Origin of the sequence: Lachnotalea glycerini, assembly GCF_003201285.1 — a bacterium.
Lineage (GTDB): Bacteria > Bacillota > Clostridia > Lachnospirales > Lachnospiraceae > Lachnotalea > Lachnotalea glycerini.
On record NZ_QICS01000003.1, the window covers coordinates 264,651 to 379,993 of the forward strand.

Here is a 115,343-nt window from a genome sequence, read left to right on the forward strand (position 1 = left end):
TGGATTGGTAAATGATTTTTTGTTAGAATGGAATACAAAGAAAAAAGAACTTGCGGATGGCACCATTAGTGCCAATGATTATTTTGAATGGAAGATTACATGGCCACATGCCTAAGCTCTTCCGAAAGAATTTTATACAAAATCTGTGATTTTGCACAAAAAAGTGAGATTTTCTTATTCATAGAATAGATGTCCGCATAGTACCAAAATAGTACCAAACGACATAATCGAGTAGGAGGTAGGTAATTAATTTACCTACCGACCTCTCACACCACCGTGCGTACCGTTCGGTACACGGCGGTTCTCTAGTTTTCACATATTTTCAGATAGTAGTCAGCCATGGACATATACCCAAGGCTGGCTATTACTTTATTTGTAAGTACACTATTCAGCATTATTGCTGACCGCCACATTCCTTTGCGACAGTTTGCCAATTCATGTACTTTCCATTCAGGCATACCAAATTTCTTAATCATTCGGTATCTCGTCTTGATTTTCTTCCATTGCTTCCAATAGATAGCCCTTATTTTACGACGTAACCATTCATCTGTCCCCCTTAGCAGTTGTTTCATGTCTGCCATTGCAAAATAATTCACCCATCCTCTTATGAATTGCGTTAATTTCAATACTCTGTATTCATTGCTCCATCCGTTACTTCTCGATGTGAGTTCTTTTAACTTTGCTTTCATTTTCGCTATTGATTTAGGATGTACTCTCATTTTACATTTTCCCTTGTATCTGTAGAAACTGTAACCAAGATATTTCACTTTACTGACATGCGCCACTTTGGTTTTCTCTCGGTTCACTTTTAGAAAAAGTTTTCCTTCGATAAACGGCATGATATTTTCTAAGGTTCTTACTGCACTCTTTTTGCTTTTGCAGAAAATCATGCAATCGTCCGCATAGCGCACAAATCTGTGCCCTCTGCGTTCTAATTCCTTATCCAACTCATTTAGCATGATATTGCTAAGTAGTGGACTTAGTGGTCCGCGCCTTGTGGCATTCCGACATCTGTCTTTTCAAACATCCCATTACTGATTACTCCCGCATTGAGATATTTGTGAATGAGCGATATTACTCTGCCATCCTTGATGGTACGGGATAACACTTCAATAAGTTTGCTTTGACACACTGTATCAAAGAATTTCTCTAAATCCATATCTATCACATATACATATCCATCATTCACATTCTGTTGACATTGTTTTAGTGCATCAAATGCACCTCGTTTCGGTCGAAAACCATAACTGTTCTCCGAGAACTGTTCTTCATATATCGGGGTAAGTACCTGTGTGATTGCCTGTTGTAACACACGGTCAACCACTGTTGGTACGCCCAGTTTTCGAATTTCTCCTTTTGCTTCTTTTGGTATTTCTACCCTACGGACTGGATTTGGTTTATATTTCCCATCTTTCAACTTTTGGACAAGTTGCTTTTGGTTTTCTTTGAGAAACGATAGAAGTTCATCCACGTTCATCCCATCAACACCGCCTGCCCCTTTGTTTGATTTCACTTTCTTATAAGCCTTGTTCAGGTTATCCGATTGTAAAATCTTCTCCAATAATGTGTCCATCTGAAAATCTGTGATGATGTCGTTGTTTTCAGCAATCCTCGATTGAACGGACACTTCTGCATACTCTTTCTGTTCCGCAGATACCATTTGCAGATAGTCCTCAATATGAAGTTGTCTGTCCTTAAATTCAGTCTTAGTTACTTTCATTTACTCACATCTCCTAAAGTTCAGTCCTTCCCAACTCATTGCAACTGCGTTGGTACTATGACCTCGGCTGACTTCTCATGATAAATCTTATTTCAACCATAACCGCAAATATTTTATTGCATTAGCTATGTCCATGAGACCTCCCCAGGTAAGGACGCAATCTTCCTCTCCATCTATCTGCCACATTTACTACAGTTAATTCCGAGTAGTTATTGGACTTCGACTTGTCTTGCAGTCTTATCCTTAACTGTAGCCTGATGTGATTTCTGTTCGTCAGACCAGAGATTTGCCTACACCTTCCTTCAGATTCCACCTCACGATGGACACCCTTGGTGTTCAGCTATGTCTTTCCCACTACTAGGGCAGACTAGGGACTTTAACCCTTAAGATTGCGCCCATGCTGGGCGCACAAGAGAGCCCACAAACCCTTATTTTATAAGGCTTTGCGGGCTCAAAATTTTTACTCAAACTCTTGATCTGATGTCAAATTTATATTTCCTTGGGTACACATTTGTGTATTTTTCTCTTTTCTAAATCATATTTTTCGTTCTATTATTTTTGACTTTGAAGACTTTTAGAGCCAAAATAGAGCCGATACATTTTCTCTAAATACACTGCATTTTTCTAATAAAACAGGCACTGAAAACTGTATTACAATAATTATTATACATGATTCATTTCAATTATTCAGTTACAGTGCTAAGCAGCTCAAAATATCCTGGTTCTTGTTCACCCTTAGTATTTGTAACAGTAAAACTGAATGTTACTGATTCACCAGGTAAAATATTATAATTACTTGGATTATTTATAATTGTGTACTGGTTATCATCGTGATTCAAAATATTTGCTCCCCATAAAGTGTCAATGTTTTCTTCAAATTCAAAATCCAACTTCCAATCTTCAATTATTACATCTGATGTATTTGTAATAATAATTGAAGCAATATAACCATTATCCCACTGGTTATCAATTCTGTAATTAATTTCATAATTAGCAGGAGTAATTGAATAATAATTAGTAAAATTAAATTCATTAGGAATATTAATTTCGTCTTCTTTAACTGCAATATACCCAAAAATTACTGTCTCTCCAGACTTAATATCCTGATTATAACCATTATTCTTTACTACGGTATAACCATCTGCCTGACTAGCTTTTCCATTCCAGATACTCTCAATGACATCATCCGTATTATATACAATTTCCCAATTATGTATTGTTTCTTTTGTTGTATTCGTAACAGCAATTTCTACCTGGTAATTATTTTCATATTCACTAGTAATAGAGTAACGTAAACTCATAGTATCATTATGATATGTATAAGTAGTATCACTATCTTTCTCTATGCTTCCTAAAATTAAATCATCAGCTTGCTGCAAAGAACTATATACATCAATTTCTCCAATACCATATAATGAATCCTTTCCTTTTTCACCTAGATCATTTGCACCAGCCTTAAGGATATTTTCAACATCACTAACCTTATAAAATTTATAGTTATCTTTACAATAAGATAAAATATCCGCTAATCCAGCAGAAACAATCGCTGTAGATAAACTTGTACCATATGAAAACGTATATCCTTGCGGGATACCAATCGTCGCTAAACCATTATCTATGTAAGTTGGGTAGAGAACATACATACAAGCGGTTATATCTAAATAGCCATTTTCATAGACTAAATCTCCGCCAGGTGCACAATAATCAACAGAATAACCATGATTACTATAACTTGCTAGTTTTTTATTACTAACTGCTGAAACAGTATAAACATCACTAACTCCTCCAGGTAAATGTAAAATGTTATTTACCTCATACTGAGAATCTAAGTCTAAGCTATAATTTCCTGCTGATGCAACCACAAGAACATTATTATTTCTAGCAAATCTAAGAGCCCTTTTATAAGCATTGATAATTAACTTTTCATTTTCTTTATTAGTATATTTATATGTACCTAAACTCATGTTAATAATATCATTACCATCATTAACAGCATCAATAAGTGCATTTATAGTCCATAAAGATTCACCTGAAGATGCATCCAGAACTTTATATGGGGTTATTGTGGCATCAGGTGCTAACTGAGCTATTATTCCTGTTATCATGGTTCCATGAGTATTGTAATCAAGTATACTGCTGTCACTATCAACATATGACTTAGCATTTTTCAAGTTTATCTTGCCTTTTAAATAAGGATGATTATAATCAACACCACTATCAATTATGGCAATTTTTGTATTATTACCTGATGATAGTTCTAAAGATTTTCCATCTCCGGTCACTTCATTTACATGCCAAGATAATCTTTTAAATATTTGTTCATTCGTCACACTAGATGCACTATCTAATTCTTCATTCTCAACACTAATACTGTCTGAAGATATACTACCTAAATCAATTGGATCTACTACAATCTCTGGTAAAAAGCCAGAAATTTCTATATATTTTTTTATATTTTCATTGTTAGCAATCTCACTACTAGTAATTGTATTTGGATATTCCACATGAATAAGATTAACTTCCTCATATTCAGTAATATTTATATCACTATCAAGTTTCTGTATTAAAGAGCTTACTTCTTGTATATCTATATTTTCGACTAACAATATGTCCATTTCATTTTTATTGTCTTCAGCTGCACAGACCTCAGTCATGTCAACAATATTGTTTAATAAAAATATTACCAAAATTGCAGTAATTATTTTTATTGGATGCAATTTCATTTTCATAAAAATCCCCTTTCCATCACACAAAAAAAGTCACAACTATAAATGAATCTGTTTTCTATTTTACTTTTCTATATTCATACTATTTTTAACTTTACAAATTTCTAAAACCAATCTATCTCGATTAGTAATAACTCCAATACTACTAATATTTATATGATAAGCTTAACCGCTCTCAACCAAAGAATCGATTCCATTTTTAAATATTTTATAAAGAAATATTATACAATCGAGCATAATAATCATTTTTTTTCATTAATTCATTATGTGAACCAGTTTCAACAATTTTACCATTATCCATTACAATTATTTTATCAAACTTCTCTATTGTTGAGAGTCGATGCGCAACCACAACCATAGTGGCTTTTATATTTAGCAAATATTCCATAACCGTCTTTTCAGATTCATTGTCAAGCGCACTTGTCGGCTCATCTAAAAATATAATACTTGGATTTGATATAATTGTTCTTGCAATCGCAACTTTCTGTCGCTGACCACCTGACAGATTCTGACCACTTTCCGATATATTAGTTTCTAACCCCAAAGGAAAACTATTTACAAGTTCTCCCAATTTTGTGACTTGAATATTTTTTAAAATATCTTCTTCAGTAAAATCCCTTCCCATTGTAATGTTTTCCCTAAAAGTTCCTTTAAATAAGCAACTTTCTTGTAATACAATGCCAATTTTTTCTCTCAATTTATGAATATTCAATTCTTTAACATTATAATCATCATAATAAACATTTCCTGATGTTGTCAGATATAAACATGACATTACTTTAAGCAGAGTAGATTTACCAGAACCACTAGCTCCAACAATAGCAACCTTTTCATATGGGTTTATTTTCAAGCATACATCTGAAACTGCCAATGGTGAAAATTCGCTATATTTATACGATACATTCTCTAATGTAATCTCACCTTTATAATTAGAAGGGTTTTTATCTCCCATAAGTGATGATTCGTTTGGTGTATCTAAAATATCTAATAGTCGTTCCAAGTATAATTTAATCATTAGTATTTGACTATAAGAATTCATAATCGATAAAATAGGTTTCAGGAAGGATACACCAATTGTACTAAATGCAATTACGCCACCTAGGGTTATTTCTTGTTGACAAACCAAAACATATCCACCAAAAATTATAAATAAAGAATAAAAAGTCTGAATGGTTTGTGTCATATTAGATAGAATAGATGAACACTTAGCTTTTTCTTTTTCTAAACCAACTTGTTTATCAAAATTATCTTCCCACTTGCAATACATATTTCTCTGAGAATTAGTAGACTTTATTGTAAAAATATTATTTACAATTTCATTAATCATATCCTGTGCTTTTGTTAGAACCACTATCTCATTCTGCTGAATTTTGCGATTAACCTTCGCGTTGATATATGAAAAAAAACATAAAATAAATGCTATAATAATTGTAAATATAGCCAATTTTACACTATAAAAAAACATTGCAAATAAATACAAAAAAAAGAAGATTATATCTATAATCAACTCTATCATCTGATCAATCAATATCTGGCGAATATATGAATTTGAATTTATTCTATATATAAGTTCCCCTTTACTTCTATTTACAAAATACGAATATGGCAAATCAAGCAATTGAATAATGGTTGTACTTAAAAAATTTTTGTCGAACGTAGTTTGCATTCTCGTTATAACTCTAGTTCTAATTAGGTTAAATGTGAAATAATTTAAAAAGAGCAAGATAATAATTATTAGCATTGATTTGAAAACTAAGACTTTTGAAAATTCTAATCTATCAATAATATATTGCATAGCATATGGTATAACCAAACTTAAACACTGCATTATTATTGATATAATCAATGTCAATAATAAGAGAATAATATTTTTTTTTGCAATCTTCAGAATAACAGGATGTACTTTAGATAATTGGATTTTTCTATGCCCATTATTTGTTACATACAATGCTATCCCAGAAAAATGTTCTTCAAATTCTTCACGCATTACTTTCTTCTTACCAATTGCTGGATCTATGATTAATATATGTTTTGAAGTAATTTTTTCAATTATAACGAAATGTTTTTGATCCCAAAAAGCGATAAAAGGAAGAGGTACAGCTTTCACTGACTTAGCATCAATTTTGACTGCTTTTGAAGTAACACCATTTTCACTCAAAACAGTTTGAAGCTGTAATAAATTATACCCACCATTCGGAACCCCATATTGTTCTCTTAGACTTGATAATTTCGTCTTCTTGGTAAAGTAATCTATAATCATTGAAACACATGCTAACCCACATTCAGAATGCTCACATTGTTGCTGAAAATGAACTTTCAATTATTGAATCACCTCCCTATCGACTGTAGATATTCCTCAAAAGAATTATACTCTAACATACCACTGTCTCTCCAAAAATTGTATTCGCATGGCTCTACACCTACTGTACTCTTTGTATCTGACTGCAACATTACCATATACTTCGAGCTAGGAAATAGCTTCTCAATGTCTTTATTTGATTGTGGTGGTAAATTAACATATTTACTTATACGCTTTGCAATTTCCTGCGATACTTCAGATAGCCATTTTGAATTGTTTATCTGATTTGGAAAATAAGACGCATTTGCTGTCGCAATTACATTACCACCCATATAACTAATAATGCTACTAAGTGGTTTAATTACAGATGTAAAAGCATTACAACTGCATGTACTTAATACCACAACTGGCTTGCCTTGCAATCTGAATGTATGAGCCCACCAAGCCAATTTATCTAATATTAATTTTAAATCCCCAGTGAAATAGTGAAGATACACAGGCGACGCAATTATTAAAATATCAGATTCTAATATTTTTTGTTGTAGCAATTCTATGTCGTCTTTATTAACACATTTGCAATTGGTAAAACATTTGCTACATCCAACACAAGGCTTTATGTCATAATCCTGTGGAAATACATACTCAACTTGAAATTCTTCATTACTTAATTGTTTAGTTATGTTTTTTACAAATGTAATTGTATTTCCCTTTTTTTGTCTACTACCAATTAAAGCGAACACCTTTTTCATTTAATTAACCTCATCTGTTTTTAATATAAACTTAGATAGACAATTGTCTATCTAAGTTTGTTTGCAATCATTCCTTACCTAGTTTTCTATCTACAAACGCGAACAACAAAATCAAGTCATGTGAGATAAAATATTGGTATGTAATTAAAATTACTTCTCATCATTACCACTAATCACTTTTTGATAGAAGATGTTGATTCTATAAAACATTTCAAATGCGATCTGAAAACTTTGTGCTAAACTATAGATTAGTCCTTCAACTTAGCATTTTAATGCTGAATGCACTGCTCCTGAAACCAAACTAGCAACTCCAGCCGATGCTATTGCACACCGAGCAGATGACGCTTGAGTAGCTGCTACGGATAAAGCAACACAAGCAGGTGAAGTAGTAAACTCAGCTCCAACATCACCAGATCCCTGTACCATTGTCATCTCTGCAATACTCATATCTTCAAAAGTATCGCCTACAATTTCTTTCATATTAATATCTGACATAATTCTTTCTCCTTTACAAATAATTTTTTAACATTTCCCCTTAATAGTTTTTACTACCTGTACTCCTGAAGCATATGAGCCTGCAGCTGCTGTTGCAGCAAGTGTAACTGAAATAAATAATTCGATCGTTGTTTCCGCATTAACATCACCAGATCCCTGTATCATTGTCATTTCTGCAATACTCATATCTTCAAAAGTATCACCAACAATTTCTTTCATGTTTATATTTGCCATGAGCCTTTCTCCTTCCAAATAATATATTTAAAACTAAATCAGAACTGTACACATTCTTATTTAGTTTCAAGCAAAAGTAAATTATTAATTGAACCAGATGCATATAAATACATCCAGCCAATCCCAAAATAGCCATCAAATATTCCCTTTGCAGAAACATCAGCAACTTTTGGTACTTTATATCCATCAAACAACGAACTAATATTGACATTAGAAATCCATAATTGCATCAAAGACAGCCACTTATTTTCTTGGGTGTAATCATATATCATTTTTAAGGTAATGATGATGCTTCCATTACCATGGCAAAGAGTATCATTATTAATCAGATTTGTTAATCCACCTTCAAATCTTAATATCAACTCGTTCAATTGATTAATGTCGATGCAATCAGAATTAATTTTCAAGATTGCAAGTCTTGCTTGTATCATTCCTGGCAATCCCCAGCACCACTTATAACCATCCTTTTCCAATATTTCTATTTGTACCTCTTTGCTCAACATATCTTTAACTTTAATGGGTTCGATTAACCCTGCTGAAATCAGTCCATACATTAATCCACAAATACCATGTGCAATACCTGATTTTGCTATAGAAACTTCATTCTTATCTTCTAATCGCTCTTTTAAAACTACACCGAAATTTTTTATGGTATTTTGGGTAACATATTTATCTCCAAAAGTTTCATTCAAGAGTGCTAACAATCTAATAGTACCTGAAATACCAGAAACATAATCAGATTGCTTCAAATTTCTAATATCTTCAACCTTCAAACCTTTTAATTTTTTTGCTGTAAAATCTAAATATTCAGTATCACAAATTTGTCCCAAATATTTATACTCCAAAATCAACGGATACATAGGGGATAGCCAACCAGTAAAGGCACTCTCAAATATTGTGTTTTTCGTCTGCTCAATAGCTGTTTTAATAATTTTTTTATAATTAACTAGATAAGCATTTTCTTTTGTTCTTATATACATTTCCAAAAAGAATATTGCTATTCCACTTAATCCACCATATAGAGCCTCATCAAGTGGTACTAATTTCCATTCCTTTTTATCATTACAGTCAATATTAATAAAGGAACAGCCATCCTCTCTCTCGTATGCCTCCTTCATTAATTCATCCGAAATCTTTTTTGCCTGTTTCAAACAATCTACTTTTCTAATATTGTAATTTATATCTCGTTTCATTACCTTTTGGTTCATATATGGATTGAAAATGCCTAAAGCTAATAATAATATACATTGTTGCCTTATAATCTCTTTTTCTGACAACTCATTGATTTTGTTAACAGCCAACTCATAACCCGATTTATTATGAAAATCAGTATATATTTCCCCATGACTATCAACTAAATCTTTAGAATCTACATATGTAAAGAAAATAGGAATATCATTATATAACATATCCCTTACCTCACTTTTTACGATCCTTTTATCTTGATATGGATAAGCCCATACATTCATCAACAGTCTCTCGCGATATTTCATTTCGCTATTGTAATTAGGATGATTCGCAAATCTAATCATAGATGCATATTTTTCTGTTGATTTTGTCAGGCAACGAATCTTTTTCCCTTTAAATGAATCAAGTGTCCTAATACACTCTGATTTATTTTTCATAATGAAATGAATAAAATCATTAAACCCATCATAAATTAACATATTATATTTTGATACATCTACTTCTTCAATTTCATTAAATTTAGGAATATTATTACCTCCAACAAACATACTCTTCACATTTTCATAATGAAAATCGTCTGTATTAATCATTTTAGGCATAAGAATTTTTTGATTTGTCTCAGTTTCTCTCCCATTAAGTGCACTTAGGTCAACCGTACCATCTATTCCTATATGTACCTGTTTTGGAAGCAATAAAGAATTAGCAACTGATGTAACCTCCAGGTAATTAATCAATTCAAAATATATTGACTCATCTTTTAATTCTGCAACACTTTGAAATAAGGTTTCCATATCAATAATTACTGGATATTCTCCACATGCAACTACATTCTCTAAATGTAAATCATTTATATTTAACAAATAACATATTGCTATCAAATACCCATATCTTATATAAAATTTTTCAACCTGTTCTTCATTTATACAGTATTCTGCTTCAATAAATTCATTATAACAATACTTATCTTTATATATTCCCTTAGGGATTTTAAGCTCTAATAAATCCGAAGAAGAAGCGTACCAAATTATAAATTTTTCAAATGCTGTACAAACTCTTAAATCTTTTGGTTTATAGACCAATTTTTTTTCTTCAAAATTCAAGATTGAGACTGAATTACCTTGCTCATGTGAATCTCCGGTAGATAATTTTATATCAGTCAATTCCAATGATTCCTTATTTAGAAATTTCTTTATATCTTCATAATCTTTATCTAAATGCTCTAGAATGTCTGTATAATTTTTTATGAGATACTTAGTTCTAACAGTAGCTACTCGTGCTGCAACTGGATACTCCTCATAAAATATATAAAAAGATTGCTTTGAACAAAAAGCTCTCTTTAAAAATTCGATAAAGCGTTCCTCTTGATTATCACTTTCAAATGTATGAGAATTTTTATATATGGCTAGTTTTAATGCCACCAGCTTACCAACGATGTTAAACATTTCAATTGCATGAGCGGCTATAAATGAATCAATAACATTTTTGCTGATTTTTAGATTTTTAGTTCTTTCTACTATTTTATCTATTTCTATACTAAAGTATTTACTAAAAGGAAAACTCGCTAGATTAACACCTAAACTATAATCTATGTTACTATAATCAAATTGCTCCATTATTTTCGAAAAATCATTGTACCAACCATCCTCATTTATAGCTATATCATCTGATGGTTGAAGAGAATAGGCAAATTCATCTTTGGTTATATCATTTACTTTTAGCATCTCGTCAAAGTATTTATCCGATAATAAAGTGCGCACATCTCTCCATTCATTAAAAAAACTATAATCAACTTTTTTATCTTCCGAATAGTTTCTAAAATTTTCTTGTATTGTTCTTGCTTTTTTAATAATAGAGTTCATTTTCAAACCCTCCTCCATACTAATCATTGAAATTTTATTTTTATCTATTAGCAAAATATTCTATTAAATTTTTAAAGAAATTTTATTCTTTTTAAGTATCTATATCTGATTATTATTTTATTACTAAAATAAGCATTTTAAGTGGAAAGCCACCCAAAATATAGATTTTTTATAATATTCTTTTAATCCTTATATTTGAATTCAATTATTTTCAGACTGCATTTTTACTTTTAATAGAGTTTAGTTGTTAAGGCATGTATTAAATATAACTTATACATGCACCAAACTACTAATTATACTTATTACCCTAAAATTTTAAAAACCAGCTCCAATCAATTACCGCTAACATATTTATACCCCTTTCAATTTATTTTAAAATATTACTGTATTAACTAAAATAATACAACCAAATTTCCATGAATAGCATCTTTTTTTCACAAACGACACAGTTCGTCCTTTTTATACATTATTTTTGTATAATGCAAATAAGGACAGAACCAGTATAAATTGGCTCTGCCCTATCAATATTTTTATAATATCCTAATTTCTATATTTATGTTTACATAAATATAGAAACAGTATCATTTTATTTTTTCACAGTACATTTTTTTAAATTATAACTTCTGCTATAAACCAAGTTTTTTTATATTGGTACACAATTATTCCGTCATACTTTTTTACAGTATTTTCTACGTTTCTACTCCCTATCCCATGGTTTTTTTTATCTTCTTTGGCTGTTATTAGATGGTTTTCCTTTAAAATGATATTTCCTGTAATCGTATTCTTTACAGAAATAAAGATTTGCTCATTATATGCATTAGTTAATATTTTAATATTGCGAATTGAACTTTCATTAATCTTCTCACATGCCTCTATAGCATTCGTTACAAGATTTGATAGAATGGTGCAAAGATCAAATTCACTTATTCGTGTTTTTATGGGTAAACTCCCATCTATTTCTATTTTTATATGCTGTTCCTTTGCTTGTACGAACAGTTGTCTAAGCACTGCATCCACGTTCTTATTTCCAGTATAGCTTTCTACCGAAAACACTCCCGACTCTTCCACAATACATTTTAAATAATCTTCCAGCTCATTGTAATCACCATTTTGACACTGCGCTTTTATTACCATTATATGGGTATTCAAATCATGATGAAAACGACGCATCTTCTCGTCTTGCTTTAAAAGATTCTCATAATATTCCTTCTGTAATTTTATATATTCTTCATTCTTTTTGTTAAGTTCCTTTAACTGTATTTCACGATTCACTATAATTCCCTGCCATATTGTTACAATAACTAACACAATACATGCTATAGAAACAAACAAACCACTCAAATTTATATACTGATCAGAACTGTATTTCTGGGTTAATCCCTGTATCGGCGCTAACATAAAGAAAAGACATACGACTACAATATAAAATAGCACATATTGTTTCCAATCTAGGCTTACTTGAAAATTTTCCTTCTTTCTCAATTTTCTATATCCTGCAACTATTACGAGTACTATACTTTGTATGCTTTGGCACAGAATTGTATACCAATTCCCCTTCGCAATAATATGTTCTGGTATATTAAGAATTGTCGCTAGCAAAAACGAAAAACTTACACCTATAACCGAGGATCCAATCACAATAAAGGGATATAATAGGAAATATTCCATTTTTCTTGTTTTAAGTAAAAATATTGGTATAACTACCATTGTGATCATGCTAAGTGCACTTGTAGCTTCCATATTTACATACTGCAATATCAATAAATGAAATAAATATAATATAACTACAACTCGCATCCAGACTTTTTTTATACGTATCAAGGGAGCGTGAAAAATAGCAACATAAGCAAGTATATAAGTAAAAAATTCTGTAAATAAATATACTAATAAATATATGATATTATTTTTCATAATCTCTTTTTAATCCTATTCTTCACATATTGTAAATATTTTATCTTTGCTGTCTCCCTATATCTTCTTCCCACCGGTATCTCCATAGATAGGTTCTGAATTAAAATCTTCTCTCCAAAATCAATCACACTTGCTAGATTTACCATATAAGATTTATGTACTCTTATAATAGGATAAATCCTCATCTCTTTTTCCAAATCCCCCATTTTCTTAGTACTTAAAATAAATTCTCCCGAACCGCCTTCTGGACCTTTTGTATAAATTTCTGTATAACTGCCAGACGCTTTAAGGAAAACAATATCTTCCATAAATATTTCTATTAATTTTCCATCATAATCCTTAATCTTTAATGCAATATTTTCTTCTATCTCATTTAAAGTTATTAAGAGCATTTTCTTAATCTTTTCCTGTGAAGGAGGCTTTGGAATAAATCCAATTGTTTTTTTGCTAAATGCATTGTAAATACTTTCACTGTGATTTGTTACAAATACAATACGAGCTATTTTATCTTGCCATAAAACTTCTTTTTTTAAGTCAATGCCACTTATTCCTTGCATCTCTATATCTAGAAATAATATATCAATTTGCACATTATCATTTCCTTCGCAATATAATAATACTTCTTCACCACTATTAAAAAAAACATACTCATGTTTCATAATAGTTTCTTTAAAATATTCTTCACATAAATTAAATATTGTCTTACGTGCCTCAATGAAATCATCACAAATTCCTATATACAACATTTTAATCTCCCCTTTATTAAGTTTATATAGTGAAATATACAATAATGTAGATTCTACTATATTATTGTACATAATAATACCAAATTTGACAATTATTTACATATTGATTTGTCTAAAATTTATGTTTCTAAGTTTGTCAAACATATGTTACACCATGTTTAATAAAATTATCTAAGACAGTTAATATTTGCTCGAATAATTAATTAGTGATATTCGGTATCACATATCTTGTGTTATACTAGCCATAGCGAGAAGCTCCTTTGTTTTTTTGTTTTGTGGTAATTCAAATATAACATAAAGGATAACACTTCTCTCTATTTATTTTATAATAATGTAACATATGTATTGTATTCCTACACTCATTCTTTTTAATTAATTCAACTTCCTATTGACATTACATTCTATTTAATATAATATGAAGCTAGCTTCACATGAAGTTTGTTTCACATCAAAAGGAGGTGCAAAATTGAAAAACAATGTCAGAAAATTCCGAACAGAAGCAAATATGACACAGATAGAATTAGCAAAATTAGTGAATGTTTCGTCAAGAACAATTATATCCATTGAAAATGAGAAATATAAACCATCTCTTATTCTAGCATATCGTATAGCAGAAATATTTAAAGTATCAATGGAAGATTTATACTGTTTAAAAGAAAATAAAGCATTGGAGGATCAATAAAATGAATGAACAAATAATAATAATTATATTAACAGCACTAGCAATAGTATCTACATTGTGGCTCTATTTATGGAGAGCTATAAGACAAGTACAAAATGAAAATGATGAGCGTTGGACTTTTGTTATGCTAAAAGCTAAAAGTTTTGCAGAGCTTTCCGATTGGTTATTAATTCTTATAGTGGCAATTCTAATAACTATGCCAACAATACAAGAAATACTAATTCCAATTAAAAGAATATTATTAATAGGGATACTATTTTTCGGTCTTCGAAATTTAATAGAACTTATTGGACTTATCTATTATAATCGTAAGCTATAAATATCAACCCCATTACAATAGAAAAAAAATCAAAACCACTAGTTTTAATATCCTTCTTCAGAAATAGACAAAGTAAATAGCAAAAATCTATTTATGAAGGATTTTTATGTCTAAATCACATTACCATCTGAACGTAAAGTGAAAAATTAAATCGGGTAGAACTGGAATTTAGTTTTTCATTTGACCGTTATACTTTTCTTAGCAAATAAGATTAGAATATGAACGGAGGTTCTTTATGACTCTTGGTGAACGAATTAAAAAATAAGAGTATTTCGCAAAATGACCATGGACGAATTTGGCGCTGCTCTTGGCTTTGAAGGGAAAAGCATGTCGGTACGAATTGCTAAGTACGAAACTGGGGCTCATGTCCCAAAGCAGGATATGTTGCTTAAAATAGCTGAAGTCCTACAATGTTACTACAAGGCACTTGATGATTACAGTCTTGGCGCCGCCGAGGATATCATCGAAACACTGTTCTGGTTAGAAGAAAGTCTTTCTTCCAATTCAGACGGAGAAGGAAGAGGAAAACATTTCCCCGAATACACTGCTCCTGGAAATCTCATTCGTCTGAATGAAATGAAAACTGTGACAAAGGATACCGATGTCAAGATGACCTACAATGACAATGAGTACATGGCATCAGGTGCACCTGTTGCTTTAACTTTTGAATATAGATTGGTAAATGATTTTTTGTTAGAATGGAATACAAAGAAAAAAGAACTTGCGGATGGCACCATTAGTGCCAATGATTATTTTGAATGGAAGATTACTTGGCCACATGCCTAAGCCCTTCCGAAAGAATTTTATACAAAATCTGTGATTTTGCACAAAAAAGTGAGATTTTCTTATTCATAGAATAGACGTCCGCATAGTACCAAAATAGTACCAAACGACATAAAGAGAGCCCACAAATCCTTATTTTACAAGGCTTTGCGGGCTCAAAATTTTTACTCAAACTCCTAACTATTCGCTTTAATGCGAATGTATTTAATATATTTCCTGTCATTTTATTGCTTTTAGTCCGGGAATTCTATGTATTATTTTGAGTATAATAAGCTTTGGGTATCATAGAGGTATCAGCCTTCTTTATAGGTTTATCTAGTTCTACTACTCGCTTTTCAATCCATTCTTTTATAATATTTAAATATTCCGTATATCCCTTTATCTCATTTGGTTCAAATCTATAACTATTTCTAATTTTCTTGTTATGTAATGGTAACTTAAAAAAGAAATCTACTTTCTAACTTCATATTCCAATGCACTTTTCCAATTACCTTTATGTACAATTCTTGTCACATTATCCGAACGTATTTTTCTCAGTTTTGTTCTAGACATTTTTGATAATTCTTTCCACTCCTGATGAAATACATATATCGCATTACCGCTTTCAATATTTTCCAAAACTACAATATCATCACTAAATTTAGCACCAAAATATTTGGAAAAATAATTCATACCTTTTATTAATGATTTTGGTCCTAGACTATTAATAAAATTATATCTTTCCTGTATCTCTCTTTGCTGTTCCTTTGACTTTTTTCCAAAGTAATGTTCGATGAATATATCATCCACCTCTCCAGGTGGTAGTAATTCCCATTCAACGTACTCAATTTTAACTGCCTCACTTGGTCCAATATTATGTGAATATACCTCAAATAAACCAATATTCTCTTGCATCAAATTTATAGCAAATAATAACTCTTTATCAAAATCTATATCATCTTTACTTAATACTTCATCAAGCTCAAATACTACTGTGAACGTATCCCCTACTTCACTTTCTACTTTTACTACAATTTTTATAAACTGCGGCATCCATTCTTGAACTTGGCATACTGATTTTGTGTATGAATATGATACCATACTACTATTTGAATTTCCGTAAGGATAACATTCACCCCAAAAACATTTTTGAACCAATGGCAAATCTTTACGTTTAATAATTCTTCCTTCACAATTATACTTCGAATACCTACCGTTCTCAGCTAATGGAAGTATATTATTGCTATAGATTAATTTTTCATTTACTATTTTTATTCCTAGCTTTTCAAATTGTTCGATGTTTTCTTTATTGATTACTAATCTTTTACCCACCCTAACATATCTTGACTCCATATTACTAATTTTTTCAAGTAACCCCTTAGGAATCTTATTATAATTTTTCTTTTTCCCCATATTTTACCCTTTCATTATTATGAATTTCACATTTTTTTGTTTATATCTGTAATAGTTGTACAAACTCTTCTGCTAATTCTTCAGCTGTGAAATCTGCCGATTTTAAAGCTAGCATATCTGCAAGCATAGGACTGTTTTTCTTTACAACATCCTTTGAAATATTATGCCACAATGGCAAAATAACTTTTCTTCCATCTTCTTGTTTAGCAAATAATCCATTTAATTCTTCTCCAGTCCAAAACTTCTTAAAATATGGTTCAGACAAGATAACAATTCCATATTTTGAGTTTGCAAGTCCATCATCGATTGACTTTCTAAGGCTATCTCCAACCCTTAACGTGAATTTGTCATACCATACTTTCGCACCTTTATCTATTAGCGAAGTAGCTAACGGTTACGCAATTGCATCTTTATCCTCTGACGCATGAGATATAAAAAAGTCATATTCCTTTTTTTCTTCTATGTTAGCATTTACAGTAGCAGACGGAGAGACTTTTATCTCATTAATCAACTGTCGCTGTTCTTCTATAATAGCGTTTTGCTTTTTGAGAGAAACATCGTAAAGTTTAGCTTGTTCCTTCTGCAATTCACTCTGAACTTTAGATATTTCTATTCTTTTTTTATTGATTTTCATATTAATATCTGTTTGATTTTTTCTACTTTTTAAAATTTTCTCATTATCAGAATCAATAGAGCGTTGTTTTGATTTTATTTGAGTTATAGAGGTATTTTTATTTACAGACTTCTCTATTCTTTGGATATCCTTAAGATATCCTACTTCTTTATTACCTTCTCGTTCCAATTCTCTTGATAAGCGTTCAACTTCTGATTGAAGCGAGCGAAGCTTACTTTCTATTGAACTTATTGACATAATAATTCCTTTCTACAATCTCTTCTCCAGTTCCATCTTCCGCTCCTTCCAATCAGGCATTAGCATTGCCACAAAGTCATAAAACTTCTTGGAATGGTTCGGATGTATGAAGTGCGTGAACTCATGCAACACAACATACTCTATACAGTTTCTTGGTGCTTCTATCAACTTACTATTTAAAGTTATTACACCTCGTTTCGGCTGACAGGACCCCCACCTTGATGTCATATATCTAACTTTTACAATTGGATATTCCACATCATATTTTTTGAATATCTGATAGATTTCTCTGCTAATCTGGTCAAATGTCCCAGTTTGCATTTCTTTTAACCAATTATTCATTAAGTTCTCTTTACGCTTTTGATTTTCTTTATTCCTTAAAGTAAGAAATATAAACACGCCATCCGTTGTTACTGATTCCTGCTTCCCCTGGATAACTTTTAGCCGTAGGCTTTTCCCCAATATATCAAAACTTTCACCGCTTACATATTGCCTTGGAGCAAATGATACATACTTACGGTTTTCCTCATATTTGTTCAGCGCTCGTATTATGTATTCCTGCTTTTCTTTGACAAAATTATCAATAAACTCAACTGGTACACTTTCACTAGCTGATACAAATACTTGACCTTCCGGCTTTACACGTAAATTAATATTCTTTACCTGCTTTCGTGTGAGCTGATATTCTAATACTCTTTGCTCACACCGAACATTTCTTATTTCTGTATTAGATATCATCAGCTTTTAAATCTCCTTAATGCTGTTGTTTTAACATTTTCAATAATTTTATCAATCACATCATACGTTAATTTGAACTTACCAGCGCATTCATACTCGTAGAATAGATCATCTATATCTTGTGCTATTCTGTCATGAATCGTCTTGTTATTTGTCCAATCCACTCTGCTATGCTTTTCAATGATATTTGTTATCTGTATTGCAATGTCTGCGATCAAGTCTTGCTTTGTTGGCTTTGTACCAGCTTCATATGTCGATTCTTCCGCTACTAAATATGCATTCTTAGGATTGTCAATCTCATCATTTAATATTGCTCCTACTACACCATAAAATGCCTGTGCATGAACATTATTCTTTAGCTTTTCTGGATATTTTACATCCGTCACACCGGATGCATAATCAGACATAATCGAACGCATTTTTTCCAGGTATTCGGCATCAGTAATTATCTTTTCCTTATACTGCTGCAGCGTATCTTTAATTCTTTTTGAAAAACTATCATAATAAGCTGGATTTTCATCATACTTCTCACTGATGCTCTTTGTCATTTTCGACTGAATAGCATCCGCTTTTGATCGCAGAGTTCCAAGCTCATCTAATTCTTTTTCAAAATCAGACCGATTTAAGATGTCTATTGGAGCTGTAATTTGTTTTAATCCAACCACAGATAAATGATTATCTAAAAGGTTCTGCATCAATGGTTCATATTCACTATTATCAATAGAATCACAATATCGAATCTTAACCGAACGTCTAACCTTTGAATAAAATATAAATGCATCCTGGTAACGTATTCTTTCTTCTTTTGGTATATCCTGATATGCAATTTCTGAATTTAAGACGATAGACAGATTCTTTCCTAATTCACAAAGTAAATCATAAAACTCTTTGCGTTTCTTATCGTCTGCTAAAAACACTTCAACTTCTTCTGTATCACTCTTATTTTGAATTGATACAAACAAATCATCAAGTCTTGAATAAGCTTGTCTCAATTTTCCAACTACAGTAATTACATCCACAATGGCACCTTGTAAATCTCCTGCTTCAAAGTTTTCTAATCCAGCACCGCTATACATATTCATTGCATCATCGAGTTTTTGAATCAAACCTCTGTAATCTACAATTAATCCATAGTCCTTACCATCCGCCAAACGGTTTGTTCTTGCAATAGCTTGTAACAATCCGTGTTCTTTTAATTCTTTATCAATATAAAGCACTTGGCATACTGGCGCATCAAATCCAGTTAACAACTTGCTACACACAATCAGTATATCGATATCACCATCAACAAATCGATTTTTCACTGAGTCTTCGTAAGAATCTCCATCACCATACTTTTTTATCATTTTATTCCAGTATGCAATCACTCTATTATCTGTTGATTCATCAATATCCGTTACACTTTCTCTCATATCTGGAGGGGAAATACATACTTCGCATTTTAGATCTCCAAACTGTTCAAAACAAGTCAAATAAGAAACTGCATCTCTTTTCCGATTTGTAGCAAGGATTGCCTTAAAACCTGTTTCTTTGTATCCTTCCACAAAATGATTATTTATATCAAGTGCAATTCTTTTTATTCGTGCTTCTGTGGAACCAAGATGCTTCATGCTGCTCCACTTTTTCTTTAAGTCAATCTTCTGTTTATCATTTAATTTCTTGGTGGTCTGCTCAAACCACAAGTCAATATTAGCTTCATCTACTGCCTGTTCAACAAATCTGCCTTCGTATATCAATGGCACAATGGCACGATCCTCCACACCATCTTTGATGGTATACTTATGAATCAATTTACCAAACTTGGTCATGGTATTTTTTTCACTTTTCATAAGAGGTGTTCCAGTGAATCCAATATAGCAAGCATTTGGAAATACAACTCGCATCTTTGTAGATAGTTCACCATAATTTGAACGATGACTTTCATCTACCAATATAAAGATATCTTTACCAAGAGACTTCAATCCACTATTTTCAACTGTATTAAACTTGTTAATAATAGTTGTAATAATATCTGCTTTTCCTTCATCAATTAAGCCAATTAAATTTTTACCACTAGTAGCTCTTGCCGGCCTGCATCTTGTATGGGTAAATGTCTTAGCAATCTGTTTATCCAACTCTTTTCGGTCCGTTACTATTACTACCTTTGGTTCTAATTTTGCCATCTCTAACAAAATATATTTTGCAAGCATAACCATCGTTAAGGATTTACCTGACCCTTGTGTATGCCATATTACACCACTTTGACGATTCCCCTGTATATCATTTGTATTGATTGTTTTAATAATTTCCTTGATTGCAAAATATTGCTGATATCTACAGATTTTCTTCACATTGGCATCATATATCACAAAGTATTTTGTCAGTTCCATTAAGCGTTCTTTAGAAAATAGTGCAATAATATTTTCATCCTGAACAGTTGGCTGCCTATCATAAATACACTCTGCAATCTTTTCCTCTAAAAATTCCTGATTTTCTTCTTTCCACACACTCCAGAACTTCTTTGGTGTACCTGCTGTTGCATATTTTACAGCATTCTTATTGGTTGCCATAACAATCTGGGCGAACTTAAATAACTGTGGTATATAATCGGCTTGCTCATTTCGCAAAGTTTGCTCTACACCTTGTTCTACTGTAATATGAGGAGCTTTACATTCAATCACTGCAAATGGAATTCCGTTCACAAAAAGTACAATGTCAGGTCTTGCATTATGTTCACCATCATGGCTATCTACCGAATATTCCTCTGTTACATGAAATATATTATTTTCAATATGATTCCAATCAATATATTTCAAATCAAAGCTAAGAACTTTCCCACCACCAACAGTTTCAGGGTAACTTTTTCCGAGCATTAATGCATCAAATATCTTTTCACTTGTCTTTATAAGTCCATCTGTCAACGGTTCATCTAAATCATCAATAGCTCTTTCAATATTTGCTGAAGAAAATTCCTGCTCAACACCACCAAATTCAAAATGATTTAATTTGCGGAGCTGATTTCTTAAAATTCCTTTTAATAAAACCTGATACTTACTTCCACGTTGTACCATGCAGTCTTCTGGTGATATATAGGTGTATTCTAACTGCTTTAATAAATCTATTGCAGGACATTTACTTATGTTATCTTCCAAGTATAAATTACTATCCATTGTCTCACCTCCATATGAGGATAATATCTATTTTATTCGTCACCCGACTCATTCTGAATCGGATGACGTTCTGTCTTTTGTAAACCAGTAACTATTTCTCTTTTGTTACACCTTTAAAAGGTGTTCCGTCTTGTTTCACATCCATAAATCTTCCAGTATCAGAATCTCTTTTTACCCATTGCTCTGTTTTTGGATTATATGTTTGTGAACGGTCTGTAACAGCACCATTTCTATGTCCATCACCAGGAACTCCATTTTTAGCCATATCATTCGCCTCCTTTCTAATTTGCTCTAACAATACCTGATAAAAGTAATTGCATCATTGCTTTTTTTTCAAGTTTTAATATCTCTAATTGTTGTTCTAGTAGTTCTATTTCCTTATCTGCTTGGGAAAGAATTTTTGCAATCGCTTTTTGTTCTTCTATATCCAACGGAACATTTATCTTAATCTTTCTAAAATTCTCGAATTTAAGATTTCTAGTATCATCCACCAATCCTTGTGAATATCTATAGAACAAAAAAATAATTGATGGTACCTTAAATAAATATGAGAAAAATTTTGCATCAGCATTATCTTTTGCCTTTAATATCGTATATGCCGGACTAACAATTCCCTCATGTTGTGAATATGCAGACACTCCTTGCCACATGCGCATTGTATTATAACCAATATCTCCAACATATATTTTCTTATATTTACTTTTATCCTCACTAGAATTGTCCTTACCTTCAATTTCACTACGAGGGATGATTCCCGATCCAGTAATTGAAAGAAGTTCACAATTTATTGCATTTGATTCGGACCGTTCAGTGAAAAAACAACTCATTTTTTTTGTTTTCCATTCTAAATTAAATTCTGGTAAGCGTTTTTTCCCTGAAAGCAAATTTTTCATTATATATTTCTTTTGCTCATTCTTATTTGCTATAAGTCTTTCTTGTAATTGAATTTTTCTATTAAAAGCACTTAGAGTTTGTGATATTTCTTTTCTCTCACTCAACATAGGCATAGGTAAGTTGAAATCTAAAAACTGTGAAAAATGCACTCTCTTTTTTTCGTCAAGTGATCCTGTACATACTCTATTGAAATACTTTATCATAGGATAACTAACCAAATAATCATCCATGTATTTCATATCCTCAGTATTTGCCACTTCAAAAATATCATAATATCCAGAAACACATACAGCTTTATCAGTTTTATTTCGTGCTACTGCTCCAAACCTTATATTCATCGGATTATAAGCAAAATCATTTTTTTCGACAATTTTATATACGTCTTCATCTTTTTTTACTAAATGCTCTCTATCATATCTATCACTCTTTTCTACAATACCCTTTTCAAGTGTCAGACTGTAAAGTGGATATTTATTTAGCTCATTTGTCATTCTCTTTTTTTCTTTGAATAGATTCCTAAAATACTGCTTTTCCCATGTTATAGGAACTATCCCTGCTTTGGTTTCAATATAACCCTCTGGTACTTCTCCTCTTTTTATCATCTCAATACGTTCTTTTATATCTTCTCTCAATTACTTTCACCACCATTCTGTGACTGTTCTATCCTTTTCGCTTCTTCCTTTTCAATCTGTTTAATGCTTTTATTTGGAGTTGGCAAATCTTCAGGCATTGTTCCACCAAGCTCTTCAATTGTCTGCCTTACTTTCTTGCCAACTTCATAATGTGCATCACCAGCTTCTTTTTTACCCTGAATATTTTCCCTTCGTAGCTTCTCGTCTGTCTGCGTTGCTCGGAATAGATTTGCCGCAAGTTCTGTACTTCCCATATGGTCTAAGATTTGCTGGCTTTTCTTCAATCCTTTTCTTTCATGAATACCTTTTGCACCTAATCCGCCATAAAGTCCTTGATATCCTCTGTTTTGAAAAATTGCATAATCTTTTGAATCCTCTATTCCTGCATTCTTTGCTGCATCTGCCAAAGATTTATTATGAATCTTCATTTCGTTTCGGATAGCAAGCCTTTTCTGGTCTTCATCTAAGCTTTCATAATTTTCAATCAATTCCTGCTGTCTTGTTTTAACTGCAAAATAGGTTTGTCCTACTGCAATGACTTCTTTTCTTGAATCACCATTCATTACAATCAAATAACAGGCATATCTTGATAATTCGTAATCTTGAATTTCCTTGCGTGCATTTTTGGGCATTTCTATCGTTTTGCCGACCTCGGCAAAATGTTCTTCTATGTCATTTCCACTTTTTTTACATGCAGTTTTAGCTCTTTCAATTGTTTCATTAAATCTTCTCCATTGAGAATAATCTAAAGCAATCTGCAATTCTCTTGCATACCAAAATTCTTGTCCATTTTCATTTATATGTTTTATGGATTCAAATGTTTGTTCATTGTAATTTACAATATCACTCATAAGCCCAACTCCTTTAGATATTCTTCCATTTGCACCTGTACTTCTTTTAATTCTTTTTCAATATTGGCAATGTTAGAGCGTACTTCTTCAATGTCTACCATTTCCTCTTCTTCAAATGTATCTACGTAACGAGGGATATTTAAATTGAAATCATTTTCCTTAATTTCATCAAAAGTAGCAACATAGGAGTATCTATCAACTGTTTCATAGGATTTATAAGTTGAGACTATTTTTTCAATATCTATATCTCTTAATATACTTTGATTCTTTCCCTTTTCAAAATTACCATCACCGCTTGCATCTATAAACAGCACATCTCTACGCTTACGATTTTTCTTAAAAAGTAACACACATGCTGGAATTGATGTTCCATAAAATAAGTTTGCTGGTAAACCAATAACTGCATCTAATAAATTAAATTCTATTATCTGTTGTCTTATTCTACCTTCTGATGCACCTCTAAATAAAACTCCATGAGGTAATACCACACCCATTCTTCCATTATCAGCATCTAAGCTGTTCAACATATGAAGTACAAATGCATAATCGCCCTTACTTGATGGTGGAACCCCCCAGTCAAATCTATGATATATGTCTAAATCAGCTGACATCTTAGATTTCTTTTTATCATCTGCTGCATCTGGCAAAAATCCACTATCCCATTTGTCTAGACTAAATGGTGGATTTGCAACTACTACCTGGAATTTCATCAGCTTGTCGTCTTCAATGTTCTGTGGATTCGCCAATGTATCTCCTTGCCATATTTTTGCATCATCTATACCATGCAAAAACATATTCATGCTGCATAACGCCCACGTCTGCATATTTTTTTCCTGCCCATAGATTGCAACTTTATTGGTGTGTGCTTGATTATATGCTTTTAACAATAAGCCACCACTTCCACAAGTAGGATCATATATCCTATCATTTTCTTGTGGGTCTACTAAAGTTGCAACCAACTTAGATACTTGACTCGGTGTAAAAAATTCTCCGCCCTTTTTGCCTGCATCCGAAGCAAAATTTGCAATCATATATTCATATGCATCACCAATAATATCATTACTCTCCAATACTGATGGTCTTAAATCAAGCGAAGAAAAATCTTCTAACACATTTTTTAAAGTAGCATTTTTCTCTTTCTTTTCTCCAAAATCTACCGTTGAATTAAAATCGATTGCGCGGAATACGTTTCTTAACTTTCCACTATTGTGTTCTTCAATATTATTAAGTGCTATATTAATCTTCTGACCAATTTCTGAATCTGCTCTATTTACATATAGATAATCAAATGTTGAGTCATTATCAAGTATGAATGACTCTCTACTCATCGCTCTCTCTACTCTTCGTTCATCACCATCATACTGTTTCATGTACTTTTCTTTTGTCTCAGTACATACATCACTTAAATATTTTACAAACAGCATTGATAAAATGTAATCTTTATATCTTGAACTATCTATTTTTCCTCTAAAGCTATCACAAGCTTTCCATAATACTCTTTCAATATCACTTTTAGTTGTCTTCATTTTTTCTTCTCCTCATTTCCTTCTGTGCTTTATCAATCGCCTCTTTATAATACAACTCTTTCTGTCCTATTAAACGGTCTAGCAGGTGAATTTCTTTTTTTGCTAGCAAATTCAATTCTGAAATTTTTCGTTGTTCATCTAATGTTAATAATTCAATTTCCATTTCTGCATAAGACGATGGCTTTACTGTTCCTATCATTATACTGCTAACATTTTGCAAAATTGATGCCTTTACTTTTTCAGTATTTAGCAACCAATACAAATACTCTGGTAATATTTTTTTACCTCTTGTCCTTATTACAACAAAGTGAGACGGTATGACCATACCAGCAAAATCTTCATCAATCAGTACCGCAGTGTATGGTGTTGTTAGCCTGACAATAACATCTCCAGGTTGGGTTAGATATTCAGCTTTTAATCTTTCATTTGCGCAAAATTCTTCTAAGTTATTCTCATCAATATATCCTTTAGAATCAATTGCTTTCAGATTCAACTGCCTGTACTTTGCTATTTCATCAGAAGGGTGTTTCGCTTGCTTTCTTGCAAGAACTAATCCAGTTTTGACTGACACTAATTCATCTAATCTCAATCTATTTCCTCCCATTCTTGGTATTTAGAGAAAACGGAACCATCCAGACGTTTTCTCATATACTATCCTTTACTTACTTTTTGGTATTTTGAATACTTTTTTACCATATTGTTTCGCATATATTCGGACACCATTTCTAGTTATATATGGTGTGTAAATATACTCAATAACTTCTGCATTATCAACCTTAATGGTTTTTTCTTTTTTTGCCATAGATTTCTCCTTTCTTTTTATAATGATTGAAATCTATGGACCGATTATGCTATAATAAATCTACTAAGAATTCGTGGATGGTTCCATATCGATTCACAGATTATTTGAACTATGAAGTTGCCGCTTCGTAGTTCTTTTTTTGTTATGTGCCAAATATGACGGCAAGCATTCAAAAAAATAGGCCTTTTCAAGCTTATTTACATTATATCATTTCATCATCATCTTGTCAATATCTTTTCTGTTATGTTTGTTTTGTGACAATTTTTATTCTTGAAATATATAGGCATGCTATATAAAAATAATTTTCATAATAACATGCCTTGAACTGTTTTACCTACTTCTATCCCACTTCTTCTCCTGCATTCCACCTGCCCTTCTCATCATCTTCGCCTCATAAATCTCCTGATATCCCTCAAACAATTCAGAACTGGACATCTTTTGATTCATCTTCCTCATAACCTCTTTGTACAAATTCAAATTGTAATTATTATCTGTCATATCAAATTCAAAATACTTTGTCTTAGAAGCCACAGATAAAAGAGAATATGATTCAGGACTAATTCCATCCACCAACATTTGCACAGCAATGATTTCAGCCTGCTCATCTACCAAACTGGATTTATAAGCAATTTCTAGTTCTTTCGCTTCATCATAGACTTCTCCACAATAAATCGGATGACCAATACGCTTAAAATATACTTCCACCATTAAATAGGTATCTTCCTTACCAGTCATCTGGTAAAGTTTCACCTTTTCTTCTACAGATAAAAGAGAATAATCATTAAAACTATCAGGAAGTGGCTCTGTATAAACTACCGGTTCTTCTTCTACACTTTGTTGAATTTGCTCACAAAATAATGGATCCATTTCCACTGGCTTCTTCTCAAATAACTGATTTGATTCCAAATAAGAATCCATTACCATAACATCTGCTTCCACTACCTTTTCCGCAACAAATTCAGGAATTTTCACTTTATTCGTAGAATCAATTTCTTCATCCTCAAGTATAAGATCAATAGCAGTATCTAACTTTTCAGCAAGACAATGTTCTGCCATCGCGACCATACCCTTTGCTTCTTTCTTCTCAACCTTCAATTTATCCAGTTTATTATATTCATCAATGTGCCATTTCTGATATACTCTCCAGTCTCCATCCGTTTTACAAGCTCTTTTCTTACTTGAATTTTGCTTATAAATTGTGTCCTGAATCTTTGTTATTTCATCAATGCGATTCTGCTTACTTTCTCTGATTTCAAGCAATTCCTCAATGGTACGGATATTATTATTTGCAAGAAACAGGTACTCTTCCTGCAACTTATGAAATAACATCAAATCTTTCGCATACTTGGCTGACGCCACATAAAAACGCTTCTGCTCAATCATTCGTAGTCGATACAGTTTCCCATAAAATTTCTTTTGATAGGGCGACATATTACTCCGTTTTTTCCATGTAGGATCTGTGGAATAAAAATGCGGAATATGCATACTGGAGTATTCAAAGCAATATTTAAACCTGCCCTCTGCAAAATATTCATCCATTTTATCCAACCGATGATATAGTTTTCGCCTCGGCATCTTCACTGTAAGATATTCTTTCGGTTTGAATTCATATCCCAATCGCTGCATTAAAAACAAAAAATGCTCCATACTCCCAGCATAGGAAGCACAAAACATTGCGTCACGATAAATCATTTCTTTAAATGTCTGTTCAAACTGCCATTCTTTTCTGGAAAGATTTTGCGAATTTTTCACATACTCTGCTTCGATAACAGATAACCCATATTCCCTGCATAGTTTGTTGGTAATTGGCTGAATTACATGTTTCCAATCCCCTTTCTTGTAATCATACTTTTTACCATCAATAAAGCTCACACTATTCCAAACTATATGACTATGAATATGATCTTTATCAACATGAACGGCATATACTGCCTCATACCTATCTCCAAGAAATTCTTCTGTAAATCTCTTTGCCATATCATAGGCGATTTCTGGTGTACCCTCTCCTGGTTTTAAGGCCAGTACAATATGATATCCCTGCCTTTTATCTGTTTTTTGAAACATCTTCTTTGTATTCATCATCTGTTCAAAAGCTGTTTTTGGCGGGCAGTTAACACTGCCCACAAAAAGTAATTTCTCAGTCTTATCTGGATTCTGTATATACTCCAATGCATTTTGAAGATGTTGTGCAGGATTACGGTTTTTCTCTGAATTCATGTGCATTATTTTCGATATTGCCATCCCTCGAGTACCTCCTTTAAAATGTCCTGAAGCTTTACAACTTCCTGACGTACTTCTTCAATAGCAGAAAAATATATCTGCCCCTGCGCATTTGCTAGATGTGTCATCTGATTCACATTATTCGATACTCCAGAAACTTTCCTAATTAGCATTGCTCTATCCTCTGGTAATGTTGGATCAACTCCTTTTGAATTTTGAATCAAGGCTCGCAGGTATTTACTTCTGTCCATGCCTGCTGATTTCGCATCTGATTCCAGTTTCAAAAAGTCTCCCTCGGATAATTTTATAGAAACGTGATAATCCTTCTTACAGGATAGGTATTTTCGTTTTCCATTTGTCATATAAAAATCCCCCAATCTTCTTTTGTGTTTTGATACAAATTTCTCTTATCTGTCTCATTGTTTTAATCTCCTTTCCTTCCTAACTAATGCCTGGATAATTCTATTAGTAGAGTTCACAGGGTCTGCAAGATACGGGAAAAGTAGCACTTTTTCCCATCCGCAACAGCGGACGTCTTGGCAGGAGCACCTGCACCCAATAATTAGCCCACTGTTGTGGGCAATATAATATACAATATAAATCCCCTTATGATATTCACTAAAAGCATAAGATATCAGTAATGAATTCTTTTATCCCATTTTGATTGCAAAAGGAAGACATCTGACACCAATCTTCTCAACCACAAATTTTGATGTCCGCCTGGCTATGTCTTGATGTCATCTCTGCAAAAATGATTTCATTTCTGATGTCTTTTAGAAAATATTGTCCAAATCCAGGTACTCATTGTCCACTAGTTCTGCTTCGCTGATATCAGCTTTGATTGCAACTTCCTGTGCTTTCGTAGTATTTGAAGTAGCAACGAAACCCTCCTCAACAGCGCCACTGGTATATTTTTCAGCCAAAGACCTGCCAATGAATGACACGCCTTCTTTCTCTCCTGCTAACAGACCAATTAAAAATCCCCCAACTACCTTGGGAAGGTCTGCTGTCAGTTGCTCCATCACGCCATGTGTAATTCGCTTGATAAATTCTTCCTCACGCTCTCGCGTCTCTAGATAAGGATCATCCTTCAAATCTGCAATCTTATGATAATAGCTGTTAATTGCTTCTATGATGAATTCCTGATGTGATGAACAAATATCTTTATCCAGCTGGTGCAGATACTCCCATGCTTCTTTATGCTTTGGATTATTGACATAGAAGCGAACTGTTTTCTGCTCTGTATTCTTCATTTGCCTAGACTCCTTTCTTAAGCTCGTCTACGTTTGCGCATTGCCAAATAGCAGAAATACTCGAACCCTTTAGCATTGGCACAGATATCATGGTTAAATGCTACTCTCACAGGTTCATAATCTCCAAAAAGCTCAACCAGTTTTGCTCCACCACCCATAAAATGCAATTTCATCAGTTTGGAATTATAACCGAGCTCTTTTAATTTCAAGAAAATATTTTGAACATAGGTCTTTGCTGTTTCTTCCATAAACTTCAGGTATTCTTCATCCACATCGGCTTTTCCCTTCATAAGATAGGAATTCAGCAGATTTTCATCCAGTTCTACCTGAAACTTATTTAACACTGCATCGTGAATTAACAGCGCGCATTGTTTTACTCCAAGGATTTCCGTCCACATTTTTTTCTCAATGGTTCTTCCATCTTGAAGATACATTACATTCATGGTCCCATTTCCAATGTCCGCTAACATATTAAGACCTTGAAAAGAACCTAGTTTTTCTGCTACAGCAGCATAACATTGTGGCATCACACTGCACCCGGTAATATCAACGATGTAATTATTTCCACAATAGGAAAATTCCACATGGTCATTTCGTAGCAGGTACTTCTTGAACTCCTCCTGCTGTACATCCCGCCATTTTAGTGGTAATCCTACCGCAAGGTGAACCTGCTCTCGTGTTATTCCTCTTAATCGAAGTTCCTTTGCAATTGCTGCAATGGTAAGAATATAAAAATCATCGTCATTTATTTTTTCAGAAGCATAAGGTTTATGCCCCTGATTCAGCACATAATACTTTCCTTCAAAAAACAAATAATCTCTGCTCATAATAGGTTCTGTGTCATATACCGCCATTCCATTACTAAATACTATATTTGCTGTTTTCATATTTCCGAAACCGTGATCTACAGCGATAATCAGGCTCCCATCTACTCTATATTGATTCATAAAAATGTCCTCTCTTTCTTATGGTTGTTTATTTTAGTGAAACTGCCTAACTACGTCATGAAGCACAACTTCTTCTGCCATCATTCTTGCCTGATTGCGAAGGTGTAGTTGTTCCACAAAGGAATTAGCATTCTTTGGTCTGTGCTTATCTAACCATCTGACTTCAATGTCTTCTAACAGCTCATATGCTGTTTCATTGACCATTTCAGCACGCTCCTTTAATTCTCCAAATCGCACCAGACTGCGATATCTCTGTGGGTAAATAATCTTAATATGTTCAATCCACATATGACCATATTTTCCAATATTACGACATTGGCTATCCTCTTTTGTTACAGATAAAATCGGATAAAAAATACCATCAATCTCCTGATACTCTACACCTAGCTTCTCAAATAACGTTTCTTCCTTCATGACACATACTTCCTTTCTTTTATTCAATCTGCAAGACCGCAACACCGCAAATCCTATGGTGTTTGCAACCTTGCAATCATGTTTTTACACCGCAAATTTAAGACCGTAAAATCTGATACTTTGCAATGTTGCGGTCTTAAAATCAAGATTCATCAGAATCATTTTGCTTTAACTCCCAATACCAGGTATTGTTAACTCGCTTTGCTTTGATTCCTAATTCCTTCTTAGCACTTTCCAAAGTTCTCTTAGAAATTCCTTCTCCCAAAGCAAGCTCCATAACTTCACTACTCTGCATCATAGTCTTGTCTGCACACAAGTCCTTAAGTAGCTGCTTTGCCTGCTCCATTTTATTTGCTTTTGGTACAATACCACCAAGAACTTCATCCGCTGTAATATCATAATCACCAAGCCAACAAAATCCATCTTCCTCTAGTGCAAAAGCTTTGCCATGTCCAAATGCAGCTAAATTATTCTTAATCTGTATAACAGCCCTCATCTGTTCCTGCCCTTCAATTCGGCCAACCAGAATCACGCTTCTTGCAACTGCAAAGAAGTCTATGGAACCCATTCCACGATATGCAGCTTTCGCTCCACCACCTTTATTCATATGACCAATAAGAACAATGGCACATCCCGTCTTCTCTGCCAATGCTCCAAGCTTTTTGGTCATATCTCTGGCTTCATTGGCACGATTCATATCGGTGCCGCCACCAAGATATGCCTGAATTGGATCTAGGATAAGCAGTTTTGCTTGTTGCTTCATTATCGCTTCTTCTAATCGCTCATCCACCATAGAAACTGATTTCTCACTTTCATCTATTATGGAAATCCGACTACAATCAGCTCCTGCAAGTTCCAGTCTCGGCTTCACTGTATCAGCCAGACCATCCTCAGCCGTTTGATAAATCACATTCATTGGCTCCGTAGGCTTCATTTCAGCATCAAGACCTTCCCCCTTTGACAGCCTTGCGGCAATATTCAATACCAAGGTACTTTTACCATCACCAGGATCTCCCTGAATGATGGTAAGCTTCCCATATGGTATAAAAGGGTACCAAAGCCAATCAATTGAACTCGCCTGGACGTCCGCCATATTAATCATCTTAAGTTCGACTTTCGCTTCCTCCACAATTATCACCATCCTTCCCTGCTGTATTTTTTCCTTCCCACAAATATCGTGCACCTTCTAACATCCACAGAATTGCTTTTAGCATATATTCGTAGTCCAGCTGTAATTCCTGTATTTCTGAACTGGTCATCGGAATATTCTCCGATAAAATCTGTTCATGCAACTGATAAAGATTTTGTTGCATTTTCTGTAATTCCTTTACCAGTACATACACTGTCTCTTTCTTGCCAACAACACACACATGGTTATAAATACATGAACGAATAAAATAATCTTTCTTCATCATTCCACTTGCCTTAATCTTTGCTTCAATTTCTTGTCTTTCATAATCTGAAATACGAAAACTAATAGTTGGATTTTTATGAACTCCCGGCATTACTCATCACCTTCCTTATCTGTAATCACAAATGCATCATTTAGCATAGTTGCCATCTGCTTCTGCTCACTTGGAAACATATGCGCATAGCGGAAAGTTATATCCGAACTTTCATGACCAACTCTGGAGCCAATTGCTACTGCTGTAAACCCCATGTTTATTAATAAAGAAACGTGGGAATGACGCAGGTCATGGATTCTAATTCTCTGGACACTTGCTTTCTTAGCCCCTCGATCCATCTCATGATGCAAATATGTTTTTGTAATATGGAACAGCCTGTCTTTCTTGGTAATCCCATATAACCGACTCATATAATCTTGCAATTCATCACGTAAAAAATCAGGAATAACTACATCACGTTTACTCTTTGGAGTCTTTGGATCTGTAATTACATCCTTACCCTTAATTCGCTGGTAAGATTTTGTAATATGAATCACATTCTTCGCAATATCAATATCTGCAGGAGTCAATGCTAATAGTTCACCCATTCGAAGCCCACACCAATATAGAATCTGAAATGCATAATACGAAATAGGTTTATCCTTCACCTGCTCAATAAACTGCAAATACTCTTCCTTTATCCAAAAGAGCATTTCATCCGCGGTTCCCTTTCCCAATGGACCAGCCTTAACCACTGGATTTTCTTTCAATTCATAAAATCTTACTGCATGGTTAAACAATGCACTCAACTCCGATTGAATTGTTTTCAGATAAGTAGGCTTAAATAAATTCCCTTGTGGATTTTTAAGCTTAATCATCTGATTCTGCCATTGAATAATATCTGTAGGTTTGATATCCTTCATTTTCTTATCCTTAAAATAGGGAAGTAATTTGCTGTTCACAACAGCTTCTTTTGTATTCCATGTGTTCTCTTTCAATTTGGGCTTCATGTCTCTCGTATAGGCTTCTACAAAATCTTCAAAAGTCATATCTAAATTGGATTCTTCCTTCATACGAAAATGCTGTTCCCACTCTAATGCTTCTCTTCTGGTTTTAAAACCACGCTTTAATTTACGCTTATTCTTACCAGTCCAGTCATTGTAATGGAACGAGACATACCATGTGCCTCGCTCCTCATCTTTATATGCTGCCATTAATATCTCCTTTCGTTACGCTGATATCACTCCGTAAAACTTCTCTTCAAAATACTTCTTTGCTACTTTGCCAGGAATGGCTAAATAACCTTTTGCAACAAGTTCATCATTCATCTGTCTGATAATCTTGTATGCATATGGTTTTGAAATGCCAAGCATTTCAGCCATCTCCGCTGCTGTAATGAAAATCGTTCCCTCCATCTGTCCACCTCCTCTTCTAAAAAATTTAAAATCTAACTAAGGACCTGGGGAACCACCCCGGCCGCTCAACTATTGTTTGGACTATTGCAGCTAGATCAAGTGCTATAACTCACGTTATAACTACGGTTTTCTTATTAGGAAAATCGTTGGCGTTCTGTGTATCCATATGTTGTTGGTGTTTCAACCAACCTCTGTTTTCAATAACCCGGGCCCGCTCTTGCGTGAGGTATTCCCGCCAATTCTGGGAGTGTCTTTCTTCGCTCGCTTCCTTACCGGAAGGTCTTGGCATAAGTCTGTTAACATATGGTACCGCTCATTCATTTGTTTTAGCATTCGCTATATTGCGAATGTCCTGTTGTGATACCTATTATAGTTCGCCAAATTGCGAATGTCAATATTGTTTTCGCTTAAATGCGAAAGTTTTTATTTACTGTATCTCATTTATCAGATATAATAAGTCCTATAAGGTTTTATTATTATTTAATTTCCAGTAAAGGAGGCAGTCTATGACAATTGGTAAAAAAATAAAATTTGTACGAAAACTCAGAAAAATGACCCAGCAGGAACTTGGAGTTGCCGTTGGTTTAGAAGAAAAAGGTGCTGCAAATCGCATTGCGCAATATGAGTGTGATTACAGGTTTCCTCAAAAAGATATGCTTATAGATATGGCAAAAGCTATGGATATTAACCCTTTAAACTTTGTCAGTGAAGTCCCAGGAAGTGCAGAAGATATTATGCAAACTTTCTTCTGGCTAGATGAAGACAACCGTGGAGCAATCAATCTTTTCTCTCTTATCCGTAGTAATAAAAAAGAAAAAGTCACCACAAAGGCGGTAGCCCAATATGATGACAATGATGATTACTGGCCAGACGAACCGCCAGTCGGTATGTGGTTTAAATATGGATTGGTTGATGAATTCATGAGGGAATGGATGATTCGAAAGCAGGAGCTGGCGAAGAAAGGGATTACAGAAAATGAGTATTTGGAATGGAAACTGAACTGGCCAGATACTTGTGATGATTGTGGGAAGTTTGAAGCAAAGAAGGGATGGAGAAATGAGTAAAACTTCCTCTCAAAACAGACCCCTACTAAGAATAAAAATATTTTTTCACGAATTTACTTACATCCTAAAAGTATGGATTCTATATCTACAATTTAAATATCTTCATAGAAAAGAAGAACCAAAGGGTTACTTCTATGAACAGTTTAAAGGAAATAAGGACTACACACAAATTTGTTACAATACTGAATATAAATTTCATTCAGAACATTACGAGTTTTACCATAAAGATTTATTTAAATACGTTAAAAAACCATATCAATATTTTCAAATGTTTTCGAGCAAACAATTTAATTACAAATTCAGCAATTCAGAGAGGTTTTTTCCAAAAGAGCCTCCCATACGAATTGTAAAAATAGCTCCTCACACATATTATGAAGGCATAGAATTTAATAATATTCTTTTTGATTCATTCCAATTGGAACAAATTTGTTTTCATAATTGTTCTTTTAGAAATTGCTGTTTTAAAAACATAATTTTCAAAAAAGATTTTGCAGGATTTGCTCCAAACTATATTCAAGGATTCAGTTCTTGTGATTTTTTTAATGTAACCTTTGAAAATTGTACGATCAATAACACTTTTTTTAGTGTGGGAAATCTAGATCATATTAATTTTATTAATACAAGTTTATGTAATTCCTTATTTCACAGAACCAGTTTTAATAAAGTTGTTTTCTCAGGAATAACTACTTTAAATAATACAAGTTTTTATTCCCCATCAAAATCTTTTGATATCTCATTTATTGGACCTGTTGAACAATTTCATGTTGACGCAAAATGTGCTGTTACCGCTTTTTCATATTATGATAAAACTAACATAACGCTTGAGGAATGGTCAAAATACAAAATATGGATGTCTGTTAAGCATAAAGAAGTAGCTGATACACTATTTGCTATCGAACAAATTTGGACAACCAACCATATACGAGAAGAGCATAATAATTACGCAAACTTCTATTATCAAAGAAAAAAAGCTGAAACACGTAGTTTAACAAAATGGTCACGGTTTACTGGATTTATTTCTGAATTTATTATTGGATATGGAGAAAAGCCTTTTAGAGCTTTAGTAAGTATGGGAATACTGATATTTATTTTTAGCTTTGTATATTTATTTACAGGATTTTCTCCCACTACCAATTCTTCAGAAATAAAATACTGTATTACAGGACATATGGATTCGTTCATTACTCTTTTCACGGACTATTTTCAGAGCCTTTACTATAGTTTCTTTACCATGATTTCTGTCGGTCAAGGAAGCGCATCTCCTTCAACACAATTTAGTCAAATCGCAATGTCATTAGAATTACTATTAGGCGCAATACTAATGACTCTCTTCACAGGTACTTTGTTTCGAAAATACACAAAATAATGAGACGCGCGAAAATAACAAACCCTTTAACAGATATAACAATTAAAATACTGAACAAGGAGATATTCTATGAAGCACGATGAACTATACGCAATACCGCAACCAATCATTGATAAAAAAGAAAACCAAGCATTATCCGAATTAACTGAACGATATAATAAAATAATCGCTCCCTCAAAAATTCACAAACTAGGAACTAAAGTTAACGAATTAATTCCTGACAAAGTAAAGGAAGTTGGAAATAACGTCAAAAATAGCATAACAGAACAACAACTTTTCACCCAAGCAATGAAAATTGTTGCTGAAGGATTTGATGTTGTTCAAAAAACCGCAGCAAAAACATCTATCAGTGAATCGTATATTGTCAATAAAATAAACAACGTAACTCCGGACAATAACATTACTAATATAAATGAAGTTTGCCTAGCTCGCTCTTACGATATATCAAAATTAGTCTCTAAATATAAAACTAAAGATTTGGGGTTAGCACTCATTGAAGGTGGTGTAACTGGAGCCTTTGGATTTGTCGGACTTCCATTTAATCTTGTTTTGAGCACTTTTATTTATTATCGTGCTGTTCAATCAATTGCTATGTACTATGGATATGACGTCAAAAATGATTCTGCCGAACTTATAATTGCAAGTGATGTTTTTATGAACGCACTTAGTCCCAAAAGCAAAGGTTCTAATGAAATAACTGATATCATAGGAAAGATTATGCTTATGACCGAATTAACTGCAATTAAGCAAACCGCAAAAAAATCATGGTCAGATATGGCTGCACGTGGAGGATTAAGTCTTTTAATTACTCAAATGCGAGCACTAGCAAATAAAGCTGCACAAAAGGCATTAGAAAAAACCGGACAAAAAGGCTTAGAAGAAAGTCTATTTAAAGGAATCTTTGAACAAATCGGTAAAAAACTCACAAAAAAAGCAGTGGGTAAATCTATTCCTGCTATCGGTGGTATCATTGGAGCTTTTTTTGATACTGCACAAATGAATGTAATTCTAGAATATGCAGACGTGTTTTATAACAAACGATATCTTCTAGAAAAAAATATCAAAATCAATCAATTAACAGATTCACGTTCATCATATTCAGATGATAATATAATTATTGATGTAACTGGATCTATTAACTAATATTCAGGCGTAATATACAATTACCGATCAATAATCTAGGTATCAAAAAGGTATCACACCCCATAGAAAAGCCCCGAGAACCGCGTAAATACGCCATTCTTGGGGCTTTGTTCTCTATTCAAACTCAATCGTAGCCGGTGGTTTTCCCGTACAATCATACAGCACACGGTTAACCCCTTTTACCTCATTCACAATCCTGCTTGTCACTTTCCCCAGCACTTCCCAAGGAAGCTCCGCAGCTTCCGCTGTCATAAAGTCAGAAGTTGTGACCGCTCTTAGGGCAATGGCATAATCATAGGTTCTTTCATCACCCATAACACCTACGCTTCGCATATTCGTTAAAGCAGCAAAGTACTGACCAAGACCCTTGTCCACACCAGCTTTTGCTATTTCCTCACGGTAAATGGCATCTGCTTCTTGAACCATATGCACCTTTTCAGGTGTAACATCTCCGATAATACGAATGCCAAGCCCCGGACCTGGAAAAGGCTGTCTGTAAACCAGATACTCTGGTATGCCAAGTTCTAAGCCTGCTTTTCTCACTTCATCCTTAAATAAATCACGAAGTGGCTCTATAATTTCCTTGAAATCAACATAGTCAGGAAGTCCGCCTACATTATGATGACTCTTAATGACTGCAGATTTTCCTAATCCACTTTCTATCACGTCAGGATAAATTGTACCCTGAACTAAAAAGTCAACAGTTCCAATCTTCTTTGCCTCATCTTCGAATACACGGATGAATTCCTCACCTATAATTTTTCTCTTCGCTTCAGGTTCTTCCACTCCAGCTAATTTTGCAAAGAATCGATCCTGCGCATTTACACGGATAAAGTTAAGGTCATAAGGCCCTTCCGGCCCAAATACTGCCTCTACCTCATCCCCCTCATTTTTACGAAGAAGACCGTGGTCAACAAATACACAGGTAAGCTGTTTTCCAACCGCCTTAGCAAGCATAACTGCTGCAACTGAAGAATCTACTCCACCAGATAAAGCACATAATACCTTGCCGTCTCCAACCTTTTTACGAATTGCTTCAATTGCATGATCAACAAAGGAGTCCATCTTCCAGTCACCACTACATTCACATAACTTAAATAAGAAGTTTCTTAGCATTTTGGTTCCTTCTTGTGTGTGCATTACTTCCGGATGAAACTGAGTAGCATAAAGCTTTTTTTCAGGCGATTCCATTGCAGCAACCGGGCAAACCGGAGTGCTCGCTGTTACCTGAAAACCTTCTGGTGCTTTTTCAATATAATCAGTATGGCTCATCCAACAGATTGTTTTCTCAGACACATCTCCAAACATAAGTGAATTCTTATTAACCAATACCTCTGTTTTCCCATACTCACTAACCGGCGCTGTTTTTACGCTGCCTCCAAGTACATAAGACATAAGCTGTGATCCATAGCAGATTCCAAGAATCGGAATTCCAAGTTCAAAAATCTCCTTACCGCATCTAGGTGAATCCTCACCATATACACTGTTTGGTCCTCCGGTAAATATAATGCCTTTCGGGTTCATTTCCTTAATTTTTTCTAAGCTTATATTGTAAGAATGAATTTCACAGTACACGTTACACTCTCTTACACGTCTTGCTATGAGTTGATTATACTGTCCGCCAAAGTCCAGCACTAATACCATTTCTCTTTCCACGAGTGGTTCCTCCTACATAAAAATTGGGTCAAGCAAAGCTCATCCTGCCCTCAATCCTAATTATTAATCATTTGGCTCATAAACCATTTCCTAACATTATATGATAAGGAAGCCTTATTTACAAGCTGTAAAATGCATAAATAATAATAAATCTTAAGTACAATTATGCTTGAAATGTTGCATTACACAAATGTATTACCAATATTACTACTGAAAAAGAAATAAACTATAAACATTTAGAAGTAAACAAAAGGGATAATGCAGTAATGATAAACACACTACGGCACTATCCCATATGAATCAGCTCCTCTAAGAGATTCCTTTCCATTCACATAATTCTTATAAAAATAGTTATTTAAAAGCTTTCTTCTTCAATTATAAACAACAATTGCATTAATCCTGCACATCAACTGGCAATTGTATTACTTCACGCCTCCATGCAGATAAAGGCGGCATTTGCAAGCTCATTGCTTGCCTCTTCACACGGTGCTATAATGCACAGAAATAATTGCATCTGTAAAATTTTGAAGCATCTGTTTATAAGCTAGCCTTTTCTCACATACTGCCTCACCTGTATCAATAATAAATACTGCTGTCATGCAATTTGGATATTGCATACAAAGTGTGGCTTTGTAAAAAACATAATGTTTTTGCAAGCATTCCCATTTGCAATGAATCTTCTGTTCGTCTATCTTATCGAAACGCCTTAATAGCTTTTATTAAAGTTTTGGTGTAAGTACTTCTCTTTCGTTGCCATTCCACCTCTTATGTGACGTTCTGACTTATTAATGTCTAGAACTTTTCTAGCCTGTTTTGCTAAAGCAGGATTAATATTGACTAATCTTTCGGTTACATCCTTATGTACGGTAGATTTACTAATACTAAATTGCTTTGCGGTTTGTCTTACGGTTGCATTATTACTAATAATGTAATTTGCTATATCTACTGCTCTTTCTTCAATATATCCTTTCATTAAACTTCCCACACATGTATTATTTTTACAATGTATGCTTTTAGAAATTTAATTATTCCAGACTTCATACAGATATTCAGATAACTTCCAAACTATTTCATACAATTTACAATAAATAATTTTTATTTTTCCCCACGTATTTTATCTGCCTGTTCATAAAAGCTGGTTACCTCTTTTTCCTTTGTAACAGGTTGCTCTGGCTTTTTCTTAAATACAATTTTTAAAAGAATCGGTGTAATAATCGTCGTAATTACTACAACAAGTACAACTGGTCCCAATACAACACTTCCAATCAAGCCTAGCTCTGAGCCTTTGCTGGCAACAATAAGCGCTACCTCACCTCGAGAAATCATACCTACGCCGATTCGTTTGGCCTGATAATTTTGATATCCACATAACTTAGCACCAAGTCCACATCCTAAAACTTTAGTCAATATTGCAACAATAACCAACAAAACTGCATATAGTATGATAATATTTGACATATTTGGCAGCGCAACTTTCAAACCAATGCAGGCAAAAAATACAGGTGATAACAGCATATAAGAAAGTGTGTCTACCTTAGCCTGAACAAAGGTTGATTTATCAACATTAGAAATAATTAAACCTGCAATAAACGCTCCCGTTATATCGGCTACCCCAAACCATGACTCAGATAAGTAAGCCATAGTAAGACAAAATACAAATGCTATGATAGCATGACGATGTAAGCCCTGATTTGTGCTTTCTGTCCATTTTTTATACAGCTTATAAAAGATAAATCCAATAATTCCTGAAAAAACAAAAAATCCAGCTACTTTTAATAAAACAATTAAAATGTTTACTGAAGAATCAGCCATACCTGTTACAATTGTAAGAGCAATAATACCAAGTATATCATCAATGATTGCTGCTCCTAAAATGGCATTTCCAGACTTCGTTTTCAATTTGCCAAGCTCCTTTAATGTTTCTACTGTAATGCTTACAGAAGTTGCTGTTAAAATAACACCAATAAAAACATTTTGTAAAAAGCTTGATGCTGTCGCATCTGATACAATCAAGGACGGTCTGTTAAATACATATGAAATTCCAAAACCTCCAATCAATGGAATTATAACCCCACATAATGCAATTACAAATGATGCTCTTCCACTTGCCTTTAACTCCTTAATATCTGTTTCCATACCGGCTCCAAACATCAAAACAATGACGCCTATTTCGGCTATTTCATGCAGAAAGCTTGTTTCATCCAAAACACCAAGTAAGGCAGGTCCAAGTATAACTCCTGCCAACAGCGCTCCCACCACTTGCGGCATTTGAACCTTCTTTGTAATTAATCCTAATACCTTTGTAGACAATAATATAACCGCAAGATCTAATAAATATTTATATTCCATTATTAATTCATCCCCTATTCATATACTCCTCTATCAATTAATAGAACAAAGCGGACAAGTCCGCATCAGCTCCCTAATCCCTCACTCATGAGGGACTTGATCACTTTGCCGCGCCGAATGCTGTTACGCAGTAACATTTTCCACTTGCATTCGTGCGCATTGTGTTTTTATTTCATAGGAATCAAACTTTTTACGTTACCATAGCAAGGTCTTTCCTATGAAATAAAACAGCTCTAATATCAATTATGGTTAGGAATTCAGTGAATTCCATCCCCACTTTTGATATAGAGCCATTTTTCAGCAATTATTATAATTCTTTCACTTTTACATGTATTATACTTCTACTGCATTCTCGGTTAAGTAATTCATCATTACATCCCAAAGAACCAAATCCTCTAATTCTTCTTTACCATAAGCCTCAATGAAAGCATCTGCTGATTCGTAGCCGTAATTTGTTGCCAGCTCACTCGCTTTTTCATTAAATTCTTCGTCTGTTACTTTCAAGTCCGCATCCTGCACAATCATTTTGAAAATCATTTCTTCTGCCGCTATATCTTTCGCATACTCTTCTACTGATTTTCCAAAATAATTAGTCATCATTTCATCTAATTCAACGCCTGACTGTTCTGCATAGCTTCCATAATTAGTTGTGATCTGTTCTTTATATTTGTCTACTAATTCCTGTGGATACCCTTTAATCTCACAGTTATCCTTGATGGCTGTCCATATATCGCTTTGCTTAGTATACTTAGCCTCTTCTTCTTTGCTTTTGGTCAAATCCTCCAAAACACTTTGTCTGTATTCATCTACTGTCTGACTTTCGGATATTCCCTGAACAAATTCATCTGTAAGCTCTGGTGATACACTCATGTTAATTGAATTAATTGTAACATTAAAAACGACATCTTTTCCAGCTAGATCCTCTGACTGATATTCCTCAGGAAATGTAACATTAATGCTTAGTGAATCACCAACCTTTGCACCAATCAACTGATCTTCAAATCCCGGAACAAACGTTCCCGAACCAATTGTTAAATCCTGTCCCTGCGCAGTACCACCTTCAAATGCCACACCATCCAAGAGACCTTCATAATCAATGTTTGCAACATCACCTTCTTCAACCGTATCTCTGTCTGTAATTTCTTGTGTTGTTGCATTTTGAGATAAAACTGACTGAATCTGTGCCTCTACATCTTCATCCGTTACCTCTACGGTTTGCTTTGTCACTTCAATTCCTTTGTAATTTCCAAGTGTCACGTATTTGCTGTAATCATTTTCGCTGCTCTTACACCCAACAGCCAAGATTGCTGTACTAAGTAGTATAGCTGCTAATTTAAAATTTCTTCTCATTGTTTCTTCCCTTCTTCTCCTTTTTCCCTTCTTAAAATTATACACCTCTTTGTTTATAACACATATTAGGCGAAAATGAAAGTAAAATAGGGAATTTCCTTCTAAAATAGATAATTTTGTCTATTTTTTTAGTGGTTTTTAGTAACATACTTTATTTTATATAAATACTCACTTCATTATTCATCCATAATCTTCTTTTGTTTTACTATTTCTACAAAAGTGGTGATAATAGTCTGGAAACCTGTTCCTTAATGCGGATAACTAATGGCCTGTTAGCATAAATATATGGTGTGATTTGTGTAGACTTTGCCAAATCCGACATAAATATATTTTCAAGCTTTGCCGCTGTCTCCATACTATATATCGTTGCATTAACTTCAAAATTCAGCTTAAAGCTTCTAATATCCATATTTGCTGTTCCATAACATGCTACCTTTCCATCAATTACCATACCTTTGGCATGCAAAAAACCATCATCATACGTATAGCATTTTGCTCCTACGCTAAGCAAGTCACTCATATAAGAATAGGTCGCCCAATAAACGAAAGGATGATCCGGCATACAAGGTATCATAACCCTTACATCAATACCGGACATAGAAGCTATTTTAAGTGAATCAAGAACAACATCATCCGGAATAAAATATGGAGATTGAATATAAATATTGTTTTTGGCCTTATTGATCATTCGGACATAATTATTTCTTATATTTTGACTGATTGAATCGGGACCGCTGGATATAATTTGTATTCCGTTATTTCCTCTTGTCTCCTTTAATTTAGTTTCAAAATATTTGTCGGTTTTAAAAAGATTTTCCTTAGCCGCATAATTCCAGTCTAAAATGAACCTTATTCCGAGTGAAGTGACTGCACTGCCTGAAATTTTAAGATGTGTATCTCTCCAGTTTCCAAATTTGGTGTCCTTACCAATGTATTCTTTACCCACATTAAATCCACCCAAAAAAGCGGTTTTACCATCGATAACCACAATTTTTCTATGATTACGGTAATTAATTCTTAAGTGAAATCTTCTTAAAAAGGCTGGAAAAAATTCAGCCGTCATAATTCCATTTTCTCTAAGCTTTTTTACATCACTTCTCTTTAAGTTTCTACAACCCATACTATCGTAAAGGACTCTAACCTCTACGCCTTCGTTTGCTTTTCTAATCAGTGCTTCCATGATTCGGTCAAATACCTCATCACTCTTAATAATATAATATTGTACATGAATATATTTTTCTGCCTGATTAATTTCTTCTATCATTGCATCAAATTTATCATTACCATTTGTGTAAATTTCGACATCATTATCATCTGTGTAAACTGCATCCGCACTCTCCAGATTATACAAAATCAAATCAGAGAACTCATTAATTTCTCTATCCTTAGCCTTAAATTCATTTTTAAAAATTCTCTCTTCTTGCTTTCGAATTGAGGAATTTAGCTCATCCGCAATTTCCTTTGTACGAAACATTCTCCGTTTATACAAATCCTGTCCAACCAGCATATACATGATAAATCCAACAATAGGGATAAAATACATGACTAATAGCCATGCCCAGACAGATTTAGGATCTTTGCGCTGAAAGAAAACGATTACAACTGACAATATTAAATTGATATAAAATATGTTATCCATGACAAAATTCTCTGTCACCATTAATGATTGCAATGCTATTTCCATAACTTATTCCTCACTCATAGTTTAAATATGTAAGACGTTTTTAAGAAGTGCAAACATACTTTTTCCTGTGTTTTACATTCTGTTTTGTTAATAAATTGTATTATATCACACTCTATTACATATGGTCAAAATAACAAATCGGACAAGTCCGTATCAGATCCCTAATCCCTACTCATGGGACTAACTTCTTTGCCGCGCCGAATGCAGTCACGCAGTGACATTCTTACTTTCATTCGTGCGCATTGTGTTTTTATTTCATAGGATTCAACACTTTTATACGTTACCACAACAAGGTCTTTCCTATGAAACAACAAAAATTTCACAAGGTGCCGAATTTAATCCGCACCCTGTGAATTGAATGCTATTTTCCATCTGATAATATTAACGCTTCCAGTAATGGTTCAGCCTCTACAAGTCCAATTGCATATATGGTATAAAATTTTCCTGCTTCTGTCTCAATATCTGGAATGGTTAGAACAATCTGATCCGTACCCGACACTCTAACCTGCAATGAGTATGTCATAGGAAGCATATCAAGGTAAGAAGTAATTTCCTTAAAAGAAATATCATCAAAAATAACAGTTCCATTTGACAGCGTAATGTCTACTGCAGGTGCATTCGGTGATAAATGTGCAAATCGTACCATCGCCCTGCTTGGCATCGACATCATGTCTGCATCCACAATTCCAACCAATCCAATACTGTCTAGCATACCCACTGCACCAACTGTTAAATAAGTACCCGCATTGACCGTTAACATATTACTTAATATAGGTGAATTTTTTGTATCCGTCACATATATCGTAATTTTATACCTTCCTTCAGGAATTGGCATATATTGTGTAACATCTGCGTAAGCAACATTGTCAAATATTAATGTATCATTTGCATACACATCTACATTTGGTGCATTAGGAACCGCATGTAGCACACGGACAAATCCCATAGATTCCTCATCCTGCAAATACTGTTGAAAATTATAAGAATTATTTTTGTTCATGAAATATTTTTACCTCATCTTTAATCATATCATACTATATGCATTGAAAAAAATTTTGGTTATTTATATTGAACCAAATAATAAGAAAATATCTGCTTTCTTCTTACAATCGTGCGCATTGTGTCTTTATTTCATAGTTCTTTTAGCTAACTTATCTCTCGATGCCTAGCCTTATATGCGATTTGTGTTGTCGGACCAGAAGTTTGCCTACAACTTCCTTCAGATTCCACTTCGCGATGGACATCCTTGCTGTTCAGCTATACATTTCCCACTACCCGGGCATGTTCGGTACTTGCACCCGTTAGAGCGCGCCCATGGCGCGCAAACTAAAAAAGGAACCTGCTAATACAGATTCCTAATATAATTATATTAATAAAAACAATGATTACCAATTACATAACCGTTTGCTCCAATTCTTGATACAGAATTAAAATGCATATAATCAACATTGGTAAGACCTGATAAAGCCTCTACTGCAGCTTTTTTGCAATCGCCGCCAACACCGTTTGCTATTAAATTCGCCAATGTGCCATTGGATGCTCCCGGAAATTGTCCACTTTGATAAACAACACCACTTACTGTATTTGGATATCCGCCGCTCTTCATACGGTTTACAACAACACTGGCTACTGCCAACTTACCCTCGTACGATTCTCCGCCAGCTTCCATCCGAACAACTGCTGCTAACAATGCAGCATCTTCGCTTGCCGCTATCTCAGCCTGTCTGGCTTCAGCTTCTTTCCTTTTTTGCTCCGCTTTCATTGCTTCTTCTTCTTCTATTGTCAATGCTTTTCCAAGCATATAATCTACTGTAACAAACTGACTGGAGACGAACCCTTTAGAGTCCTGCGTATACTGAATTTCCACCCAGTCGCCTTCCTCTTCCACCGCTGTAAGCTCCTCACCGTTCTCTGCTAAATCTAAAACGGATGCTCCCTCACTAGCCTCACTTCTTATTCTTAATGCATCTGTATTTACAGTTGCTACTAACTGACCATCTTGTTCTGCTAAAGCTTCAGCATCATCACCAAATGCCAAATACTCATTCTTTACATATCCTTCTTCCACAGAGCCTGAACTAATCTTTGTCCATTCCTCTCCTTTTTCAAGGATATTAGCTTCAGCACCCTTATAAAACTTACCAACAATTTCAGACTCTTCGTTTGCTTCTGCGCGAATATTTACCGATTCCTCCACATTTGCCATAACCTTATCCGACCATTCTGAATCCTCAGCCTTCTTTGTTTGGGCTTGTGCCTCATTGTCCTCAGTTTTTGTATCTGCATCTGTCTGATCTTGATTTGTGTCGGTCTGTGCTTCTTTAGCTTTGGCATCCTCAGTTGTCTCATCCGAATCTGCCTCAACAGTTTGCTGACTTTCAGAATTCTCATCCTTTTCTTCACTGTCTGTAACTGTATCAGTGGATACAAAACCCGAATCCGTAGCTTCTTGCGTTGTATCTGTGGCTTCCTGCACATCATCTGTGGCTTCCTGCACATCATCTGTGGCTTCCTGCACATCATCTGTTACTTCCAAAGCTGCATCCGTAACTTCCTGTGTATCATCTGCCTCATCTGTGGCTTCCTGTTTTTCACCTGCAACATCTGCTACTTCACCAACATTATTATTATTCAAATCTTCTTTGCTTAATATTGTACTGTCCTCAGCAACGGTTCCGAGGGAATCCATTGTTATGTTCTGTGTAAATAATTTGGCAATACCTGCCTGTGCATTTACTGGAATTTTACTACCGCCTAATGTAGCCTCTGTAGTAATAGCATCAAGTGTTGTTTTCACTTGACCCGGCATAAACAATGATGCAAAATTAGAAATTCCGCCACATTCTGCCAATGCTATATTCTGATATATAACTGATGGTGTCGCACTTATAGGATTTGTATCAGATGTAGTATCTGGTGTTACATTAGTAAATGCTGTCAACGACGTAAACGCTACTGCTGTCAGACCGCCGATAACTACCTTTCTGTTTCCTAACTTCATGTATACCTCCCAAGTTACAATTGAACTCATACTGACATTCAACTATTGCAATACTGTAACAATATTTTAAATATTTAGAATTGCTTTCATAAGTAATGCATTTCTATTACAATTATTACAGAATTATTAACTTTTATTACGGAGTTATTGTAACAGAATTACTTTTATTTGTCAAGTAAACTATTTTTCAATTATTCTACAAATTTCGACGCTGTCTGAAAACTTCATACATCAAAATGGAAGAAGCAACTGCGGCATTTAGTGACTCCACCTTTCCAAGCATTGGTATTTTTATAAAAGCATCTGCCCTTGCAGATATTTCATCACTAAGACCCTTGCCTTCATTTCCTATCATAAACGCAGTTGGCCTTATATAATCAAGCTTTACATAATCCTTACTCTGTTTTAAATGAGCAGCATAAGTAAAAATATTATTTTTTTTCAAAACTTCTAAAATATTTATTAAATCATCAACATAGACAAAAGGTACACGATAAATGGAACCCATTGTAGAGCGAATGGTTTTTGGATTATAAATATCCACACTATTACTGCTTAATATAACACCTGATATTCCTGCACCCTCTCCAGCCCTCATTATAGTTCCCAAATTACCGGGATCTTGCAAATCCTCTAATATAATTATATGCGGCTTGTCCTGATTTATGATATCCATTGGGTGATAATGAAATTGCTTCATAATACACATAATTCCTTGTGGTGTTTTTGTATCAGAAGCAGCCAAAAACACCTGATCTTCTAGGACTTCATAATTAATATTCCCCAAAAGCGCTTTATTATCCTCTTTATTTATAAATGTTTCCGATACATATACCTGCATGATATATTCTCTAGGGGCTTCCAGAAACATTTTAAGGCCTTCTACAACAAACAAATCATTTTCTTTTCTTGCCTTTGATTTCTTATTCAGTTGAATAATATTCTTAATCTGCTTATTATTTATGCTTGTTATCATAATCTTCCTCTTACTTCTTACATAATCTTTCCAGCATGGTATTATCACCAACAATAATCAAGGTTTGATTTGTCATGAAAGGTGAATCTGGATTTGGATTAACATTTACGTCTTCGTCCAATTTTACGGCAATTACATTCACACCCAGCTTATCTCTTGGATTAATCTCTCGAAGCGTCTTTCCCTCCCATGATTCCGGCACTTTCATTTCAACCATACTAAATTTAGAAGATAATTCGATAAAGTCTGCAAAATTACCTGATACTAGATTTTTGGCAATTCTGGTACCCATCTCTTTCTCAGGAAATGCGATAGCATCTGCCCCAACTTTTTTTAATACCGTTGCATGAACTTCAGTATAGGCCTTCGCCAATACATATGGAACTCCAAGCTCTTTGGCAAAAATAGTTGCCATCACACTGGATTCCAAACTCTCCGCTATCGCAACAATGACTCCGTCTAAATTTCTGATTCCCAGAGATTTTAACACGTTATAGTCTGTAACATCTGCTGTTACTGCATAGGTAACAGAATCCGCTATTTCTTTGATTTTCTCACTATCATTATCAACAACCAGCACCTCACAACCATTTTTAGCTAATGTAAGTGCTACACTCTTTCCAAATTCTCCAAGGCCGAATACGGCAAATTCTTTCATAAGCATTTCTTTATTCTCTCCTTATCCTATCATAATCCTTTTTTCAGGAAAATCTATTCCTTTACTCATAGTGTTTCTTCTGTTTGCCAGAGCCACCACTAATGTAATCGGTCCAATCCTGCCAATATACATTACTACTATTACAATAATCTTTCCTAATGTTGAAAGCGTTGGTGTTAAACTTCTGCTTAATCCAACTGTGCCCAAGGCTGAGGTCAGCTCATAGATAATATCAATAAATGGTGCATCCTCTACGGCACACATCAAGGTGACCGAGGTAAGCAGTACTATGATTCCTAAAGTAACCACTACAAGACCCATACGAACATTGTCAGAAGCAATTTTTCTTTTATAAACCTCTGTATCATTTCGGCTTTTCACATAAGATATTGTGGTCAAAATAATCATAGCAATGGTTGTTGTTTTCATACCTCCTGCTGTTCCTGCAGGCGAACCTCCGATAAACATAAGAATCATACTTATCATAGCAGAAGCATTGGTAAACTTCTCCTGAGAAATGGTAAAAAATCCTGCAGTTCTGGTTGTGACTGACTGAAACATGGACGCCAACAACTTATCTCCAAAAGATAAATCTTTCATCGTCAGTGGGTTATTATATTCAAATATGAAAATAATGAAGCATCCGGTTACAAGTAAATAAATAGTCATTGAAATTGCCAGCTTTGAATGCAATGTCAAACTTTCAAAAAATAGCTTCTTTCTAATGTTTTTATGTAATACTTCTTTCGTAACATGAAGCACATCCCACCATACTGTAAAACCAATACCTCCAAATATAATAAGAGTCATGGTTGTAAAATTTACCAATAAATTACCACGATATTCTGAAAGACTGCTGTCTCCCAAAATATCCATACCCGCATTACAAAAAGCTGAAACCGAATTGAAAACAGCACGCCATATACCCAGAAGAGGTCCAAATTCAGGTATAAACTGTATACTGTATAAAATTGCTCCCATTGCTTCTACAAAAAGAGTACCTTTTACAATCCGCTTGATTAATTTTACCATGCCCTCCATTGTATCCAGACCATAGGATTCACGGATAATGATTCTTTCATTCAGTGTGATTCTTCTGTTCGCCATCACTAAGAACAAGGTTACACAAGTTACTACTCCTAATCCACCAAGCTGTATCAGAATAAGAATAACAACCTTTCCAAATATACTCCAGTGATTGGCAGTACTCACTGTTGTAAGACCTGTTACACATACCGAGGTAGCAGCAGTAAATAATGCATCAATAAAGTTGGTCTTATTACCAGGGCTTGCTGATATTGGCAGTGTAAGAAGTACCGCTCCAGACATAATTACTCCAAAAAAACCCAATGCAACCAATTGTGTAGTATTAAATTTATGTTCTTTTTTTATTTTTTCTTTCTCTAACACGATGCTTCGCCTTCCTGTCTAAAAATAGTGACTTTGATATGCAGTCAATTATATGACATATCTTTTTAAATTACTATAGTAATAATGATACAACAACGCTTATTTTTTTTATTTTATCTACGCAATATGCACCACAAAATGTAAGTCTACTCACCGCAAAAGTGCACAATAATGAGCCTGTCTCTTCTAAACTATTCTATGCAAAAGAGACACAGGAAATAAATTTTCCTATGTCTCTATCACATATCACTAAAACTCTTGGATAAATATACCTTTTATTTACTACATAGCAAGCAATCTGCTTACCGTAAATTCATAATCATTAATTCCCTTTTGCATTGCCAGCGCTTCATCAATATCAAAGTCAACATAAGCTCCATTTTTATATCCCACTACACGGTTTGATTTTCCCTGAGCTAATAAATCGGCTGCATAGGCTCCCATAATAGAGGCATACACCCTGTCACGGCAGGTCGGACTTCCACCACGCTGCATATGTCCTAATATTGTAGCTCTTGTTTCAATTCCGGTTGCTGCTTCAATTCTTCTTGCCATTGCTTCCGAGTGTCCGATCCCTTCCGCATTAATAACGATATGATGCTTTTTACCTTTCTTTCTATTATTAATGATGTTGTTGATAAGCTGCTGCTCATCATGGTTATACTTCTCTGGCAGTAAAATATCCTCTGCACCGTTTGCAATTCCACACCATAATGCAATATAACCGGCATTTCTACCCATAACCTCAATGATACTGCACCTTTCATGAGAGGTGGAGGTATCACGTACCTTGTCAATTGCTTCCATTGCAGTATTTACTGCTGTATCAAAGCCTATCGTATAATCGGTACACGCAATATCAAGATCAATCGTTCCAGGAACGCCAATTGTATTAATACCAAGAGCTGAAAGCTTTTGCGCTCCAGCAAAGGAGCCGTCCCCTCCAATTACAACAAGTCCGTCGATTCCATGCTTCCTGCAGATTTCAGCACCCTTTTGCTGACCTTCTAAAGTTCTGAATTCTGTACATCTTGCAGTATAAAGAACTGTACCACCTCTTTGAATCGTATCCGAAACACTTCTGGCATCCATATCGACAATTTCTTCATTTAAAAGACCATTAAAACCTTTTTTAATTCCTTTTACCTTTATCCCATTTGAAAGCGATTTTCTGACAATTGCTCTAATCGCAGCATTCATACCAGGTGCATCGCCGCCACTTGTTAACACACCAATCGTCTTGATTTCTTTTGCCATTTTAATACCTCCCGTATCGTAACAGTTCTATGTTAAATCTTTGCCAATAAATTAACATTTTAATATTATTCTAATTCATTTTAGTAAGGTTTTCAATATTCTTTTCTACAACTTTTACATTATTTTCACCAAAATATTTAGCTAATTTACTAACTATAGTTTTGTCAGCTTTAATATTTTTTGATGGTGACAATCGTTTTATAGCCTTAATATCCTCAATATAAATTACAATTGTGTCATTTCCGTCGGATTCTTTAATCATATCATATAGTTTCTCTTCATCGGCAAGAAATAATTCTTTATTCTGAAATTTTATCCATACCTCCTTATCAATACTTTCAAACGGAATAATTTTCTCGCATATTACCTTTCCTGCCCGATCGTCCTCTGCATTAACCTTTCCTTTAACAAATACCTTGTTATCTACTACTATACTAGAAGAATTTCTTTCATAATCTCTTGGAAAAATAACAACCTCAACACTTCCTACCAAATCTTCAATCGTTATAAATGCCATCATTTTGTCATTTTTGGTATGCTTTATCGTTCTACCTGTTATCATTCCTCCTATGACTACTGTTTTACCGTCATCCACTTGAATCATATTGGTTTCCTCATCCAATAGGAAGTCAGTTGTAAAAGCAGTTACGTTTTTTCTCCAAATATCCTCATATTCTTCCATAGGATGACCGCTTATATAAATTCCCATTACTTCCTTTTCAAAAGCAAGAAGTGTCTCCTTGTCATATTCTCCCACATCGGGAAGCTTAATTTCGTACTGCTCCTTCTCCTCTTCACTGACCATATCAAACAAAGTCATCTGCCCTACTACAGCATTTTTCTTATCCTGACTAATTTGCTCTAATATCTGAACATAAATCATCATAAGCTGACGTCTCGTTCCACCAAGGCTGTCCAAAGCCCCTGCCTTAATAAAGCTTTCAATGGTTCTTTTATTTACCTCTTTTCCTGAAAGTCTTGTAATGAAATCTCTTAAATCCTTAAATCTGCCTCTTTCATTACGCTCAGTTACAATGGAATCAATGACAGGACGTCCAATACTCTTAATTGCAGACAAACCATAGCGAATGGAATTACCTGAAACAGAAAAATCCCCTTCTCCCTCATTGATATCGGGTGGCAATATCGAAATATTCATACCCCTGCATGCCAAAATATATTCCGATACCTTACTGGTATTATCAAGAACCGATGTCATCAGCGCCGCCATAAATTCTACCGGATAATAATGTTTTAAATAGGCTGTCTGATAGGCTACGACACCATAACATGCTGCATGTGACCGGTTAAAAGCATATTTAGCAAAATCAATCATATTATCATAAATTTTATTTGCAATTATTTCATCAATTCCGTTTGCAATACAGCCTTTTACACCCTCTGCTTCATTTCCATAAACAAAGTTTTGGCGTTCCTTTTCCATAACAGATGCTTTTTTCTTAGACATAGCTCTACGAAGCAAATCGCTTCGCCCCAGCGTATAGCCTGCCAAATCACGCACGATTTGCATAACCTGCTCCTGATATACAATACAGCCGTAAGTCGGCGCTAAAATTGGCTCAAGCTGTGGACAGTCATAGGTAATAGAGCCTGCATTTTTCTTACCACGAATATACTGTGGGATAAAATCCATGGGACCAGGTCTGTAAAGTGAAATACCTGCTATAATATCCTCCAGATTTTGTGGCTTTAATTCTTTCATAAAGCCTTTCATACCCGAGCTTTCCAACTGAAACAAACCTTCTGTTTTACCCGTACAAATTGAATCAAATACTTGCTTGTCTTTAAAGTCCAGATGATCCATATCAAGATCAATGCCTCGAGTGTTCTTTATAATCTTGCAGGCATTTTGAATCACGGTAAGCGTCCTAAGTCCCAAAAAGTCCATTTTCAAAAGACCAAGCTCCTCAAGAGTTGTCATTGTAAACTGTGTTGTAATCGATCCATCTGATGCTCTGGAAAGTGGTACATATTCATCGACCGGCTTTTGGCTGATTACTACTCCTGCTGCATGCATCGAGGTATGTCTTGGTAATCCTTCCAATCGTTTTGACATATCAATTAAATATTTGACCTGTTCATTCTCTTCATATAACTTTCTAAGCTCTGGGTTTCCTTTGAGCGCTTTTTCAATTGTAATTCCAAGCTCTGTTGGAATCATCTTAGAAATAGAATCTACAAATGCATACGGTAAATCCATCACTCGTCCCACATCACGAATAACACCTCTTGCTGCCATCGTACCAAAGGTTACAATCTGTACCACCCGATCCTTTCCATATTGCTCCACAACATGGTCTATGACTTCCTGCCGTCTTTCGTAACAAAAATCAATATCAATATCAGGCATGGAAACACGCTCTGGATTTAGAAATCGCTCAAACAGCAGATTATAGTGAATCGGATCAATATTGGTAATTCCAAGACAATAGGCTACAATACTTCCTGCTGCAGAACCTCTTCCTGGCCCCACGATAATGTCATGATCCCTTGAATACTTTATAAAGTCCCATACAATTAGGAAATAATCTACATACCCCATTGTATGAATAACATCTAATTCATAGTTTAATCGTTCCTTTAATTCGTCATTGATTTTTAAATATCTTTGACTAAGTCCTTCAAAACAAAGCTTATTCAGATACTCCCATGATGTATAACCATCCGGTACATCATATTTTGGAAGCTTCGTTACACCAAATTCAATTTCTACATGACAGCGCTCTGCTATTTTGCAGGTGTTTTCCAATGCCTCTTTCGCATAGGGAAAGAGCTGTTCCATTTCCTCCGGTGATTTGACAAAGTATTGTCCTCCCTCATAACGCATACGATTTTCATCTGTTAATTTTTTACCTGTCTGAATACACAACAATATATCATGAGGCTTCTCATCCTCACGATACGTATAATGAACATCATTTGTAGCAACCAAATCAATGTTAAGTTCCTTACTCATTCTAAGAAGCTGCTGATTGACCGTTTTTTGCTCCGGTATACCGTGATCTTGTAATTCCAGAAAGAAATTTCCCTTGCCAAAGACATTCTCGTATTTCTGCGCCGTCTTTTTGGCCTCTTCATAAAGTCCCCTTGTAATATATCTTTGCACCTCACCTGCCAGGCAGGCACTAAGGGCAATAATTCCTTCATGAAATTCCACCAATACTTCCATATCCACCCGAGGTTTGTAGTAGAAGCCATCAATAAAACCCTTTGAGACAATTTTCATTAAATTATCATAACCTATATTATTCTCTGCCAATAAAACCAGATGATAATAGCGATCCTCTCCTCCTACCAATTCTCGGTCAAATCTAGAGTTAGGTGCAACATATACCTCGCAGCCAAGAATTGGATTGATTCCTGCCTCCTTTGCCGCACGGTAAAAGTCAATAACGCCGAACATAACGCCGTGGTCTGTAATTGCTGCACTGGTCATTCCAAGTTCTTTTACCCGATTAACATATTCTTTAATTTTATTCGAACCATCCAACAAACTATATTCCGTATGGACATGCAAATGTGTAAAATTCATGCTTTTTCTTACTCCTTTGTTATAAATAAACCTCTTCTGCCCCTTAATGTTGCCTCTTCCTCAAAACGGATTGCACAATCCGCTAAACTTATATAACTTAAGTTTAATTCATACCCCTTTTAAAATCAACACATTTTCATATTTGTAATTTCACATCAGTGTATCTTTTTTATAAATCTGTTTCACTTCTTGCGTTTCACTTACATAGTGTTTATAATCTATTACATAAAATATATAATAAAATATTTTGTGACTTAGAAAAAATCATGGAATATTATTATTTTAAGAATAGGAAGTGCATTATGTATAAAATTGATTTTAAGAAACCGATCAAGATTCATTTTATCGGTATTGGCGGTATCAGCATGAGCGGTCTTGCAGAAATTTTACTCAATGAAAATTTTAAAATATCAGGCTCCGATTCTAAGGCATCTGATCTGACCAAGCATCTGGATAGCCTTGGAGCTATTATTTATATCGGTCAAAGAGCTTCTAATATTACAGATGATATTGATTTAGTCGTTTATACCGCTGCCATACGAGAAGATAATTTGGAATACAAAGCAGTCATTGGAAAAAATATTCCAACTCTCACAAGGGCACAGCTTCTCGGACAAATTATGAACAATTACGAAAATTCCATTGCCATATCCGGCACCCATGGCAAAACTACTACAACCTCTATGATATCTCAGATTCTATTGCAAGAGGATGCTGACCCAACCATTTCAGTAGGTGGTATCTTAAAGGCAATAAACGGAAATATCCGTGTCGGTAACTCAGAGATATTTGTCACAGAAGCTTGTGAATATACAAATAGCTTTTTAAATTTTTACCCTAAAATCAGTGTTATCCTTAATATAGAAGAAGATCACTTGGATTTTTTTAAAGACATTACAGACATTCGTGCTTCCTTTAAGAAATTTGCAAATAATTTACCCGAGAATGGAACACTAGTAATCAATGGTGATATCGATAACTGGCAGGAAATTACCGCAGATTTAAATTGTAGTGTAATTACTTATGGTCAATCAGCTTGTAATACTTACAGTGCTGCTAATATTGAATTTGATGCTTTTGCACATCCATCCTTTGATTTAGTGAAAGAGAATGCAATTACCGAACATATAACGCTTAATGTACCGGGAATTCACAACGTTTACAATTCTCTGGCTGCCATAGCAGTAGCAGATAATCTTTTGATAGAACCAGACATGATCAAAAAAGGAATTATGGCATATTCAGGAACAGACAGGCGGTTTGAATACAAAGGGGAAATAGGTGGTGTTACAATTATAGATGATTATGCGCATCATCCGACTGAAATTGCCGCTACCTTAAATGCCGCTAAGAACTATCCTCATAAAACTACCTGGTGTGTATTTCAACCGCATACCTATACAAGAACGAAAGCTTTTCTCGGTGATTTTGCAAAGGCTTTGTCCTTAGCTGACAAAATTGTGCTGGCAGATATTTATGCAGCACGAGAAACCGATACTTTGGGAATATCCTCTGAAACCCTGCTGAAAGAGCTTATTAAGCTGGGCTGCGACGCATATTATTTTCCCTCTTTTGACGAAATTGAAAACTTTTTATTAGAAAATTGTATGCACGGTGACCTGTTGATAACTATGGGTGCCGGAGACATATTAAAAGTAGGGGAAAGGCTCCTAGGAAAATAGTTATCCACATTATCCACATGTTTATCAACATTTTTTGTTGTTTTAACATGTGGATTCTTTTGTTAACATAATGTTATATTTATATTTCAACATTTTTTTCTTTTCATACCTAATTTTCGCTGTTTGACCATATTTTTGAAGAATTATGTAATTTGATTATCCACATTATCCACATTATCCACAATGTCGATTTTACTTGTATTTACAAGGGTTCACGCTAAAATTAACTGTTCTCATTTTGGCAAACCTATGCTATAATGAGTTCACTTATTAGGGATATACTGTGTTTTCAGTAATTGGAGGAGTCAAGATGAACAGTTTAACATTACGCATTAGAAATAAATCAGGAGCTACTATGGTATCGAATGCCTTTATTGATGAATACATGTCAGAAGCTAACGGTGAATTTGTTAAGGTCTACTTGTATTTATTAAGGTGCGTCAGTCACAATAAGCAGCTTTCTATTTCTGTCATTGCAGACAAATTCAACCACACAGAAACAGATGTCATACGTGCTTTAAAATATTGGGAAAAAATGAAGCTTTTGAAGCTTACTTATACCAATGACATCCTGACTGAAATTACTTTTGTTGATCATTCGAATACTGAGGAATCGAAGCCCGTTAATGAGGAACATGAAGTCAATGTGGTACAAGCCTCTGTTTTTGCTGCAGCAGAAATTTCAGCTTCCAATACCCAGCCGGAAAAAGAGCGGAAACAAATTCCCGCCTATAGTGCCGATCAGATAAAACAATTTCAGGAGAACTCGGATATTAAGCAGATTTTATTTGTAACTGAAGCTTATCTTGGCAAAACCTTAAGTGTAACCGACATTAATACATTGCTATTTTTCTATGATGAATTGCATTTTTCTCTGGATTTGATTGAATACCTGATTGAATATTGTGTTTCTAAGGGAAGCAAAAGCATGCACTATATTAAAAAGACTGCTCTGGCCTGGGCAGAAGAGGAAATTACTACAGTAAGTCAGGCAAAGGCCTCCACTAACCTGTATAATAAAAACTGTAATACTATTTTTAATGCCTTTGGAATTAAGAACCACAGACCGGTAGAATTTGAAGTAAATTACATTAATAAATGGACCAATGAATATGCGTTTACTTTGGATATTATACATAGTGCCTGTACAAGAACCCTGAAGCAGGCACATCAGCCAAGCTTTGAATACGCTGATAAAATACTGACGGAATGGCACAATAAGGGTGTGAAACACATAAACGACATTACGTTATTGGATCAAGAACATAAAAAAGTGAAAGCTTGTGACAAACCAAAAGAAGTAAATATTGGAAAAAATAAATTTAATAACTTTAACCAGAGAAGCTATGATTACCAGCAGCTCGAAAAAGAACTTTTAAATATAAAATAGAATAGAATTACTGTATATACCACAAGGAGGCCTTCTATGGCACTAAAAAATTCACAGTATGACGCGCTGATGCGTGAATACAATCAAACACAATTGAAGAATAAACGTCTTTGGGATTTAAAAATCAAGGAAGTCTATGCATTGAATCCTGATTTTGAGCTAATTGACAGTAAAATAGCTTCTCTTTGCGTAGAACAGGGTAAAAAACTCTTATATGGCGAAATAGCTGTTCTTGATAACTTAAAAAGCCAAATTGATAAGCTGTCTCAAAAGCGCATTGAGCTTTTAGAAAATCTTGGATTTCCTGCTGATTATTTGGCTCCGGTTTATACCTGTGCCGACTGTCAGGACACAGGCTATATTGGTAATTTGAAATGCCACTGCTTTAAAAAAGCTGCGATTGAAATGCTTTATACTTCTTCTAATCTAAAAGAGATGTTGCAGACAGAAAATTTTAATCATTATACATATCAATACTATTCAGAAAATTTTCAGGATCAGGCAACGGGACTAACTGCATTGTCAGCTGCCAAAAGAGCATATACACAAGCACGACATTTTATAGATAGTTTTGACAGTGAATTTAACAATTTGTTGTTATATGGTGATACCGGTGTAGGGAAAACTTTTATCTCTAACTGTATTGCAAAGGAGCTTATGGACACATCACATTCTGTTATATACTTTTCTGCTTTCCAGCTATTTGAGGCACTGGCTAAAAGTACCTTTGAATACAATACCAACTACGATGATGTAGTTCAATATATATTTGATTGCGATCTTTTGATAATAGATGATTTGGGAACCGAATTAACAAATTCATTTGTTTCATCGCAATTATTTTTATGTGTAAATGAACGAATTCTTAGAAAGCGATCCACAATAATCAGTACGAATTTATCCATTAACCGTTTGGTTGACACGTACTCAGAACGTACCTTTTCAAGAATTTCAAGCAACTATACCATGCTTAAATTAGTCGGTGAGGATATTCGCCTAAAAAAGAAACGTATGTAGATGAAAATGATGAAACTCTCATTTTGTATTTTTTCATGTAATTTCTTGACTAACATAATTGTAAGTGATATAAATGTAGCTGGTAAACAAAGGTGAAAGCCTGTAAATAGGCTTTCTACGTACAACGGAGGTAAATGCTTTATGTTGCAACGCGACACAAAAAATTTTGAGACTATTCCAGTAGGTTCTTTAGGAATTATACCTTTGGAAGGGTGTAAGACACTCGGTAAAAAAGTCGATGATTATTTAATTAAGTGGAGAAACGAAAGAAAAAATGATGACCATTCCACTCTAGCTTTTTCTGGTTATCAACGAGACAGTTATATTATTGATGCTAAGGTTCCTCGTTTTGGTTCGGGCGAAGCAAAAGGCATCATCAATGAATCCGTTCGGGGAGATGATTTATATCTTTTAGTGGATGTAACAAATTATAGTCTTACTTATTCCTTGAGTGGTCATACCAACCATATGTCTCCAGATGATCATTATCAGGATTTAAAGCGCGTCATTGCTGCAGTAGGTGGAAAAGCCCGTAGAATTACAGTGATTATGCCATTTCTATATGAAAGCCGTCAACATAAACGCAGCTCAAGAGAGTCTCTTGACTGTGCAATTGCATTACAGGAACTAGTTCATATGGGTGTAGACAACATTATTACCTTTGATGCTCATGACCCAAGAGTACAAAATGCAATTCCTTTACATGGCTTTGAAACAGTTCAGCCTGCATATCAATTTATTAAGGGACTACTTAGAAGTGAGCCAGACTTACAATTTGACAGTGAGCATTTAATGATTATCAGCCCTGATGAGGGGGGTATGAGCCGTGCTGTTTATCTCGCTAACGTACTTGGCGTAGACATGGGTATGTTCTATAAGCGACGTGATTACTCTACCATTGTAAATGGGCGCAACCCAATTGTAGCTCATGAATTCTTAGGCGCCTCTGTAGAGGGTAAGGATGTTGTGATTATTGATGATATGATTTCCTCCGGAGAAAGTATTTTAGACGTTGCTGCACAGCTTAAAAAGAGAAAGGCACGCAAGATTTTCGCTGCCTGTACCTTCGGATTATTTACCAATGGTTTAGATAAATTTGATAAAGCTTATGAGGATGGAATTATTGACAGAGTATTAACCACAAATCTTATCTATCAAACTCCTGAGTTATTACAAAAGCCATATTATGTAAACTGTGATTTAAGTAAATATATTGCATTACTTATCGATACACTTAATCATGATTCTTCCATCAGTGAGCTGCTAAACCCTGTGGAACGCATTCATAATGTAATGGTAAAATATAATAAAGCTCAGGCAGATAAAAATAATTAAAGGATAATTATATTAAGTTAAGCTCATTCATCACTTTTCTAAGGCTCTCTTCAAAATGCTCATCATCTTCTTTGGCTCTCTTTTTTGGCCCCTTGCCATGATAGTGGGAAGAACTTCTTCTCGCTTTCTTGGCAAGATGCCGTTCAAACATCATTTGATCAATGTTTTCATTGGTATAACGTTTTCCGCTTTGATGAAGCGCGTACAGTCCTTTTCCCAGTGCCATAGCAGCAACTCCATAATCCTGTGTAACAACAATATCCTTTTTCTGACCCCTTTTTATAATCATAAAATCAACCGCATCTGCTCCCTTGCTGACCGTAACAATTTCACTATAGTCACTATTTAAAATATGACTTGTATCGCAGAATAATGTGACTGCAACCTGGTATTCCTTAGCCACCTTTTCAATAATTGCAATGACCGGGCATGCATCCGCATCTACTAATATTTTCATTATGAATTCCTTTCCCTTTTCGACTTTTTATTTGCATACATTAAGCTGTCTACATGATGCAGAAATTGTTCAATATCCTTAAAGTTCGAATTTAATATATCAGAGCCAAAGCTACAAGACAACTTATACCTTTTATCTGAAGCAACATTGTACTGTTCAAACGCTTTTTCAATTCGCTCAAGCGTTACCGTAAGAATCTGTGAATCCTCACATTCCAGAACAACAATAAATTCATCTCCGCCCATGCGGACGATGATATCTGTTTTTCGAATGACATTCTTAATAATTTGAGTGACTCCTTTAATCGCAGCATCTCCTTCTAAATGACCATAATTGTCGTTAATTCCTTTTAAACCATCAATATCACAATATATCACACCTATTTTATCAATATCTTTTTGTAGCAGCCGATTCTTTATATAAAATTCAAAGGAGCCTCTGCTCCAAACACCAGTAAGATAATCTAAATGCACCATTCTTTGCTGAAGATAGGAGTACAACACAACAAGTGCAAAGGCTGTGCTGCTCCACATCAAAAGTGTCCCATAAAAAATACTTTGAATAATTCCACCAAGAATTGGAAAAGAGCCAAAAATCAAAAATAAAGAAAATTCGCTTTCTCCTAAATTTCTTCGATACAAAATAACAAGAATCAAAATAAGCAGTATATAAAAATAGGTCACTGTGACATAGATAATAAAATAATTTCCACGATGATACACATTATTAGAATCGATATAATATATAAAATGATAAATAGGGGAAAGCAAAACTAATAAAATACAAATAAACATGGGGATTTGCAAAATAATCTTAATATTTCTGCTAAAACTTTGGTTCGGAATAATCAATTTGTATATCAGCATATATGCATGAAAGGTCAATATGACACCGGTACAAAACAAAGCTATATGCAACAGGTATGAAATTGGTATGAGCCATAATTCCATTCTTCTGTTAATGACGCAACTTGTTGTTTCAAAAATGAGCTGCAGCATAATGATTTCTACAATTTTAATATAATATCTGTTTATGGAATCATTTTTTTCCAAACGGATATCAGCAAGCTTACGAATCGTACCTAATACTACTAGCGCTATCAGATTAATATCAATTCTCTGGAACAGTTCCATCTCTTCACCCTCTTTATAAAAGAACATTCAAGTTAATTGTGTTGCTCGAATTGATAGATTAAATAATATAACAATTATCATTCTACATAGTAATGTCAATTATTATAACATAATTTATTTGCCAAAGGCTTAAATATGTGATAAAATTTTATAGTTTATGAAGAGGAGGACATAGATTTCGAAAAGTAAAATACTTTAGCGCCATGCACCTGCAAAGTACGTAACAGAGACAGCTCTAGTTGCAGGTTAACGAGGAAAAGAGTAATCGAACATTCGGCGGATGCTCTTTCGCAGTAACAGCTGCGTATATAAGAATAAAACTACAGGTAACTGTATCACAAATTTCTTATAACTGATTAACATATGGATTATAATGCATATCTTATTATAAAAATATGTATGAACATTGATAATTTAATATAAAGGAGATAAACTATGTGCGGAATTATTGGTTATACAGGGTATAATTATGCCCAAAATATACTTTTAGAAGGCTTGAGTCAATTAGAATACAGGGGCTATGATAGTGCGGGAATTGCATTGTTAACAAAAGATAATCAGATTAGCGTTCATAAATGTACGGGAAGGGTTGCTTCTTTGATTGATCTTTGCAGTTTGGATGAAGTTGACTCTTGTTGTGGAGTGGGTCATACAAGGTGGGCAACACATGGTGGCGTTACAAAGCAAAATGCTCATCCTCATACGTGCGGAAAGGTATCGCTTATCCATAATGGTATTATTGAAAATTATTATGAGATAATTGAAGAATATCATTTAGCCGATAAGCTTGTTTCTGAAACGGATACAGAAGTTGTCGCAGCACTGCTGGACACCTTGTATGAGAGCGATCCAATAGTAGCGATTAAAGAAACCGTTAGTAAATTGAATGGTTCCTTTGCTTTTTGCATTATGTTTACTGACCAACCGGGTCTTATTTATTCTATTCGTAATGTCAGCCCTCTGGTTGCAGCTTTGGCAAAGAGTGGATCCTATATTGCTTCCGACCTGACTGCTCTTATTCCCTATTCTAAGGAGTATTTTATCGTTCCTGAGTATCACATCATTACGCTTAGCAAAACAGACATTACTATTCAAGACCTTAATGGCAAATTCATTTTACCTGAAATTCTTACTGTCAATTGGGATATTGAGGCAGCCATGAAAAATGGCTATCCACATTTTATGCTGAAAGAAATCTTTGAGCAGCCTGATGCAATTCATAAAACCATTGCGCCAAGAATTAAGAATATGCTGCCAGATTTTACTGATGATTCTATTCCCAATTCTCTTTTTCTTAACTGTACTAAGTTAAGTATTGTGGCATGCGGCACCGCTATGCATGCTGGTATGGTTGCCAAAACTATGATTGAGCCTCTCTTAAGAGTTCCCGTTACGGTATCAATTGCCTCTGAGTTTCGATATGAGGAGCCTTTGATTGATAAAAATACTCTGGTAATCACGGTATCGCAATCCGGAGAAACAATCGATACTCTAGAAGCACTTCGTTTGGCAAAACGGCTGCATGGAAGAACGATTTCTATCGTAAACGTGAAAGGTTCATCAATCGCAAGAGAAAGTGACTATGTTTTATATACACATGCAGGTCCTGAAATTGCAGTGGCCAGTACAAAAGCCTATACCGTTCAATTAGCAGCATTATATTTACTAGGCTGTAAGGCGGCATTGGTAAATGATTGCTATTCGGTTACTCAGGCAAATCAGTTCATCAAAAACCTAATAGACGTAACTGACAATGTGAAACTTTTACTCGAACATACTGAATTGATTCAATCCGTTGCCAAATATCTGACAGGTGCTACAGATGCATTTTTTATTGGAAGAGGACTCGACTATACACTCTCCTTAGAGGGAGCCTTAAAACTTAAGGAAATATCCTATATTCATGCCGAAGCCTATGCCGCAGGAGAGCTTAAGCACGGTACCATTGCTTTAATCAGTGAAGGCACCCCCGTCGTTGCTCTTGCTACACAAACGAAAGTATATAGCAAAGTAATTTCGAATATTCGTGAAGTAAAAGCGCGCGGAGCCTATGTTATTTTGCTTAGCTGTGATGAAAGCATTACTGACAGCTCTATTTGTAATTTGCACATACCTTTACCCAAAACCGACGACTTGTTTACTGTATTTGAATCAGCTGTCGTACTGCAGCTGATTGCATATTACACTAGCGCCAATAAAGGCTTAGACGTTGATAAGCCTCGCAATTTGGCTAAATCAGTAACGGTAGAATAATACAGTAGAAAGGACAGACTAATTCTGTCCTTTTTTCTATCGTGTGATGGTTGTGTGACAGTTTTCTGAACGTTTGGTGCGTTTTAAATTTTTCTATAAACTTCCTTTTTTTTATACCGATAAAGATGTTGTCAGCAAGATCGTTGGCCTTAAATCAAGATACTGATTTTACTTCAAAGAGACGATTTCATGTTTGGAATGACAGAAAAGCATGAACTTTACGCTGGCATAAACTATTTCTTATAAAAGAAAGGAAGGTATTACAAATGAAAATTGACAGTTCATACTATTTGAACAAATTACTGGAAGCACAACTTACTTCTACGACAAACTCAACTACAGAAGTTGAAACCTCTACAACTAATTCAGAGGATGGAATGGACGCATATATTCCATCTAATTCAGAAGACGAAATACTCTATGCAAATTACGATGATATTCTAACTGCAATGACACCTCCTCCAATGCCACCAGCATCAATGACAGACACTGAGGATTCAACTGATTCAACTGACTCAACAACGGAGAGTGAATTGGCCGTATCCGATTCTGTTCAATCCATTATTAGTAATATTTCTGAGACAATGCATTGTCAGGAGGGTACTGTACTTGACACTTTACAAAGCCTTGGACTTACACCTGAGGATTTGTTGGATTCTGATAACATCGAAACAGTTGCGAATGCGCTTAACGAAGGTGCAATTGCGCTTGGAATACCTACAGTTGATGATTTAGATCAGACAATTTCCGATTTAAAAAGCTCTGTAGAAGATACTGTAAGCACACTTGAAAGTGATTATTCCTTAACAGATGAAGAATTGGCAGCTATTATTGAACAATTAAAAACCAAACCTTTGAATGATACCACTTTAAGTGAATTATTAAGCTCATTGGGCGCAACAGAGGAAACAGAAGCTTAGGATCAACAAACAAGCAAAGACGATAACATAATTACCTTTTTGTTATCGTCTTTTACATTTTGTTACTGCTGTGCTTCAAAATATGAGGCAGGCGGCTGAGTTTGTACGTCTTCTGTTGTTACCGGAGTATCCTTTATTGCATTTGTTGTATCTTCTGTTACCGTTAGCTCATGATCTGTGTCTGTTGAGTATTTTTCAACAGAATCATAGCTGACGTAGGGAGAAAATTCCATTGGTTCCAAGCCCTTATGAGCATTCTCCATAAATTCCTGCCATATTTTACCTGGATAAGTGGTTCCCGTTAAATCCTCCACTTCCTTAGGCATATCACAACCCACCCATACACTGGTTGTATAATAAGCACTAAAGCCTACAAACCAGCCATCCTTATTATCATTGGTTGTTCCAGTCTTACCGGCTGTTGGAGTCTGGCTGATACCAAGTTTTCTTCCCGTTCCATCTGTCATAACACTCTTTAAAACATCAGTCATCACTTTTGCCGCATTTTCCTTATATATTTGTTTTCCTTCGTTTTTACTTTGATAGATTATCTCTCCGTCAGCAGTTGCTATTTTCGTGATACAGGTTGGATATCGATATACTCCATTATTCTCGAGTGTTGCATATGCGGCAGCCATCTCAACACTGCTTACACCTGTCGTAAAACCTCCGAGGGCAATTGCAGTCCGATAATCATCCTTTTCAATTTTAGCAAAATTCATTGCCTTTAAGTATGACAAGCCTACACTTGGTGTAATCTCCTCTAACAACTGCCACGCTATTGTATTAATGGACTTCATCACTGCATAGCGAAGACTTACTACACCTGTATACGTTCCGCTGTAATTCTTTGGACCATCCGTAATTGGCTCATCCACCATCGTAGAATCGGGTGTATATCCTTTTTCAAAGGCCGGTGCATACACAAGCAATGGCTTGATTGCACTGCCCGGCTGTCTAAAGCTTTGATACGCTCGGTTTAGTGTATATCCGACTGTTTCCTGACTTCTTCCTCCTATGATGGCAACTACGTTACCAGTTTTATTATCTATGCAGGTTGCTGCTCCTTGCATATTATAAATTCCATCATCATTTACACTGACAAAAGCATACAATTTATCGTCTATCGCAGTTTGAAGCTGCTCCTGAAGTGTCATATCCATAGAGGTATAGATTCGATATCCACTTGTATATAAAGAATTCTGGCACTCCGCATAAAGTGTTTCATATTGATCCTGATAGGTCTGTTTTTCCTCTTGCGAATCAAAATAGTATTGAAATTGAAATCCTCTTTCTTCCATTAGTGCTCTTATAGCACAGTAATAAATATAGGTTTCCGCATAATTATGCTTGATCGTCTCTTCCTTATTGACATTTAACACAATCTCTTCATTAACTGCATCTGAATAATCCTCATTGCTGATTTTACCCTCTTTAAGCATCTGATCTAAAATCCTGTTACGTCTGGCCAGCGTATTATCCATATGTTCCAGTGGATTGTACGTAGTAGGATTGTTGGGTATAGCTGTTAAAAAAGCAATTTGTGACAATGATAAATTATTGACATCAGTGCTAAAATATCCCATACTTGCAGCTTGAATTCCATAATAACCATTTGCAAAGTAAATATTATTTAAATAAAATTCCAATATATCCGATTTACTGTATACTTTTTCCATCTCTAATGCTATAAATATCTCTTCTACCTTACGTTCCCAGCTTACCTGATTGCTAAGAAAAATATTTCTGCTAAGCTGTTGTGTAATAGTGCTTGCCCCCTGTGTAATGGCATGTTTTTCTATAATGGATGTAGCAGCTCGTATGATTGCTTTTATATCGATACCGTTATGACTATAGAAATTCTTATCCTCTATACTGATAAATGCATTCTTTACATAGGTAGGAATCCTCTCTGATTCAATATAGTAGATTCCCTTATCACCTTTCAGACTCGCAATTTCTTCTCCATCTGAAGCATATACCAAACTTGTCTGAGAAGCCTTAAACGTTTCGGCAGAAGAACTGCGAACCAGACTAATTGCCTCTTTATGTAACTTAAATATTGCTGGACCTACTCCTGTTGCATATAGACCTACCGCGGTTATGCCTGCCAACACAAGAATAATCATATTTATAATACATAATACTTTCCATAATCTATGTTTATTTTTATTTTTTCCCTTAGCCATTTGAAACCTCCGTATATCTAATCTTTATTAGATAACAATATTTCATAATAAGGAATCTCAAGCTGTCTTATAAACTGCTCTTCCCTCTTCAACAAATAAAGCACTTTAACTGTCTTTCCATTCTTTTATACCTCATCCTTCCAATGCAGCCTATGAAGATTTCCGGAAAGCTCCATATGGTCAAAATGATTCTGTCTTAGCGCTTCGTATAAAACGATAGCCGCTGAATTTGATAAATTAAGTGAACGAATATCACCAATCATAGGAATTCTGATTGCTGTTTCTTCATAGTTCACTAAAATTTCCTCTGGAATGCCCGCACTTTCTTTACCAAACATAATATAGCAGTCCGGTTCGTAACAAACCTCTGTGTAAGTTTGTTTTGATTTTGTGGTTGCCATATAAATCTTTGCATTAGGGTTTTTCTGCAAAAACTCATCGAAGTTTACATAAGTTATAACATCCAGATCATTCCAATAGTCCATTCCGGCTCTTTTAATTGATTTTTCACTTAAGCTAAAGCCCAACGGTTCAATTAAATGTAATCTGGTTCCTGTCGCTACACAGGTTCTTCCAATATTTCCGGTATTTGCCGGTATCTCAGGCTCATACAATACAATATTCAGCTTAGCCATGTCTTGTCCTCCTTTAATGCTTAAAAGGGATATTTCAGAAATTTTCATTTCTGACACATCCCCTTTATTTTTACTGATTATTTCTTAATTTATTAACGAAATCTTCTAACCGATCCAATGCTATTCTCAAATCTTCCAATGCGTAAGCATATGATATTCGAAGAAAGCCTTCTCCGCAATCACCAAATGCAGTTCCAGGAACAACTGCTACCTTTTCTTCCTCTAAAAATTTGGTTGCAAATTCATCGGAAGTCATTCCAAATTCCTTAATGGAAGGAAATACATAGAAAGCACCATACGGTTCAAAGCAACTAAGCTTCATTTCTTTAAAGCGATGCATCAGATATCTTCTTCTTTGATTATAAGCCTCTCTCATTTCCTCCACATCCTTATCACCGTTACGTAGTGCCTCTACTGCCGCATATTGGCTGTTAGTAGGTGCACACATTATGGCAAACTGATGTATTTTAATCATCTGTTCTATTATTTTTTTCGGTCCGCATGCATATCCCAAACGCCAACCTGTCATAGCATAAGATTTTGAAAAACCATTTATCACAATAGTTCTTTCTTTCATCCCTGGTAACGAAGCAATGGACACATGATGATTTCCATAAGTAAGTTCTGAATAGATTTCATCTGAAATTACAAAAATATCCTTTTCTTTTACCACCTGCGCAATTTCTTTCAATTCTTCTCTGGTCATAATAGCACCGGTTGGATTATTTGGAAATGGCAGAATTAATACTTTCGTTTTCGGCGTAATGCTTGCTAATAGTTCGTCCCTGGTTAATTTAAATTCATTTTCAGCCTTAAGCTCAATGATAACCGGCTTCGCATCCGCAAGCACTGCACAGGGTAAATAGGAAACATAGCTTGGCTGAGGAATCAGCACCTCTTCTCCAGGATTAATCATAGCCCGAAGTCCAATGTCAATTGCTTCACTTCCCCCGACAGTAACCATTGTCTCGGTGTTATAATCATAGCAGAGGTTAACTCTTCTCTTTAAATATTCACATATTTCAATTTTTAGTTCCTTCAGTCCGGCGTTGGATGTATAAAATGTTCTTCCCTTTTCCAAGGAATATATACCTTCTTCTCTTATGTGCCATGGAGTGTCAAAATCCGGCTCACCAACACCCAGTGATATTGCATCTTTCATCTCACTTACGATATCAAAAAATTTACGAATTCCCGACGGCTGAATTTCTAAGACTTTATCTGATAATGGATTTCTCAAGGTGTCACCAGCATCCTTTCATCTGAAGTATTCTTCTGAATCATAACAGTTCCATGATCCTTATATTTTTTAAGTACAAAATGAGTCGCAGTGCTTAATACGGAATCAAGAGTAGATAATTTTTCCGTTACAAACCTGGATACATCTCTTAAATTCTTCTCCTCCAAAGTAACTAGCAAATCATATCCCCCTGAAATTAAATATACTGCACGAACCTCTGGATAGTTATAAATTCTTTCTGCTATTTTATCAAAACCCTGACCTCTTTGTGGCGTCACTTTGACTTCAATCAGTGCAGTCACCTTTTCTGTAGAAGTTTTGTCCCAGTTAATTAGTGTATGATAACCACAAATAACACGTTCTTTTTCCATCTGCGCAACTTCATTTGCAATAGCCGTTTCATCCACACCCAAAATGATAGATAGCTCTTGAAGGTCTATTTTACTATTTTTTTCCATAAAAGTTAGAATTGTTTCTCTCATATCTGATTCTCCAATCTCTTAAACACTTTTTACGTTATATATTTCATCACTTTTCGGAGGTTCCAGAAATCTTTTCTCGTCCTCATTTAATATGACTCGGTCTTTTCCCGTTACTGCCTTACCTATGACTGCAGCATTGATACCTAGTTTTTCTAAATTTCTTACTAAATCATATCCATTATCAATAGCCATTAGCATGCAGCCACTTGATATTAGACAATATGGATTTAAGTCATAAAATTCACAGATTTCTACAGTCTCCTGCTTAATTGGTATCTTTTTCAGGTCTATTTCAAGTCCGACGCCAGATGCTTCTGCCATTTCCCAAAGAGCACCAAATATGCCGCCCTCCGTCACGTCATGCATTGCACTAACGCCAGACTTAACGGCCTCGGCGGCCTCGGTAACCACAGATATATAATGATCCAAATTTTTCGCCGACTCTATCAAATTCCTGGGATACTTTTCCAACAACTCCAGTTCATGATCTTTCGCAAGGATTGAAGTTCCTTCAATTCCGATCCACTTTGTAACTACAATATCCTGCCCCGGTTTAGCTCCTCCGGTCGATATCACTTTACCATCTTTCACCTTACCGATTCCTGAAATGCTTATAATCGGTTGGTTAACAGCTCTGGTAATTTCGGTATGACCGCCTGCAATCTGAATATGAAGCTGTGCACATACCTCTTCTATCTGACTCATCATTTCTTTTAAATCAGACTCATAGCTGTCCTCAGGTAAAAGAATGGTTAACATAATAGCAACCGGCTCTGCTCCTGCTGAGGCTAAATCGTTTGCTGTAACATGCACAGATAAAGAACCAATATCCTTTACTGTACCAGTAATCGGATCCGTTGATATTACAAAGGTTTCATCTTCTTTCAGCTTAATCGCAGCACAGTCTTCACCTACTCCTGCTCCTAATAATAATTCTTCTCTTTTTGTTCTGATCTGTTTTAATACGGAACGCTTTAATACCGTCTCGGATACTTTTCCAACTTTCATGCTATGCTCTCCAAACCATTATGACATCTTCTATTATTCCGCTGCTGCCTGCTGTGCTTCCTGTGCTGCTTGCTGTGCTGCCAGTGCATCTGCCTGCGCTTGTGCCGCTGCTGCCTGTGCTGCTGCCTGATTGACTATGCCTGCCAAACTGTCAATTGTTGCGTTTACTGTTGCAGTATCATTTGTCGCTACTGCGGCTGATAATGCTGCAATGGAATTTTCATCTCCCCATGCTGTTCCTACAGAAATATAAGCTGGTTCAGCCTTATATGAACTATAATTTATCTCCTCCACATCTGTCTGCTTTCCGTTTACATATACATATTTATATAATTTTGCGGTATAGCCTGTATGTGGCGACTGTGTTTGTTTTTGTTGTCCGAATAAAAGTGTACCATCCAATGTATATTTAGCGCCAGTTGGTTCCGTTGTTGTTAAAGTCTCACTCTTAAATTCAATCGTTCTGTTTGAATCTCTTGTCTCACAACCATAAATATTAAATGTAATCTTCTTACCACTCGTTATACCTTCTATATAGATCGGATAATCCGTTGTATTTGTAAACTTAAAATCTTTTCCTGCCGATTCTGATATGGCAGCGTCTGCAGAGGGATCAACATAGCCTACTATCATGGAATGATTATATCTTTCATCCACTTGAAGCTCTGCTCTTAAAACTGTATTATACAATGTAGTGGATACCTGACATATACCACCTCCAAAACTATCTACTACCTGACCTTGAAGATAAGATCCTGCCAAATAGTAACCATTTTCAGCGGTAAATGGGGTAATGCTATCATAGGTTGAAAAAGTCTCTCCTGGTAACAACACAGTTCCGTTGATTAGTTTTGCACCATTTTCAATATTTGCGCTTCTAGAGCTTCCAGAAGTACTAAAACTAGTAGTAAAGCTTGCCAATACATCCTTTACCTTAGCGAAATCTTCCTTAGAAGCCTTTGGCTCAACCAGTTCTACTGCCAAATCAATACTTGAATCATCTCTATTCCATTCCTTTAAACTATCCTCTACCAGTTGTATTGATTTATCTACATCAACTCCTACACCAGTTTGACTCTCTGTAATTACAAATTGACCTTTTTCTCTTTTCAAAGAGGCATCTACCGGATCTACATTATATACAAGGCATTGCTCATTAATCACCTTTTTGATTTGGGCTTCATCAAATGTAATATCTAAGTCATATTCCTTTGATTCATGCTGTAAGTCTTTGAGTGCTTTATACCTTTGAATGATATTACCTGTTTTTCCTAAATTAACGGCATCCTCTACCACATCCATATTATTGCATTCCATACCAAGATCGGATGCTTTTACCTTTACTTCATTACTGTCTACCATAAATGTAATTGTCTTATTACCCAGCTCGGATAAATAATCATCAATTGCTTCTGTTGCCTGTTTTGCTGTCATTTGCGACACGTCAATTCCAGCAATATAAACACCATTATTTATTGTATTATCATCAGTCTCTTTGGCTGCCGCTGCACTTAATCCAAATCCCATAGCTACCATAAAAACAGCTAACGTGCAGACCAAAGATACAAAAAATTTCTTGACTTTCATTCTGATTCCCCTTTAACATTCATTAATCACTCATTTTACCACAATTTATCTGATTTGCAAATAAATCCTTGTAAAAAATAATTGTAAGTTTTTGTTATCCTCGTTGACATCTTCTGATTCATTCTGTATATTATTAGACATAATCAAAAGATTTAAAACTATTGTAAAATTTTATTATACTTTATAAAGCGGGTAATACAACCGCTAGCACCATAGATAATACGATTATTATTATGATAACACTTGAAATAGTTTTTTTTGTTTTTGAACTATTGAAATTGATCATAGTTGCCTCCTTCTACATTCATTACACACATCATCTATTTATAACATACCTGAAAGGCGGTATAAACATATGCTATTTTTTATCACTATTATATTATTAGTTGTTTGGTTCTCAATGTCCAGAAAAAGAACTTCTTATCTTCAGGAGAAGAAAAAAGAAAATTTCTGGGAAAAAGAATCTAATGCCAATCATACCAGAAAAACTTCACTAGAATGTTTAAATTATATTACAATTCCATTAAATTTAATAGAACTGGCGGGTTCATCAACCGATTCTTCCATTATGGAACAGGGTAAGATACTAAAGCAGTTATCAAACAAAAAAATTGTTAATTTAACCGGTATCAGCAACACTGATTTAAAGCTAAAATACGGAAGCAGTAATCTTTCAAGTCTTACGGAATATGATCAAAATTTTACACAGTTGGCGCAGACTTTAAATTGTATAGGTTTACGCTTTAGTGAGCTTGAGGATGATTCATCTGCTATTTTAATACTCGAATTCAGTGTTTCCTGCAAAAGTGACATCAGTTCCACCTACAAGCAGTTGGCACAGTTATATGTAAATGTTGGTCAGGCTGAAAAAATTGATTCACTGATTGAGTCTGCCAAAACTTTAAATTCTTTAATGAAAAATACAATACTCATACATTTGGAAGCAATTAAAAAATCCTCCCATGCTTTAAAATAATACCGTCTATCATTCTTGAGGCTTCATTTTTTGTAAGACTGTCAATTTGCACGGCTATGGCTATATTATGATATTTTATTAAGTCTCTTAAATATATTTTCTGCTTTGGCGTGATAGGACCCTCTCTTTTTACCTGATAGCTTAGACTAAAAGGGTTAAAAGCATCTTCATTGCCTTTATAAAACTGCTCTGACAAAATTTTATATAAATCACTTGCCGCTAATGCATCATAATAGGCACGGTGCTTATTTACATGCTCAATCTTATAATATTCGCACAAATACTCCAAAGAACGTTTTTCTAATTCCGGCAAGAATTTTCTAGCCAGCTTTAAAGTGTCAATTGCCTCTTTTTCAAAGCCCATCTTATGGTTAGCAGCCGCCTTTTTTACAAAGCTGTAATCAAATTGTATGTTGTGTCCCAACAAAATGTCGTCTTCACAGAAATCAATCAATTCCACGATCACGTTCTCAATATCCTCTCCACTTTGCATCATATCTTCTGTAATCCCAGTAAGATCCACAATTTGTTGCGATAAATACGTTTTCGCATTCACTATTTTATCATAGGTACCTATTACTTTACCTTTTTTTATTTTGACAGCTCCAACCTCTAATATTCTTGCATATTTGGGATTAAGACCGGTTGTTTCTAAATCTAGTGCAATATATGAATCTATCATTTTTTATTCCTCATTTTTTCCCTGCTGCTTCCTATTTATCCCTTTATACTCAGTACAGTACTTTTGCATAAAGCACTCTTCACATTTAGGACTTCTTGCATAACAAATATTTCGTCCAAAGGTTATTATCTGAATATTATATAAAATCCAATGCTCCTTAGGTAAAACTTTCATCAATTCATATTCTATTTTCTCTGGATCCTCCTCCTTTGTAAATCCCAATCGTTTTGATATTCTTTTTACATGAGTATCTACTACAATACTTGGCTCATGATATATATTCCCACGAATTACATTAGCAGTTTTTCTACCTACCCCCGCAAGGCTTGTTAGCTCTTCTATGGTTCTTGGTACCTCCCCTTGATATTCATCCAATAATTTGCGGCAGCATAAAATAATATTTTTGGCCTTATTATGGTAAAAGCCTGTTGTTTTAATATCCTGCTCCAGTTTACTAAGCTCGGCATTAGCGAATTTTTCAATACTATCATACTTTTGGAATAAATCCTTTGTCACAATATTTACTCTAGCATCCGTACATTGCGCACTTAATATCGTCGCAATTAAAAGCTGCCATGCAGTCTCATGATTTAAATAGCATTTATATTCTCTGGAATATTTTTCATCCAACAGTGCCAATATCTCCTTTGTTCTTTTTGTCATTTTAATACACCTACCATTTGAGTATGAGCTTCATAGGTTAATGGGTTTCTTTTATTATAATCAAACAGCAGCATAACTTTATCATTACTGTTTTGTTTTGTTATCGCCTTAGCAGAAAACACTTCAATATGGGTCATTTTTCCAAGCTGTTTGTAATTATAATCCTTATATTCCGGTAAAAATATCCTTTCTTTTTCTTCTTTCACGTAAAAGCTCTTAATGATATCTTTGTACTCGGTTAGATCTGCCGCCCAATTTGGCCTTGATTTTAAATTCTCTCTTAAATATAAATCATATAATAAAAGCTCTTTGTAAACACATGTCTTCTCCCAGTCATGTGCCTTAGCAAATTCCAATAGTATCTCATATCTGACTATTCTTGAGTGGCTGACTCCTGCATAGCCTTTCTTTTCATAAAAATCGCCCAATGCCGAATAGAAATCAAAGGCATTTTCAAATAACAATTCAAGCTGTCTGATTGTCCTTGTAAACTGATTGCTGTTATAATACAGCTCCACCATTTCCTCTGTTTTCTTAATCTGAAGTATTTCATCGTGGCTGAGCCATTTCGTGCTTAATACTTCATAGACAGGATTAGAGCGGTAAAGCAAGTCATATTCATCTGCCATGTTATGCATTTGGGAGCCCTTTAGCACCTTTAGAAAGCCAAGTTGAAGCTGTTCAGGTCTTAGACTATACACATCATTAAATGACTTTTTAAAGCTTTGAAATCCCTCATAGGGCAAACCTGCAATCAAGTCAAGATGCTGATGTATATTTTCAAAGCTGTTGATTTTTTCCACTACACTTCTAAGCATTGTAAAATCCATTGCCCTGTTAATTTCCAAAATTGTAGCATCATTGGTGGATTGTACCCCGATTTCCAGTTGAATTAATCCGGGACGCATTCTGGACATTAATTCTAAATCCTCTTCTTTTAACAAATCCGCCCCTATTTCAAAGTGAAAATTTGTTATACCATTGTCATTCTCCAGTATATATCGCCATATTTCTCTTGCATGCTTAGCATTACAGTTAAAGGTTCTATCTACAAATTTTACCTGTGGTATTTTATTATCAATAAAAAACAAAAGCTCTTTCTTAACCAGCTCAAGGCTTCGAAACCTTACCTTCTTATCAATAGAGGACAGACAATAGCTGCATGAAAATGGACAACCTCTGCTTGTCTCATAATATATAATTTTATTCTTGAATTTTTCGATATCAAAATAGCAAAATGGAATATCATCCATATTCATTTGTTCCCTTGGTGAGTTTTGTACAATGCAATTATCGTCTGTTCGATACGCAATCCCTTTTATCTCTTCTAGTGGCATCGCCTCGTCTATATAATGCGATGCAAGCTCCAAAAAGGTTTTCTCTCCTTCTAGTACCATAACTCCTTGCATCTGAGGTAAATTTTCAAGGAGACAGGCGGCATCATAAGATACTTCTGGTCCTCCCGCCCAAATAGGAACATTAGGAAGCAGCTTCTTTAAATCAACTACCAGATTTCTTACATAATTAAAATTCCAGATGTAGCAAGAAAATGCTATGACGTCCGGCTTCTTCTTATAGATCTCTTCTAAAATATAATCCTCATAATGATTGATGGTAAACTCTGCAATTTCTATCTGACCGGCATATATTCCAGCATAAGCGGCCAGACTATAGACAGCAAGATTGGAATGTATATACTTTGCATTAATTGCAACTAATAAAATTTTCATTATATCACACTTTCGTTTCTTCTATAATCATACTAATTATCCGCAATACTATGTTCTTTGATTATATGTGATTCACCTTTAAAATACAATGCATTATTCACTCTTCTTCTCTTGCATGCTATATTTGTAGTTTTAGACTAAAATGAGCAATAATGCTATATATTGGTAGTGTAATTTGGATGACTAGCCAGTATTATTATTGACTTATAATTTATATAAGGCTATAATATACTAAAATCCATCAAATTTTTTGTAACATTTAAACAAGTGTTAAACAATTGCAGTTTAACCTAAACGTAAATGATTATAATAAATAAATCAATTAAATTATACGATGGCTTTCACATCTTCCCGTATACTTACGAGGCTGCGCGATTGCGATTGGAGGTATTTATGTTACATATCAAATCATTAGACGAAGGCTTAGCTATATTTAAAGCATTGGGTTCAGATATTAGAGTTGAGGTTATCAAGCTTTTACTTAAAAATCAAAATATGAATATGAATGAACTGGCAACTAAACTCAATATTACAAACGGTGCTCTTACCAGTCATATTAAAAAGTTGGAGGATTGCGGTATTATATCCATATCAAATGAATCTACCGGACATGGAAACCAAAAAATTTGTGCTGTACATTTAGATAAAATTTTAATAGAGTTAGACACTGAGAGTACATTAAATAATGTGTTTGAAACAAGCATACAGGTTGGACATTACTCTGACTATCTTATTTATCCAACTTGTGGTCTTGCTTCTACCTCCGCCATTATCGGGCAGGTGGATGACCCCAGGTATTTTGCTCATCCGAATCGATATGATGCCAGCATATTATGGCTCACCCATGGCTATGTGGAATATGACATTCCTAATTTCATACCTGCTTCTCAAAAGATTGACCAGATTACAATTTCTGTTGAATTAAGCTCAGAAGCGCCAGGCAGCAACAATATTTGGCCCAGTGATATTTATTTTCATCTCAACAATACATGTATAGGTACTTGGACTAGTCCCGGAGATTTTGGAGATACAAAAGGTATTTTTAACCCTGACTGGTGGTTTTCTAACTGGAATCAGTATGGATTACTAAAACTCTTAGTGATCAATCGAAACGGAACTTTTATTGACGGCCTTAAAATCTCAGATGTATCCATTTTAGATTTTAATTTTGATTACAAAAGTACAATCAGGTTGAAATTTGAAGTTCCTGAAACAGCCAGGCATGTCGGCGGTCTTACTATATTTGGAAAGTCTTTTGGGAATTACAATCAGGATATCAATGTTCGCATTGACTACAGCCCAATGCTATAAGAAAGTGGACAAGTCCGCATCAGCTTTCTAATCCTCAATCAAAATAACTTGGCCGCATCAAATGAAGTCACGCAGTGACATTTTCCACTTGCATTCGTGCGCATTGTGTTTTTATTATATTAGTGTCTAAAATAATCTCTTTGCACTCTTTTTAAGCTGTAATTATGCTTATCTTTATTTTTTATTTTATAATTTTTCTAGTCACTTTTTTAGATTTCCTGAATATAATAGAGTAACACTTATCGGTTTTTGGCGTGCCAATAAACGATAAGTGTTAAAAATGCATATTTGCAAGCATTTATCACGAATCATAGAAAGGAAAGAACTATGTCTCACTGCTTTATCCTACCAATTCTCGTTTTTGTATTATTGCTAATCATTATTAGTATTTTATTTTTTTTGTCAAAACAGAAACGCAACACTTTAACTCCTATCGGTGATACTGCTCTTAAAGTAATTGAAATAAACAACGAACTAAATCCAACTGGATATTATTATTCATTTCAGGATGATACCTTTTATTGCAACAAAGATGCCACTTCACGTAGTTTTGGATACTGCAAACTATATGATGAAACTTTGCCGCTTGTTGGAATGATTGTCGATTGTGAACCTATTTATTTTGATTATGACGAAAAACATTGGCTAATTGAATTATGGAAGGGACAATACGGAATGGCCTCCGGTGCATGTGCTGGTATTTATAACACGGCAAATGGACCAATTAAATCGCCAAGGTTTAACGGTATTTTCTATGAAAGTATTTTAGACAACGATAATTTTTTAATTGATTTAAATCTAAAAAAGAAGAATGAATTAATACTTCATAAATCCGCAAGACAAAGCTGGTTTGCTGGATTAAAACTTGGCGCATTTTCAATGCCCTCCGATTTATCATTGACCGCAAAAATAACTTTTCCCAATAAGAAGATGCTTCATGAATGTATTATAGGCTTAAAAAATATCGGTTACACCAACCGCGAATTTTCCATGCACCTAAAAACAGTTACCATTCATTTTACAAAGCCTCATACCACTCAACCTGCCTCCAGAACCAGAGTACAGGAAACAATTATTCAACAGGGTAATAAGTCAAATTGCGAAAGTTATGAACTATTAAACTCCAAGTGTAAAAATACAATCGAAAAATTGCAGCTTTTGAAAGATTCCTCCCCTGAATTATACGACAAAGTACTCAAATCCTTTTACTCTAAGGAGGCTTATGCCGGATATGAACTAATCAGCCCAATCAATTATAAATTGCATTGTCAAAATGATGATATAAAAATTGATGAGCCATTCTCTGATAGTTTTGATATCTAGGTAAATGCTATGTTTATAAACAAAAAACTTAATAAATTGTATCATCAAAGCCGTGTCATCATGTTTGACAGTTCATCAAAATTTATAATATTGAGCGACTGTCATAGGGGGCAGGGTAATCACTCCGACAATTTTCTTCCAAATCAAAATATTTTTTATGCTGCACTTGATTATTATTACCATAATAATTACACTTATATTGAAATCGGAGATGGCGATGAATTATGGGAAAACCGAAATATTGACGATATTATTCAAGCACACACTGACGCCTTTCAATTAATGTCAAAATTCTACTACAGTAATCGGTTGTATATGCTTTATGGAAATCATGATATGGTAAAAAGAAATAAAAAATTTTGTAATAATAGCTTCTGCAATTATTATAATAAAACGGATGACTACAAGGTACCCCTTTTCCCTGAAATTTCAGTATACGAAAGTCTCCTGTTAAAGAATAAACAAAGTTCCATTGAGATTTTTTTGATTCATGGCCATCAAGGCGATTTATTGAATGATACCCTATGGCTCGTAGGAAGATGGCTTGTCCGCTATATTTGGCAGCCTATCGAACAAATTGGCTTTACCGCTCCTGCCAACGGTGCAAGAACCTATAAAAGCAAGAATAAAATAGAGGAAGCACTCAGTCAATATGCAAACTCAGCCAATACAATTTTAATTGCTGGTCATACTCACAGACCGGCATTTTCACCCCCAGGTGAAGCCTTATACTTTAATGACGGAAGCTGTGTTCATCCTAGCTGCATCACCGGTATTGAAATTTGCAACGATGAAATCAGTCTGATAAAATGGTCTGTTAAGCCTAACAATCATAATATTTTATTTATTACCAAGGATATCCTAGATGGACCAATAAATCTTAATTTGTATTTTTAGCTAAACTTGTTTATACTCTACCCTATAGGATGAAATCAGAGGAGAGCAAGCTTACATTGATTTCATCCTATAGAAACCCAAAATCAATCATTCATTTCATTTAAAATGACGAGGATATGCTTATGAAAAATAAAGAAATAAGTAAAGAAGAAGCTTTCGACATTTTTATTAACTGCCAACACTATTTTAACACATATAAAACCTATTCCATTCCTTTTCGAATGGAACAGCTTGTTAAGTTGAAAAACGCCATTCAACGATATGAACGTTCTATCATGAAAGCATTATACAAGGACTTAGGAAAGTCAGGTTTTGAAGCCTACGCAACAGAAATAGGATTTACTTTAAAAAGTATTACAGATACACTAAAGCATCTGAACAACTGGACAAAAGAAGTGCCTGTTAAAACGCCCTATTATCTGCTGCCTGCCCAAAGTAAGCTTGTATATGAACCTTATGGCACTGTTTTAATTATGGCTCCCTACAACTATCCATTTCAACTGTTAATCGAGCCTTTGATTGGTGCAATCAGTGCTGGCAACTGTGTTATTCTAAAACCTTCTGAGCTTACGCCATGGACTTCTATGGTTATTCAGAAAATGATTTCAGAAATTTTTAACCCAAATTACATTCGTTGTATAGAAGGAGGTGTCTCAACAAATCAGGCTCTGCTTCAAGTACCGTTTCGCTATATTTTCTTCACTGGTAGTACTACGGTTGGTAAACTTGTTATGGAAGCAGCATCCAAAAATTTAATACCTGTCACTCTGGAGCTTGGAGGCAAAAGTCCAGTCTTTATTGAGCAAAGCGCTAATATCAAATGGGCTGCCAATCGTATCGCATGGGGAAAATTTATCAATGTTGGTCAAACCTGTATTGCACCCGATTATGTACTTGTTCCTTCTGCTTTGAAAGACATATTTATTGAAGAATTGAAAAAATGCATTATACGCTTTTACGGATCAGATGCCAGCAAAAGTGCCTCTTATGGAAGAATTATAAATAATAGACATTTCGATCGTCTTATGAATATTATTAATAAAGATTCTTCCTATATCAGATATGGGGGAGCTGGTAATCCGCTAACAAAATATCTGGAGCCAACCATACTAGAGATACCTGATTTAAATGCATCATGTATGCAAGAGGAAATATTTGGTCCTATTCTTCCCATTATTTCCTATCAAAGTATGGAAGAAGCAAAATCAATTATAGAAACTATGCCAACTCCTCTGGCACTCTATTTATTTACCAAAAATAAACGTGTCAGAAATGATATTGTTGCTCATATTCCCTGCGGTGGCGTTTGCATCAATGACACCTTAGAGCATATCGTAAATCCAAATCTTTCTTTTGGCGGTATCGGTTCTTCCGGCATGGGCTCATATCACGGTAAGCAGAGCTTTCTCACCTTTTCCCATCAAAAAAGCGTCCTGTCACGTGCAGGCAATATTGATATGAAATTCTTAAACCCACCTTATACCAAAGCAGGATTGAAAGTAATTAAGAAAATACTGAAATAAAGCAAGCATGGAGTCACGTAGTGACATCTTCCTTATGTATTTGTGTTCTTTCTTTTCAATTACAAGGAAATACATAGGAAAGACTTCTTATTGAAAATTGCCCCTCTTGAGTGAGGGGCAAATACTTTGAGGGTATCTTATTCATGATATTTTATTTACTTAATAACAACCCCAAGCATCCTTGCAAGCTCTGCCGCCTGATACAAGTCTATTATGACTCCCTTAAGCTCACTCATCGTATCAGATACAACTATCCCTGTTATGGTACTTTTTGTAAAATCCAACCCTTTCAAGGGTGTATGAAAAAAATTTGCATTAACAAAATCCACCTTGTCACACATCAAATTCTTAAGCTTACATTCGGCCAGACTAGCATTATTAAAATTACTGTTTGCAAGCTCTGCCACCTGAATACTCACATCAGTCATATTCACATACTCAAAATTACTCTCAGCTATCGAAACATCTTTCATAATTGACTTACTAAACTTTGCTCCAAGTGCTTTATCGGTAACAAACTCACATCGGTTAAAATAGCTTTGACTCATATCACAGTTTGATAAATCACAGTTTTTAAAAAGAACATCTATAAAAGTACATTTTTGAAAAATACAGTCTGTTAATCTGACATTTTCAAATAAAATATTACTAAACCGAACTCCCGTAATATCCTCTCCAACAAGATACTCTCCTTTGATATGCATTTCTTCTATTTCCGTTTCGTTTTGCCTTGCATCCTGCAATAGATCCTGTAAATCACATACCTCTGGCAGTTCTTGCAACAGTTTAGGCTTTTGAACTTTCATAGCTTTTCCTTTCCTTTAGCAATGTCTTTTTAGTCAAATTGTATATTTACAACCCTCTTTGCTAATTGCTTAAACTTTTTCATTTATTACATTTTTATTTTATCATAACATGAAAATTTTAAAATGAAAAGGGAGTAAGCTCACGGTGTCAAGCTATTTCCATTTAGTTTATTTCCATTTCTTTGATCAGATTAACCATTTCAATCGCACTTACAGCACAATCATAGCCCTTATTTCCTGCCTTTGAGCCAGCACGCTCAATCGCCTGTTCTATATTTTCCGTAGTGAGCACGCCAAACATAACAGGAATATTGCTTTGCAGCGCTACAGTTGCAATCCCTTTGGATACCTCACTACACACATAATCATAATGTGTTGTACTTCCCCTTATGACAGCTCCAAGGCATATCACAGCATCATATCTTTTACTGTTTGCCATCTTAGCTGCAATAAGGGGTATTTCAAAAGCACCCGGAACCCACGCAACACGGATATCCTCTTCATTTACATCATGACGCTTCAATCCATCAAGTGCACCGCTAAGCAGCTTTGCCGTAATGAATTCATTAAATCTGGCAGCCACAATTCCAACTTTTATATCCTTTGATACTAATTTTCCTTCATAAATTTTCATTGTTATTATCTCCTCTTAATAATCTAAAATATGACCCATTTTTTCCCGTTTCGTCTTCAGATAAAAATAATCATGTGCAGTTGGCGTTACTTGAATCGATACCCGGTTAATAATCTCCATTCCATAGTCAGCCAACTGTTCTACTTTACCTGGATTATTTGTTAAAAGCCGAAGTGTTTTCACTCCTAAATCCTTTAATATCTGTGCACCGATGTAATATTCTCTTAAATCACCGTCAAAGCCCAAAGCCAGATTAGCCTCTAATGTATCCATACCTTTTTCCTGAAGTTCATAAGCTTTTAATTTATTAACAAGACCAATTCCTCTGCCTTCCTGCCGCATATATAAAAGTACTCCTCTGCCCTCACGTTCTATCAATGTCATCGCCTGTGCAAACTGTTGGCCGCAGTCACAGCGCAGAGAGCCAAAGGTATCGCCTGTTAAGCATTCAGAATGAACTCTACAAAGTAAATTTTCGCCATTTCCGATTTCTCCTTTTACTAAAGCAACATGATGCTCACCATTTAATTGATTGATATAAGCATATGACTTAAATTCACCATATTTTGTAGGCATTTTTGTAATTGAGACGCATTTTACAAAGCACTCATTCTTTTTTCTGTAATTCTGTATGGATTTTATCGTAATAAACTTCATATTCCATTTTTGAGCAAGCAATATAAGCTCAGGTGTCCTCATCATAGTACCGTCATCTTTCATGATTTCACAGCAAACACCACATTCTTTGAGTCCTGAAAGACGCATCAAATCTACTGTTGCTTCTGTATGTCCTGCACGCTCTAACACACCGTTTTTCTTCGCCAGCAAGGGAAACATATGTCCGGGCTTTCGAAATTCCTCCGGTTTTACATCCTCCTCAACGCATTTCAAAGCAGTAATACTTCTTTCACTGGCAGATATTCCTGTTGTTGTATTCATATGATCAATTGAAACGGTAAAAGCAGTTTCATGATTATCGGTATTATCTTTGACCATAAGTGGAATATGAAGTCTTTCTGCCAGTTCCTCACTCATTGGCATACAAATCAAGCCTTTTCCGTGCGTTGCCATAAAATTAATATTTTGTGTAGTGGCAAATTGAGCGGCACAGATAAAATCTCCCTCATTTTCACGACCTTCATCATCCGTAACTAGTATAATTTTCCCCTCGTTAAGCTCCTTTAGAGCATCTTTTACTGTACTATATTCAAACATTACCTTATTCCTCCTCTCTAATAACCAAATTTATTCAGAAAGTCCTTAGTTATATTGCTTCCTGTATCTTGCTTGGATTTATTTTTTAATAATTGTTCAATGTATTTTCCCAAAATATCGTTTTCTAAATTTACCATATCTCCAACCATTTTATAAGAAAGTGATGTGTTTTTAGCAGTATGAGGTATTACAGAAACGCAAAAACTATCCTGATTAGCTTTTGCAATGGTAAGACTAATTCCGTCAATTGCTATAGAACCCTTTTCCACCACATATTTCATGATTTTACTACCTGTCTTTATAGTATACCAAATGGCTTTTTCATCCTTTACCATATCAACGATCTGACCAGTTCCATCTATATGTCCCGAAACTATGTGTCCACCAAATCTTCCATTTGCTGGCATGGCACGTTCCAAATTAACCAGTCTACCTATTACGAGTTTGGAAAGTTCACAACGTGTTAATGTTTCATGCATAACGTACGCTGTAAAGGTTCTACCCAATATCTCAGTCACTGTAAGGCAAATACCGTTTACTGCTACGCTGTCTCCCAAATGTAAATCCTCTAATATGATATCTGCCAGAATTGTAATCGTAACCGATTGCTTTCCTCTCATTATACTTCTTATACTTCCAGTCTCTTCTATTATTCCTGTAAACATGGATAGCTCACCTCACCCTCGATTAATATATCCTCGCCCAATTGTGTTATTGTCCTGTTCTTTAGCCAGAAAGCACTTTGGGGGTCTTTAATTCCTTCCCCTCCTATAGGAGATTCTGCCCCTTTTCCTCCAAACAGCTTTGGTGATATATAGCATTGCAGTTTATTAACAATTCCACATTGAAGTGCCGACCATCCAAGTGCTGCTCCTCCTTCCAATAAAACACTGTCAATCCCCATCTTTCCTAATTGCTTCATCAATTCGCAAAGATTAATATGGCCGTCAGCTTTTTCTACCGTAATCAACTCACAGCCAGCCTTTAAGTATGGCTCACGCTTTGCTTCCTCAATGCAGGAAGTTGCTATTATAGTGTGTATTTTCCTTGCTGTAAGAATCAGCTTTGTTCTTAATGGTGTTCTTAGATTTGTATCACATATAATTCGTATGGGGGTTTTTCCCTGATTTAAGCGGCAAGTTAGCAATGGGTTATCTAATATCACCGTATTCACTCCAACCATAATTGCAGTGTAACGATGACGGTCTAGATGAACCTGTTTTCTTGCGGTTTCTCCTGTTATCCATCTTGATTTTCCGGTATAAGTAGCAATTTTACCATCCATTGTCATTGCATATTTCATGATGACATACGGTATTTTTGTCTTAATGTAGTGAAAAAATACTTCATTTAACTTATCACATTCCTCCTTGCATATATCTTCTGTAACATCTATATTATTCTCTCGCAAAATTTTTATCCCCCTCCCCCTTACTAAGGGATTGGGATCAGTTGAACCAACCACCACCCTTTTTATTTTGCTTTCTATAATTGCCTTTGTACATGGCGATGTTTTTCCATAATGACAACATGGCTCTAAGGTTACATAGAGCGTTGCATCTTTTGGTGATGTACTCAAATGGTTCAGCGCATTTCTTTCTGCATGCAGCTGACCATACTTTTCATGATAGCCCTGACCAATAATCACCCCCTCCTTTACAATGATAGCTCCTACCATGGGATTGGGATTTACATAACCTAAACCCTTTTTGGCCAGCTCTAATGCTAATTTCATATAATCTGTGTCTTGCATTTTACCTCCTGACTTTAAAAAAAGCATAAAGGACATTGAAAAATACATTCAAGGCCTTTATGCTTTTATTTTGTATTATGAAACGGATTCTCTGTCTATCCCCAAAATAAAAATTTTAGATAGGCAGCGCTTTTTATTCAATAAGAAATTTCTTATTAATAGAATAAAAAAACTCTGAAATGTTAAACATTTCAGAGCTAAAAATCAAAAATACAAAATTATAATCAATCTGTTTCTTCTTTCATCCAGACTTTACTGTCGGCTTCGGAATTACACCGAATCAACCTTACGGCTCGTGGGCTTTACCACCGGTAGGGAATTGCACCCTGCCCTGAAGATTATATTCAATTGTTTAGACTATATCATTTTTAAATAAATTTGTCAAATTTATTTTGTTATTTAATCAATGTATTCAACAGTTGTTGACGATAATATAATATCTGCTGTAGTCGAATCCTCCACGCTATTATTAATTACAATTTCACCCGAAACCAATTTTGCATAAATATTCTCATAATCACTTTGCGTAAAAATCTGAAATTTAGAATTTTCTAGGGGAATGCCAATGCCTTCATTTATTGCGGAAAAGGTTTGAGCCGTCCCACCAGGGAAAGTGTTTGTGTAATACTCCTCTATCGCACAATATACTGCTTTTTGAATCATCTTCATTGCCGAAGTTATTACCACATCTGATACTTCACTTTGATCTACATCAACTCCTATTACTTTGGCGTCATTTTGCTCCGCAGCCGCTATTACAGAATTGCCTACAGCGCCTCCACAAGAAAAAATAACCTCAATACCATTTTGATACCAAGAACTCGCTAATTCCTCTATGCAAGAGGAAGCTTGAAAAGTACCTGTATAAGTATATTTAATCTCCACATTGATATTATCTTCTGATGCTGCATAATCACACCCCTGCACAAATCCATAGCCATAACGTATCACTGCTGGAACTGCCATCCCACCTAAAAAACCTAGCTTAGTGTTTTTGTCTTTAACGGCTGCATACCCCGCCAAAAAACCAGCCTGTTCCTCTTGAAACAAAATGGCCAATACATTATTATCGATTCGATATTCAGTGTTTGCGGCATTTTGAGGTTCACCGTCAATTAATATAAAGTTAACATTGGGATATTTTTCCTGAGCAATAAACACAGGTGTTTCAAATAGAAATCCTGGGCAAACCACCAATTTAGCTCCATTTTTAATCGCGTTATCAATTGTTTCTAAGTACGCATCATTTGTTCCTTCCTCCGGTTGGTAATATGTATATGTAATTTTATGTTCTTTGGCATACTGCCTGATCCCTTCCCATGATGCCTGATTAAAAGACTTATCTTCAATTGTCCCTAGATCAGTGACCAAAGCTATCTCATATTCTTCCTCTGATTCCTCTGAATCATTCGCTAAACTCTTTGCTGTCTTTGAATCCTCTTTGTTATCTTTCGCATCTACGCAACCGGAAACAAATAATGATCCCGCACAAACACAAAATAATACAAATAGAAAATTCAACCTCCGCATAGTTATCACATCCTTATTTACCTTTACATTGTATTAATTGATTCTTACCACTTTTCTTTGCATCATACAATGCCTGATCCGCCACTTGATATAACTCTTCAAAGCTAGCTGCGTCCTTTGGAAATATTGCCGCACCAATACTGAAAGTAATCGATTCTAAAACAGTCTCTTTGCATGACAGCATCTTAAATAACTCACCCGTTTTTCTCATTACAGCCTCAATCTCAAACTCTGATTTTAATCCTTTGATGAAAATTATAAATTCGTCACCACCCACTCTTCCTAATATATTACCTTCTCCAAATTCCTCTCTCATATAATATCCGACTCTTTTAAGAACCGTATCACCCATTGCATGCCCCATCGTATCATTGATTCCTTTAAAATTATCTATATCTACAATAAACAAAATTCCACATGCTTTCGGATTTTCCATAATATATTGCTGAATTTCATGCTCCGTAGTAACTTTATTATTCAACTCAGTCAACAAATCTGTATTGGCTCTCTTTTGTAATTTTTTATTGTGCTTTATATAAAAATGTTGTACAAACAGTGTTATTCCGACCATAAGAAAGATAAAAGCCAAAATTAGTATTAGCAAATATGTAATTAAATTACGGATGCTCGTCCATTCATCCGTTAATTTCTGCTCATATAGGCTTTTCTCAAAGCCTATTGTGATATACCAATCATTAATAAAGGTTGGAACACCAATAACATATTTTGATTCATTATCATGAACTAAAAATAAAGATGTATTTTCCATTTTCTCTACTGCATTTTGAATCTTTTGTGAATCAATATCTGAATCCATTTCGTTTAATAGCTGTGGCAATGTCACTCCCTTGGTTGGCTGTTGATTCAGTCCTTCGGTGGTAATAACTTCACCATTGTCTACGCTAAAGATAAGAAAGGCATTACTAAATTCCGAAGATTGTGCAAAAAGCTTTCTAACATGGCTGACTGAATAATACATTAATATATACCCATTCACCTCATCCTCCTCAGCAACCGGAATTACAGAAACAATAGCCTCTGCCTGCATAATATTTTCTTTTTGAATATATGTATAGTATTGACTTGAGCCTTTGTCTGATCGTAAAATATTATCTTTCTTTACATTTACCTTAATTCCACTTTGAGTAACACCAATCCCTTTTGTATCACAATAAACCACCATATAAGCATTTGAGTTATCACACAAGGTTCCAATTATAGGCAAAGCTTGATTCGCCGATTCTATTGACAAGACGTTTAACATATCACTAAATGCACTACCCATTCTAGTCATTATACTTAATTCATCTCGAATTTGATAGGTAAAATTCTCAGTCTCAATTGTAAGATCATCCTCTATTACTGATTTTGCTGCGTTATTACTTATAATAGCAAAGTTGTACAATAAAATTAATATCAGTACTAACAATAAGGAAATTGGGAAAAAAACCATCGACAACTTCACATAGAACTTTCTCTCTTTATTATTCATCTGTTTTCCTCTGTAACCAAAACAACTATCCTATCATTATGTACATTATGGCTATATATAATGTTAGTATAGCATCTTCTTTTGTTAGTTTCAATAAATTAGTCTTTAATAAGTTGTAGCCTAAAAGCGTTTTTATTTCTATTAGCACAGATTGAAAGTTATATTTTACTATACTCTGTTTCACCAACTACCTGTATCCCATTTTTTATTAATAATTCTGCTAATACTCCATTTCCATCTGTTAAATTTCCCGAAAATGTTCCATCATATATTTTACCCATACCACATGATGGACTTCGTTCTTTCAATATTGCATATTTACAATCAAGCATTTTAGCAAGTTTTAATATCTCTTTGGCTCCCCTTTCATAATTTTTAGTTACATCCTTACCTGAATGAGTCAAAATTCTATTACCAACTCTCTCCGCTGCTTCACGTGGGGTAGCTAATCCTCCGTAAATTTCAGGACATACTGGGATTAAATTATGCTCTTTTTTTAATCCTTCTATATGCTCCTGCATTACACCCGAGCCATCATATCTGCATTGAATTCCCAATAAACACGCACTAACTAAAATATTCATATCCCTCTCCAATCAACACTCCTATTTTATACAGTGTTTAAATTTTATTATAATAATTTACTTTAACACTTTTTAGTAATGTAGTAATTCCTACAGAAAAAAATCTTGCAGCCTGTCAAAGACCACAAGATTCTATAATAAAAGCGATAGACGAGACTCGAACTCGCGACCTCCACCTTGGCAAGGTGGCGTACTACCAACTGTACTACTATCGCATATCAATAATATAATAATTAAATGTAAAATATCCAGCTAGGAACAGATCTGGCTAAGCGGGTGATGGGAATCGAACCCACGTATCTAGCTTGGAAGGCTAGTGTTCTACCATTGAACTACACCCGCATAAAGTGTTATAATTACTAGTGCCCAGAACCGGAATCGAACCAGTGACACGAGGATTTTCAGTCCTCTGCTCTACCGACTGAGCTATCTGGGCGAATAGACCTAAGTAATGGAACAACATGTATGATTCTACCAAAAAAATCAAATTATGTCAATCCTCATCTACTTAGTATTCTACTGCCGGCAACCGGAATCGAACCGGTACGGGAGTATAAGTCCCGCAGGATTTTAAGTCCTGTGCGTCTGCCAGTTCCGCCACGCCGGCATGGATATCAGATAATATCCTACTGGATGGAGAAGGATTCGAACCTTCGAAGTCGTCGACAACAGATTTACAGTCTGCCCCCTTTGGCCGCTCGGGAATCCATCCATTTCTATATCTGAACAGGGCTTATTGGTCGTCCCAAATCAGTCCTGACAATATATAGTTATAACATAAGGGAAAAAAAAGTGCAAGCATTTTTTTATTTTTAGTAAAAATTTTTAAGAACCATAGCAGATCTTCCCAAAAGAGAAATATGAAGATAATATCCATCCATTTTATAGTAGAAGTCCTCCAATGTAAAGCTCTCCTTTGTAGTCAGCATAATTCGCTGTAATCTGGAATTCGATTGAAGCCCAATTTCCCATGCAGGGACTTCTATACTTTTTTCATTTTCGTCATTATTAATCAGTACAATAATTTGATCTTGGTTATTGAATCTTCCATAGACTATTACATTTTTTTCACCTACTAAAAATTTAATGGAACCAAATTTTAATACGTTATATTTTTTATGAAGTGCAATGGCTGCTTTATGAAATTCAACCAATTCTATATCCTCCTTGCCCCAAGGATAGCTTCTCCTGTTGTCAGGATCGGTAAAGCCGCATACGCCTGCCTCATCTCCATAATATATCGTCGGTGCTCCTGGCCAAGTCATTTGAATAATGACCGCTTCCTTAAATATTGCCTTATCAATCCCCTGACCCGCCTCTTCTGAGCTGTAATGTCCCAAGCGTCCTACCTTACCGTTTGTTCTTGTTAAAAATCTGGAATGGTCATGATTGGACAACTCATTCATTGCAGTTTGCAATGCACTGCCATTTAAGCTTGCCATGTGATGTCTCATAGCTCCAAAAAAGCTGCCCGCATTTCCTTTTAAATCTTCTCTGTATTCATCACTGTGTTTTTCCATTCCTGTCAAGAACCATGATACTGGCTCCATAAATGCATCATAGTTCATAACAGTATCCCATTCATCACCCAAAAGCCAATCCCTTGGATCGCCATAATGCTCAGCAAGTATAATGGTATCTGGATTGCATTCTTTCACAGCCTTACGAAATGCTTTCCAAAACTGATGATTATATTCATTGCTATGACCCAGATCAGCCGCAACATCCAAACGCCATCCATCGATATGATATGGGGCGGAAACCCATTTTCTTGCTACATTTAACATATATTCATATAATTTAGGTGAGTCCTCGTAATTTAACTTTGGCAATGTACTATGCCCCCACCAGCCATCATATTCGTTATTATAAGGCCATGTTTCATCCGTATAAAATTTAAAAAAACTTTGGTATGGACTTTCCTCGGATACAAAAGCACCTTTCTCATAGCCTTCCTGATTTTCGTAAATTTGCTCTCTGTCCATCCATTTATTAAAAGAACCACAATGATTAAATACACCATCCAGAATCACTTTGATACCTCTTTGATGTGCCATTTGTACAAGCTTTGCAAAAAGTTGATTACTTGCTTCAAGATTTTCTTTATCTGTTACCCTCTTAATGTATTTACTTGCATGCTGATTGACATTATCATATGCAGGCAGACATTCACCGCCATCATTAACAATTTTACCAAAATGAGGATCAATATAATCATAATCTTGGATATCATATTTATGATTGGATGGCGATACAAATAAAGGATTAAAATAAATCACTTCGATTCCCAAATCCTCTAAATAATCCAATTTATCTATTACACCTTGCAAGTCTCCACCATAAAAATCTCTTACATCCATAATCGCAGGGAATCGATTCCAATCCTCTACCTTACTTACCCCATCCTGAATGTAAATATATTCTCTATTCTCAACATCATTACTTTTATCTCCATTATAAAAGCGGTCAGTAAATATCTGATATACAACGGCTCCTTTTGCCCATTTCGGTGAAGTATAACCCGGTAGAATCATAAAAGAATAGTACTCTTGTACCTCTTTTGTCACTCCAAGCTTATTATAATAGCATTTTATTTTACCTATCATAATTTCAAAATAATAATTCACAACCTCGCCTGCAACAGATAATTCCAACTTATAAAAATCAAATACACCTTTTGTCTCATATCGCGTCATTTCATAGCGAATGCTATCTGCTATTAAATACACAGCATCAACATTATCCTTTTCTGCACGAAATCGAATTGTTACCGTTGAAAAAGCCAAGGGTTCAGTTGGTATACGATAATTCTCAGTCTCATCTGAAAACAATGCGTTCCTATTTAATGGGGGTCTCATTTGCGATAAATATAATTGTTTTTGAAATATTTCTTCCATGTTATCCATTGCAGACTCCTCTTCTCAAAACATATAACTCTTAAATATATTCTATAATATACCCTTGTATTATACAAGGTATTTCATTTTGTTTTGTACTTATTTTCATACAAGTTCATTATCAAGCTTATGCTCATTGCCTACCACAAAACTGATATATTTTCTATAAAGAATAAAGCGGACAAGTCCGCATCAGCTCTCTAATCCCTCACACATGAGGGACTTGACCGCTTTTCCGCGCCGAATGCTGTCACGCAGTGACATTCTCCTCTTGCATTCGTGCGCATTGTGTTTTATTTCATAGGAATCAAAGCTTTTAACGTTACCACAACAAGGTCTTTCCTATGAATGAATAAAGCGGACAAGTCCGCATCAGCTCTCTAATCCCTCACACATGAGGGACTTGACCGCTTTTCCGCGCCGAATGCTGTCTCGCAGTGACATTCTCCTCTTGCATTCGTGCGCATTGTGTTTTATTTCATAGGAATCAAAGCTTTTAACGTTACCACAACAAGGTCTTTCCTATGAATGAATAAAGCGGACAAGTCCGCATCAGCTCTCTAATCCCTCACACATGAGGGACTTGACCGCTTTTCCGCGCCGAATGCTGTCACGCAGTGACATTCTCCTCTTGCATTCGTGCGCATTGTGTTTTATTTCATAGGAATCAAAGCTTTTAACGTTACCACAACAAGGTCTTTCCTATAAAATAAAGAAATTAAAAAGACAGCCATCCGATCTGCTGTCTTTTTAGGAGAAGGTATTTCTTTTTATGGGGGTGTAGCAAAAACTATATAATGTATTGGGGGGTTTTACAAGATTTATTATAGCACTCGAGTCAATATAAGTGTGCACAAAGATTAAGTTTTTCGACACATTTTTTTATATAATGTAACTATATAATGCAAACGTTTGCATTATATTTTATAAATTATGCCAATTCTTGTCCCAAAACTGCTTTTCTATTTGTAACAGGCATTTATTTGTTACAATTTGTATCTTTTTTCAATTCTGGCACAAAATAGTGAAAATTAATTTTTCTTTTCAACAAAGCAGACAAGTCCGTATCAGCTCCCTAATCCCTTACTCATGAGGGACTTGACCGCTTTGCCGCGCCGAATGCTGTCATTCTGTGACATTTTCCACTTGCATTCGTTCGCATTGTGTTTTTATTTCATAGGAATCAAAGCTTTTATACGTTACCACAACAAGATCCTTATATGAAATAAAGTAACAAAATAGCTCTTTGCATAAAATGCAAGAGCCATTTCTTTCTTAATGAAATATTAATAAAAGCAAGCCATGCCAAAACCCATAATTCCACAAATCAAGCATATCACTTCTATTATTTTCTCAACCTTTGGATGAATCAAATATACTATTTTATCATGCTTTTTATAATTAATATATTTATTCAAAGCTATTATATCATAAATAATAACGCAAATTAAAACTCCAAGCCGCTGAAATTTAATTGCATTTTTCATCATTTCGTTATACAGTGGATTCTCTGCTGTATTATTAAAAAATTCAACCACTTGAAATATCAAGTATAGTCCAGTAAACACTACTGCTGTAAACTTATAATTATCGACTTTTCCGCTTTTGCCTTCTACAATCATAATTTTCCTCCATTCGTGTCTATACTGCTATTCTACTATTTTTGGTTGGCTGGTTCAATGCTAATATTCTTACCTTTTATTTTTGCATTTTCCATTGCTTTTAGAACCTCTGAAGCATATTCACGTGGTACCTCTACAAAGGTATATTTATCATACATATCAATGCTTCCTACTAGTTTTCCAGGCATACCGCTTTCGCCTGCAATTGCACCCAAGATATCACCTGGACGAATGTTTTGCTTCTTACCAATATTGATAAAAAGACGAACCATACCTTCCTCAGCGCCAGTGTTTCCAAAATCAAATTCCCTTGGCTGCTCTTCCTGCTTCTCTCCTAACGCCAGTGATAAAAATGCTGCTGCCACATCCATCGAAGTGTAGTCTTCTTGATTAAGATGTTTTTCAATAATATCTATCATTAATGTTAAATCTTCTTCCTCAATAATACCCGATATTTTTTCCAACACCTTATCTACTTTTGTATTTTTTACATCATTTAAAGATGGAATCGGCTGTGCCAATATCTTAGTCTTACAATATCTTTGGATATCCTTTAGCTTATAAACATCCTTACCTACAACAAAGGAAAAGGCTCTTCCCTTTCTGCCTGCTCTTCCGGTTCTTCCAATTCGATGAACATAGTATTCATCATCCTGTGGCAAATCATAGTTAAATACGATATCCACATCATCTACATCAATTCCTCTGGCTGCTACATCAGTTGCAACTAAAATCTCAGTTTTTCCATTTCGAAAACTGCTCATAACTCTGTCCCTTTGAGATTGCTTTAGATCTCCATGAAGTCCTTCTGCAAAATAGCCTCTTCCCTGCAAAGCACTTACCAACTCGTCCACCATTCTTTTTGTATTGCAAAATACAACAGAAAGTTTTGGATCATAAATATCAAGAAGTCTGGATAATACCTCTTCTTTATTCTTAGGCTTTACTTCATAGTAATATTGTTCAATATTCGGAACCGTCAGTTCTTTCTTTACTACCTTAACCGTCTGTGCATCATTTTGATAAGTTTTCGCTATATCCATAATTGCCTTAGGCATAGTTGCAGAAAATAATACGGTCTGTCTTTCTTCTGGAATCTGTTTTAGAATTGTTTCTATATCCTCACGGAATCCCATGTTAAGCATTTCATCTGCTTCATCTAATATAATAGTGTGTATATGATCAAATTTGACTGTCTTTCTTCTCATATGATCCATAACACGTCCCGGCGTACCAATGACAATCTGCGCTCCTGCCTTGAGGGAACGAATCTGCTTTACAATATCCTGACCACCATAAATCGGTAAAATCTTTATCCCATGCATAAATTTGGAAAGGTTTCTGATTTCTTCAGCCACCTGTATAGCTAACTCTCTGGTTGGACAAAGAATAATTGCCTGTATATTCTTACTCTTAACATCTACTTTTTCAAGTATCGGTATACCAAAAGCAGCTGTTTTTCCTGTTCCTGTCTGAGCCTGTCCGATGGCATCCTTTCCGGACATAACAACTGGTATTGCCTTTGCCTGTATCGGGGTTGCTTCTTCAAACCCCATTTCTGTAATTGCTCTTAATATTGGTTCTGATAATCCTAATTCATCAAATCTCGTTACTTCCATTTATTTAAATTTCCTTTCTTTTGAAAACCTTGTATCAACTATAAAGCTAATTTTTATTTTCTCAATCGCGTAAAAAAAAAGCACTAATACACTATGTATTGGGCTTAACTTAATTACAACTCATATATAGTTCTTAAGACAAAGCATAACATAGTAAGTATATCTTATGTATTTAAATTTGTCAAACTATTATTTTTTCCAAAAATGTATTATAATAGGAACAGATGAGACTACAATACAGACTGCCTTATAAAGGAGATAATGATGTGAAAATACTTTTTTTAGACTGGGACTGTTACGGCAAAAACGATTTGATAAGTGTCCTAAAGGATCTTGACAACACTGTGGATATCATGTCACTTGAATTGAAATCACATGTTGGTTTGGATTATGAATTTATAGATAAGCTTAAAAGCAAAATAATAAAAAATAAATATAGGGCTGTTTTTACACTAAATTACTATCCTGCTGTATCAGAGGCCTGCAATCAAACAACTGCCAAATATGTATCCTGGATATATGACAGCCCGTTTATTAAGTTATATTCAGCGAATATAATAAATCCTTGTAATTATGTATTTATTTTTGATAAATTTACATATCAAGAACTGGCATCAAAGGGAATTAAAACCGTTCATTATCTTCCCCTTGCCGTGAACGCAAAAAGACTTCGCCAAATACCTGTTACAAATCAGGATAGGCTTAACTATTCTTCTGATATTTCCTTTGTTGGATCTCTTTATAATGAGGATCACAATTTATACGACAGACTAAGGGATAAACTGGCTGCTCGAAATGATACTTACACAATAGGCTATTTAGAGGGACTGATGCAGACTCAGCTTAAAATATATGGTTTTAACCTGCTTGAGACATGTATTCGCGATGATATTTTAGCTAATATGGAGACTGCTATGAAATATCAGATTGAACCTGACTCCTTTGCTACAACACGTTACGTGTATGCTAATTATTTTCTGTGCAGGAAAATCACTTCAATGGAACGAATTCTTATCTTAGAATCTTTGTCTTCACATTTTGATACAAGCCTTTATACGTTTAATCCTGACATAAAGGTTGGTAAAGCAATCAATAAAGGTCCTGTTGACTTTTATACTGATATGCCAAAGGTATTTCGGCTTAGTAAGATTAATTTAAACATTTCATTAAAGAGCATCCAATCCGGTATTCCACTTCGTGCCATGGACATTATGGGAGCAGGAGGATTTTTACTCAGCAACTATCAAGAAGATTTTTTTGATTATTTTGAACCGGATAAAGATTTCGTCTTTTACAGCAGTATAGACGAGCTGCTCGATAAGGCCAATTATTATCTTCGCCACGACGAGGAACGTCAGACCATTGCATCAAACGGCTTTCGTAAGGTAAGCAGCGAGCATAATTATACGCTTAGGCTTAAGACCATGCTCGATATGATTTGCAGTTAGAAAAAGGAAGACACTTAAAGCGGTCTTCCTTTCTTGATTCTTCTATTGATTGGATAAATAAGTAATAAATATACCCCCTGCTGTTTCAAACAGGTTGGTACTGTCGTTCATACCTATTTTATAAATGGTTCCTTTTAAAGGATTCATAACACTTATATTTAATTCATCATATCCAACAATTAACACTTGAGTATTATCATCCATTTTTGCTATGACAGGTGAACCTTTACTTACATAATAAAGCGCAGCACTCAGCGATGCATGTGACATTTCCACGATTGTTCCATCAATATGATCACTAAGAATACTAACTGCATTTTCTCCCTTATCCATTAAGGAGGAACAATCTACATTCTTTCCGGAAAGCTCTAAAATGCAATCCAGACAAGCCGCTAAACTATTTCCGTTTTCCTCTAGACGAGGAGTAATGCCACTAATAGAGGTTCGAATTAGCCGATTCCCTCTCTCCCAAATATATTCTTGATTCTTGTCTACTACAACACCGTACAAGCTGTCTGCTTCTATAATAGCCTCACTTATATTTTGAAAAATTCCCTGAAGTTCCCCTTTTGCATATACAAAATATTTATCCTGCTGCTTCTTAGTTGATTTAAGCTTTAATGTCAAGTCTTTTTCCGATAATATCTGTTTCGGCATTACAAGAGTAGGCATCTTTTCTTTCAGGCTATATCCCAGTACTAATTGCTGCTGCGTTTCCTTTGTTTCAGTCACGATGGAGTTTTGTGAGGTTTTGCCTTTATCCACATCAAGACTGTTCATAATACTATCGTCTTCTATATAAGAATAGCCAGTATCATTCAAGGTAACTCTTGTTAATTTAATAACATTATCAATAATTTGTGCATCTGAAATATAAATACCATCCTGCTGATATTCTTCTATAATATCTCCATTACTGTCTTGAATTTTAAGACAATACATCGGAAATAGAGTCACACCGGTATCATCTGTAATAATATCTTCTGCCTTTGTCACACCATAGATAAAATCATTGTCCATAAAACCAATTGGAATAACCCTTTCATCATCTCCTACCTCAACTGTATTTTTCTGACCACCTGAAAGATCTAAAATCGTAATCTTAGTAGAACTTTTAGCATTCTCTCCATTTTGCCATGCTAAAATACTATTATCCTTTGAAATAACATAACCTGCCAACGGCAGATTGTTAACCACCTCCGTATAGCTTTGTTGTGCTAAATCAACACAATAAATGGAGTCGTCAATATCAATATACATTTTATCCTGTTCATTTAAATAAACAAAATTACTTATGGATTGTTTCATCATTTGATATGGATGAGTAGATGGTATAAAAAGTCTTTCCTCTAATGTATTTAGATTACTGCTATAATAAAATACATCAATTCCAACCTGCCCCTCATAATCTCCACGATTCATGTATCCATAAACCAAAAATGCAACATTTCCTTCGTCATCTACATCAAGTACCTTGATATCAAACTGATCATAGTTATCTCTGGTATCCAAAACGTCATCTCTAAAACTAAAAGCCTTTACTATTTTATTCTCGCTGATATTAAGAACATATAGTTCACCCTCCTGAACAAAAGCGACCAAATTTCCACTTGGATTATCCTTATATTCTATATTTTCATCTCTAATTCCTAGTGTCAGGCGATTATCCTTAAATACCGAATTGCTCTCATCAAAAATTTGAGTCATACTTCGTTCAAAATCCAGCAAATAAATTCTGTCTTGTGTGTAACGGATTCTATAATATTCTTTTACATTGTAATATTCAATTGAGTCATTTTCATTTTGTATGCTAACAACATATTTTAAAACTATGCTTGCTGTCTGACTATCAATTTCCTTAATTTGTGGTATCGGCTCCGTTTCTCTTGTAGCATTTAACTGCCCCCAGGTAACCTGTTCGAATTTAGAATTAATTGTTACCTTATTAAAGCTCGAACTATCTCCTGATGAATTAGATTCCAGATAAATAACAAGATCCTCCGCCTGGCTCTTATCAAAGGTCTTTTGATTAAACTCCTTAACAAAATCAACTTTTTCCTTGACATTTAACTTATCTTTTTTAATAATTCTTGTATAATAATTGATATTTTCCGCCGTTTTAGTGCTTATAATAATTTTAAGTATATATTCCTTATTATCTTCCAGAAGATTTTTTATGTTTAAATTTGCACTAAAATAATCACCATTATCCTTAAAATCAGTTACTTCCGTTTGTTCTACAAGCCTCGTTGTATCCGAACTCCTTACTTCATAGGACAACTTTAAAATTTTGCTTCCATAATTATTAATTGTGATAGGTAATACTCTGTCTTCGGAAAGCGGGGTGATAGTATCTCTCATATAATTTGCTTCCATATCGTCTGCATATCCATGAAGCTCGTTGATGTTGTTTTCAAAGCTGGTCAAATATATAGTAGGAAAGGTTGCTTCTCCCATCGTTGTAATCTGATTTTGATCATCTTTTCCCCTCCATTGAGTTAAAATAAAGATAAAAATAAAGAAAACGGCAGCTAATATGATACCTTTTATTATGGTTTTTTTCATATGTTCTCTCCTGTCTTCTTTTTCACCAAAAGCTTTTCTAATGTAGGAGCAACACCAAGAAAATCTTTGCATGCATTATATTTTTTCAGATTATTTGCAATTTTCTCATCTTTTACTGCCCGTATTAATATATTCTTAGGCGTATGTTCCATGTCAATGAACTCCAATATCTGAACCTTATAACCTTTGCTCTCCAACAGTTCTGCCCGAAGTGCATCTGTGACTAGCGCCGCGATGCGTTCCTTAATTAAACCGTGCTTTAATACCGGCTCTAGTATTTCATTATGAAGCTGTTTATTGAGTTCATGCTGGCAACAAGGTACCGACAAAATCACATTTGCTCCCCATTTGACCGCCTTTTCAAGCGCATAGTCTGTTGCAGTATCGCAGGCATGCAGTGTCACTACCATATCGACAGAATCCACACCTTCAAACTGTGCAATATCTCCCTTATAAAACCTCAATTTCTCAAAACCGTATTTTTCACTTAGTTTATTGCAATGATCAATCACTTCTTCCTTTAAATCAAGTCCAATGATTCTTACATCATTACTCTTTAAAACTTTAAGATAATAATACATAGCAAAGGTAAGATACGATTTACCACAACCAAAGTCAATGATTTTAATCTCCTTTGAATTTGACAGCTTTGGTAATATATCTTCAATAAACTCTAAAAAACGATTGATTTGCTTAAATTTATCATATTTTGCTTTAATGATACTTCCATCACTTGTCATGACACCTAAATCAACAAGAAATTCTACGCTTTTTCCCTCTGGTATAATATAGCGTTTCGTTCTATTATGATTTAATTTTATTGGACTGCCTGGCACTGCATCATTTTGCTTTTTATTTATTGTGATTTTTCCTTTTTTACTAACAAGCACGGTTGCATTCATTAAACTATGTTCAATTTGCAGTTGTTTGAAATTTTTAGTAATATTATTTACAATTTCCTCTTGTATAAATTCGGCTTTATAATTCTTATGAAGTACCTTTGTTCCTACATAGATTGTCTCTTGAAACCACAATTCTTCTTTCAGTAGAATTGGTCTTACTATAATCTTATTTGGCCCTTCGTTCTCTCTGGGATTGCTGATTATTATCCTGATCAGTTCTTTATCTAAACATTCATTTAATATAATATTGATTTCTTCCATTTTTTTCACCTTATTAAATATAGTCACAGCATTTTGCTATGACTATATTTTAATTCCTTTATAGTAAAACCTCAACCTTATTTTATATTTTTATCAGCAATTTTTCATGTATTACCAATATAACCGCCTGCGGCATCTATCATGTCTACATCTTCTTTTATACATTTCATTAAATAAAAGAACATCAATCATATCCATAACAGATCCATCGTTGCATCCAGGCCCATTACATGGCTCCTGCTTTGGTTTTGGAGGCGGCATTGGCTGTCTGTAATGATAACCATAATTCATCATGTAAATATCTTCTTCCTTTGATTCCTCTTTAGCGTCCACGACTGCTTCATTCTTGCTGATTTTATTATAAACATCCATACCAATTTTGCGCAATCCAATTTTATCAGGATATTCATCAAACATAATGCTGCCTTCATACTCCAATTTGTCACATTCATCTTCTACTAAAGCCTGAATTTCTTTGGCTTTTACGGGATAAAGGCTTTTCATATATTCTTTGTCTTTTTCCATTATCATCTCTTGACTAGAATCCAGTGAATAACGAAATCCAGAATAAAAAGGGATTTGACCATATCCAAACGGCATATAGTTTCTGTAATCCATAAATACTCCTTTATTTACTTAATTATATAATACTATATGCATATTTGATATAATGGTCACTAACTATTTTTTAATCATCATAACTATTAAGTACTTTCTAGTTACCGATACACGATGCAAAAATAAGATTTCTTTTTATTATGAAAATATAAAATTCATTTTTCATCCAAAATACCTAGCGCTTTTCGTTTCCTGAATCGTTACTAATAATCTTCATTAATTAATGGAGTAGACAAATAAATATAAGTAGCCTCTTCTTCTTCGTTATAATTCATGGCAAGGCTTACATTTATTTTTTGGTTTCCCACTTTTTTATACTCATTTATATACTTGCTATAGCCATATATTACATACATGTCATCGCTTCTTTGTTCTGTTTTAATGTCTGTATCAAGTTTTTTAAGTAAATCATCGGCTATGATATTTCGCTCTTCAAGATTTAACTCTTCCGGATACTTTCCCCTCATACTGACTGTAATTTCTCCGTTAACCTGATTGTTTTTTATAATATCCTCTAGTTTATTTTTATAAGCTAGTGCGCAATCTGCTGTATCCAGTAATTTTAGTTCTACTGTCACATATTGTTTCACACCAATCTCATGATTTTGTGAATCTGATTCATAAGTGAAAAATTTAAGGGTGGTTTGTGCTCTCTTTGCCTGCTTAAACAGAACAACTTCCCCTTTTTGTTCTTCTCTTTGCTGCGTTATTTCATAATTGTCATCGATACCAAGTTCTTTTGCAATTTTTGCCAGTAGATCTTTTGCTCCTTCTGTACTTAAATAATCTCCAGCGTATTCTCCATTTACGTTGATTGTACTTTCCTCGTTTGAAAAAGCAGCCTTACTAAAGGCTTCCACAATTCTGTTTTCATCTACCTTTTTACCGTCTCTTATATAGCCTATTCCTAAAAATACCCATATTGCTACAATTAAAAATACCATTATTTTCTTCATAAAATACCTCCATCTGGTAATACTCGATTACTATTTCGATTTACACCAAATAGTAACTTTGAAACTATTGTTATTCCAAGTATTGACAGTTGGTCTGTATTTTATACATGATAAAAGAGTAGCGGCTATTATCGCCATTAGTTATAAACTAAGGTAGATAAATTTCTAATTTAATGATAAAATAGGAGCAAATAGAATGTAACTAATCATACATTCATCCTAACATAATATAGATGTCATATAAAACAGCTATCTAAGATTATACCTTAATTAAGGAGTAAATGGAACCATGAATACATTTAATATGATATACGATGTTGTTAAGAAAATTCCCAAGGGAAAAGTAGCTACCTATGGTCAGGTGGCTGCACTTGCCGGCAATCGAAGATGGGCAAGAGTGGTTGGTTATGCCCTACATGCAAATCCAGATCCTGAAAACATTCCCTGTTATCGTGTTGTAACCAAAGATGGAAAACCTTCAAATGCTTTTGTATTCGGAGGAATCAATGAGCAAATCAAGCTATTAGAAAAAGATGGTATTGAATTCAAAGACGGTGTGGTGGATATGGAGAAATATCAATGGGATACACCAATGATTTGATTATTTCTTAATAGTTTCCAAATAATTTTTAACAAAAAAATCAAATTCTTTAAAACGGATTATTTACTTGATTTATTAAAAAACAAAAGCGCCGCTTAATGACTGACACTTAGTCATATGCGACACTTCCATTATTACTCTAATTTAATCTACTTACCACCAAGTTCAATACGAGTCAGTGCTCTTCGAAGCGCCATTTCAGCGCGAATCTCATCAACCTCGTTATCACTGTTATTAATTCTTCGCTCTGCGCGAATCTTTGCCTCCATTGCACGATTTACGTCAATCTCATAAGGCCATTCTGCAACCTCTGCAAGTATAGTAACCTTGTCCTTTAAAATTTCCACAAATCCCGAATAAAGAGCTGCCAGTTTTACTTCATTTGGCTCTGTAATCCTTACAATTCCCGGAACCAAAATTGTTGTAAGCGGAATATGGCCTTTATAAATACCTATTTCACCTTCACTTGTTTTAAGTTCCACCATTGTAATGTCTCCCTCATAGAATAATCTATCCGGAGATATAATTTTTAATCGAAATATTCTATCATCTGCCATTTATTTCACCCCTTACTTCTTGCAGCGGGTTAAAACATCATCAATATTACCGGCATTGAGGAAATAACTTTCCGGAACATCATCATGCTTACCGTCAAGTATTTCTTTAAAACCTTGTATCGTTTCATTCAACGGTACATATTTACCCTCTAATCCTGTAAACTGTCCTGCTACGAAGAAAGGCTGTGATAAAAATCTTTGTACTTTTCTAGCTCTTGCTACAACAATCTTTTCTTCCTCAGAAAGCTCATCCATACCAAGAATTGCAATAATATCCTGCAATTCTTTATATCTTTGAAGAATCTCCTGAACACCACGAGCTACCTTATAATGCTCTTCTCCAACGATACGAGGATCAAGTATTCTTGATGTAGACTCTAATGGATCTACTGCTGGATAAATACCAAGCTCTACGATGGAACGTGATAAAACAGTGGTTGCATCCAAATGTGCAAATGTAGTTGCCGGAGCTGGGTCAGTTAAGTCATCCGCAGGTACATATACCGCTTGAACGGATGTAATTGAACCATCTTTTGTAGATGTAATACGTTCCTGTAACGCTCCCATCTCAGTCTGTAAGGTTGGCTGATAACCTACGGCTGATGGCATACGGCCAAGCAGCGCTGAAACTTCAGAACCTGCTTGCGTGAAACGGAAGATATTATCAATGAATAATAACACATCCTTTCCACCTTTATCACGGAAATACTCTGCCATTGTAAGTCCCGTTAAACCAACTCTCATTCTTGCTCCCGGCGGTTCATTCATCTGTCCAAATACCATCGTTGTTTTACTGAGAACTCCTGATTCTTTCATTTCATAATAAAGGTCATTTCCTTCTCTTGTTCTTTCACCAACTCCAGTAAATACAGAATATCCACCATGCTCCGTAGCAATATTTCTAATCAATTCTTGAATCAATACTGTTTTACCAACACCAGCTCCACCAAATAGTCCAATTTTTCCACCTTTTTGATAAGGACACAATAAATCAACTACTTTTATACCAGTTTCCAATACTTCGGTTGAAGTTGATTGTTCCTCAAACTTTGGTGCTTTCCTATGGATTGGTAAATATTGTTCTACCTCTGGATTAGGCTTATTATCAATTGGATTACCTAATACGTTGAACATACGTCCTAATGTATTTTCACCTACGGGTACAGATATTGGTGCTCCGGTTGACTCAGCAGCCATTCCTCTGACCAAACCGTCTGTAGGACCCATGGCAATACATCTTACTGTATCATCTCCCAAATGCTGTGCTACTTCAATAACCAATGTTCCTGTTTTAATCGGAACATTAATTGCTTCATTAATTTCAGGAAGTTTTCCTCCACTAAATTTAACGTCAAGTACCGCACCTATAATCTGAGTGATTTTACCAATATTTTTATCTGCCATTTTCTCTCTCACTCCTTTTACCGGCCTAGCTGATAGCATTGGCACCGGCTATGATTTCTGTTAATTCTTGTGTAATTGAGCCTTGACGCGCTCTATTATATTTCAATGATAAGTCACTTATCATTTCTTCAGCATTGCTTGTTGCAGAATCCATCGCCTGCATTCTTGCACCATTCTCACTTGCAACAGCCTCGACTAACGCACCATATATCAAACTAGTGATATATTTAGGAATAATCATATTTAAAGCTTCCTCTTCCTCTGGTTCATAATTCATCATGGTAAGCTTATCCGTTGTCGTCACTTCGTTATTACTTTCCTCATTCATCTCTACTGGTAAGAGTTTCATTAAGGTTGGTATATGGCTTACTGTATTTTTGAATGATGTATATGCTAAGTAAATTTCTCCTATTTCTCCTTTTGCAAATTGATTTAGGACTTCTTTACTTATTTCTGCTGCATCCTTATAAATCGGCTCATTAATAACATCAGAGTAATCTGTCTTTATCTCATAGCCTCTTCTTGCAAGAAAATCTTTACCTTTTCGTCCAATCGCATAGATGTATGCGTCTTCCTTAGGTATATCACTGTTTGTAATCAGTTTGGTAACATTTGCATTATATCCACCCGCAAGGCCTCGGTTAGAAGTAATAGCAATAACTGCTTTCTTCTTCGACTCTCCTGCAACTAGATATGGATGATTAATATTACCTGACTTTGCAAGCATAGATGTAACCGTTTTATACATATAATCAAAATAAGTCTTTGACTGTTCCGCACGAGTTTTTGCTTTTTGCAGCTTTACGGTAGAAACAAGCTTCATGGCCTTAGTAATCTGCTGAGTACTCTGAATACTGACTTTACGTCTTTTAATATCTCTCATTGATGCCATGATCGTTCACCTTTCTTTCTTATGCGTTTTTTGCACATAATAGTAGATATGAAAGTTTGATCTTTCACATGTTTCCTATCTTATTTGAAATTCAGCTTGAATTCGTTAATTGCTGCAATAAGCGCTTGTTCTGTGTCATCAGACATTTGCTTTGTCGTTTTAATATCCTCTGGAATATTTGGATATTTAGATGAAATAAACTCAAATAACTCAGTTTCAAATCTTAGAATTTCTTCAACGGCCACATCGATTAATAATTTCTTGGTAACAGCATAAATAATAATAACCTGATATTCAACTGGCATAGGTTTATACTGAGGTTGCTTTAATACTTCTTTAATACGTTCACCCTGAGACAATTTTTCTTTTGTATCTGCATCTAGCTCTGATCCAAACTGAGAGAATGCTGCCAGTTCTCTATACTGTGCCAATTCAACACGAATAGGAGCTGCAATTTTCTTTATGGCTTTAATCTGAGCTGCACCTCCCACTCGAGATACCGATAACCCTGCATTAACAGCCGGTCTAAAACCTGCATTAAACATTTCTGTCTCAAGATAAATCTGACCATCTGTAATTGATATTACGTTAGTAGGAATATAAGCAGAAACGTCACCCGCCTGTGTTTCAATGATAGGTAAAGCGGTTAAGGAACCTCCTCCCAACTCATCTGATAATCTGGCTGCACGCTCTAATAATCTGGAATGTAAATAGAATACATCTCCAGGGTATGCTTCACGGCCTGGTGGTCTTCTAAGCAGCAATGAAAGTGTACGGTATGCAGTAGCATGCTTTGATAAATCATCATAGATTACCAATACATCCTGACCCTTCTCCATCCACTCTTCACCAATTGCACAACCTGAATATGGAGCTATATATTGTAATGGTGCCAGCTCACTTGCTGTAGCAGCTACTATAGTTGTATAATCCATAGCGCCATACTCTTCTAATGTTTTTACAATGGTTGCAACAGTAGAAGATTTCTGCCCAATTGCTACATAGATACACTTTACACCCTGACCTTTTTGATTAATGATTGTATCGATTGCAATTGCTGTTTTACCGGTCTGTCTGTCACCGATAATTAACTCACGTTGTCCTCTTCCAATTGGAATCATTGAATCAATTGCCTTAATACCTGTTTGTAATGGAGTGTCTACAGATTTTCTGGAAATTACTCCTGACGCAACTCTTTCAATCTGACGGAATTTATCGGACTGTATCGGTCCTTTCCCATCAATTGCTTGTCCTAGTGCATTTACAACACGTCCTATTAATGCATCTCCAACCGGAACCTCTACTACACGTCCTGTTGTTTTTACCGTATCACCTTCATTAATGTTACTGGTATCACCAAGTAATACCGCACCAACATTATCCTCTTCAAGGTTCAATACCATACCGTAAATTTCTCCGGGAAATTCAAGAAGCTCCCCCTGCATTGCATTTTCAAGGCCATGTATACGTGCAATACCATCTGCAACCTGAATAACTGTACCAACATCGGATACTTCAAGCTGAGCGGCATATCTTTTAATTTGTTCTTTAATAACTGAACTTATCTCCTCCGGTCTTAAATTCATGGAGCCAGTGCACCTTCTTTCCTTATAATTGTCAATGTCCCTGACATAGCGAAAACCGTGAAATCTTCACAAGTTCCTCTAGTCAAGTCTTATAGTTGTATTTTAGATAAGTTTTTAGACATCTCATAGAGCTTTGTTCTGATACTGCTATCTATGACTCTGTCTCCGATTCGAATTACCATTCCACCAATCAAAGCCGTATCAACAGAATATACAATATCAATCTGCTTGTATTTGGTGATTTGAAGAAGTCTATTCATTAGCTCCTTTTTCTGTGTTTCATTCAGCTCTACTGCAGCTGAAACATAAGCCAAACCAATGTTTTTATACTCCTTAACTTTATCAAGGAAATATTCAAATATATATGTAATTTCGTTATATCTGTCCTTCGTCACAATAATATGAATAAAGCCGGTTAACTCTTCACTGATTCTTCCCTTAAAAATCTCTTCCATAACATTGTTTTTTTCTTCCTTAGTAATCTTAGGGTGATTCATTAGCTTGTGCAATTCCGCATTTTCCTGAAGAACCTGAAGAATCCCATTTGTTTCTTTCACAAAAACATCTACCTTATCTTCCTCAAGTGCCAGTTCAAACAATGCATCACCATATGTTTTTGCAACTAGCTTAGCCATGTATTATCACCCATCTCTTTTATTGTTTCATCAATCAAAGTATCATGTACTTTTACATCAATTGCGTTAGCTACAACCTTGCTTGCCATTAAGGAAGCAATGACAATCATTTCTTTTTTCATTTCATCCACAACACGTTTCTTTTCTAATTCTACCTCGTTATTGGCACGCTCTATGATTTTGCCCGCCTCTAATTTAGCTTCGTCAATAATTTTTGCCTCATTCCTTAAAGCCTGCTTACGTGCATCGCTTAATATAGTCTCTGCTTCCTTATTAATATCTTTTAGCTTTGCGTCATACATTTCTTTTAAAGCAATTGCATCTTCTTTTTCCTTAGCCGCAATATCCTGATCGTTTCTAACCTTATTCTTTCGTTCTTGCAAAAGCTTTCTAACAGGATTAAACAGCATGTATGAAAGAAATATAAAAAGAATAAAAATATTAACACCCAGTACAGCTACATCAGCTAATAATTGAGGATCCAGATTAAATAATCGTTCCAAGGTTCAGCCTCCTTTCATCTAATATTTGCATCAATAGAACTATCTATTGTATTATACATTGCACAACAAAAATTAAAGTTTTCCAAGTAATGGATTTGCAAATAATAGAATAATTGCGATAGCTAGTCCGTAAAGACCTGTTGTTTCAGCTACTGCCTGTCCTAAAAGCATTGTTGATGTAATATCAGACTTTGCACCTGGATTTCTTCCTACTGCTGATGCCGCATGTCCTGCCGCATGTCCCTGTCCAATACCAGGTCCGATACCAGCGATCATTGCCAATCCCGCTCCAATTGCTGAGCAAGCTAAAATTAAACCTTCGTTCGTAATTTGTGTCATAATAATTTCCTCCTTAAATTTACTATTATTCTTCTGATGCCATTTTATCTGTGACAAATACCATTGTTAACATACAAAATACATATGTTTGAATTACTCCTGAAAAAATATCAAAATAAATGTGAAGCATTGATGGAATACCCAATGTAATAAAAATAGGCAATAATCCATATATCAATGCCATTAAAACAGTCCCTGATAAAATATTACCAAAAAGACGTAGTGATAATGAAAACGGGGTTGCAATTTCACCAATCAGGTTAATAGGAAACAAAAATGGTAATGGTTTAAAAAGTCCTGTAAAAGCTCCTATTTTGTTATCCTTAATATTGATAAATTGAATCATACAAAATGTAATTATTCCCAATCCGAATGTAACGCCATAATCAGCTGTAGGCGGCCTTAGTCCCAGTAGTCCTGATAAGTTGCAAAATAGTATAAATAAAAATAGCGTTAAAATATAGTTTGCAAACTTTCTACCTCTGGCTCCCATAATTCCATCAACCATCTTATCAAGCATTTCTACCACCAGTTCAGCAATATTTTGTAAGGTTCCCGGCGTGTCTTTAGCATTAGCTTTTTTAATTTTCCTATTAACTGCAACCGCAAAAATCATTAATACAATCGAAACCAAAAACATACCAACATGTGTTGTGGTTAGCCATAATTCCTGACCAAATAAGTGATATTTTAGTAAACCATGAATCATAAAGTCTACGTTGGCTTCAGCCAACAAAAAACTGCTTGAACTGGCTCCCATATCTATCATACTCTCACCTTCCTTTACTTATATATTTTTGTAAAATTTTATGAGTAAACGGCTGTAAATAAGCCGCTACTTTCAATCCCATAATACCAATGATAGCGGTAATGATGCTACCTGTGTTAAAATAGCATAAAATACAAAGTGTAATTATAACCACAAGTGTACGAAATCCATAAGTTTTACTGATATGTTTTTGTGCTCCAGCTTCTCCAAAATCAATTGCATCCTCTATAGAAATATGCATATGGACACACATAAAAAATGCGAGAAATATTCCAATAATTAATCCAACAGAATAAAATATTTTATCCTGAGTAACTATAATTACAATTACTTCTGCCAATAAACCATATATTCCAATAATCAGCAAAAGTTCTTTAACAATAGCAGGAAACCTTTTAAACATAAATTACTCCTTGTCGTCTTTACTTGCATTCTTAGCAAGAATATATGTATTTCTGCCTCCTGCCAGTATTCCCAATATTAGTAAAGGAACAAAAACAGAAATTGAAAACTTATCTTCCAGATAAACGCCCAAAAAAGTGCATAAAAAAATAGGAACCAACATGCTAATACCTAGTTGCGTAATTAATGCCAATGTTTTATACACGCTTTTCCTATATTTCATCCATGGCGCTCCCTTCAACATAATAATAACATGTTAATATTATACCATTAAATCATATATTGTCTACAAATTCCTGACTATTTGAGACAATATTAATATATTTTTAACATTTTATTGTAATCATTTTAACAAAATATCTCAATCATACTGAATAGTTTAATTTGTCTTGTAATAACATAGTACATTCGCAATGCTTGCAATTCCAGCGTTTACTGACTAACGGTCATTTCTTTCCCGTCACTATTTACTGTAATATCTCCGTCTTTTGTAATAAATACTTCCGAGTTTAGTTCTGTTAACATTTTCATAACATCTTTGTATTCTTTTTTCTTATTACATGTAATAATACTATATTTTGGTGAAACTGCTTCTAAAAATTCTTCCGAATTTTCCATTAACCTTCCATGATAAGGTACCTTTAAAAGCATGCTTTGTATGTTTGGAATTTGTTTTAATAATTCTTCAATTCTTGCCTCTGTTGCATCTCCGGCGAATAAGAAATCCGTTTCTCCAAATATCATTTTAATGACAAGTGAATAATCATTTTGACCTTCAAAGGTTTTGCTTAAAGGTGGATATATCGTTAATTGTGCCCCGCCAATGGAGAGCTCCTTTTCTTCAGTCAATGTTAAAATACTAAGTCCTTTGCTGGCAGCCGCCTCCTTATATTGTATATAATCATCATTGTTTACTTCACAATTCGTCTCAATAATATTCTCAACATTTAATTCATTGATTACCGTATCGGCTCCACCAATGTGATCCTTATCCGGATGAGTCAATATCAAATAGGCTAAGGTGTCAATTTCTCTCTCTTTTAACCAGCCGACAAGATCTTCTCCATTCTCATCATAACCTGTATCTATCATAATGGCACCTTCTGACGTTTCTATTAATATGCAGTCTCCCTTTCCAACATCAAAAAAAGTAACATCTATCGGTTCCCATACTTTATTCGCATCTTCATTCACTGTCTGCTGTGAATCACTTTCCTGATTTATCGTCTTACGATAACGTCCAATTCCAAAAACCGTAAGTAAGATAGCTAATACTACTATTTCCAAAATAATAATTTTCTTCGGCTGTTTTCCCATAATAATTCTCCTTTAACTTTACTACATTACCTTTCTCTCTATTTATTAAAACTATTAAACTATATCAATTTAGGACTCATGTCATTATTTGTTCTATTATACATTACTTTTTTGAACAGTATGTGACAAAATTAATAATTTTAAGAGTAATTATTCTCTTTTTAACAGATAAAGGCCTTCTGTTTCAACAATTTCTTTAATTAATTCAACTTTATTTTCTGGGATTCGGCAAAGTTCATTAGAAAATTTACCATTAATACTGATTAAGAACCGAGGCTGCTTGGATAGTATTTGCAGCGAAGAGATGTCTTCTAATATTACAAAATTAACAATCCTTGTCCACTCCTCTATAGTCAGACTATACAAATCTGTCCCTACTAATTGTGAATATTCTTTGCTTTCTTGTGAATCCAATTCCAAAGGAAACTCAGTTAAAAACATACTCAGATTGAAATATACCGTTAATTTCATTAAAATGCTGATAATCTTTTCCGCATAGTTATCCAGATAATTGTTTAAAAAGAATTGTTTAATCTCTTTATACTGTCTGTTTTCTATTTTCTTTGGAATAAAATCAATATAATAATTATGCACATTATCATATGAAGTGTTATCTTGGATACTTTCTTTATTATTCATAACTACTACCACCTCTTCTTTTGCATTTTTAAAGTTAACGAAAGATTACTAAATTAATATAGTTATAATAGTTTAGATATACTGAATATAATTATTTCGTTGCTGTCACATATTGCTCAAAAGCTGCTTATAAATTAGTAAAATGAAAGCAGCCGCCTTTAGTCTAATTATATAGACATTCAATTGAGTTTGCAACATATTATGTCGAAATAAACATGATTCCTTATTCTTTTTTAATACAACAAATCAATAACTCTACCTATTAAATATGAAAAAGCTTTTAAAAACCTAATTAATCATATAACCTCTCCCCAATTAAATATAACCATTTTATTGTGTAACAATGATGACATTCTAATAATAAGAGAATTATTATTATATGAAATTTGTTATATTCTCAGTATATAATATTTCTAGTATTATAGCCATAACGTTTTCTGCAATTTAACATTGATTTTAGTAATCAATTATCCTTACAACAAAAAAGATTAATTTATTAGTAAACACGCACACAGATAAGACCATATACACAAAAGCATGCATATGGTCTTATAATTACTTCCTAATTATTATAAATATTTTTTTAACTCTTCGACTTTATCCAATTTTTCCCAAGGTAAATCAAGATCGATTCTTCCAAAGTGTCCATAAGCTGCCGTCTGTTTATAAATTGGTCTTCTAAGATTAAGCATCTGAATAATTCCTGCCGGACGTAAATCAAAGTTTTCTCTTACAATTTCAACAAGCTTTTCATTAGAAAGCTTACCTGTTTCAAAAGTATCAATCATAATTGACATTGGATGAGCAACACCAATTGCATAAGATAATTGAATCTCACATTTATCAGCAATGCCGGCTGCAACAATATTTTTTGCAACATAACGGGCTGCATAAGCTGCTGAGCGGTCAACCTTTGTGCAATCTTTTCCTGAAAATGCTCCGCCGCCATGTCTCGCATATCCGCCATAAGTATCTACGATTATCTTACGTCCTGTTAATCCACTGTCTCCATTTGGTCCGCCAATTACAAACCGTCCAGTAGGATTTATATAATAATTAGTTTTGTCATCAATAAAATCCTTAGGTAAAATCGGGTCAAAAACATATTTCTTAATATCTGCATGTATTTGTTCCTGTGTTACCTCAGGGTCATGTTGAGTGGATAATACAACTGCGTCTAGATGAATCGGTTTTCCATTTTCGTCATACTCAACCGAAACTTGTGTCTTACCATCCGGTCTTAAATATTTTAATGTACCATCTTTACGAACCTTGGTAAGCTGTAATGCCAGTTTATGTGCCAACGCAATAGGGTATGGCATATATTCTTCTGTCTCATTGGAAGCAAATCCAAACATCATCCCCTGATCTCCTGCACCAATTGCATCGATTTCGGATTCGGTCATCTTGTTTTCTTTTGCCTCTAAGGCCTTATCAACACCCATAGCAATGTCTGTTGACTGTTTGTCAAGTCTTACAAGCACCTCACACTTGTTTGCGTCAAATCCATACTCAAGATTGTCATATCCAATTTCATTTACAGTCTTTCTTACAATTGCTTCATAATCCACATTTGCGTTTGAGGTAATCTCTCCCATAACTAATACAAAGCCTGTATTGGTACAAGTCTCACATGCCACACGGCTCATTGGATCCTGTTCTAACAATGCATCCAAAATTGCGTCGGACACCTGATCACAGATTTTATCAGGATGGCCTTCTGTTACTGATTCTGATGTAAATAATAATTTCTCCATAGATCCTCCATTCTGTATGATTACATACATGTCATAAAATGAATAAAAAAAAATCCGTCTAAACGGATTTGAAGTCAAATTAATCAAATCCCCTTATTGTTCGACTACTCGCTCAGGTTGGCACCTTCCTAAATTAAAGAGGGGTTGCCGTGACTTCACAGATCCTTTGTATCTCCATCACTCTGAATAAGAGAAAAAATTACAATATTGAATTTTCTTAACTTGATATAACTATAATTACAGATTTACAATACACCAATTTGCTTTTTTCGTCAATAGCTTCCAAATAATTTAATAAATATTATCATTAAATATTTATCTGTGAAGATAGTACCAATTCAATTGACAATATAATGCATAATTCATATACTGTAATTAAAAGTTCTGTTAAATCTATATGAAGGGTGGATTTTTATGAAAAGAGTACTTACCAAAGATTTAATCCCTGGTATGATTACTGCTGAAAATGTATACACAATAAGCGGACAGTTGATACTTCCGGAAAACTTAAAACTTACCGACAAAATGATAATAAGACTAGAATTTTATGCAATTGAAGAAATAACTGTCGTAGATGATACCGAACAGGTGGCAACCAAACCTGTTTCTTTGTACCGTGAGAAAATAGACAATAGTCTTGAATTCAAAAAATTCAGAGAAATCTTTTTTGAAAATGTTGAGTATTTTCAAAATTCGATTAACACAGTCATTAATCGTATTACTCCGATTGATACTTATTCCTTATTAACGAATACTCTAAATATTTTTTCCAGTAATTTAACTTCGATTGGTGTTTTTGACATGCTTCATAATATGCGTGAATATGACGATGTTACCTATCATCACTCAATGAGTGTAGGTATTATATGCAATATCATGGGAAAATGGCTTGGATTTTCAAAGGAAGATACGGAAGTTTTAACACTTGCAGGGCTTCTTC

The 115,343-nt window shown here is 34.7% G+C and carries 100 protein-coding genes, 5 tRNA genes, 1 pseudogene and 2 riboswitches (1 of these 108 only partly in view); of the genes and pseudogenes, 20 read left to right on the forward strand and 86 right to left on the reverse strand.

All coding sequences use genetic code 11. The features are described from left to right. Positions 1-305: 305 nt before the first annotated feature. The 10 genes from C8E03_RS22695 to C8E03_RS08715 all read right to left on the reverse strand — a co-directional run bounded on the left by C8E03_RS22695 (position 306) and on the right by C8E03_RS08715 (position 13,927). Entirely contained in the window at positions 306-959 is a 654-nt protein-coding gene (locus C8E03_RS22695; protein WP_330410740.1) for a group II intron maturase-specific domain-containing protein, read from the reverse strand. Positions 960-979: 20 nt separating this feature from the next. Beyond that, positions 980-1,720, reverse strand: coding sequence for a reverse transcriptase domain-containing protein (locus tag C8E03_RS22700; protein ID WP_330410741.1), 741 nt, complete (start codon positions 1,718-1,720; stop codon positions 980-982). Positions 1,721-2,403: 683 nt separating this feature from the next. Then, the gene (locus C8E03_RS08680) at positions 2,404-4,449 is read right to left on the reverse strand and encodes a S8 family serine peptidase (protein WP_110290821.1); all 2,046 of its coding nucleotides are present in this window, start codon (positions 4,447-4,449) and stop codon (positions 2,404-2,406) included. A 205-nt stretch (positions 4,450-4,654) separates the two neighbouring features. Next, positions 4,655-6,766, reverse strand: a complete 2,112-nt coding sequence (locus tag C8E03_RS08685; RefSeq protein WP_110290822.1) for a peptidase domain-containing ABC transporter — start codon at positions 6,764-6,766, stop codon at positions 4,655-4,657. Between the two features lie 8 nt (positions 6,767-6,774). After that, entirely contained in the window at positions 6,775-7,494 is a 720-nt protein-coding gene (locus tag C8E03_RS08690; protein ID WP_110290823.1) for a flavodoxin family protein, read from the reverse strand. A 261-nt stretch (positions 7,495-7,755) separates the two neighbouring features. Next, positions 7,756-7,989, reverse strand: a complete 234-nt coding sequence (locus C8E03_RS08695; protein ID WP_110290824.1) for a lichenicidin A2 family type 2 lantibiotic — start codon at positions 7,987-7,989, stop codon at positions 7,756-7,758. A gap of 27 nt (positions 7,990-8,016) precedes the next feature. After that, positions 8,017-8,223 (reverse strand): lichenicidin A2 family type 2 lantibiotic, encoded by a 207-nt coding sequence (locus tag C8E03_RS08700; protein ID WP_110290825.1) that lies wholly within the window; start codon positions 8,221-8,223, stop codon positions 8,017-8,019. Positions 8,224-8,279: 56 nt separating this feature from the next. Next, positions 8,280-11,270, reverse strand: coding sequence for a type 2 lanthipeptide synthetase LanM (gene lanM, locus C8E03_RS08705; protein WP_170122950.1), 2,991 nt, complete (start codon positions 11,268-11,270; stop codon positions 8,280-8,282). Between the two features lie 609 nt (positions 11,271-11,879). Next, positions 11,880-12,752, reverse strand: coding sequence for a sensor histidine kinase (locus C8E03_RS08710; RefSeq protein ID WP_170122951.1), 873 nt, complete (start codon positions 12,750-12,752; stop codon positions 11,880-11,882). Between the two features lie 425 nt (positions 12,753-13,177). Next, on the reverse strand, positions 13,178-13,927 hold the full coding sequence (locus tag C8E03_RS08715; RefSeq protein WP_170122952.1) for a LytR/AlgR family response regulator transcription factor: 750 nt from the start codon (positions 13,925-13,927) through the stop codon (positions 13,178-13,180). 466 nt (positions 13,928-14,393) lie between these two features. Between C8E03_RS08715 and C8E03_RS08720 the strand changes: the two genes are divergently transcribed. The 3 genes from C8E03_RS08720 (at position 14,394) to C8E03_RS08730 (ending at position 15,714) form a co-directional block, all read left to right on the forward strand. Then, positions 14,394-14,609 carry a helix-turn-helix transcriptional regulator gene (locus C8E03_RS08720; RefSeq protein WP_110290829.1) on the forward strand — a complete coding sequence of 72 codons (216 nt, stop codon included), beginning with the start codon at positions 14,394-14,396 and terminating at the stop codon, positions 14,607-14,609. Between the two features lies 1 nt (position 14,610). Continuing rightward, on the forward strand, positions 14,611-14,928 hold the full coding sequence (locus C8E03_RS08725; RefSeq protein ID WP_110290830.1) for a hypothetical protein: 318 nt from the start codon (positions 14,611-14,613) through the stop codon (positions 14,926-14,928). Positions 14,929-15,255: 327 nt separating this feature from the next. Then, a complete protein-coding gene (locus C8E03_RS08730; protein ID WP_242993458.1) occupies positions 15,256-15,714 on the forward strand; it encodes a helix-turn-helix domain-containing protein in 459 nt (152 codons plus the stop codon). 447 nt (positions 15,715-16,161) lie between these two features. Here C8E03_RS08730 and C8E03_RS08735 read toward each other — a convergent pair whose 3' ends face one another. From C8E03_RS08735 to C8E03_RS08815, 20 genes and pseudogenes are all read right to left on the reverse strand, one after another. Beyond that, entirely contained in the window at positions 16,162-17,103 is a 942-nt protein-coding gene (locus tag C8E03_RS08735; RefSeq protein ID WP_110290831.1) for a hypothetical protein, read from the reverse strand. A gap of 40 nt (positions 17,104-17,143) precedes the next feature. Continuing rightward, positions 17,144-17,482 (reverse strand): annotated as a pseudogene (locus C8E03_RS22430) (toll/interleukin-1 receptor domain-containing protein); the annotation flags it as partial. Positions 17,483-17,497: 15 nt separating this feature from the next. Further along, positions 17,498-17,974, reverse strand: a complete 477-nt coding sequence (locus C8E03_RS22435; protein WP_242993460.1) for a hypothetical protein — start codon at positions 17,972-17,974, stop codon at positions 17,498-17,500. Between the two features lie 12 nt (positions 17,975-17,986). Continuing rightward, positions 17,987-18,712: a M48 family metallopeptidase gene (locus C8E03_RS08745; protein ID WP_110290832.1), complete on the reverse strand. Its 726-nt coding sequence runs from the start codon at positions 18,710-18,712 to the stop codon at positions 17,987-17,989. Next, positions 18,712-21,861, reverse strand: coding sequence for a type I restriction endonuclease subunit R (locus C8E03_RS08750; RefSeq protein WP_110290833.1), 3,150 nt, complete (start codon positions 21,859-21,861; stop codon positions 18,712-18,714). Before C8E03_RS08750 ends, C8E03_RS08745 begins: the two co-directional genes overlap by 1 nt. Before the next feature lie 91 nt (positions 21,862-21,952). Next, complete coding sequence (locus tag C8E03_RS21945) at positions 21,953-22,126, reverse strand: hypothetical protein (protein ID WP_170122953.1); 174 nt, start codon at positions 22,124-22,126, stop codon at positions 21,953-21,955. Positions 22,127-22,142: 16 nt separating this feature from the next. Further along, the gene (locus tag C8E03_RS08755) at positions 22,143-23,387 is read right to left on the reverse strand and encodes a restriction endonuclease subunit S (protein ID WP_110290834.1); all 1,245 of its coding nucleotides are present in this window, start codon (positions 23,385-23,387) and stop codon (positions 22,143-22,145) included. Then, positions 23,384-24,238 (reverse strand): DNA damage-inducible protein D, encoded by an 855-nt coding sequence (gene dinD, locus C8E03_RS08760; protein ID WP_110290835.1) that lies wholly within the window; start codon positions 24,236-24,238, stop codon positions 23,384-23,386. Before dinD ends, C8E03_RS08755 begins: the two co-directional genes overlap by 4 nt. After that, complete coding sequence (locus C8E03_RS08765; protein WP_110290836.1) at positions 24,235-25,764, reverse strand: type I restriction-modification system subunit M; 1,530 nt, start codon at positions 25,762-25,764, stop codon at positions 24,235-24,237. Before C8E03_RS08765 ends, dinD begins: the two co-directional genes overlap by 4 nt. Next, entirely contained in the window at positions 25,751-26,353 is a 603-nt protein-coding gene (locus C8E03_RS08770; protein ID WP_110290837.1) for a restriction endonuclease subunit S domain-containing protein, read from the reverse strand. Before C8E03_RS08770 ends, C8E03_RS08765 begins: the two co-directional genes overlap by 14 nt. A gap of 69 nt (positions 26,354-26,422) precedes the next feature. Beyond that, on the reverse strand, positions 26,423-26,566 hold the full coding sequence (locus C8E03_RS21950; RefSeq protein WP_170122954.1) for a hypothetical protein: 144 nt from the start codon (positions 26,564-26,566) through the stop codon (positions 26,423-26,425). A 330-nt stretch (positions 26,567-26,896) separates the two neighbouring features. Beyond that, positions 26,897-28,807: a relaxase/mobilization nuclease domain-containing protein gene (locus C8E03_RS08775; RefSeq protein ID WP_110290838.1), complete on the reverse strand. Its 1,911-nt coding sequence runs from the start codon at positions 28,805-28,807 to the stop codon at positions 26,897-26,899. Continuing rightward, a complete protein-coding gene (locus C8E03_RS08780; RefSeq protein WP_110290839.1) occupies positions 28,789-29,148 on the reverse strand; it encodes a MobC family plasmid mobilization relaxosome protein in 360 nt (119 codons plus the stop codon). Before C8E03_RS08780 ends, C8E03_RS08775 begins: the two co-directional genes overlap by 19 nt. A 411-nt stretch (positions 29,149-29,559) precedes the next feature. Further along, positions 29,560-30,039, reverse strand: a complete 480-nt coding sequence (locus tag C8E03_RS08785) for a hypothetical protein (RefSeq protein ID WP_110290840.1) — start codon at positions 30,037-30,039, stop codon at positions 29,560-29,562. Between the two features lie 17 nt (positions 30,040-30,056). Further along, positions 30,057-30,986, reverse strand: a complete 930-nt coding sequence (locus tag C8E03_RS08790) for a ParM/StbA family protein (protein ID WP_110290841.1) — start codon at positions 30,984-30,986, stop codon at positions 30,057-30,059. Positions 30,987-31,019: 33 nt separating this feature from the next. Continuing rightward, positions 31,020-31,400: a TnpV protein gene (locus C8E03_RS08795; protein ID WP_110290842.1), complete on the reverse strand. Its 381-nt coding sequence runs from the start codon at positions 31,398-31,400 to the stop codon at positions 31,020-31,022. 142 nt (positions 31,401-31,542) lie between these two features. After that, positions 31,543-32,541: an AAA family ATPase gene (locus C8E03_RS08800; protein WP_330410743.1), complete on the reverse strand. Its 999-nt coding sequence runs from the start codon at positions 32,539-32,541 to the stop codon at positions 31,543-31,545. Next, positions 32,504-32,905: a plasmid mobilization protein gene (locus tag C8E03_RS08805; RefSeq protein WP_110290843.1), complete on the reverse strand. Its 402-nt coding sequence runs from the start codon at positions 32,903-32,905 to the stop codon at positions 32,504-32,506. The genes C8E03_RS08800 and C8E03_RS08805 overlap by 38 nt, the downstream gene beginning before the upstream one ends. Continuing rightward, positions 32,905-33,999 (reverse strand): site-specific integrase, encoded by a 1,095-nt coding sequence (locus tag C8E03_RS08810; protein WP_110290844.1) that lies wholly within the window; start codon positions 33,997-33,999, stop codon positions 32,905-32,907. Before C8E03_RS08810 ends, C8E03_RS08805 begins: the two co-directional genes overlap by 1 nt. A 15-nt stretch (positions 34,000-34,014) precedes the next feature. Continuing rightward, positions 34,015-34,200, reverse strand: a complete 186-nt coding sequence (locus tag C8E03_RS08815; RefSeq protein ID WP_110290845.1) for a MerR family transcriptional regulator — start codon at positions 34,198-34,200, stop codon at positions 34,015-34,017. Positions 34,201-34,706: 506 nt separating this feature from the next. Here C8E03_RS08815 and C8E03_RS08820 point away from each other — a divergent pair. The 3 genes from C8E03_RS08820 (at position 34,707) to C8E03_RS08830 (ending at position 37,773) form a co-directional block, all read left to right on the forward strand. Continuing rightward, positions 34,707-35,264 carry a helix-turn-helix domain-containing protein gene (locus C8E03_RS08820; protein WP_110290846.1) on the forward strand — a complete coding sequence of 186 codons (558 nt, stop codon included), beginning with the start codon at positions 34,707-34,709 and terminating at the stop codon, positions 35,262-35,264. A 415-nt stretch (positions 35,265-35,679) separates the two neighbouring features. Continuing rightward, on the forward strand, positions 35,680-36,630 hold the full coding sequence (locus tag C8E03_RS08825; RefSeq protein ID WP_146212314.1) for an ion channel: 951 nt from the start codon (positions 35,680-35,682) through the stop codon (positions 36,628-36,630). Positions 36,631-36,699: 69 nt separating this feature from the next. Beyond that, positions 36,700-37,773 carry an EcsC family protein gene (locus C8E03_RS08830; RefSeq protein ID WP_110290848.1) on the forward strand — a complete coding sequence of 358 codons (1,074 nt, stop codon included), beginning with the start codon at positions 36,700-36,702 and terminating at the stop codon, positions 37,771-37,773. Positions 37,774-37,887: 114 nt separating this feature from the next. On the opposite strand, the gene guaA is transcribed toward C8E03_RS08830, so the two are convergent. The 12 genes from guaA to C8E03_RS08890 form a co-directional block, all read right to left on the reverse strand. Further along, positions 37,888-39,429 (reverse strand): glutamine-hydrolyzing GMP synthase, encoded by a 1,542-nt coding sequence (gene guaA / locus C8E03_RS08835; protein WP_094378068.1) that lies wholly within the window; start codon positions 39,427-39,429, stop codon positions 37,888-37,890. 706 nt (positions 39,430-40,135) lie between these two features. Continuing rightward, positions 40,136-40,402 (reverse strand): sporulation transcriptional regulator SpoIIID, encoded by a 267-nt coding sequence (spoIIID, locus tag C8E03_RS08840; protein ID WP_094378069.1) that lies wholly within the window; start codon positions 40,400-40,402, stop codon positions 40,136-40,138. 122 nt (positions 40,403-40,524) lie between these two features. Beyond that, the gene (locus C8E03_RS08845; protein ID WP_094378070.1) at positions 40,525-41,778 is read right to left on the reverse strand and encodes a cation:proton antiporter; all 1,254 of its coding nucleotides are present in this window, start codon (positions 41,776-41,778) and stop codon (positions 40,525-40,527) included. A 333-nt stretch (positions 41,779-42,111) separates the two neighbouring features. Next, positions 42,112-43,128, reverse strand: coding sequence for a trigger factor (gene tig / locus C8E03_RS08850; protein WP_094378071.1), 1,017 nt, complete (start codon positions 43,126-43,128; stop codon positions 42,112-42,114). 211 nt (positions 43,129-43,339) lie between these two features. Continuing rightward, positions 43,340-44,812: a cardiolipin synthase gene (cls, locus tag C8E03_RS08855; protein ID WP_094378072.1), complete on the reverse strand. Its 1,473-nt coding sequence runs from the start codon at positions 44,810-44,812 to the stop codon at positions 43,340-43,342. A 361-nt stretch (positions 44,813-45,173) separates the two neighbouring features. Continuing rightward, a complete protein-coding gene (locus C8E03_RS08860; RefSeq protein ID WP_110290849.1) occupies positions 45,174-45,812 on the reverse strand; it encodes a DUF4397 domain-containing protein in 639 nt (212 codons plus the stop codon). A gap of 369 nt (positions 45,813-46,181) precedes the next feature. After that, a complete protein-coding gene (locus tag C8E03_RS08865) occupies positions 46,182-47,813 on the reverse strand; it encodes a cell wall hydrolase (RefSeq protein WP_170122955.1) in 1,632 nt (543 codons plus the stop codon). Between the two features lie 196 nt (positions 47,814-48,009). Continuing rightward, positions 48,010-48,789, reverse strand: a complete 780-nt coding sequence (locus C8E03_RS08870; RefSeq protein WP_094378075.1) for a TrmH family RNA methyltransferase — start codon at positions 48,787-48,789, stop codon at positions 48,010-48,012. 10 nt (positions 48,790-48,799) lie between these two features. After that, positions 48,800-49,453, reverse strand: coding sequence for a potassium channel family protein (locus tag C8E03_RS08875; protein WP_094378076.1), 654 nt, complete (start codon positions 49,451-49,453; stop codon positions 48,800-48,802). A 15-nt stretch (positions 49,454-49,468) separates the two neighbouring features. After that, the gene (locus tag C8E03_RS08880; RefSeq protein ID WP_242993462.1) at positions 49,469-50,857 is read right to left on the reverse strand and encodes a TrkH family potassium uptake protein; all 1,389 of its coding nucleotides are present in this window, start codon (positions 50,855-50,857) and stop codon (positions 49,469-49,471) included. A gap of 282 nt (positions 50,858-51,139) precedes the next feature. After that, on the reverse strand, positions 51,140-52,114 hold the full coding sequence (gene pfkA / locus C8E03_RS08885) for a 6-phosphofructokinase (protein WP_094378077.1): 975 nt from the start codon (positions 52,112-52,114) through the stop codon (positions 51,140-51,142). Between the two features lie 70 nt (positions 52,115-52,184). Beyond that, a complete protein-coding gene (locus tag C8E03_RS08890; RefSeq protein ID WP_110290851.1) occupies positions 52,185-55,667 on the reverse strand; it encodes a DNA polymerase III subunit alpha in 3,483 nt (1,160 codons plus the stop codon). Between the two features lie 302 nt (positions 55,668-55,969). On the opposite strand from C8E03_RS08890, the gene murC reads away from it, so the two are divergent. From murC to C8E03_RS08910, 4 genes are all read left to right on the forward strand, one after another. After that, positions 55,970-57,349 carry a UDP-N-acetylmuramate--L-alanine ligase gene (murC, locus tag C8E03_RS08895; RefSeq protein WP_110290852.1) on the forward strand — a complete coding sequence of 460 codons (1,380 nt, stop codon included), beginning with the start codon at positions 55,970-55,972 and terminating at the stop codon, positions 57,347-57,349. 310 nt (positions 57,350-57,659) lie between these two features. Further along, positions 57,660-58,739, forward strand: coding sequence for a DnaD domain protein (locus C8E03_RS08900; RefSeq protein ID WP_110290853.1), 1,080 nt, complete (start codon positions 57,660-57,662; stop codon positions 58,737-58,739). Positions 58,740-58,775: 36 nt separating this feature from the next. Then, positions 58,776-59,756, forward strand: coding sequence for an ATP-binding protein (locus C8E03_RS08905; RefSeq protein ID WP_094378081.1), 981 nt, complete (start codon positions 58,776-58,778; stop codon positions 59,754-59,756). Positions 59,757-59,897: 141 nt separating this feature from the next. Continuing rightward, positions 59,898-61,091 carry a ribose-phosphate pyrophosphokinase gene (locus C8E03_RS08910; RefSeq protein WP_094378082.1) on the forward strand — a complete coding sequence of 398 codons (1,194 nt, stop codon included), beginning with the start codon at positions 59,898-59,900 and terminating at the stop codon, positions 61,089-61,091. A 7-nt stretch (positions 61,092-61,098) separates the two neighbouring features. On the opposite strand, the gene C8E03_RS08915 is transcribed toward C8E03_RS08910, so the two are convergent. Both C8E03_RS08915 and C8E03_RS08920 read right to left on the reverse strand, forming a co-directional pair. Next, entirely contained in the window at positions 61,099-61,548 is a 450-nt protein-coding gene (locus tag C8E03_RS08915; RefSeq protein ID WP_094378083.1) for a YaiI/YqxD family protein, read from the reverse strand. Then, positions 61,548-62,681: a GGDEF domain-containing protein gene (locus tag C8E03_RS08920; protein WP_110290854.1), complete on the reverse strand. Its 1,134-nt coding sequence runs from the start codon at positions 62,679-62,681 to the stop codon at positions 61,548-61,550. The genes C8E03_RS08915 and C8E03_RS08920 overlap by 1 nt, the downstream gene beginning before the upstream one ends. Positions 62,682-63,116: 435 nt before the next feature. On the opposite strand from C8E03_RS08920, the gene glmS reads away from it, so the two are divergent. Continuing rightward, on the forward strand, positions 63,117-64,934 hold the full coding sequence (gene glmS, locus C8E03_RS08925; RefSeq protein ID WP_110290855.1) for a glutamine--fructose-6-phosphate transaminase (isomerizing): 1,818 nt from the start codon (positions 63,117-63,119) through the stop codon (positions 64,932-64,934). Positions 64,935-65,200: 266 nt separating this feature from the next. Beyond that, positions 65,201-65,854 (forward strand): hypothetical protein, encoded by a 654-nt coding sequence (locus C8E03_RS08930; protein WP_110290856.1) that lies wholly within the window; start codon positions 65,201-65,203, stop codon positions 65,852-65,854. A 62-nt stretch (positions 65,855-65,916) separates the two neighbouring features. Here the strand turns inward: C8E03_RS08930 and C8E03_RS08935 are convergent, their stop codons facing one another. The 6 genes from C8E03_RS08935 to C8E03_RS08960 all read right to left on the reverse strand — a co-directional run bounded on the left by C8E03_RS08935 (position 65,917) and on the right by C8E03_RS08960 (position 72,995). Beyond that, positions 65,917-68,043 (reverse strand): transglycosylase domain-containing protein, encoded by a 2,127-nt coding sequence (locus C8E03_RS08935; RefSeq protein WP_110290857.1) that lies wholly within the window; start codon positions 68,041-68,043, stop codon positions 65,917-65,919. A 125-nt stretch (positions 68,044-68,168) separates the two neighbouring features. Beyond that, a complete protein-coding gene (locus C8E03_RS08940) occupies positions 68,169-68,678 on the reverse strand; it encodes a tRNA (cytidine(34)-2'-O)-methyltransferase (RefSeq protein WP_094378088.1) in 510 nt (169 codons plus the stop codon). Between the two features lie 70 nt (positions 68,679-68,748). Then, on the reverse strand, positions 68,749-69,918 hold the full coding sequence (locus C8E03_RS08945; protein ID WP_110290858.1) for a pyridoxal phosphate-dependent aminotransferase: 1,170 nt from the start codon (positions 69,916-69,918) through the stop codon (positions 68,749-68,751). Next, the gene (locus C8E03_RS08950) at positions 69,915-70,400 is read right to left on the reverse strand and encodes an Lrp/AsnC family transcriptional regulator (protein ID WP_094378090.1); all 486 of its coding nucleotides are present in this window, start codon (positions 70,398-70,400) and stop codon (positions 69,915-69,917) included. The genes C8E03_RS08945 and C8E03_RS08950 overlap by 4 nt, the downstream gene beginning before the upstream one ends. An 18-nt stretch (positions 70,401-70,418) precedes the next feature. Beyond that, entirely contained in the window at positions 70,419-71,408 is a 990-nt protein-coding gene (locus tag C8E03_RS08955; protein WP_094378091.1) for an AIR synthase family protein, read from the reverse strand. A gap of 33 nt (positions 71,409-71,441) precedes the next feature. Beyond that, positions 71,442-72,995 (reverse strand): VanW family protein, encoded by a 1,554-nt coding sequence (locus C8E03_RS08960; protein ID WP_094378092.1) that lies wholly within the window; start codon positions 72,993-72,995, stop codon positions 71,442-71,444. 355 nt (positions 72,996-73,350) lie between these two features. On the opposite strand from C8E03_RS08960, the gene C8E03_RS08965 reads away from it, so the two are divergent. Continuing rightward, a complete protein-coding gene (locus C8E03_RS08965; RefSeq protein WP_094378093.1) occupies positions 73,351-73,971 on the forward strand; it encodes a hypothetical protein in 621 nt (206 codons plus the stop codon). Here C8E03_RS08965 and C8E03_RS08970 read toward each other — a convergent pair. Genes C8E03_RS08970 through C8E03_RS08980 form a run of 3 tightly spaced genes read right to left on the reverse strand, consistent with a single transcriptional unit; the run spans position 73,943 to position 77,046 of the window. After that, on the reverse strand, positions 73,943-74,653 hold the full coding sequence (locus tag C8E03_RS08970; protein ID WP_207657797.1) for a 3'-5' exonuclease: 711 nt from the start codon (positions 74,651-74,653) through the stop codon (positions 73,943-73,945). The two genes, C8E03_RS08965 and C8E03_RS08970, sit on opposite strands and share 29 nt — an antisense overlap. Before the next feature lie 3 nt (positions 74,654-74,656). Further along, positions 74,657-75,316 carry an endonuclease III gene (gene nth, locus C8E03_RS08975; RefSeq protein WP_110290859.1) on the reverse strand — a complete coding sequence of 220 codons (660 nt, stop codon included), beginning with the start codon at positions 75,314-75,316 and terminating at the stop codon, positions 74,657-74,659. Further along, a complete protein-coding gene (locus C8E03_RS08980; protein ID WP_110290860.1) occupies positions 75,313-77,046 on the reverse strand; it encodes a B12-binding domain-containing radical SAM protein in 1,734 nt (577 codons plus the stop codon). Before C8E03_RS08980 ends, nth begins: the two co-directional genes overlap by 4 nt. Positions 77,047-77,439: 393 nt before the next feature. On the opposite strand from C8E03_RS08980, the gene C8E03_RS08985 reads away from it, so the two are divergent. The 4 genes from C8E03_RS08985 to C8E03_RS09000 all read left to right on the forward strand — a co-directional run bounded on the left by C8E03_RS08985 (position 77,440) and on the right by C8E03_RS09000 (position 82,100). Then, entirely contained in the window at positions 77,440-78,357 is a 918-nt protein-coding gene (locus tag C8E03_RS08985; RefSeq protein WP_094378096.1) for an ArsR/SmtB family transcription factor, read from the forward strand. A gap of 327 nt (positions 78,358-78,684) precedes the next feature. Continuing rightward, positions 78,685-79,680, forward strand: a complete 996-nt coding sequence (locus tag C8E03_RS08990; protein ID WP_110290861.1) for a DUF4474 domain-containing protein — start codon at positions 78,685-78,687, stop codon at positions 79,678-79,680. A gap of 9 nt (positions 79,681-79,689) precedes the next feature. Then, positions 79,690-80,577: a metallophosphoesterase gene (locus tag C8E03_RS08995; RefSeq protein ID WP_110290862.1), complete on the forward strand. Its 888-nt coding sequence runs from the start codon at positions 79,690-79,692 to the stop codon at positions 80,575-80,577. A 122-nt stretch (positions 80,578-80,699) separates the two neighbouring features. Continuing rightward, positions 80,700-82,100, forward strand: coding sequence for an aldehyde dehydrogenase family protein (locus tag C8E03_RS09000; protein WP_110290863.1), 1,401 nt, complete (start codon positions 80,700-80,702; stop codon positions 82,098-82,100). A gap of 155 nt (positions 82,101-82,255) precedes the next feature. On the opposite strand, the gene C8E03_RS09005 is transcribed toward C8E03_RS09000, so the two are convergent. The 16 genes from C8E03_RS09005 to C8E03_RS09080 all read right to left on the reverse strand — a co-directional run bounded on the left by C8E03_RS09005 (position 82,256) and on the right by C8E03_RS09080 (position 96,252). Beyond that, positions 82,256-82,906, reverse strand: a complete 651-nt coding sequence (locus tag C8E03_RS09005) for a pentapeptide repeat-containing protein (RefSeq protein ID WP_094378100.1) — start codon at positions 82,904-82,906, stop codon at positions 82,256-82,258. A gap of 163 nt (positions 82,907-83,069) precedes the next feature. Further along, entirely contained in the window at positions 83,070-83,540 is a 471-nt protein-coding gene (gene ribH, locus C8E03_RS09010) for a 6,7-dimethyl-8-ribityllumazine synthase (RefSeq protein ID WP_094378101.1), read from the reverse strand. A gap of 15 nt (positions 83,541-83,555) precedes the next feature. Next, a complete protein-coding gene (locus C8E03_RS09015; RefSeq protein ID WP_110290864.1) occupies positions 83,556-84,755 on the reverse strand; it encodes a bifunctional 3,4-dihydroxy-2-butanone-4-phosphate synthase/GTP cyclohydrolase II in 1,200 nt (399 codons plus the stop codon). A gap of 17 nt (positions 84,756-84,772) precedes the next feature. Then, complete coding sequence (gene ribE, locus C8E03_RS09020) at positions 84,773-85,420, reverse strand: riboflavin synthase (protein WP_110290865.1); 648 nt, start codon at positions 85,418-85,420, stop codon at positions 84,773-84,775. After that, a complete protein-coding gene (gene ribD / locus C8E03_RS09025; RefSeq protein ID WP_110290866.1) occupies positions 85,405-86,508 on the reverse strand; it encodes a bifunctional diaminohydroxyphosphoribosylaminopyrimidine deaminase/5-amino-6-(5-phosphoribosylamino)uracil reductase RibD in 1,104 nt (367 codons plus the stop codon). Before ribD ends, ribE begins: the two co-directional genes overlap by 16 nt. Before the next feature lie 229 nt (positions 86,509-86,737). Further along, a riboswitch (FMN riboswitch) is annotated at positions 86,738-86,851 on the reverse strand. A 56-nt stretch (positions 86,852-86,907) separates the two neighbouring features. Further along, on the reverse strand, positions 86,908-88,038 hold the full coding sequence (locus tag C8E03_RS09030; RefSeq protein ID WP_094378105.1) for a BMP family lipoprotein: 1,131 nt from the start codon (positions 88,036-88,038) through the stop codon (positions 86,908-86,910). 13 nt (positions 88,039-88,051) lie between these two features. Then, entirely contained in the window at positions 88,052-89,530 is a 1,479-nt protein-coding gene (locus tag C8E03_RS09035) for a GGDEF domain-containing protein (protein ID WP_110290867.1), read from the reverse strand. Between the two features lie 158 nt (positions 89,531-89,688). Continuing rightward, entirely contained in the window at positions 89,689-90,114 is a 426-nt protein-coding gene (locus tag C8E03_RS09040) for a DUF523 domain-containing protein (protein ID WP_110290868.1), read from the reverse strand. A gap of 142 nt (positions 90,115-90,256) precedes the next feature. Further along, positions 90,257-90,329: transfer RNA gene (locus C8E03_RS09045), tRNA-Gly, on the reverse strand. Positions 90,330-90,385: 56 nt separating this feature from the next. Continuing rightward, positions 90,386-90,456 (reverse strand) — tRNA-Gly (locus C8E03_RS09050). Between the two features lie 21 nt (positions 90,457-90,477). Beyond that, positions 90,478-90,550: transfer RNA gene (locus C8E03_RS09055), tRNA-Phe, on the reverse strand. An 84-nt stretch (positions 90,551-90,634) separates the two neighbouring features. Beyond that, positions 90,635-90,721, reverse strand: a tRNA-Leu gene (locus tag C8E03_RS09060). Positions 90,722-90,744: 23 nt separating this feature from the next. Next, positions 90,745-90,826: transfer RNA gene (locus C8E03_RS09065), tRNA-Tyr, on the reverse strand. 100 nt (positions 90,827-90,926) lie between these two features. Further along, entirely contained in the window at positions 90,927-93,020 is a 2,094-nt protein-coding gene (locus tag C8E03_RS09070; RefSeq protein ID WP_110290869.1) for a glycoside hydrolase family 13 protein, read from the reverse strand. A 1,277-nt stretch (positions 93,021-94,297) separates the two neighbouring features. Beyond that, a complete protein-coding gene (locus C8E03_RS09075; protein ID WP_094377406.1) occupies positions 94,298-94,633 on the reverse strand; it encodes a hypothetical protein in 336 nt (111 codons plus the stop codon). Positions 94,634-94,668: 35 nt separating this feature from the next. Beyond that, entirely contained in the window at positions 94,669-96,252 is a 1,584-nt protein-coding gene (locus C8E03_RS09080; protein ID WP_094377405.1) for a DEAD/DEAH box helicase, read from the reverse strand. Between the two features lie 266 nt (positions 96,253-96,518). On the opposite strand from C8E03_RS09080, the gene C8E03_RS09085 reads away from it, so the two are divergent. Beyond that, entirely contained in the window at positions 96,519-97,700 is a 1,182-nt protein-coding gene (locus C8E03_RS09085) for a CgeB family protein (protein WP_170122956.1), read from the forward strand. A 42-nt stretch (positions 97,701-97,742) separates the two neighbouring features. On the opposite strand, the gene C8E03_RS09090 is transcribed toward C8E03_RS09085, so the two are convergent. The 4 genes from C8E03_RS09090 to C8E03_RS09105 form a co-directional block, all read right to left on the reverse strand. After that, the gene (locus tag C8E03_RS09090; RefSeq protein WP_110290870.1) at positions 97,743-100,265 is read right to left on the reverse strand and encodes a hypothetical protein; all 2,523 of its coding nucleotides are present in this window, start codon (positions 100,263-100,265) and stop codon (positions 97,743-97,745) included. Then, positions 100,262-101,428 carry a class I SAM-dependent methyltransferase gene (locus C8E03_RS09095; RefSeq protein WP_110290871.1) on the reverse strand — a complete coding sequence of 389 codons (1,167 nt, stop codon included), beginning with the start codon at positions 101,426-101,428 and terminating at the stop codon, positions 100,262-100,264. The genes C8E03_RS09090 and C8E03_RS09095 overlap by 4 nt, the downstream gene beginning before the upstream one ends. Before the next feature lie 111 nt (positions 101,429-101,539). Continuing rightward, positions 101,540-102,046, reverse strand: a complete 507-nt coding sequence (locus tag C8E03_RS09100) for a hypothetical protein (RefSeq protein ID WP_094377401.1) — start codon at positions 102,044-102,046, stop codon at positions 101,540-101,542. A gap of 203 nt (positions 102,047-102,249) precedes the next feature. Beyond that, positions 102,250-103,002 carry a YwmB family TATA-box binding protein gene (locus C8E03_RS09105; RefSeq protein WP_110290872.1) on the reverse strand — a complete coding sequence of 251 codons (753 nt, stop codon included), beginning with the start codon at positions 103,000-103,002 and terminating at the stop codon, positions 102,250-102,252. Between the two features lie 289 nt (positions 103,003-103,291). Between C8E03_RS09105 and C8E03_RS09110 the strand changes: the two genes are divergently transcribed. Next, entirely contained in the window at positions 103,292-103,603 is a 312-nt protein-coding gene (locus C8E03_RS09110) for an MGMT family protein (protein ID WP_094377399.1), read from the forward strand. 149 nt (positions 103,604-103,752) lie between these two features. On the opposite strand, the gene atpC is transcribed toward C8E03_RS09110, so the two are convergent. The 13 genes from atpC to metK all read right to left on the reverse strand — a co-directional run bounded on the left by atpC (position 103,753) and on the right by metK (position 114,403). Then, positions 103,753-104,160, reverse strand: coding sequence for an ATP synthase F1 subunit epsilon (gene atpC / locus C8E03_RS09115; protein ID WP_094377398.1), 408 nt, complete (start codon positions 104,158-104,160; stop codon positions 103,753-103,755). Positions 104,161-104,172: 12 nt separating this feature from the next. Continuing rightward, positions 104,173-105,564 carry a F0F1 ATP synthase subunit beta gene (gene atpD, locus C8E03_RS09120; protein ID WP_094377397.1) on the reverse strand — a complete coding sequence of 464 codons (1,392 nt, stop codon included), beginning with the start codon at positions 105,562-105,564 and terminating at the stop codon, positions 104,173-104,175. Between the two features lie 25 nt (positions 105,565-105,589). After that, positions 105,590-106,456, reverse strand: a complete 867-nt coding sequence (gene atpG, locus C8E03_RS09125; RefSeq protein ID WP_094377396.1) for an ATP synthase F1 subunit gamma — start codon at positions 106,454-106,456, stop codon at positions 105,590-105,592. An 80-nt stretch (positions 106,457-106,536) separates the two neighbouring features. Beyond that, on the reverse strand, positions 106,537-108,042 hold the full coding sequence (gene atpA / locus C8E03_RS09130) for a F0F1 ATP synthase subunit alpha (protein WP_094377395.1): 1,506 nt from the start codon (positions 108,040-108,042) through the stop codon (positions 106,537-106,539). A gap of 89 nt (positions 108,043-108,131) precedes the next feature. Beyond that, positions 108,132-108,677: an ATP synthase F1 subunit delta gene (gene atpH, locus C8E03_RS09135; protein ID WP_110290873.1), complete on the reverse strand. Its 546-nt coding sequence runs from the start codon at positions 108,675-108,677 to the stop codon at positions 108,132-108,134. Beyond that, positions 108,665-109,180 carry a F0F1 ATP synthase subunit B gene (gene atpF / locus C8E03_RS09140; RefSeq protein WP_094377393.1) on the reverse strand — a complete coding sequence of 172 codons (516 nt, stop codon included), beginning with the start codon at positions 109,178-109,180 and terminating at the stop codon, positions 108,665-108,667. Before atpF ends, atpH begins: the two co-directional genes overlap by 13 nt. Before the next feature lie 72 nt (positions 109,181-109,252). After that, complete coding sequence (gene atpE, locus C8E03_RS09145) at positions 109,253-109,519, reverse strand: ATP synthase F0 subunit C (RefSeq protein ID WP_094377392.1); 267 nt, start codon at positions 109,517-109,519, stop codon at positions 109,253-109,255. A gap of 25 nt (positions 109,520-109,544) precedes the next feature. Next, entirely contained in the window at positions 109,545-110,279 is a 735-nt protein-coding gene (atpB, locus tag C8E03_RS09150) for a F0F1 ATP synthase subunit A (protein WP_094377407.1), read from the reverse strand. A 13-nt stretch (positions 110,280-110,292) separates the two neighbouring features. After that, positions 110,293-110,691 (reverse strand): hypothetical protein, encoded by a 399-nt coding sequence (locus tag C8E03_RS09155; protein ID WP_094377391.1) that lies wholly within the window; start codon positions 110,689-110,691, stop codon positions 110,293-110,295. Between the two features lie 3 nt (positions 110,692-110,694). Beyond that, positions 110,695-110,913, reverse strand: coding sequence for an AtpZ/AtpI family protein (locus tag C8E03_RS09160; RefSeq protein WP_094377390.1), 219 nt, complete (start codon positions 110,911-110,913; stop codon positions 110,695-110,697). Between the two features lie 209 nt (positions 110,914-111,122). Beyond that, the gene (locus C8E03_RS09165; protein ID WP_110290874.1) at positions 111,123-112,007 is read right to left on the reverse strand and encodes a ComEC/Rec2 family competence protein; all 885 of its coding nucleotides are present in this window, start codon (positions 112,005-112,007) and stop codon (positions 111,123-111,125) included. 150 nt (positions 112,008-112,157) lie between these two features. Next, on the reverse strand, positions 112,158-112,646 hold the full coding sequence (locus tag C8E03_RS09170) for a hypothetical protein (RefSeq protein ID WP_094377388.1): 489 nt from the start codon (positions 112,644-112,646) through the stop codon (positions 112,158-112,160). Between the two features lie 569 nt (positions 112,647-113,215). Continuing rightward, a complete protein-coding gene (metK, locus tag C8E03_RS09175) occupies positions 113,216-114,403 on the reverse strand; it encodes a methionine adenosyltransferase (protein WP_110290875.1) in 1,188 nt (395 codons plus the stop codon). Between the two features lie 90 nt (positions 114,404-114,493). Next, positions 114,494-114,596: riboswitch (SAM riboswitch) on the reverse strand. Positions 114,597-114,817: 221 nt separating this feature from the next. Here metK and C8E03_RS09180 point away from each other — a divergent pair. Next, a protein-coding gene (locus tag C8E03_RS09180; RefSeq protein WP_094377386.1) for an HD-GYP domain-containing protein crosses the window boundary here: on the forward strand, positions 114,818-115,343 show its 5' portion. Its footprint extends 542 nt past the window's final position; 526 of the gene's 1,068 nt are visible here — the first part of the coding sequence; it begins with the start codon at positions 114,818-114,820; its stop codon lies off the right edge, out of view.

Bases quoted from the DNA above. Each gene is read 5' to 3' on its own strand.
- C8E03_RS22695 (WP_330410740.1), bottom strand. From the start codon at position 959: ATGCTAAATGAGTTGGATAAGGAATTAGAACGCAGAGGGCACAGATTT.
- C8E03_RS22700 (WP_330410741.1), bottom strand. From the start codon at position 1,720: ATGAAAGTAACTAAGACTGAATTTAAGGACAGACAACTTCATATTGAG.
- C8E03_RS08680 (WP_110290821.1), bottom strand. From the start codon at position 4,449: ATGAAAATGAAATTGCATCCAATAAAAATAATTACTGCAATTTTGGTA.
- C8E03_RS08690 (WP_110290823.1), bottom strand. From the start codon at position 7,494: ATGAAAAAGGTGTTCGCTTTAATTGGTAGTAGACAAAAAAAGGGAAAT.
- C8E03_RS08695 (WP_110290824.1), bottom strand. From the start codon at position 7,989: ATGTCAGATATTAATATGAAAGAAATTGTAGGCGATACTTTTGAAGAT.
- C8E03_RS08700 (WP_110290825.1), bottom strand. From the start codon at position 8,223: ATGGCAAATATAAACATGAAAGAAATTGTTGGTGATACTTTTGAAGAT.
- lanM (WP_170122950.1), bottom strand. From the start codon at position 11,270: ATGAACTCTATTATTAAAAAAGCAAGAACAATACAAGAAAATTTTAGA.
- C8E03_RS08715 (WP_170122952.1), bottom strand. From the start codon at position 13,927: ATGTTGTATATAGGAATTTGTGATGATTTCATTGAGGCACGTAAGACA.
- C8E03_RS08725 (WP_110290830.1), top strand. From the start codon at position 14,611: ATGAATGAACAAATAATAATAATTATATTAACAGCACTAGCAATAGTA.
- C8E03_RS08730 (WP_242993458.1), top strand. From the start codon at position 15,256: ATGTCGGTACGAATTGCTAAGTACGAAACTGGGGCTCATGTCCCAAAG.
- C8E03_RS08735 (WP_110290831.1), bottom strand. From the start codon at position 17,103: ATGGGGAAAAAGAAAAATTATAATAAGATTCCTAAGGGGTTACTTGAA.
- C8E03_RS22435 (WP_242993460.1), bottom strand. From the start codon at position 17,974: ATGTCAATAAGTTCAATAGAAAGTAAGCTTCGCTCGCTTCAATCAGAA.
- C8E03_RS08745 (WP_110290832.1), bottom strand. From the start codon at position 18,712: ATGATATCTAATACAGAAATAAGAAATGTTCGGTGTGAGCAAAGAGTA.
- C8E03_RS08750 (WP_110290833.1), bottom strand. From the start codon at position 21,861: ATGGATAGTAATTTATACTTGGAAGATAACATAAGTAAATGTCCTGCA.
- C8E03_RS21945 (WP_170122953.1), bottom strand. From the start codon at position 22,126: ATGGCTAAAAATGGAGTTCCTGGTGATGGACATAGAAATGGTGCTGTT.
- dinD (WP_110290835.1), bottom strand. From the start codon at position 24,238: ATGAGTGATATTGTAAATTACAATGAACAAACATTTGAATCCATAAAA.
- C8E03_RS08765 (WP_110290836.1), bottom strand. From the start codon at position 25,764: ATGAAGACAACTAAAAGTGATATTGAAAGAGTATTATGGAAAGCTTGT.
- C8E03_RS21950 (WP_170122954.1), bottom strand. From the start codon at position 26,566: ATGGCAAAAAAAGAAAAAACCATTAAGGTTGATAATGCAGAAGTTATT.
- C8E03_RS08775 (WP_110290838.1), bottom strand. From the start codon at position 28,807: ATGGCAATATCGAAAATAATGCACATGAATTCAGAGAAAAACCGTAAT.
- C8E03_RS08780 (WP_110290839.1), bottom strand. From the start codon at position 29,148: ATGACAAATGGAAAACGAAAATACCTATCCTGTAAGAAGGATTATCAC.
- C8E03_RS08785 (WP_110290840.1), bottom strand. From the start codon at position 30,039: ATGAAGAATACAGAGCAGAAAACAGTTCGCTTCTATGTCAATAATCCA.
- C8E03_RS08790 (WP_110290841.1), bottom strand. From the start codon at position 30,986: ATGAATCAATATAGAGTAGATGGGAGCCTGATTATCGCTGTAGATCAC.
- C8E03_RS08795 (WP_110290842.1), bottom strand. From the start codon at position 31,400: ATGAAGGAAGAAACGTTATTTGAGAAGCTAGGTGTAGAGTATCAGGAG.
- C8E03_RS08800 (WP_330410743.1), bottom strand. From the start codon at position 32,541: ATGGTGATAATTGTGGAGGAAGCGAAAGTCGAACTTAAGATGATTAAT.
- C8E03_RS08805 (WP_110290843.1), bottom strand. From the start codon at position 32,905: ATGCCGGGAGTTCATAAAAATCCAACTATTAGTTTTCGTATTTCAGAT.
- C8E03_RS08810 (WP_110290844.1), bottom strand. From the start codon at position 33,999: ATGGCAGCATATAAAGATGAGGAGCGAGGCACATGGTATGTCTCGTTC.
- C8E03_RS08815 (WP_110290845.1), bottom strand. From the start codon at position 34,200: ATGGAGGGAACGATTTTCATTACAGCAGCGGAGATGGCTGAAATGCTT.
- C8E03_RS08820 (WP_110290846.1), top strand. From the start codon at position 34,707: ATGACAATTGGTAAAAAAATAAAATTTGTACGAAAACTCAGAAAAATG.
- C8E03_RS08830 (WP_110290848.1), top strand. From the start codon at position 36,700: ATGAAGCACGATGAACTATACGCAATACCGCAACCAATCATTGATAAA.
- spoIIID (WP_094378069.1), bottom strand. From the start codon at position 40,402: ATGAAAGGATATATTGAAGAAAGAGCAGTAGATATAGCAAATTACATT.
- C8E03_RS08845 (WP_094378070.1), bottom strand. From the start codon at position 41,778: ATGGAATATAAATATTTATTAGATCTTGCGGTTATATTATTGTCTACA.
- tig (WP_094378071.1), bottom strand. From the start codon at position 43,128: ATGAGAAGAAATTTTAAATTAGCAGCTATACTACTTAGTACAGCAATC.
- cls (WP_094378072.1), bottom strand. From the start codon at position 44,812: ATGGAAATAGCATTGCAATCATTAATGGTGACAGAGAATTTTGTCATG.
- C8E03_RS08860 (WP_110290849.1), bottom strand. From the start codon at position 45,812: ATGAACAAAAATAATTCTTATAATTTTCAACAGTATTTGCAGGATGAG.
- C8E03_RS08865 (WP_170122955.1), bottom strand. From the start codon at position 47,813: ATGAAGTTAGGAAACAGAAAGGTAGTTATCGGCGGTCTGACAGCAGTA.
- C8E03_RS08870 (WP_094378075.1), bottom strand. From the start codon at position 48,789: ATGATAACAAGCATAAATAATAAGCAGATTAAGAATATTATTCAACTG.
- C8E03_RS08875 (WP_094378076.1), bottom strand. From the start codon at position 49,453: ATGCTTATGAAAGAATTTGCCGTATTCGGCCTTGGAGAATTTGGAAAG.
- pfkA (WP_094378077.1), bottom strand. From the start codon at position 52,114: ATGGCAAAAGAAATCAAGACGATTGGTGTGTTAACAAGTGGCGGCGAT.
- C8E03_RS08890 (WP_110290851.1), bottom strand. From the start codon at position 55,667: ATGAATTTTACACATTTGCATGTCCATACGGAATATAGTTTGTTGGAT.
- murC (WP_110290852.1), top strand. From the start codon at position 55,970: ATGTATAAAATTGATTTTAAGAAACCGATCAAGATTCATTTTATCGGT.
- C8E03_RS08900 (WP_110290853.1), top strand. From the start codon at position 57,660: ATGAACAGTTTAACATTACGCATTAGAAATAAATCAGGAGCTACTATG.
- C8E03_RS08905 (WP_094378081.1), top strand. From the start codon at position 58,776: ATGGCACTAAAAAATTCACAGTATGACGCGCTGATGCGTGAATACAAT.
- C8E03_RS08910 (WP_094378082.1), top strand. From the start codon at position 59,898: ATGTTGCAACGCGACACAAAAAATTTTGAGACTATTCCAGTAGGTTCT.
- C8E03_RS08915 (WP_094378083.1), bottom strand. From the start codon at position 61,548: ATGAAAATATTAGTAGATGCGGATGCATGCCCGGTCATTGCAATTATT.
- C8E03_RS08920 (WP_110290854.1), bottom strand. From the start codon at position 62,681: ATGGAACTGTTCCAGAGAATTGATATTAATCTGATAGCGCTAGTAGTA.
- glmS (WP_110290855.1), top strand. From the start codon at position 63,117: ATGTGCGGAATTATTGGTTATACAGGGTATAATTATGCCCAAAATATA.
- C8E03_RS08930 (WP_110290856.1), top strand. From the start codon at position 65,201: ATGAAAATTGACAGTTCATACTATTTGAACAAATTACTGGAAGCACAA.
- C8E03_RS08935 (WP_110290857.1), bottom strand. From the start codon at position 68,043: ATGGCTAAGGGAAAAAATAAAAATAAACATAGATTATGGAAAGTATTA.
- C8E03_RS08940 (WP_094378088.1), bottom strand. From the start codon at position 68,678: ATGGCTAAGCTGAATATTGTATTGTATGAGCCTGAGATACCGGCAAAT.
- C8E03_RS08950 (WP_094378090.1), bottom strand. From the start codon at position 70,400: ATGAGAGAAACAATTCTAACTTTTATGGAAAAAAATAGTAAAATAGAC.
- C8E03_RS08955 (WP_094378091.1), bottom strand. From the start codon at position 71,408: ATGAAAGTTGGAAAAGTATCCGAGACGGTATTAAAGCGTTCCGTATTA.
- C8E03_RS08960 (WP_094378092.1), bottom strand. From the start codon at position 72,995: ATGAAAGTCAAGAAATTTTTTGTATCTTTGGTCTGCACGTTAGCTGTT.
- C8E03_RS08965 (WP_094378093.1), top strand. From the start codon at position 73,351: ATGCTATTTTTTATCACTATTATATTATTAGTTGTTTGGTTCTCAATG.
- C8E03_RS08970 (WP_207657797.1), bottom strand. From the start codon at position 74,653: ATGATAGATTCATATATTGCACTAGATTTAGAAACAACCGGTCTTAAT.
- nth (WP_110290859.1), bottom strand. From the start codon at position 75,316: ATGACAAAAAGAACAAAGGAGATATTGGCACTGTTGGATGAAAAATAT.
- C8E03_RS08980 (WP_110290860.1), bottom strand. From the start codon at position 77,046: ATGAAAATTTTATTAGTTGCAATTAATGCAAAGTATATACATTCCAAT.
- C8E03_RS08985 (WP_094378096.1), top strand. From the start codon at position 77,440: ATGTTACATATCAAATCATTAGACGAAGGCTTAGCTATATTTAAAGCA.
- C8E03_RS08990 (WP_110290861.1), top strand. From the start codon at position 78,685: ATGTCTCACTGCTTTATCCTACCAATTCTCGTTTTTGTATTATTGCTA.
- C8E03_RS08995 (WP_110290862.1), top strand. From the start codon at position 79,690: ATGTTTATAAACAAAAAACTTAATAAATTGTATCATCAAAGCCGTGTC.
- C8E03_RS09000 (WP_110290863.1), top strand. From the start codon at position 80,700: ATGAAAAATAAAGAAATAAGTAAAGAAGAAGCTTTCGACATTTTTATT.
- C8E03_RS09005 (WP_094378100.1), bottom strand. From the start codon at position 82,906: ATGAAAGTTCAAAAGCCTAAACTGTTGCAAGAACTGCCAGAGGTATGT.
- ribH (WP_094378101.1), bottom strand. From the start codon at position 83,540: ATGAAAATTTATGAAGGAAAATTAGTATCAAAGGATATAAAAGTTGGA.
- C8E03_RS09015 (WP_110290864.1), bottom strand. From the start codon at position 84,755: ATGTTTGAATATAGTACAGTAAAAGATGCTCTAAAGGAGCTTAACGAG.
- ribE (WP_110290865.1), bottom strand. From the start codon at position 85,420: ATGTTTACAGGAATAATAGAAGAGACTGGAAGTATAAGAAGTATAATG.
- ribD (WP_110290866.1), bottom strand. From the start codon at position 86,508: ATGCAAGACACAGATTATATGAAATTAGCATTAGAGCTGGCCAAAAAG.
- C8E03_RS09030 (WP_094378105.1), bottom strand. From the start codon at position 88,038: ATGCGGAGGTTGAATTTTCTATTTGTATTATTTTGTGTTTGTGCGGGA.
- C8E03_RS09035 (WP_110290867.1), bottom strand. From the start codon at position 89,530: ATGAATAATAAAGAGAGAAAGTTCTATGTGAAGTTGTCGATGGTTTTT.
- C8E03_RS09040 (WP_110290868.1), bottom strand. From the start codon at position 90,114: ATGAATATTTTAGTTAGTGCGTGTTTATTGGGAATTCAATGCAGATAT.
- C8E03_RS09070 (WP_110290869.1), bottom strand. From the start codon at position 93,020: ATGGATAACATGGAAGAAATATTTCAAAAACAATTATATTTATCGCAA.
- C8E03_RS09075 (WP_094377406.1), bottom strand. From the start codon at position 94,633: ATGATTGTAGAAGGCAAAAGCGGAAAAGTCGATAATTATAAGTTTACA.
- C8E03_RS09080 (WP_094377405.1), bottom strand. From the start codon at position 96,252: ATGGAAGTAACGAGATTTGATGAATTAGGATTATCAGAACCAATATTA.
- C8E03_RS09090 (WP_110290870.1), bottom strand. From the start codon at position 100,265: ATGAAAAAAACCATAATAAAAGGTATCATATTAGCTGCCGTTTTCTTT.
- C8E03_RS09095 (WP_110290871.1), bottom strand. From the start codon at position 101,428: ATGGAAGAAATCAATATTATATTAAATGAATGTTTAGATAAAGAACTG.
- C8E03_RS09100 (WP_094377401.1), bottom strand. From the start codon at position 102,046: ATGGATTACAGAAACTATATGCCGTTTGGATATGGTCAAATCCCTTTT.
- C8E03_RS09105 (WP_110290872.1), bottom strand. From the start codon at position 103,002: ATGAAGAAAATAATGGTATTTTTAATTGTAGCAATATGGGTATTTTTA.
- C8E03_RS09110 (WP_094377399.1), top strand. From the start codon at position 103,292: ATGAATACATTTAATATGATATACGATGTTGTTAAGAAAATTCCCAAG.
- atpC (WP_094377398.1), bottom strand. From the start codon at position 104,160: ATGGCAGATGATAGAATATTTCGATTAAAAATTATATCTCCGGATAGA.
- atpD (WP_094377397.1), bottom strand. From the start codon at position 105,564: ATGGCAGATAAAAATATTGGTAAAATCACTCAGATTATAGGTGCGGTA.
- atpG (WP_094377396.1), bottom strand. From the start codon at position 106,456: ATGGCATCAATGAGAGATATTAAAAGACGTAAAGTCAGTATTCAGAGT.
- atpA (WP_094377395.1), bottom strand. From the start codon at position 108,042: ATGAATTTAAGACCGGAGGAGATAAGTTCAGTTATTAAAGAACAAATT.
- atpH (WP_110290873.1), bottom strand. From the start codon at position 108,677: ATGGCTAAGCTAGTTGCAAAAACATATGGTGATGCATTGTTTGAACTG.
- atpE (WP_094377392.1), bottom strand. From the start codon at position 109,519: ATGACACAAATTACGAACGAAGGTTTAATTTTAGCTTGCTCAGCAATT.
- atpB (WP_094377407.1), bottom strand. From the start codon at position 110,279: ATGGGAGCCAGTTCAAGCAGTTTTTTGTTGGCTGAAGCCAACGTAGAC.
- C8E03_RS09155 (WP_094377391.1), bottom strand. From the start codon at position 110,691: ATGTTTAAAAGGTTTCCTGCTATTGTTAAAGAACTTTTGCTGATTATT.
- C8E03_RS09160 (WP_094377390.1), bottom strand. From the start codon at position 110,913: ATGAAATATAGGAAAAGCGTGTATAAAACATTGGCATTAATTACGCAA.
- C8E03_RS09165 (WP_110290874.1), bottom strand. From the start codon at position 112,007: ATGGGAAAACAGCCGAAGAAAATTATTATTTTGGAAATAGTAGTATTA.
- C8E03_RS09170 (WP_094377388.1), bottom strand. From the start codon at position 112,646: ATGAATAATAAAGAAAGTATCCAAGATAACACTTCATATGATAATGTG.
- metK (WP_110290875.1), bottom strand. From the start codon at position 114,403: ATGGAGAAATTATTATTTACATCAGAATCAGTAACAGAAGGCCATCCT.